At 40.6% G+C, this 97357-nt stretch carries 90 protein-coding genes, 2 pseudogenes and 1 riboswitch; of the genes and pseudogenes, 43 read left to right on the forward strand and 49 right to left on the reverse strand.

All coding sequences use genetic code 11. The features are described from left to right. The first annotated feature begins 34 nt into the window (after positions 1-34). From JZ787_RS15835 to accC, 6 genes are all read left to right on the forward strand, one after another. Positions 35-691 (forward strand): 3-oxoacid CoA-transferase subunit B, encoded by a 657-nt coding sequence (locus tag JZ787_RS15835; protein WP_346312858.1) that lies wholly within the window; start codon positions 35-37, stop codon positions 689-691. Between the two features lie 117 nt (positions 692-808). Beyond that, complete coding sequence (pcaF, locus tag JZ787_RS15840) at positions 809-2014, forward strand: 3-oxoadipyl-CoA thiolase (RefSeq protein WP_346312815.1); 1206 nt, start codon at positions 809-811, stop codon at positions 2012-2014. A gap of 98 nt (positions 2015-2112) precedes the next feature. Further along, entirely contained in the window at positions 2113-2889 is a 777-nt protein-coding gene (pcaD, locus tag JZ787_RS15845) for a 3-oxoadipate enol-lactonase (RefSeq protein ID WP_126036403.1), read from the forward strand. A 1090-nt stretch (positions 2890-3979) separates the two neighbouring features. Further along, a complete protein-coding gene (aroQ, locus tag JZ787_RS15850; protein WP_010326669.1) occupies positions 3980-4435 on the forward strand; it encodes a type II 3-dehydroquinate dehydratase in 456 nt (151 codons plus the stop codon). A 16-nt stretch (positions 4436-4451) separates the two neighbouring features. Then, on the forward strand, positions 4452-4871 hold the full coding sequence (accB, locus tag JZ787_RS15855; RefSeq protein ID WP_010326668.1) for an acetyl-CoA carboxylase biotin carboxyl carrier protein: 420 nt from the start codon (positions 4452-4454) through the stop codon (positions 4869-4871). Positions 4872-4887: 16 nt separating this feature from the next. Continuing rightward, the gene (gene accC / locus JZ787_RS15860; protein WP_234964134.1) at positions 4888-6249 is read left to right on the forward strand and encodes an acetyl-CoA carboxylase biotin carboxylase subunit; all 1362 of its coding nucleotides are present in this window, start codon (positions 4888-4890) and stop codon (positions 6247-6249) included. A 63-nt stretch (positions 6250-6312) separates the two neighbouring features. Here the strand turns inward: accC and JZ787_RS15865 are convergent, their stop codons facing one another. The 6 genes from JZ787_RS15865 to JZ787_RS15890 form a co-directional block, all read right to left on the reverse strand. Continuing rightward, a complete protein-coding gene (locus JZ787_RS15865) occupies positions 6313-6729 on the reverse strand; it encodes a hypothetical protein (protein ID WP_227555158.1) in 417 nt (138 codons plus the stop codon). Positions 6730-6990: 261 nt separating this feature from the next. Further along, positions 6991-10596, reverse strand: coding sequence for an urea carboxylase (gene uca / locus JZ787_RS15870; protein WP_346312816.1), 3606 nt, complete (start codon positions 10594-10596; stop codon positions 6991-6993). Positions 10597-10601: 5 nt separating this feature from the next. Beyond that, positions 10602-11252 (reverse strand): urea amidolyase associated protein UAAP2, encoded by a 651-nt coding sequence (locus JZ787_RS15875; protein WP_218288850.1) that lies wholly within the window; start codon positions 11250-11252, stop codon positions 10602-10604. 17 nt (positions 11253-11269) lie between these two features. After that, positions 11270-12010 carry an urea amidolyase associated protein UAAP1 gene (locus JZ787_RS15880; protein ID WP_346312817.1) on the reverse strand — a complete coding sequence of 247 codons (741 nt, stop codon included), beginning with the start codon at positions 12008-12010 and terminating at the stop codon, positions 11270-11272. Positions 12011-12037: 27 nt separating this feature from the next. Then, a riboswitch (guanidine-I (ykkC/yxkD leader) is annotated at positions 12038-12141 on the reverse strand. 144 nt (positions 12142-12285) lie between these two features. Then, complete coding sequence (locus JZ787_RS15885; protein ID WP_010326663.1) at positions 12286-13179, reverse strand: LysR substrate-binding domain-containing protein; 894 nt, start codon at positions 13177-13179, stop codon at positions 12286-12288. A 319-nt stretch (positions 13180-13498) separates the two neighbouring features. Then, the gene (locus tag JZ787_RS15890) at positions 13499-14671 is read right to left on the reverse strand and encodes a thiolase family protein (protein ID WP_346312818.1); all 1173 of its coding nucleotides are present in this window, start codon (positions 14669-14671) and stop codon (positions 13499-13501) included. A 520-nt stretch (positions 14672-15191) separates the two neighbouring features. Here JZ787_RS15890 and JZ787_RS15895 point away from each other — a divergent pair. Continuing rightward, the gene (locus JZ787_RS15895; protein WP_004693224.1) at positions 15192-15803 is read left to right on the forward strand and encodes a TetR/AcrR family transcriptional regulator; all 612 of its coding nucleotides are present in this window, start codon (positions 15192-15194) and stop codon (positions 15801-15803) included. A 60-nt stretch (positions 15804-15863) separates the two neighbouring features. Here the strand turns inward: JZ787_RS15895 and cysK are convergent, their stop codons facing one another. The 8 genes from cysK to rutD form a co-directional block, all read right to left on the reverse strand. Further along, positions 15864-16862, reverse strand: a complete 999-nt coding sequence (gene cysK, locus JZ787_RS15900; RefSeq protein WP_346312819.1) for a cysteine synthase A — start codon at positions 16860-16862, stop codon at positions 15864-15866. Positions 16863-17023: 161 nt separating this feature from the next. Next, a complete protein-coding gene (locus tag JZ787_RS15905) occupies positions 17024-17896 on the reverse strand; it encodes an NAD(P)-dependent oxidoreductase (protein ID WP_346312820.1) in 873 nt (290 codons plus the stop codon). 9 nt (positions 17897-17905) lie between these two features. Beyond that, positions 17906-19261, reverse strand: coding sequence for a pyrimidine utilization transport protein G (rutG, locus tag JZ787_RS15910; RefSeq protein WP_346312821.1), 1356 nt, complete (start codon positions 19259-19261; stop codon positions 17906-17908). Positions 19262-19297: 36 nt separating this feature from the next. Continuing rightward, the gene (gene rutF, locus JZ787_RS15915) at positions 19298-19834 is read right to left on the reverse strand and encodes an NADH-dependent FMN reductase RutF (RefSeq protein WP_228127605.1); all 537 of its coding nucleotides are present in this window, start codon (positions 19832-19834) and stop codon (positions 19298-19300) included. Positions 19835-19907: 73 nt separating this feature from the next. Next, a complete protein-coding gene (gene rutC / locus JZ787_RS15920) occupies positions 19908-20291 on the reverse strand; it encodes a pyrimidine utilization protein C (RefSeq protein ID WP_346312822.1) in 384 nt (127 codons plus the stop codon). Between the two features lie 30 nt (positions 20292-20321). Continuing rightward, a complete protein-coding gene (gene rutB, locus JZ787_RS15925; protein ID WP_168159602.1) occupies positions 20322-21071 on the reverse strand; it encodes a pyrimidine utilization protein B in 750 nt (249 codons plus the stop codon). Then, the gene (gene rutA / locus JZ787_RS15930; RefSeq protein ID WP_346312823.1) at positions 21068-22180 is read right to left on the reverse strand and encodes a pyrimidine utilization protein A; all 1113 of its coding nucleotides are present in this window, start codon (positions 22178-22180) and stop codon (positions 21068-21070) included. The genes rutB and rutA overlap by 4 nt, the downstream gene beginning before the upstream one ends. Positions 22181-22529: 349 nt before the next feature. After that, on the reverse strand, positions 22530-23333 hold the full coding sequence (rutD, locus tag JZ787_RS15935) for a pyrimidine utilization protein D (protein WP_346312824.1): 804 nt from the start codon (positions 23331-23333) through the stop codon (positions 22530-22532). A gap of 390 nt (positions 23334-23723) precedes the next feature. Between rutD and JZ787_RS15940 the strand changes: the two genes are divergently transcribed. The 11 genes from JZ787_RS15940 to JZ787_RS15990 all read left to right on the forward strand — a co-directional run bounded on the left by JZ787_RS15940 (position 23724) and on the right by JZ787_RS15990 (position 35836). After that, positions 23724-24041: a metalloregulator ArsR/SmtB family transcription factor gene (locus JZ787_RS15940; protein ID WP_004693230.1), complete on the forward strand. Its 318-nt coding sequence runs from the start codon at positions 23724-23726 to the stop codon at positions 24039-24041. A gap of 101 nt (positions 24042-24142) precedes the next feature. Further along, on the forward strand, positions 24143-25876 hold the full coding sequence (sulP, locus tag JZ787_RS15945) for a sulfate permease (RefSeq protein WP_234964028.1): 1734 nt from the start codon (positions 24143-24145) through the stop codon (positions 25874-25876). 233 nt (positions 25877-26109) lie between these two features. Further along, entirely contained in the window at positions 26110-27303 is a 1194-nt protein-coding gene (gene sstT, locus JZ787_RS15950; protein WP_346312825.1) for a serine/threonine transporter SstT, read from the forward strand. Between the two features lie 39 nt (positions 27304-27342). Beyond that, positions 27343-28011 (forward strand): YoaK family protein, encoded by a 669-nt coding sequence (locus JZ787_RS15955; protein WP_004693233.1) that lies wholly within the window; start codon positions 27343-27345, stop codon positions 28009-28011. A gap of 20 nt (positions 28012-28031) precedes the next feature. Further along, positions 28032-28568 carry a DUF2058 domain-containing protein gene (locus tag JZ787_RS15960; protein ID WP_005399509.1) on the forward strand — a complete coding sequence of 179 codons (537 nt, stop codon included), beginning with the start codon at positions 28032-28034 and terminating at the stop codon, positions 28566-28568. Positions 28569-28831: 263 nt separating this feature from the next. Further along, positions 28832-30070, forward strand: a complete 1239-nt coding sequence (locus tag JZ787_RS15965; RefSeq protein WP_205668067.1) for a mechanosensitive ion channel domain-containing protein — start codon at positions 28832-28834, stop codon at positions 30068-30070. Between the two features lie 278 nt (positions 30071-30348). Next, positions 30349-30531 (forward strand): hypothetical protein, encoded by a 183-nt coding sequence (locus JZ787_RS15970; RefSeq protein WP_234964031.1) that lies wholly within the window; start codon positions 30349-30351, stop codon positions 30529-30531. A 238-nt stretch (positions 30532-30769) separates the two neighbouring features. Beyond that, on the forward strand, positions 30770-32620 hold the full coding sequence (locus JZ787_RS15975) for an ABC transporter ATP-binding protein (protein ID WP_346312826.1): 1851 nt from the start codon (positions 30770-30772) through the stop codon (positions 32618-32620). A 302-nt stretch (positions 32621-32922) separates the two neighbouring features. After that, positions 32923-33951 carry an AraC family transcriptional regulator gene (locus JZ787_RS15980; protein WP_087528086.1) on the forward strand — a complete coding sequence of 343 codons (1029 nt, stop codon included), beginning with the start codon at positions 32923-32925 and terminating at the stop codon, positions 33949-33951. Between the two features lie 71 nt (positions 33952-34022). Continuing rightward, entirely contained in the window at positions 34023-34397 is a 375-nt protein-coding gene (gene gcvH, locus JZ787_RS15985; protein WP_168159610.1) for a glycine cleavage system protein GcvH, read from the forward strand. Between the two features lie 260 nt (positions 34398-34657). Continuing rightward, a complete protein-coding gene (locus tag JZ787_RS15990; RefSeq protein WP_346312827.1) occupies positions 34658-35836 on the forward strand; it encodes an MFS transporter in 1179 nt (392 codons plus the stop codon). 46 nt (positions 35837-35882) lie between these two features. Here the strand turns inward: JZ787_RS15990 and JZ787_RS15995 are convergent, their stop codons facing one another. The 6 genes from JZ787_RS15995 to JZ787_RS16020 form a co-directional block, all read right to left on the reverse strand. Continuing rightward, entirely contained in the window at positions 35883-37076 is a 1194-nt protein-coding gene (locus tag JZ787_RS15995) for a PilT/PilU family type 4a pilus ATPase (protein WP_168159611.1), read from the reverse strand. A gap of 239 nt (positions 37077-37315) precedes the next feature. After that, positions 37316-38377, reverse strand: a complete 1062-nt coding sequence (locus JZ787_RS16000; protein ID WP_346312828.1) for a 3-deoxy-7-phosphoheptulonate synthase — start codon at positions 38375-38377, stop codon at positions 37316-37318. A gap of 477 nt (positions 38378-38854) precedes the next feature. Then, entirely contained in the window at positions 38855-40954 is a 2100-nt protein-coding gene (locus tag JZ787_RS16005; RefSeq protein ID WP_168159613.1) for an EAL domain-containing protein, read from the reverse strand. A 474-nt stretch (positions 40955-41428) separates the two neighbouring features. Next, a complete protein-coding gene (locus JZ787_RS16010; protein ID WP_168159614.1) occupies positions 41429-42598 on the reverse strand; it encodes an acyl-CoA desaturase in 1170 nt (389 codons plus the stop codon). A gap of 12 nt (positions 42599-42610) precedes the next feature. Then, positions 42611-43639 carry an iron-sulfur cluster-binding domain-containing protein gene (locus JZ787_RS16015; RefSeq protein WP_346312829.1) on the reverse strand — a complete coding sequence of 343 codons (1029 nt, stop codon included), beginning with the start codon at positions 43637-43639 and terminating at the stop codon, positions 42611-42613. A gap of 222 nt (positions 43640-43861) precedes the next feature. Beyond that, a complete protein-coding gene (locus JZ787_RS16020) occupies positions 43862-44977 on the reverse strand; it encodes an S-(hydroxymethyl)glutathione dehydrogenase/class III alcohol dehydrogenase (RefSeq protein WP_346312830.1) in 1116 nt (371 codons plus the stop codon). A 118-nt stretch (positions 44978-45095) separates the two neighbouring features. Between JZ787_RS16020 and JZ787_RS16025 the strand changes: the two genes are divergently transcribed. Next, the gene (locus JZ787_RS16025; RefSeq protein ID WP_346312831.1) at positions 45096-46649 is read left to right on the forward strand and encodes a phospholipase D family protein; all 1554 of its coding nucleotides are present in this window, start codon (positions 45096-45098) and stop codon (positions 46647-46649) included. Between the two features lie 258 nt (positions 46650-46907). After that, positions 46908-47345: a hypothetical protein gene (locus JZ787_RS16030; protein ID WP_010326636.1), complete on the forward strand. Its 438-nt coding sequence runs from the start codon at positions 46908-46910 to the stop codon at positions 47343-47345. A 61-nt stretch (positions 47346-47406) separates the two neighbouring features. On the opposite strand, the gene JZ787_RS16035 is transcribed toward JZ787_RS16030, so the two are convergent. The 7 genes from JZ787_RS16035 to JZ787_RS16065 all read right to left on the reverse strand — a co-directional run bounded on the left by JZ787_RS16035 (position 47407) and on the right by JZ787_RS16065 (position 53263). Beyond that, positions 47407-48000: a uracil-DNA glycosylase family protein gene (locus JZ787_RS16035; protein WP_010326635.1), complete on the reverse strand. Its 594-nt coding sequence runs from the start codon at positions 47998-48000 to the stop codon at positions 47407-47409. 30 nt (positions 48001-48030) lie between these two features. Beyond that, on the reverse strand, positions 48031-48741 hold the full coding sequence (locus JZ787_RS16040; protein ID WP_346312859.1) for an SGNH/GDSL hydrolase family protein: 711 nt from the start codon (positions 48739-48741) through the stop codon (positions 48031-48033). Positions 48742-48874: 133 nt separating this feature from the next. Next, the gene (locus JZ787_RS16045; RefSeq protein WP_218288872.1) at positions 48875-49198 is read right to left on the reverse strand and encodes a pyrimidine/purine nucleoside phosphorylase; all 324 of its coding nucleotides are present in this window, start codon (positions 49196-49198) and stop codon (positions 48875-48877) included. A gap of 151 nt (positions 49199-49349) precedes the next feature. Further along, positions 49350-50093 carry an SDR family oxidoreductase gene (locus JZ787_RS16050; RefSeq protein WP_279735151.1) on the reverse strand — a complete coding sequence of 248 codons (744 nt, stop codon included), beginning with the start codon at positions 50091-50093 and terminating at the stop codon, positions 49350-49352. A 15-nt stretch (positions 50094-50108) separates the two neighbouring features. Beyond that, on the reverse strand, positions 50109-50807 hold the full coding sequence (locus tag JZ787_RS16055) for a histidine phosphatase family protein (RefSeq protein WP_346312832.1): 699 nt from the start codon (positions 50805-50807) through the stop codon (positions 50109-50111). Further along, positions 50804-51925 carry a phosphotransferase family protein gene (locus JZ787_RS16060; protein ID WP_346312833.1) on the reverse strand — a complete coding sequence of 374 codons (1122 nt, stop codon included), beginning with the start codon at positions 51923-51925 and terminating at the stop codon, positions 50804-50806. Before JZ787_RS16060 ends, JZ787_RS16055 begins: the two co-directional genes overlap by 4 nt. Before the next feature lie 96 nt (positions 51926-52021). Then, the gene (locus JZ787_RS16065) at positions 52022-53263 is read right to left on the reverse strand and encodes an acyl-CoA dehydrogenase family protein (protein WP_346312834.1); all 1242 of its coding nucleotides are present in this window, start codon (positions 53261-53263) and stop codon (positions 52022-52024) included. 94 nt (positions 53264-53357) lie between these two features. On the opposite strand from JZ787_RS16065, the gene JZ787_RS16070 reads away from it, so the two are divergent. Both JZ787_RS16070 and JZ787_RS16075 read left to right on the forward strand, forming a co-directional pair. Beyond that, positions 53358-54275 (forward strand): LysR family transcriptional regulator, encoded by a 918-nt coding sequence (locus JZ787_RS16070; protein WP_234966359.1) that lies wholly within the window; start codon positions 53358-53360, stop codon positions 54273-54275. Positions 54276-54489: 214 nt separating this feature from the next. Next, a complete protein-coding gene (locus JZ787_RS16075; protein ID WP_234966356.1) occupies positions 54490-55044 on the forward strand; it encodes a thermonuclease family protein in 555 nt (184 codons plus the stop codon). Positions 55045-55107: 63 nt separating this feature from the next. Here JZ787_RS16075 and JZ787_RS16080 read toward each other — a convergent pair whose 3' ends face one another. The 4 genes from JZ787_RS16080 to JZ787_RS16095 all read right to left on the reverse strand — a co-directional run bounded on the left by JZ787_RS16080 (position 55108) and on the right by JZ787_RS16095 (position 59010). Further along, the gene (locus JZ787_RS16080; protein ID WP_183175768.1) at positions 55108-55710 is read right to left on the reverse strand and encodes a nitroreductase family protein; all 603 of its coding nucleotides are present in this window, start codon (positions 55708-55710) and stop codon (positions 55108-55110) included. Positions 55711-55897: 187 nt separating this feature from the next. Then, positions 55898-56389, reverse strand: a complete 492-nt coding sequence (locus tag JZ787_RS16085; RefSeq protein WP_004693302.1) for a hypothetical protein — start codon at positions 56387-56389, stop codon at positions 55898-55900. A 107-nt stretch (positions 56390-56496) separates the two neighbouring features. Next, the gene (gene fumC / locus JZ787_RS16090; RefSeq protein WP_234966354.1) at positions 56497-57891 is read right to left on the reverse strand and encodes a class II fumarate hydratase; all 1395 of its coding nucleotides are present in this window, start codon (positions 57889-57891) and stop codon (positions 56497-56499) included. Between the two features lie 111 nt (positions 57892-58002). Beyond that, positions 58003-59010, reverse strand: a complete 1008-nt coding sequence (locus JZ787_RS16095; protein ID WP_184118522.1) for an NAD-dependent epimerase/dehydratase family protein — start codon at positions 59008-59010, stop codon at positions 58003-58005. A gap of 348 nt (positions 59011-59358) precedes the next feature. Here JZ787_RS16095 and JZ787_RS16100 point away from each other — a divergent pair, with 348 nt between their 5' ends. The 4 genes from JZ787_RS16100 (at position 59359) to JZ787_RS16115 (ending at position 61330) form a co-directional block, all read left to right on the forward strand. Next, complete coding sequence (locus JZ787_RS16100; protein ID WP_346312835.1) at positions 59359-59850, forward strand: MarR family transcriptional regulator; 492 nt, start codon at positions 59359-59361, stop codon at positions 59848-59850. A gap of 2 nt (positions 59851-59852) precedes the next feature. After that, on the forward strand, positions 59853-60191 hold the full coding sequence (locus JZ787_RS16105) for a DUF6616 family protein (protein WP_346312836.1): 339 nt from the start codon (positions 59853-59855) through the stop codon (positions 60189-60191). A 244-nt stretch (positions 60192-60435) separates the two neighbouring features. After that, on the forward strand, positions 60436-60654 hold the full coding sequence (locus tag JZ787_RS16110; protein WP_346312837.1) for a hypothetical protein: 219 nt from the start codon (positions 60436-60438) through the stop codon (positions 60652-60654). A gap of 280 nt (positions 60655-60934) precedes the next feature. Next, positions 60935-61330, forward strand: coding sequence for a hypothetical protein (locus tag JZ787_RS16115; protein ID WP_346312838.1), 396 nt, complete (start codon positions 60935-60937; stop codon positions 61328-61330). A 15-nt stretch (positions 61331-61345) separates the two neighbouring features. On the opposite strand, the pseudogene JZ787_RS16120 reads toward JZ787_RS16115, so the two are convergent. The 3 genes and pseudogenes from JZ787_RS16120 to JZ787_RS16130 form a co-directional block, all read right to left on the reverse strand. Further along, positions 61346-61851 (reverse strand): annotated as a pseudogene (locus tag JZ787_RS16120) (hypothetical protein). Next, the gene (locus tag JZ787_RS16125) at positions 61848-62225 is read right to left on the reverse strand and encodes a DUF559 domain-containing protein (RefSeq protein WP_346312860.1); all 378 of its coding nucleotides are present in this window, start codon (positions 62223-62225) and stop codon (positions 61848-61850) included. The pseudogene JZ787_RS16120 and the gene JZ787_RS16125 overlap by 4 nt, the downstream one beginning before the upstream one ends. Before the next feature lie 503 nt (positions 62226-62728). Next, a pseudogene (locus tag JZ787_RS16130) lies at positions 62729-63514 on the reverse strand (tyrosine-type recombinase/integrase); the annotation flags it as partial. 257 nt (positions 63515-63771) lie between these two features. Between JZ787_RS16130 and tusD the strand changes: the two are divergent. Genes tusD through JZ787_RS16150 form a run of 4 tightly spaced genes read left to right on the forward strand, consistent with a single transcriptional unit; the run spans position 63772 to position 65153 of the window. Then, complete coding sequence (gene tusD, locus JZ787_RS16135) at positions 63772-64140, forward strand: sulfurtransferase complex subunit TusD (RefSeq protein ID WP_346312839.1); 369 nt, start codon at positions 63772-63774, stop codon at positions 64138-64140. A gap of 44 nt (positions 64141-64184) precedes the next feature. Then, complete coding sequence (locus JZ787_RS16140; RefSeq protein ID WP_148826149.1) at positions 64185-64535, forward strand: hypothetical protein; 351 nt, start codon at positions 64185-64187, stop codon at positions 64533-64535. A 10-nt stretch (positions 64536-64545) separates the two neighbouring features. Further along, positions 64546-64827 (forward strand): DsrH/TusB family sulfur metabolism protein, encoded by a 282-nt coding sequence (locus tag JZ787_RS16145; RefSeq protein WP_114837033.1) that lies wholly within the window; start codon positions 64546-64548, stop codon positions 64825-64827. A gap of 14 nt (positions 64828-64841) precedes the next feature. Continuing rightward, a complete protein-coding gene (locus JZ787_RS16150) occupies positions 64842-65153 on the forward strand; it encodes a TusE/DsrC/DsvC family sulfur relay protein (protein WP_346312840.1) in 312 nt (103 codons plus the stop codon). A 2-nt stretch (positions 65154-65155) separates the two neighbouring features. On the opposite strand, the gene JZ787_RS16155 is transcribed toward JZ787_RS16150, so the two are convergent. The 3 genes from JZ787_RS16155 to JZ787_RS16165 all read right to left on the reverse strand — a co-directional run bounded on the left by JZ787_RS16155 (position 65156) and on the right by JZ787_RS16165 (position 69025). After that, a complete protein-coding gene (locus JZ787_RS16155; protein ID WP_346312841.1) occupies positions 65156-65644 on the reverse strand; it encodes a helix-turn-helix domain-containing protein in 489 nt (162 codons plus the stop codon). Positions 65645-65778: 134 nt separating this feature from the next. Beyond that, complete coding sequence (locus JZ787_RS16160) at positions 65779-67920, reverse strand: HAD-IA family hydrolase (protein WP_346312842.1); 2142 nt, start codon at positions 67918-67920, stop codon at positions 65779-65781. Between the two features lie 205 nt (positions 67921-68125). Further along, entirely contained in the window at positions 68126-69025 is a 900-nt protein-coding gene (locus JZ787_RS16165) for a LysR substrate-binding domain-containing protein (protein ID WP_148826153.1), read from the reverse strand. A gap of 100 nt (positions 69026-69125) precedes the next feature. On the opposite strand from JZ787_RS16165, the gene JZ787_RS16170 reads away from it, so the two are divergent. Beyond that, positions 69126-69542 carry a CidA/LrgA family protein gene (locus JZ787_RS16170; protein WP_125280176.1) on the forward strand — a complete coding sequence of 139 codons (417 nt, stop codon included), beginning with the start codon at positions 69126-69128 and terminating at the stop codon, positions 69540-69542. Between the two features lie 9 nt (positions 69543-69551). Further along, on the forward strand, positions 69552-70253 hold the full coding sequence (locus JZ787_RS16175; RefSeq protein ID WP_346312843.1) for an LrgB family protein: 702 nt from the start codon (positions 69552-69554) through the stop codon (positions 70251-70253). A 19-nt stretch (positions 70254-70272) separates the two neighbouring features. Here JZ787_RS16175 and JZ787_RS16180 read toward each other — a convergent pair whose 3' ends face one another. The 10 genes from JZ787_RS16180 to JZ787_RS16225 all read right to left on the reverse strand — a co-directional run bounded on the left by JZ787_RS16180 (position 70273) and on the right by JZ787_RS16225 (position 83470). Continuing rightward, positions 70273-71499: an MFS transporter gene (locus JZ787_RS16180; RefSeq protein ID WP_346312844.1), complete on the reverse strand. Its 1227-nt coding sequence runs from the start codon at positions 71497-71499 to the stop codon at positions 70273-70275. A gap of 75 nt (positions 71500-71574) precedes the next feature. Continuing rightward, complete coding sequence (locus JZ787_RS16185) at positions 71575-73848, reverse strand: TonB-dependent receptor (RefSeq protein WP_168159692.1); 2274 nt, start codon at positions 73846-73848, stop codon at positions 71575-71577. Positions 73849-73863: 15 nt separating this feature from the next. Beyond that, positions 73864-75123: an MFS transporter gene (locus JZ787_RS16190; RefSeq protein ID WP_346312845.1), complete on the reverse strand. Its 1260-nt coding sequence runs from the start codon at positions 75121-75123 to the stop codon at positions 73864-73866. Then, positions 75111-75491 (reverse strand): hypothetical protein, encoded by a 381-nt coding sequence (locus JZ787_RS16195; RefSeq protein WP_148826158.1) that lies wholly within the window; start codon positions 75489-75491, stop codon positions 75111-75113. Before JZ787_RS16195 ends, JZ787_RS16190 begins: the two co-directional genes overlap by 13 nt. Continuing rightward, on the reverse strand, positions 75488-76132 hold the full coding sequence (locus tag JZ787_RS16200; RefSeq protein WP_346312846.1) for a GNAT family N-acetyltransferase: 645 nt from the start codon (positions 76130-76132) through the stop codon (positions 75488-75490). Before JZ787_RS16200 ends, JZ787_RS16195 begins: the two co-directional genes overlap by 4 nt. A gap of 26 nt (positions 76133-76158) precedes the next feature. Then, on the reverse strand, positions 76159-77994 hold the full coding sequence (locus tag JZ787_RS16205) for an IucA/IucC family protein (RefSeq protein WP_346312847.1): 1836 nt from the start codon (positions 77992-77994) through the stop codon (positions 76159-76161). Next, positions 77991-79442: a SidA/IucD/PvdA family monooxygenase gene (locus JZ787_RS16210; RefSeq protein ID WP_346312848.1), complete on the reverse strand. Its 1452-nt coding sequence runs from the start codon at positions 79440-79442 to the stop codon at positions 77991-77993. The genes JZ787_RS16205 and JZ787_RS16210 overlap by 4 nt, the downstream gene beginning before the upstream one ends. Continuing rightward, a complete protein-coding gene (locus JZ787_RS16215; RefSeq protein WP_346312849.1) occupies positions 79435-81219 on the reverse strand; it encodes an IucA/IucC family protein in 1785 nt (594 codons plus the stop codon). Before JZ787_RS16215 ends, JZ787_RS16210 begins: the two co-directional genes overlap by 8 nt. A 419-nt stretch (positions 81220-81638) precedes the next feature. Next, the gene (ybaK, locus tag JZ787_RS16220) at positions 81639-82106 is read right to left on the reverse strand and encodes a Cys-tRNA(Pro) deacylase (protein WP_346312850.1); all 468 of its coding nucleotides are present in this window, start codon (positions 82104-82106) and stop codon (positions 81639-81641) included. 167 nt (positions 82107-82273) lie between these two features. Beyond that, positions 82274-83470: an alkane 1-monooxygenase gene (locus JZ787_RS16225; protein ID WP_279691411.1), complete on the reverse strand. Its 1197-nt coding sequence runs from the start codon at positions 83468-83470 to the stop codon at positions 82274-82276. Positions 83471-83639: 169 nt separating this feature from the next. Here JZ787_RS16225 and JZ787_RS16230 point away from each other — a divergent pair, with 169 nt between their 5' ends. Then, positions 83640-84572, forward strand: a complete 933-nt coding sequence (locus JZ787_RS16230; RefSeq protein WP_346312851.1) for an AraC family transcriptional regulator — start codon at positions 83640-83642, stop codon at positions 84570-84572. A 282-nt stretch (positions 84573-84854) separates the two neighbouring features. After that, positions 84855-87059, forward strand: a complete 2205-nt coding sequence (locus tag JZ787_RS16235; protein WP_346312852.1) for an OsmC domain/YcaO domain-containing protein — start codon at positions 84855-84857, stop codon at positions 87057-87059. A gap of 70 nt (positions 87060-87129) precedes the next feature. On the opposite strand, the gene lpxB is transcribed toward JZ787_RS16235, so the two are convergent. Continuing rightward, positions 87130-88302: a lipid-A-disaccharide synthase gene (lpxB, locus tag JZ787_RS16240; RefSeq protein ID WP_078389747.1), complete on the reverse strand. Its 1173-nt coding sequence runs from the start codon at positions 88300-88302 to the stop codon at positions 87130-87132. Positions 88303-88984: 682 nt separating this feature from the next. Between lpxB and JZ787_RS16245 the strand changes: the two genes are divergently transcribed. The 6 genes from JZ787_RS16245 (at position 88985) to JZ787_RS16270 (ending at position 94442) form a co-directional block, all read left to right on the forward strand. Then, complete coding sequence (locus JZ787_RS16245; RefSeq protein WP_346312853.1) at positions 88985-90544, forward strand: PepSY-associated TM helix domain-containing protein; 1560 nt, start codon at positions 88985-88987, stop codon at positions 90542-90544. Beyond that, positions 90541-90837: a hypothetical protein gene (locus JZ787_RS16250; RefSeq protein ID WP_168159704.1), complete on the forward strand. Its 297-nt coding sequence runs from the start codon at positions 90541-90543 to the stop codon at positions 90835-90837. Before JZ787_RS16245 ends, JZ787_RS16250 begins: the two co-directional genes overlap by 4 nt. A 121-nt stretch (positions 90838-90958) precedes the next feature. Next, on the forward strand, positions 90959-91630 hold the full coding sequence (locus JZ787_RS16255; protein WP_346312854.1) for a hypothetical protein: 672 nt from the start codon (positions 90959-90961) through the stop codon (positions 91628-91630). Between the two features lie 103 nt (positions 91631-91733). Continuing rightward, on the forward strand, positions 91734-92630 hold the full coding sequence (locus tag JZ787_RS16260; RefSeq protein WP_346312855.1) for a sulfite exporter TauE/SafE family protein: 897 nt from the start codon (positions 91734-91736) through the stop codon (positions 92628-92630). A gap of 139 nt (positions 92631-92769) precedes the next feature. Beyond that, on the forward strand, positions 92770-93861 hold the full coding sequence (locus tag JZ787_RS16265) for a 3-deoxy-7-phosphoheptulonate synthase (RefSeq protein WP_004693350.1): 1092 nt from the start codon (positions 92770-92772) through the stop codon (positions 93859-93861). 56 nt (positions 93862-93917) lie between these two features. Next, complete coding sequence (locus tag JZ787_RS16270) at positions 93918-94442, forward strand: protein tyrosine phosphatase family protein (RefSeq protein WP_125273626.1); 525 nt, start codon at positions 93918-93920, stop codon at positions 94440-94442. On the opposite strand, the gene ispF is transcribed toward JZ787_RS16270, so the two are convergent. Beyond that, positions 94430-94918: a 2-C-methyl-D-erythritol 2,4-cyclodiphosphate synthase gene (ispF, locus tag JZ787_RS16275; protein WP_004979990.1), complete on the reverse strand. Its 489-nt coding sequence runs from the start codon at positions 94916-94918 to the stop codon at positions 94430-94432. The two genes, JZ787_RS16270 and ispF, sit on opposite strands and share 13 nt — an antisense overlap. Positions 94919-95019: 101 nt before the next feature. Here ispF and JZ787_RS16280 point away from each other — a divergent pair, with 101 nt between their 5' ends. The 3 genes from JZ787_RS16280 to JZ787_RS16290 all read left to right on the forward strand — a co-directional run bounded on the left by JZ787_RS16280 (position 95020) and on the right by JZ787_RS16290 (position 96902). Then, positions 95020-95670, forward strand: a complete 651-nt coding sequence (locus JZ787_RS16280; RefSeq protein WP_346312856.1) for a hypothetical protein — start codon at positions 95020-95022, stop codon at positions 95668-95670. Between the two features lie 44 nt (positions 95671-95714). Continuing rightward, entirely contained in the window at positions 95715-96197 is a 483-nt protein-coding gene (locus JZ787_RS16285; protein WP_279739771.1) for a CinA family protein, read from the forward strand. 81 nt (positions 96198-96278) lie between these two features. Beyond that, on the forward strand, positions 96279-96902 hold the full coding sequence (locus tag JZ787_RS16290) for an aminotransferase (protein ID WP_346312857.1): 624 nt from the start codon (positions 96279-96281) through the stop codon (positions 96900-96902). Positions 96903-97357: the final 455 nt, after the last annotated feature.

The raw sequence follows: 97357 nt of genomic DNA on the forward strand, positions 1-97357 counted from the left end.
CCTGAACCTGTTGCTGTGTAATCGGGAGAACATCATGAGCTATCAAAAACTCAGCCGCAATCAGATTGCAGAACGTGTCGCACAAGATATTCCAGATGGGGCTTATGTCAATCTTGGGATTGGATTACCGACCAAGATTGCCAGCTACCTGCCTTCAGACAAAGATGTGTTCTTACATTCTGAAAATGGGTTATTGGCTTTTGGTCCACCGCCAGCCGCAGGTCAAGAAGACCCTGAGTTGATTAATGCAGGTAAAGAATATGTGACCATGTTGCAAGGTGGCAGCTTTTTCCATCACGGGGATTCTTTTGCCATGATGCGTGGTGGTCACTTAGATATTGCAGTATTAGGTGCCTTTCAAGTGGCAGCCAATGGTGACTTGGCCAACTGGCATACCGGTGCACCCGATGCGATTCCTGCCGTCGGTGGTGCGATGGACTTAGCTGTCGGTGCTAAAAAAGTCTTTATCACCACTGACCATGTGACCAAACAAGGTGAGCCGAAGATTGTGGCTGAACTGAGCTACCCCGCGACAGGTTTGAAGTGTGTTGATCGCATCTACACCGACCTGTGTGTGATTGATGTCACTGCAGAGGGTTTAAAAGTGATTGAAAAAGTCGACGGTCTAAGCTTTGCAGAATTGCAGGCAATGACGGGTGCCCCATTGGTGGATGCGACACAACAGAATTAATGATTTGAATCCCCCTAAATCCCCCTTTGCTAAAGGGGGACTTCTCTAGCATCAAGTGCGGTAGGTCTCCCTCCTTTTTAAAGGAGGGATTAAGGGAGGATTAAGAGAAGAATAGATATGAAAAATGCTTACATTATTGACGCTATTCGCACCCCATTCGGACGTTATGCAGGTGGACTCGCTCCAGTGCGTGCCGATGACTTGGGTGCGGTGCCAATTCAAGCCTTGATGCAACGTAATCCAAGTGTAGATTGGACACAAGTTGATGACGTGATCTACGGCTGTGCCAACCAAGCGGGAGAAGATAACCGTAATGTTGGTCGTATGTCGGCACTCCTTGCAGGTTTACCTGTTGAAGTTCCTGCCACGACTGTGAATCGCTTATGTGGCTCATCACTCGATGCCATTGCCATGGCAGCGCGTACGATTAAAGCAGGTGAAGCAGACTTAATCATTGCAGGTGGCGTGGAAAGTATGTCTCGTGCACCTTTTGTGATGGGTAAATCAGAAACAGCTTATGGCCGTAGCCAGAAGATTGAAGACACCACTATGGGCTGGCGTTTTATCAATCCTAAGCTCAAAGCGATGTATGGTGTAGACACCATGCCGCAAACCGCGGAGAACGTAGCACAACAATTTAATATTGATCGCGCAGATCAAGACCAGTTTGCCTTGGCGAGTCAACAGCGCACCGCAACCGCGCAAGCTCAAGGCTTTTTTACACATGAGATCATCCCTGTGAATATTCCACAGCGTAAGGGTGATCCGATTGTGATCGATACCGATGAACATCCACGTGCATCGACCACCTTGGAAGCTTTGGCAAAACTAAAGCCAGTTGTGACAGCAGAAGGCACCGTCACTGCGGGGAATGCCTCAGGCATCAATGACGGTGCGGCTGCTGTACTGATAGCTTCGGAACAAGCGGTTAAACAGTACCAACTTAAACAGCGTGCCAAAATTATTGCCTCAACAGCAGTGGGTGTAGAACCACGCATTATGGGTTTTGCACCTGCGCCTGCGATCAAGAAATTACTGAAGCAAGCCAATCTGACATTAGAGCAGATGGATGTGATTGAACTGAATGAAGCTTTTGCGGCACAAGCACTGGCAGTCACGCGTGACCTTGGTCTGGCAGATGACACCACACAAGTGAATCCAAATGGTGGTGCAATTGCGATTGGTCATCCACTGGGTGCTTCAGGAGCACGTTTAGTCACCACGGCATTAAATCAATTGGAACAAACGGGTGGCACCTATGCCCTGTGTTCAATGTGTATTGGTGTCGGTCAAGGCATTGCAATGATTATTCAGCGCGTTTAACCCTTCTTATGATCTGACGTGGTGTTTCTGCTCATAACACTTTTGCTGATAACAACAGTGGAAACACTCAAAATTTTTAATGAATTAAGGAAAAGCATATGCCAAGTTTTACTTCAAATAATGCCGAAATTCACTATCAGACCTTTGGTGCCCCCCAAAATCCCGCGATCGTTTTTTCAAACTCGCTAGGCACAAACTTCAACATGTGGAAACCACAAATTACTTTTTTCCAGAAAAACTATTTTGTGATTTGCTATGACACTCGCGGGCATGGTCAGTCTTCTTCGCCTCAAGGGCCTTATGATATTGAACAACTTGGTCTAGACCTGATACATTTATTGGACCATTTAAACATTGAGAAAGCCATTTTTTGTGGCATTTCAATGGGCGGACTTACAGGACAGTGGTTAGTCATTCATAAACCTGAACGTTTTCACCGTGCCATTGTATGTAATACCTCAGCCAAAATTGGCAATGAACAAGCATGGAATGATCGCGCGTCATTAGTACGTACCCAAGGTTTAGAACCCATTGCATCGACGGCTGCGAGCCGTTGGTTTACCGAACCCTTTATCCAAAGCAACGCAGCAACTGTAGCAGCGCTTTCAAACGACTTAGGTGCTGGCAGCCCAGAAGGTTATGCGAGTTGTTGTGAAGCTTTGGCTAAAGCGGATTTACGTGAAAAACTCGAAAGTATTCAAGTGCCTTTACTTGTGATTGCAGGGCGTAAAGACCCCGTAACAACAGTCTCAGATGCACAGTACATGGTGAATCACATCCGAAGTAGTGCCCTATTTGAAATCGATGCCTCTCATATTTCAAATATCGAACAGCCCAAAGCCTTCAATCAGGCCATCTTAGACTTTATTGCTTAATGCGCTAGATCTGAACTCAAAACAGCCCTACATGGGCTGTTTTTTTAGTACCTATCTAAAGAAAGCGATAGGAATGCGTAAAACTCATTATTAAAAATATGCTGGCTTTGGCTCATTCTATTTTTCCTCTTAAAATCATCAAAACTCAAAAATTGTATATAAAACAAACTGAAATTATTATGGTTTCAAAATCATATCTTCAGAATTTCACTTATTGCCAATCCTAAACTCACTAGATCCCATCATGTAAAGCCGAATCTACACAGCTAAAATGAGCAAAATAGCCAATCGTTTTCTTTTATAAATTTTCTTGCACAGTAAAATTCCATACGCAATAGGAGGATATTTTTTCAATACATTCTGCTACTCAGCAATTTTTCTACAGTCTTTTGCTTATTTAACGGCAAAATTTCTCAACCAAGAGGATGCTGAAAAGCACCGTTAGAAACCTGAATTTTCCTCTTACTGTTTCAAGTTTTTCAGTTTTTTTCTAAAAGATCATGGCATCAGCTAGATAGACGTTAACAACAGACAAAAACGTCCATCTACATTTTAACGTAACAAATTGATGTTTTAATTGATAAAAATGATGTTTTTCAAGTTCAATATTGATCTAATAAAGCTTAACAACTGAATTGATCATGGTCGTCCAGCCAGCCAAAAGAGCTAGAATAAATTGATCAGATCATGTACAGATACAAACCATATCAGACTCCAGCTTTATTTTGATATACAGTTTAGTCATATAAGAATTGATCTAGATCTGATGCAGAGTGAGCTACCGACTAAGAAGTCTGAGTTGCCCTCTTTTCAAGACTTGAGTTGCACCTGTGGCACAAAACGAAAACAAATCTGCTGCTTTTGGTCAATTTGGCTTACAATGTAAAAAAGAGTAATAATCCGAAAATTTGTAATCTTTTAACATTGCCAATTCCTTGCAAAATTTACATTATATTGCCGAAGTTTGGCACTAAGCATCTACGTCAATTCAAACAAACTATAAAAAAAATGTAGAACTTTATGCCATAATACGCAAACTTTGCAGCCATCTTGCAAAGATATATTGCAATTTATAAATGGAGCAAGCTAAATGAGTTCGACCATTTTGGTTATTCATGGACCGAATCTAAATTTGCTAGGAAAGCGCGAACCAGAGGTCTATGGTTCTCTAACGCTGAACGACATCAATCAGCAACTCATTGCACAAGCTGAAAATGCTTCAATTTCTCTCGACACTTTCCAAAGTAATTGGGAAGGTGCCATTGTCGACCGTATTCATCAAGCCCAAGCGGATGGTGTCCAATTTATTATTATTAACCCTGCTGCACTCACGCATACCTCTGTTGCTCTACGTGATGCCCTGCTTGGTGTAGCCATCCCATTTATTGAAGTTCATTTATCAAATGTTCATGCGCGCGAAGCGTTTAGACATCATTCATATTTATCAGATAAAGCCGTTGGCGTTATTTGTGGCTTAGGTGCTCAAGGTTATAGCGCTGCGCTCAATTACGCTCTCACTAAAATTCAACCCTCTACGCAATCATAATTAGGAATACTGTCACATGGATATTCGTAAAATCAAGAAACTCATCGACCTGATGATTGAATCTGACTTACAAGCGATTGAAGTTAAAGAAGGCGATCAATCGATTGCACTGACTCGTCGTAGTCCAGTTGTTGCAGCTGGTGCTCCTGTTGCTATGGCAGCTCCTGTTGCTCAAGCTCCAGCGGCTAAAGCACCACGTGGTGCTGTAGAAACTTCTCCAATGGTTGGTGTGTTCTACGCGGCTCCAAGCCCAGGTGAAGCGCCATTTGTTAAAGTCGGTCAAACAATCACTGCTGGTGAAACACTTGGTATTATCGAAGCAATGAAAATCATGAACCCGATTGAAGCAACGCAAAGCGGTGTAGTTGAAGAAATTTTAGTGAAAAACGGCGAAGTGATCCAATTCGGTCAACCATTATTCCGCTACCGCGCGTAATAGACGGGGACTTATAATGTTGCAAAAAGTTTTAATTGCAAACCGTGGTGAAATTGCCCTGCGCATCACCCGCGCCTGCAAAACTTTAGGGATTAAGACTGTAGGGATCTATTCAGATGCCGACAAAGACTTAATGCACCTACGTTTTGTTGACGAAGCAGTATGTATTGGACCAGGTGCGAGCAGCGAAAGCTACTTGAACATTCCTGCCATTATTACAGCAGCTGAAATTTCAGGTGCAGATGCCATTCACCCAGGTTATGGCTTCTTATCAGAAAATGCTGAATTTGCTGAAATTGTAGAAAATTCTGGTTTCATTTTTATTGGACCACGCCCTGAACATATTCGTTTGATGGGTAATAAAGTTTCTGCAATTACAGCAATGCGTAAAGCAGGTGTTCCAACTGTACCGGGTTCTGCAAATGCGGTTACACCGCAAAATGCACTGGCTGAAGCTAAAGAAATTGGTTTTCCATTGATCGTGAAAGCTGCTTCTGGTGGTGGTGGTCGTGGTATGCGTATTGTAGAACGTGTCGACACCCTACTTGAATCTGTTCAAGCCGCACAGCGTGATGCTGAAATGTGGTTTGGCGATGACACAGTGTATATGGAGCGTTTCCTACAAAAACCTCGTCACGTTGAAGTCCAAGTTCTTGCGGACGGTAATGGCCACGCGATTCACCTTTATGACCGTGACTGCTCTTTACAGCGCCGCCATCAGAAAGTGTTAGAAGAAGCGCCAGCGCCAAATTTACCTGAACAAGCACGTGCTGACATTTTAGAAGCTTGCGTAAATGCTTGTAAATTAATGCAGTACCGTGGTGCAGGTACATTCGAGTTCTTGTTTGAAGATGGTGAATTCTTCTTTATTGAGATGAATACACGTGTTCAAGTTGAGCACCCTGTAACTGAAATGGTGACAGGTATCGACATTATTGAACAACAGCTCCGCATTGCTGGTGGCTTAGGTCTTGAAATTGAACAAGATCAAGTTGAAGTCAAAGGTCATGCGATTGAATGCCGTATCAATGCTGAAGACCCAACGACCTTCTTACCTTCACCAGGTAAAATTGAGAATTTTTATGTGCCAGGTGGTGCAGGTATTCGTCTTGATTCACATATCTATCAAGGCTATAGCATTCCGCCATACTATGACTCGATGATTGCAAAGCTGATCGCACACGGTAAGGATCGTAAAACATCACTTGCTCGCATGCGCCAAGCGCTTGATGAAATGATTTTGACTGGTATTAAAACCAATATTCCATTGCATAAAGATTTGATTCTTCAAGATGAAAAATTCTGTGAACAAGCAATGGATATTCACTACCTTGAAAAGCATTTATTAAAGCAAATTGAAGGTCATCAAGATAAATAATTGTCTTGATCCTTAAATAAAAAACCGCGATTTATCGCGGTTTTTTATTTATAAAAGAATTAATTAAGGCAATACGCGACGTAGTGTTGCAAAGCATTGCTGTGCTTTATCATTGGCACAAAAATTAATGGTCGATGGACTTTGCCATTTCACAAAATACTGAGACATTTCACCAGTCTGATCTTCTTGTGACCCAGAACAATCCACTTGGTTATTGTCAAATTTGACCTGTAAAATCAAAGCAGGCAGCTGTACATTTTTATCGGTAGATGGCTGGTAATCATAAATTCCCGTGGACCATTCTTCCCCACTTTTAATCACAACATCACTATTACTTTTAAAATTATAGTATTCAACGCATTTACGATTATTTGGAATTTCCATTCCCCATAAGCCCACAATTTCAGGGCGAGTCGTTACACGAATATTATTTTGATTTGATGCTTGAGTATCCTCAGCCTGACTTGGCGTATTTGCCATAAGCACTGATGAAGTTAACATGAATAACATGCCGAGTAATGTTTTTTTCATACAAGCCATAATGTTTTTAAGCGTCCCACTAAATTAGCATATTTTGATTCAAAACATCATTTTATAACCATTTCATAACAATCTATTTTTTGTTATGGGTTGCAATCTTAATTTAACAAAACGATTTATTGTCAGCACTAGATAAATTCTCCTTTCAGAATCGAAAAAAGACCGCTTAAGCAGTCTTTTTGTATTTCTTGATATTTGAATTTAGGCTACAGGTGCCAGTGTAAACAGCACCTGACCTGTTTTTACCGTTTGCCCTTTTTCAATGGTAATGGCTTCAACTTTCATCCGCTCAGGTGCAATAATAGGAATTTCAATTTTCATGGCTTCAATCACGGCCAAAGTTGCCCCTTCTTCCACAATGTCTCCAGAGGTACATTCGATTTTCCAAATAGAACCCGGCATATGCGACTCGACTACACAACCACCTTCAGGAATTTGAATTTCACTGTCATCTAAAACAGTATCTAGGCTTTCAGAAACATATTCAGCCAAACCAGCCTCATGCCAGCGACGGCGTTCATCCTCAAAGTTCGCTTGCTGTACCGCTTTAAAACTCGAAATGGGTGCCGCATTTTCAATGAGGAAGTCATTGTATTCTTTTAGATTTAAAACCCCATCTTCTACGCGAAGCTTTAAGCGCCCCGCTTTAAAGTCTTCCCGCATTTGCATCAGTTCTGTTTCAGACACTTCGTAAAATTTAATTTGATCAAAGAAGCGCAGTAGCCATGGTTTTCCTTGTTCAAAGTCTGGATTTTTGCGGTAACGACTCCACATTTGTGTTGTACGCCCAACAAACTGATAACCGCCCGGGCCTTCCATGCCATAGACACACATATATGCGCCACCAATGCCGACTGCATTTTCAGGCGTCCATGTACGTGCAGGATTATATTTGGTGGTCACTAAACGATGACGTGGGTCCAGCGGCGTTGCCACAGGTGCACCCAAGTACACATCTCCCAAACCCATCACCAAATATTTGGTGCTGAATACGATATCCTTCACTGCTTGCTTTGAGTCTAGACCATTGATACGACGAATAAACTCAACATTGTCAGGACACCACGGCGCATCTGGACGTACTGTTTGCATATAACGTTCAGTCGCCAACTGAGTTTGTGAGTCCTCCCAAGCCAAAGGCAAATAGACTGTGCGCGACGGGACTTCCATTGCAGTCACATCAGGCAATTCACTTTCTGCTTGCTGTAAAAGGCCCAATAAATGTTTTTGATCTAGCACCAATGAATCAAAATGAATTTGCAGCGAACGAATACCCGGTGTTAAGTCTATAATCCCTTCGATTCTTTGGTCTTTAACCCATTGCATTAAAGCATGAATACGGAAGCGTAAATTAAGGTCTAAAACCAACTCTCCATATTCAACCAACAGATAACTATTACCTGCAGGACGATAGCTTACATCAGGTCTAGCGTTCTCACCTTTTAATGTCGATAAAACGGCATCTGATAAGGTCTCCATTTCAGCATGAAAGCTTGGAGAAAATTCTACGTTTTCAGTCGTATTTGCGGTTAACGCTGCGCTATATTTTTGATTCAATACTTGCGCTTGATCATAAGAAATTGGGATAAATTTAACTTTATCGCCCGCTTTAAGCTGACCAATTTTCCATAGTTCTGAGCTAACCACCACCGCTGGGCAAACGAAACCGCCCAAGCTTGGACCATCGGGTCCTAAAATAATTGGCATATCTCCAGTGAAGTCAATCGCGCCAATGGCATAAGCATTATCATGAATATTCGAAGGATGTAGCCCTGCTTCACCACCATCGGTACGCGCCCATTCAGGTTTTTCACCGACTAAACGAATGCCTGTACGACTTGAGTTAAAGTGAATTTCAAATTCTTGCTCAAAGAAGCGCACAATATCTCGTTTGGTGAAAAAGTCAGGCGCTCCATGTGGTCCATACATCACTGCAATGTTCCAAGTATGGCTAAAGCTTGGCACCTGTGCTGCACTGAGTGCAACAGTTTCTACCGAGCTATAAGCCTTAATAGGCAACATATCTCCAATGAGTAAATTGCGCCCAGCATGACCACCAAACTGACCTAAAGTAAAAGTCGCTTGCGAGCCTAAGTATCTAGGGACATTCAACCCGCCTTTAATGCCAATATAACTACGACAACCTGTGTTGATTTTACCTGTTTTAAGAATTTGCCCTTTTTTAACATTAAGGGTCTGCCACATGGCAACGTCGACACCATCCAATGTCGCAAGTATGTCGCCACCCGTAATCACGATTTGGCTATCACAATGGAATTTTAAAGTTGGGCCTTGCAATGTACATTCTAGGCCTGCGGTATTAAATGGATTCCCCAATAGTTGATTAGCGACATTTAAAGACAAAGGATCAATCGCACCTGATGGTGGCACTCCAACATCCCAGTACCCCAAACGACCATTGACGTCTTGTATTGACGTTTGAATACCAGACTGTAATACCTCAACTTTTTGGGTTTTCCACTCAAAAGTATTTAAGAAACGTGTAGTCTGTGTCCCTGCTTTAAACACTTCACAGTCAATAATATTTTGTAAATACTCAAGATTGGTTTCAATTCCTGCCACTGAGGTTTTTGCCAAAGTATCGCTCATGGCCTGAATTGCACTTTCACGGTTCTCACAGGTCACAATGATTTTGGCAATCATTGGATCATAAAAGGAAGACACGTTTGAACCTGTTTCTACCCATGTTTCATTACGCGCTTGCGGATCAAACTCGACATAGGTCAGTAAGCCAGCACTGGGTTGAAAGTTCTTAATTGGATCTTCGGCATATAAACGGACTTGGATCGAATGGCCTTTAGGTGCAAGTGTATCTGTTGGCGCAGTCCAGTCACCGCTACCTAAAGTGACCATCCATTCCACAAGGTCTACACCAAACACTTGTTCAGTCACGCCATGTTCAACTTGTAGACGTGTATTCACCTCTAAGAAGTAGAATTGTTGGGTGTCAGTATCCATCACAAATTCAACCGTACCTGCCGAACGGTAATTTACTGACTGCATCAGTTGAACCGCAATACCCTGAATATAAGTACGTTGTTCAGCATTTAAATGTGGTGCTGGAGTCTCCTCGATTACTTTCTGGTTACGGCGCTGTACTGAACAGTCCCGCTCTCCCAAAGCCAGAACCAAACCTCGGCCATCACCAAAAATTTGGACTTCAATATGACGCGCATTTTCCACAAACTTTTCTAAATACAAACCTGCGTCTTTAAAGTTAGCTTGTGCCAAATAAGATACTGTTGCATAAGCATCTTTAAGCTCTGCTTCATTCCATACCAAACGCATACCAATACCGCCACCACCTGCGGTACTTTTCAGCATCACGGGATAGCCTATACGATTCGCCTCCACCAGTGCTTCCGCTTCATCTGCTAAAAGCAGGCTACCCGGTAACAATGGCACGTTCGCCTGAATGGCAAGTTCACGTGCAGTATGCTTTAAGCCAAAACTACGCATTTGTGCAGAATTCGGCCCTAAAAACACAATGCCCTGTGACTCGCATAAATCACAAAACTCCGCATTTTCAGATAGGAAACCATAGCCTGGATGAATGGCTTCAGCACCTGCCTCTTTCGCGACCTGTAAAATTTTTTCAATATTTAAATAACTTTGACTGGCTGGGCTATCACCAATAAATACAGCTTCATCAGCCAAAGTTACATGCAAGGAATCACGGTCTGCTTCTGAATACACCGCAACAGACTGAATGCCTAAATTCTTTAATGTACGAATTACTCGGCAGGCAATTGCACCACGGTTGGCAATGAGAACTTTTTTAAACATGCTGCTTACTCCTTGCCTTCACGTACAATCAGTTGAATTTGGGTAGGGTTATAGGCATTACATGGGTTGTTCAGCTGTGGGCAGTTTGAAATCAGCACGATGAGATCCATCTCTGCTTGAATTTCAACATATTTACCCGGCGCCGATATTCCATCGTCAAACTTGAGATGCCCATCACTACTCACGGGTACATTCATAAAGAAGTTAATATTCGGCCCAATATGACGAACATTTAGTCCATACTTTTTTGCGATAGGGTGCAAAGCTAAAGCTGTCATAAAGTTATTACGGCAACTGTGCATCGGAAATGTGTCGTGTGCATAACGTACGGTGTTACTCTCACATGAACAAGCACCGCCTAAGGTGTCATGGCGACCACAGTTATCATCATGGATCGTGGCGATTTTGTTGCCATAGTTGGTATATAGAGCTGTGCCTTTTTCTAGATAAATCTGCTGATTAATGGCTAGAGTATCGGTTGCGCTGTAACGTTCTTCAGGATTGCTCGCAGAAATCAATAAAGTATCGACTGCTTGGTTGCCTTCGAGGTCAATAATACGGAAATATTGCCCTTTCTGGACTTCACACATCCATGCCTCACCCGCTGGACAGACTTCATTTAAAACGGTTTTATCAAATGCTTGTAAACTGGTCATGCGTATTCTCCTCGGGGTTAAGCAGCATCAAATGCGTAATAACGTGCGTTGTTTTGAAAACCGCGTTGGTTTTGTGGGCATGAATCACGACAGACATCGTGTACTGCTAAAGCGGAGGCTTTGAATAAGCGCATTTGAATATCGGCTGGCTGATACTTTGCTGCTTGACTTAAACCATGTGGCGCGGCAGATAGGAACACCAGACAGTCCATCTCAAAACGCAGTTCAATAGTTTGATGGGTATTGTCAGTATCAACATAAGATAAGTTGCCTGCATCATCAGGGCGAACTTTAGAGAATAGGTTAACCGTAGCTGACAGATCGGCTTGACCTAATGAGAACTTGGTCATTTCAAGTAACAGGCTGTCGCGTCCACTCCGATACATCTCATTTCGTGCATCTTGAAAGGTTTGAGTGCCAAATTGTTTTTGAATTTGTTCTGTACGACTTGGACCACACAAGGAATCATTCCAACCATGTTCGTCTTGAATGATTGAAGCCATAACCCGACCTAAGTCTGAATACAATACATGCCCTGTACTTAGAAATGCCGTATGCTGTGCCTTTAGGCTATCTGGCATATTAAAACGTTCGAGCTTGTCTTCGCTGTTGACACAGAAAAGTGAAACGTTGGCTTGTGCTCCCAATGCTTTGAACTGTAACACTGTGCCGCGTTGAATACGCCCAGACCAGTGATGCCCACCCGGTAAAAGTTCAGTCCATAGTGCGTTATCGTCGTGATAAGTTATTGTGCTCATGCGCCTCTGCCTAAATCGTAACTGTTTACCTCCCGGGCTTTTATCCCTCCGTGTAGCTCTTTCGAACCGTGAACTCTCGGTCGCAGACATACATAAAATAGATATGTATCGGAACCCTAGATCACTCTTTCAGATTAGACAATGCAAAGGCTGTGCCAATTTAGTATTACGATTTTTAAACTTCGTAATACTATTTATGAGCAATAAATGGGCACTTTAGGTTTTAAGCACGCAAATTTTCACTGTGCGCACTAAAAAGCATCAAATTTTAAGAATTACTTCATTAAAATTTCATGGAACATGTGACGCAGCCACTGATGACTGGTTTTGTGATGACAAGACATATGCCAATACTGTTTCACCCCATAACTTGGGAAGGCAATTGGCGCATTAAAGATCTTTAAATTGCCACGTGAAAGCAGCACTTCACTCAAATAATACGGCACTGTCGCAATCGCATCGGTTTCTTGTACCACTAAGCCGACGCCTAAATAGCTCGGTAAACGCATTAAAATATCACGTTTTAGTTCTAAATTAAGCAGTTCGTTTTCAATATGGTAATGCCCCATACCCGCATCAATATCGATATGTGACTCAGCCAAGTACTGCGCTGTGCTGATACAGTCACCTGTCAAACGCGGATGATCTTTGGCAGCAATCACCACATAATACTGCTCGAACAGTTGCTGTTGATAAAAGCCATTTTCCAATTGTGGTAAAAAACCCAGCGCCAAATCAATCTCACCATTTGCCATTTGATAACTGGTTTCAGAGGTGATCGGACGGATATTCAGACGAATATGCGGCGCATGTTTCTTTAAGTATTGTGAAATTTTCGGCAATAACACCAAGTGCGAAACATCGGTCATGGCCAAACTAAACTGTTGCTGCGAAGTGGCTTGGTCAAAATCAATCGTAAAGTTATTGATGATTTCAACCTTGTTTAAAGCCTCACTGACCAACGGAAACAGCTGTTTCGACAGCTCAGTTGGCACCATTTCATTGCCAATCCGCAAAAACAGCGGATCATTATAATGTTGGCGAATTTTATTCAGAATGTTACTCACCGTCGGTTGACTCATTTCTAAATGATCAGCCGCCAGTGACACACTTTTAAACTTATAAACGTAAAAAAAGATACTGAGTAATTTACAGTCCAGTTCAAACACGAAAAAAATGTTCCTTATATGCATGTGATGGTAGACGATCCATCATCTACTCATTATAGCGATGATCCAATGCTCAAAACTTACTTTTACAGGCATCTAGGTCTAATATCAGACATTTCAGCAATAAAAGCACATTAATTATACCTTTAGCTGTACTGGACAATCGATGCTTTCCCTGAAAGATTCTGTCGCATAATCTTGATGTATTTTACATAACAAAAAAGGCCCGAATCAATCGAACCTTTGATGAAATCAACCATGCCGAATTATAGCTATTTAAATCATTTTCTTCACAGGCATAGCTAAGAATATTACAGTTTTAGTCCAGCAGCTCGACGGCAATAGCAGTCGCCTCACCACCACCAATACATAAAGCAGCTACACCCTTTTTCCCACCAGTACGTTTCAAAGCATGCAGTAAAGTCACGATAATACGTGAACCAGACGAACCCAATGGATGACCAAGTGCACAAGCGCCACCATTCACATTGACTTTTGCAGGGTCTAAATGAAAACCATCAATTGCAAGCATTGTAACCATCGCAAATGCTTCATTGACTTCCCATAGATCTACATCACCCGCAGACCAGCCTGCTTTGGCTAAAACTTTTTCAATAGCACCTACAGGGGCAATGGTGAACTCAGATGGATGCTGGGAATTACTTGCATAAGCCACAACTTTTGCCAATGGCTTAAGACCACGTGCGTCAGCAACTTCGGATGAAGTTACAACCAATGCAGAAGCACCATCCGAAATAGAACTCGAATTTGCCGCGGTAATCGTGCCGTCTTTTTTAAATGCCGGACGTAAAGTTGGAATTTTATCCACTTTGGCATTGAGCGGCTGTTCATCTTGATCAACCACAACATCGCCTTTACGGCTACTCACCGTCACAGGCACGATTTCATCTTTAAAGAAACCACCTTGAATCGCAGCAACGGCTTTATTTAAAGAACCAATGGCATACTGATCCTGCTGCTCACGGGTATAGCCTTTTTTATCTGCCATTTCTTGAGCAAGTACACCCATCGACAGACCTGTTTCAGCATCTTCTAAACCTTCTTGGAACATGTGATCGGTGGTTTTACCATGTCCCATACGGTAACCCGCGCGTGCTTTTTCAAGTAAGTACGGCGCATTTGACATTGACTCCATACCACCGGCCACCACAATTTCAGCTGAACCTGCTTTAATCGCATCAGCCGCTTGCATGACGGCTTTCATACCTGAGCCACAAATTTTATTGATGGTTGTTGCACCCGTTGAGTCAGGTAGGCCCGCCATACGCATTGCTTGACGTGCAGGGCCTTGTTTTAAACCTGCTGGAAGTACACAACCAAAGATCACTTCATCCACATCGGTCGGCTGTAAGCCAGAACGGTTTAACACTTCTTTAATTGTCACCGCACCAAGTTCAGGTGCGGTACAGCTCGCCAGTGAACCTTGAAAACCACCCATTGCTGTACGTACACCGTCTACAATAACAATCATTTTCTATTTCATCCTTTTTCGCGGTTTACTTACTTTAAGCCCAATTAAAAGGCTTAAAGACATTCCCTATCTATTTTTTCATATTACAAAGGGGTTAATCGTTTCAGATCTTATTTTAATGTTTTTTATAGTGCTACTATCTCAAAGCGAGTCATCTATAAAGACATTAAAACAAACACACGTGAATAAGACATCGATCCATACGACAGATGATCTATTTATCAACCCGCACTGCATTCGAGGCTTGAGCACTAAAGTTCTCGTCTCTAAGAACACAGTGGCTATACTGACAATAGTGTAAAAATCACGAAAAAGGAATGCAATGGCCCAAATTTGATCTCTAGAGATCAAATTTATTGACAACGAAATGCGAGAATGCACCTGTATTTATTTCTATTGTTGAACAAGTGGATATTTTTAAAACGATTGTAGTAATATCCAAGACCTTAGTTGCATTTTCATTTTCAACCAAGTTCAATAGCCTCTCTATAGTTCTCATGGAATACACTGGAATAAGCCAATGACTTCAGTACGCCAACAAAATTTTCTATTACGCAAAGAGAAAATTTTAGCCATGGCTGAGACTTTATTATTAGACAATAATCAAGACATCACCTTAAGCGAATTAGCAACGGAACTCGATATTGCGAAGGGTACAATCTACAAGCATTTCAAAAGTAAAAATCAACTTTATTTAGAGCTGATTATCTTGAATGAAACTCGCCTGCTAGAGATTTCTCAAAAGCATAACAATGATATTAAAACGTATGTTTCCGAATACATGCTTTATAATATGTTGAACTCGAACCGTACGATTTTACTGCACGTTATTGAAGAACGTTTAACCAATAACGAACGTAAACTCAAAGAACTTTTTGAGAAGCTCTATCAAATACGTGAGCAACGTATTATCGAAATTAAAGACATGACTTCTGACTACTTAAAGTCTTTAGACAGCGCAATGTCCATTCGTGATTATTTATCTTATGTATGGACAGTGACATACGGTGCGTCATTGTTACTCAATTCAACGCATTATCAAAAATCAATCGGTTCACGTGAGCGTCTGATTAAACTGTATGTCAACCAAGCCCTTATGACACCTGATAAAATTTCACACGCAGCCCTTTAAGTTTCTAAACTGCATAAAAAAGCTAAACATTTTATGTTTAGCTTTTTTTCATCCAGAAAATTAGTCTGCAGAAATATCTTCAAACAAAACTGAAGATAAATAACGTTCACCACCGTCAGGTAAAATCACTACAATAGTTTTACCTGCATTTTCAGGGCGTGCTGCAAGTTCAGCTGCTGCTGCCATCGCGGCACCACTTGAAATACCCACCAAAATACCCTCTTGGCTTGCTGTTTTACGCGCCCAATCAATTGCTGTTGCAGCATCAATTGGCATCACTTCATCAACCAAGTCGAGGTCTAAGTTTTTAGGAATAAAATTAGCGCCAATGCCCTGAATCTTATGTGGTCCAGGCGTCAAAGTTTCACCACGTTTGGTTTGACCAATAATCGGCGATTCAGCAGGTTCTACCGCAACTGAGTATAGGGCTTGTTTTTTTACTTTTTCAAAATAACTTGAAATCCCTGAGATCGTACCGCCCGTCCCGACACCTGCAACTAAAATATCAACTTTACCACCTGTTGCGTCCCAAATTTCTGGGCCAGTCGTTGCTTCATGAATAGCTGGGTTTGCAGGGTTTTCAAACTGTTGTGGCAAAAAATAAGTTTCTGGATTTTCATCCAACAAACGCTGTGCTTCTTCTACCGCACCACGCATCCCTTTTGCAGGATCAGTAAGAACCAAGTTCGCACCCAAAGCTTTCATCACTTTACGACGTTCGATACTCATACTTGATGGCATAGTTAGAGTTAACGCATAACCTTTTGCAGCAGCAACGAATGCCAAAGCAATGCCTGTATTACCACTGGTTGGTTCGACAATGTGCATTCCCGCTTTCAGCACACCGCGTGCTTCCGCATCCGCAATCAGCGCAGCCCCAATACGACATTTTACTGAAAATGCAGGGTTACGGCTTTCAACTTTGGCTAAAACGGTGGCTGGACTTTGTATAATTCGGTTAATACGAACCAATGGTGTGTTACCAATCGCTTCTGCATTATTACTATAAACTGCTATCCCTAAATTATTAGGCGTTGGAAAAGCTGAGTCAGTACTCATACCAATGTTTCCTATGTTGTTTTTAATGATCCACTCATTATCATACCCTGATTTTTAAATGCAAACTGACATTTGGTCGGGCTTATGTTTTTATTTGATAAATAAATCACTTAAACAGAAAAAGCATGAATTTTCCCATGCTTTTCTCCCGCGCGACCAGCTTAAACGAGCCTTACACTATTCCACTTTTCTAACTGTGTAACGGCCGCGCTAAAATCTACTTGTGCAGCCTGTTCTCGATCTGTTTTTAAGAACAGTTCTTGTGTCACTTGAAAAACAGGTGTTTTCATCTGTCCTTCTTTGACCAGATCCATCGCAATACCAATGTCTTTTTGCAACAGGTTTAAAGCAAAGGTTTTTTGAAAAGTGCGGCTCAAAACTTTTTGCGCCATCACCGTTTCAGACATGGTACTTTTACCACTGGAGTGATTGATACAACTCAACGCTCCAGCCAAGTCAACGCCTCGATGCTTCAAAATCGACAAACCTTCAGATAGTGCCCATAAGTGTGTTGCCATGAGTGTATTGTTCACCGCCTTAACTGCAAAGCCAGCACCACTTTCCCCGACGTATTCAATCAGCCCTGCAAATGCCTGAATAATAGGTTTTGCCCTTTCAAATCCAGCGATATTACCACCCACCATAACCGTCAAAGTACCGCGTTCAGCACCAACGGTTTGACCCGAAACAGGTGCATCTAAGTAAGTTACTCCACGTGCTACCAAATCAGTGGAAATTCGCTGCGCAGACTCAGGCACGCCACTGGTACAATCCACCCATAAACTTCCAGATTTGGGTGGATGTAACGCAATTAACGCTTCAACATCTGCGCTGGTCGGTAAGCATGAAAAAATAATATCGGCTTGCATCGCTTGTTGAAGTTCAACCTGCAAAGTACCAAAAGTTTCAGCATGTGAAGACGCTTTTTCTGCTGTGCGATTCCACACCCAAACAGTATGACCCAATTTTGGCAAATGGGAGGCCATGTGCCAACCCATTGCCCCAAGTCCTATAAATGCAATATTCAGACTCAAAATGTACTCCTAACTATGTGCAATAGTGCTATTGATTTGATCTTCTGATTTTTCTACGACTTGCTCTTTTTCACTGCCTCGGTTCAAGAAAAGATTAAGCAAAATGGCTGCTAGTGTTGCGGTGCCAATACCACCTAGGTCAAAACTCCCTATTTGTAAGCTGTAATTGCCAGTTCCCATAATCAAACACACTGCACCAATCATTAAAGTACTGTTCTTGGTGAAATCAATTTTGTTATCGACCCAAATTTTTGCGCCCGCAACGGTAATCAAACCAAAAACCACAATGGATGCACCACCCAAGAGTGCAACAGGAATTGTGCTAATCACTGCGCCAAACTTAGGTGAAAGCCCCAATAAAATCGCAAATACACCTGCAAAAACAAAGATTGTGGTTGAATAAACTTTAGTGACTGCCATCACCCCAATGTTTTCAGCATAGGTGGTCATCCCTGTGCCCCCAACTGAAGCAGACAGTGTGGTACATACCCCATCTGCAAAGAAACCGCGTCCCATATAAGGAGACAAATTTTTCCCAGTCATCGCCGACACAGCCTTGAAATGTCCTAAGTTTTCCGCCACCAAAATAATCGCAACAGGTGCAATCAACATCATCGCGTTTACATCAAAGGTTGGGCTGTGGAAAGTTGGCAAACCAAACCATGCTGCTTGAGCAACTTTTGCAAAGTCAATTGCAGTGCCAAAACCCATGACATTAGTGAGTAAAAAATAAATAAAATACGATGCAACTAAGCCTAAAAGTAGCAGTAAACGGCGCACCATACCTTTGGTAAATACAGCAATGACACTGATACAAATAATCGTGATTAACGCCATCCAAGAGTCAAACTGATTGGCTGACACACTTTTGATCGCAACAGGTGCAAGGTGTAAGCCAATAATCATCACGATGGCGCCTGTCACAATAGGTGGCATCAACTTTTCAATCCATGCCGTACCAGTTCGTATCACAATTAAGCCAATTAACGCGTACAACACTCCACACGCAATGGTTCCACCCAGTGCTAAAGAAAGATTTGGGTTTGCTCCAACACCTGTATAACCCGTAACTGCAACCACTGCTCCAATGAAGGCAAAGCTGGACCCCAAATAGCTTGGCATACGTCCACCGGTCATGAGGAAGAAGAGTATCGTACCAATGCCTGTAATGAAGATCGTTAGATTCGGATCAAAGCCCATCAGCAATGGGGCAAGTACGGTTGCACCGAACATGGCAAAAGCATGTTGCAACCCCAAAATAATGCTTTTTCCTGCGGGTAAATATTCATCTGTTTGCACAGGCATTGTATCTAAATCGCCTTGATAAGGCTTAAATTTTGGAAACCACGATTCTTTTGTTTGCATGGGTTTCCCCTCCTTGTAAAAGTAGGAATTTTTGAATTAGCACATTGGTAATGGCTCACAGTAACCACGGTTAAAATACATCAGCGCATTTAGTCCATAACTTTGCTTCATGGCTTTGACTTGGCAAAACAGCACATCATGGCTACCTACAGACATAGTCTGTACCACTTCACAATCAAAGCTCACCAAGGCATCCTCCAATACAGGTGCATTGGTCAACAGTGTGGACCATGTGCCTTGAGCAAAACGTTCGGGCATTGGCGTTTTCCCCCCAAACAGATTAGATAAGTGTTGTTGCTGACTCGACAACGTGTTTACACATAACACTTGATTGGTTTTAAAAGTATCAAACACAGATGCTGAGCGGTTTAAACACACTAACAACGTTGGCGGTGTATCGGTCACACTACATACTGCCGATGCCGTAAAGCCTGCCTGACCTGCCCCCCCATCTGTTGTAATCACATTGACCGCAGCCCCCAGATTCGCCATACCTTGACGAAATGTGTGTTGATCCAACATTGCCTCTGGTGCTTTATGATTCAGCATGGTTTCAACTTGATCTTGATTCATCAGTTTTGCATTCATCGTATTCTCCATGCCCTAAAAAATCGTATATCAGGGCATTAAAATTTGATTATTCCACTTAAGCCACATGTGCAACCGAAGCGATTTCAACCAAAGCCTCTGGCTTGACCAGTCCAGTCTGTACGCAATAGCGTGCAGGTTTATCGTTTGGAAAATACTCGGCATATACAGCATTAATCGCGCCATAATCGGCCCAATCTTTCACAAAAATATGATTAAAAGTGACGTCATCCATTGTGCCTCCTGCAGTTGCAAGGACTCGTTTAATGGTTTCTAAAATATGTCGAGTCTGTGCTGCGGCATCACCAACATGAACGACGTTGTTATGTTCATCAAAGGCCAAGGTGCCTGATACATAAACGATATTGTTAGCCTTAGTTGCAGGTACAAATGGTGCAAGTGGTTTCGCTGTGCCTTCAGGCACAATAATTTCTTTAGGCATGAGGTTTCCTCTATCTTTCGTATGTATGACTTATGCTGTTTTTGCCAGTGTTTGACTGCTTGGGGTTTCAAAGGTGTTCACAAAACTTTGTGTATCAGACACCCAACCAAAAAAGGTTTTGATGTTATAGAGACTTGCTTCTTGCGCCTCGATAGGCCCAGCTTGATAGCACGCATCCTTAAGAGCGACCCCAAAATACTCCAAGAAAAAACCATCCCTTAAAGTCGACTCGACACAGACATTGGTCGCAATACCGACAAAAACTAAATTTCGGATTCCTCGCACCCGCAACATACTGTCCAACGCAGTATTAAAGAATCCACTATAGCGAGGCTTTTCTATGACTAAATCTTGTGGTTCAGGCTTGAGTGCATCAATCAACTCAAAATCCCAACCACCTTTTGCCAGTAGTTTTCCCTGCAGCTCTGGATTTTTGCGCATGGTTTTTAAAGCATTCGACTTATGGAAGTTTGGTGAATCACTCCCTCCTGCTTCACGGTACTGGTCATCCCAACCATTTTTAAAGTAAATCACCTGAATGCCAGCTGCATGTGCAGCAGTAATGGTTTTTTGAATGTTTTCAACCACAGGTTTGGTTTTAGATACATCAAACCCAGCCAAGTCCAAATAACCACCTTCTGAGGTATAGGCATTTTGCATATCAATCACAATCAATGCCGTGTGTTCAGGTGCTAAAGCAATATGTTCAGGTTCTGCTTTTAATGTTTTTGCGTGCAGACTTTGTTTTGTAAATTCTGCACAGACTATAGATTCATTCATGCGCTTTTCTCCAAAACAACGCGTGGTGCATCCGCTTCAACCACGATATGTTCACGGCATTTCATCAAAGGTTGTATACGCTGACCAAAGTCTTCGACCCCTTGTACAAAATCATCAAAGGTAAGCAAAATACCTTCAGTCCCCTGAATTTCACCAATTTCATCCAACATGTGAGCAACATGTTCAAACGAACCGACTAACGTTCCCATATTGATATTCACAGGCGAAACCGAGGATGCCATTTGGCGAATATTGGTATCTGTTCCAGATTTGGTATCTTTACCACCTTGGTTCATCAGCCAATTAATCGCCTCCATATCCGCACCAGCATTATATGTTTGCCATTTCGCATGCGCCTCTTCATCAGTTTCTGCAGCAATCACCATAAACAACACATAGGTTTGTACATCACGACCTGTTTTATCGGTTTGCTGTTTTAAACGCTCATTGATTTCTGCATAGGCTGTCGGTGTATTCAGCCCTTTACCGAAAACAAAGTTGTAATCGGCATATTTAGCAGAAAACTCAAGCCCTGTATCAGACTGACCCGCACAAATAATTTTCATGTCTGCTTGCGGACGTGGACTCACACGGCAGTCCTGCATAGTAAAATGCTCACCTTTAAAATCTGAACGACCTGTCGTCCAGAGTTCACGCAAAATTTCTACATATTCAGAAAGATATTCATAGCGCTGTGCAAAATATTCATCTCCTGGCCACATCCCCATTTGCGTATATTCGGGTGCTTGCCAGCCTGTCACGACATTTAAACCAAAACGACCATTTGAAATGGAATCAATGGTTGATGCCATACGTGCCACAATTGCAGGCGGCATCACCAACGTCGCTGCTGTTGCATAGATTTGGATTTTACTTGTCACCGCAGCGAGCCCAGCCATCAAGGTAAATGTTTCTAGGTTATGATCCCAAAACTCTGTTTTCCCGCCAAAGCCACGCAGTTTGATCATCGACAAAGCAAAGTCAAAACCATAATGCTCAGCACGTTGAACAATTTTTTTGTTTAGTTCAAATGAAGGCATGTACTGTGGCGCGGTTTCCGAAAGCAGCCAGCCATTATTTCCAATCGGGCAAAATACACCTATTTTCATCTCGTTCATCCTCTACACTTATTTCATTATTTGCAGAACATCAAAGGCTAAATACAGAAAAACTTTTGACCTTTAGTTTGATAAAAATATATTTGCACAAGCCATGCCAACTATTATTTATTGTTATTTTTCAAAATATTAAATATTTTTACTTAATTTTATTTTTTACCAAAAAGTAAAATTAGTTTTTATTTTATGCACTATCTCTGTGAGGAGTGATCAATGATTGTGCGGTAAATGATCCAAACTAGAATTTTTATATTTTTAGCCCAAATAAAAAAAGTGTATAGATTTTAAAACCTATACACCTTCACTTTATAAAGCCCAATTAAACAATCAATAATCTAAACTAAACTAAACTTTCCTGTACGGTTAAAAAGCCCAACATTTCCTTATTCATCAGTACTGTTTCGGTTACAGTCGCTGCATGAGCGCCCTGCTTTAAAAGAGTCAACTGTGCATGCGGAAACAACTGTTTTAGGTTTTGTGAGCGTTCGTAAGGTACAAGGAAATCATCTTGATTCGCAATCAAATGCATCGGTATATTCTGCAAAGCGGCTCGTATCTCCTCGCTCAGTTCAAAGTCCATTAAAGCACTTAGCCGTCGCAATACATTTTCATGCGGTGGAAAGTTTTGAATTTGAAACTGTTCTTGCTTTTGAATATTTTCTATATTTGCTGAAATCCAAGCTGGCGGATATAAAAACAAGGCCTGTGCTTTGACATAAGCCTCAGTGCCTGCACATGTTAAAAGGTTAATTCGGGTTTCAAAGCATTTATAGGTATGCGCATCTAACGTGTCCCAACCATTTAAAATCGTGATTGATAACATCTGATACTCGATCGATTGGCATAAGGATGCCAACTCCGCACCAATAAAACCACCTAGTGCATGACCGATAAAATGAAAGCGTTGAATATGTTGTTGCTTTAAGATCAGAAAAAGCTGCTGCCCCAAATCGCGTATGCAATAATTTGGTTTTAATAATGTACTGTTTTCATGGCAACCTTCTTGATCGTAAGTTAGGACATGAAATTTGGTTTGTAGGTCTTGAATTTGTGGCTGCCAAAACTGCGCATGTCCACCTAAACCCGACGACAAAACCACATATTCAGCGTCTTCTATATGGGATGGAAAAATTTGTACATTCATCTCAAAGTTTACTTTTTGGTCAAAAATATTATCTAGCAATAATTATGCCTTTTAATAAATGTTTGTATTTTTTAAATTTATAATGATTTTTTAAAAAGCTCTGTAATTATGATTTTAATGCCCTCTATATGATAAAATATTCAAAGCTTATTATAAATAATCATAAAGAATGAGTTTTTGATTTAAAAAATCAACTTAAATTATATAAATATCGAGAACTTAAGCAACATTTTGAATAACTAATTTTGATGTAAACATTCAGTATATATAACTTTAGCTAATATTTTATTTCACTAAAAGCCATGCATATTGGACTTGAAAAGACAGCATTATGAACGGCTTGGTTTTATACTAAGCGCACAGTTGTTTTGTTTTATGAGTAGGTTTTAAATGAACACAGGACTTGAAATAACGTCTATGCGCGACTCTGCTGAAGTTGTTGTGAGTATTTTAAAATCTCTAGCCAATACTGATCGTTTATTAATTTTGTGTCATTTGTCGCAACAAGAACTTAATGTTTCTCAAATTGAAGAAATTACCGACATCAAACAGCCGACTCTTTCTCAACAATTAATGATGTTACGTAAAAGTGATGTGGTAAATACGCGCCGTGATGGTAAGCAAATTTATTACTCCATTAAAGATGAACGCATGATTGAAGTTTTAAATACTTTGTATAGCTTGTACTGCCCAAAACCACGTCTCTAAACCAAATCACTGCTATATTTTCTGTGCTCTGAAAACGAATGCTAAGACTTCTTAGCATTTTTTATGCATAATATATCTAAATTTGTGATTTAGATTTTTTTATGTCTGATTGGAATCGTCGTCTAAGCCATTATCTACCCGCATGGCAATGGCTTAAGTACTATGACACGCCTACGTTTAAGTCAGATTTACTTGCATCTTTTATCGTCATTGCTATGTTGGTTCCTCAAGGCATGGCCTATGCCATGTTGGCAGGCTTACCGCCAATCACTGGGCTATATGCCAGCATTATCCCAATGATTATTTATGCCATCATTGGTGGCAGCCCTACACTTTCCATTGGTCCTGTTGCCATCATTTCGATGATGACCTTTGCGACGTTGAACTCGATGTTTGAAGTTGGTTCACCAGTTTATATACAAGCGGCATGCTTATTAGCCCTAATGGTCGGTATCATTTCCCTACTGTTGGGTTTATTTCGCTTTGGTTTCCTCATCCAACTCATTAGCCACCCCGTCATTCAAAGTTTCATTATTGCGTCTGCTTTGCTGATTGCTTTGGGTCAGTTGAAGTTTATTGTCGATCTGCCTTTAAAAGCCAATAATATCCCCGAGTTTGTGGTAAGTGTTTGGCAATACATCAGTTTAACTCACATAGGTACGCTGCTGTTTGGACTGTGCGCAATTGTATTTTTAATTTATGCACCAAAGCTGCTGAATACTAATGCCTTAAAAGGTTGGTTCGGATCGACCGTATTACTTTCGCGTACCATTCCTTTATTTTTAGTGGTTGCCTCGATTGCCTTGGTCTATTTTTTCCAACTACAAACGCTTGGAATCAAAACGGTCGGAATCATTCCATCTGGTATGCCCCCACTCGATATGCCATATTGGAATTGGACTTTAGTTCTGCAACTTTTGCCAGGCGCAACCATGATCGCGATGATCAGTTTTGTTGAATCACTTTCCATTGCTCAAGCCACTGCTTTACAAAACCGAAGCCAACTCAACAGCAACCAAGAACTTATCGCTTTGGGGTTAGCCAATATCAGTGCAGGTTTCAGTTCGGCCTTTCCTGTAACAGGCAGCCTTTCTCGTACTGTCGTTAATGCAGATGCAGGCGCTCAGACCCCTATGGCGGGTGTGCTCTCTTCGCTGTTGATTATTGTAGTGAGCTTATACTTTACAGGTTTCTTTCAGGACCTTCCTTTAGCCATTTTGGCTGCAACGATTATCGTCTCCATATGGAAACTTGTGGACTTTAAACCCTTCATCGAAGCATGGAAGTATTCTAAAGCAGATGGTATCGCGATGTGGATTACCTTTTTTGGTGTTGTCTGTATCGATATTTCAACTGGCCTGATCATTGGCATGATCTCAACCTTTATTTTGTTGCTTTGGCGGATTAGCCGGCCACATATTGCTGTGATTGGCTTGGTCGAGGGGACGCAACATTTTCGCAATGTTGAACGCCATCAAGTTCAAACAACGGCACAAGTACTGTCAATGCGTATAGATGAAAGCCTAACCTTCTTAAATGCCAACATATTGAAAGGTGAACTGATCAATGCCGTGAGCCAACAACCTGAGTTAGCCCATGTGGTGATTAATTGCTCCAGTGTGAGTAGTATCGACTTGAGTGCTTTAGAAATGCTGGAAGATATTAATCTAGAATTGGCCAAGCAAAACATTCAGCTGCATTTGTCCGAAGTTAAAGGCCCTGTGATGGATCGACTGCAAAGCTCAAAACTATTGAAACATTTGAGTGGGAATGTATTTTTAACTCACTATCAAGCCATTCAGACCCTTTCACCTCAGCTGCTTAAAACTTCATAAGAGACCGAATGTCTGCTTGCACTTTTTCAATATAGTGAGAAATATCAAGCAGACATTTATGATAAAAATCCATTAAATATGTCATTTTTATGAATTAAAATGAATAATAAAAACTGGAATTACAATAACTTAATTTTTATATTTAAATATTTTTCAGTCAGTTAGCAAATTAGGTATAAAATGGCGCACTTAAAATCCGTATTTTGTCCTCGTAATTTCAACAAGGCGCCTCTATGTTTTCTGTTTTAGCGCGAATGAGTCTAGTTACTCGAATTATTATTGCCATTATTTTGGGTATTGGTGTGGCCCTCGTTTTCCCAGGCGTTGCACCTTATTTGAGCCTGCTAGGCGACTTATTTATTAAAGCGTTAAAATCTGTCGCGCCTGTACTTGTATTTGTCTTGGTTCTTGCTTCTATTGCAAATTTTAAAGTAGGTCATAGTGCGAATTTACGTCCTATCATCATCATGTATGCCGTGGGTATGCTACTGGCTGCTTTTTCAGCAGTTGCTGTCAGCATCGCTTTCCCAAGTACTTTGTTCTTAAACTTACCTGCAAATACTGACTTACAACCACCAAGTAGCTTGATTGAAATCTTTAAGAACCTACTGCTGAGCTTTATTGCTAACCCTGTAACTGCCATTAGTGAAGCAAACTTCATTGGTATTTTAGCTTGGGCTGTGGCCTTGGGTGCTGCATTCCGTCATGCCAAAGACTCAACCAAAGACTTACTCAATGATACTGCACACGCAGTAAATAGCGTGATTCGTTTGGTGATTAACTTTGCGCCTATCGGTATTTTCGGTCTAGTGGCGGTAACCTTTGCAGAAACAGGTTTAAGTACCTTAGCAAGCTATGCACACTTATTGGCGGTCTTACTCGGCACAATGGCTTTCGTTGCCTTAATCATCAACCCGCTTATGGTTGCTGTGGTAACACGTAGCAATCCATATCCTTTGGTATTTCAGTGTTTACGTGAAAGTGGTATCACTGCTTTCTTTACGCGTAGTTCTGCTGCGAACATTCCTGTGAACTTAGATCTTGCAAAACGTTTGGGTGTGGCTGAATCTACAGCGAGTGTAGCCATTCCACTCGGTGCGACCATTAACATGGCCGGCGCCTCAGTGACTATTACTGTGCTTACACTGGCAGCAGTCAATACACTAGGTCTTAATGTTGACTTTACCACCATGATGATTTTATCTGTGCTTGCAACAGTTTCAGCTTGTGGTGCTTCTGGTGTTGCAGGTGGTTCTTTGCTGTTGATCCCTGTTGCGTGTGGACTGTTTGGTATTTCATCTGATATTTCAATGCAAGTGGTTGCAATTGGTATGGTGATTAGCGTACTACAAGACTCTACTGAAACCGCATTGAACTCATCAACTGACGTATTATTTACTGCAGCAGTTGACCGCGCTTCAAAATAATATATTGTAGAATCAGTATATTATTTCTTTTTTGAAGTTATGCCATTTCAACACTTACCACTTTGGATTCAACTGGGGGCATTCTTTCTTGCAGTCAATGCAGGAATGATTAATGTCTTAGGACTGGTGACTGTTTTACACCAGTCTGTTTCCCATATGACAGGTAATGTAAGTGTTTTGGCGATGTCGCTTGTACATTGGCAACCCGAAAGCATTTTATATTTGCTATTAGTAACTGTCTGCTATGTCATCGGTTCATTTTATAGCGGTGTAATTCTGGGAAATAGTCACTTTCGATTGGGACGCCGCTATGGCGTACCACTCACGTTAGTGGCTTTTTTTATTTTTCTGTGTTGGTTCTTTCTGCCTTATTTTCCACGTTATGCTTTACTCTGGGCCTGCGTCGCAATGGGTGTGCAAAATGCCATGGTGAGCCATTATAAAGGCACTATCATCCGCACCACACATTTATCGGGTGTTCTTACCGATCTCGGCTTAGCGCTTGGTTATCGTGTGCGCGGACTCGTGGTTGAGCGTCGGCGTGTAGTTTTACATCTTTTGATTTTAAGTGGCTTTTTGATCGGCGGACTCTGTGCAAGTTGGATGTATCCCTATTTAAAACTCAATTCTTTTTTAGTTCCAACAGCATTAAGCTTGATCCTTAGTGTTGTATATTGGATCATTTACTTTCGTTATCGTCGTTTTTAAACGCAGTTGTGGAATTCGCTATGGTAAAAAATGCATTACAGGCTCAGTTACTCAAAGCCGGTTTAGTTGACAACAAAAAGGCCAAAAAACTTTCTAAACAAGCAGTGCATGAGCAAAGAACAGGTCAAAGCAGTGAAGCAGAGATCAAGGCAAAAATTGCACAAGACAAACAGCAGAAACAGGCCAAAGATCAAGCCATTGAACTTGAAAAGAAAGCGATATTGCAAGAAAAAGAGCTCAAAGCGACGATCATTCAAATGATCACGCAGCATAAAATCAGGGATACCGATGGTGACGTGGCCTATCAGTTTATTGACGATGGCAAAATCAAAAAACAATATATCAATCAACAAATTTATAATGCCTTGGTTGCTGGTAGCCTCGTGATTGCACGCGATCATGAAAGTTATGCCTTCTTACCTAAAGCTTTAGCTGATCGTATTAATGCCAAACTTGAAGGCTTTATTATCGTAAATACCTCAGAGAAAAATGAAGCAGTCACCGATGAGGAAGATCCATACGCTGCGTACGTGATCCCTGATGATCTCATGTGGTAATTATTGAGCCATCAGAAGCTTCCATATTGGAAGCTTCTTTTTTCCTAATTCATTATAAAACTAATTTACCATTCTACTAACCTGACATATCCCAACCATCAACAAGCTATATTTCACGACATCCAAATAATGACTGAAAGTCGAATCTAAGAGAGTAAATAAACAAGTCGTTGATAACATGTATAAACTTAGTGACACAATTTGCTTAATTCGTATAGCTGATTACACTATTTGCAGTGTTTTAATCAAAAGAAGATCGCATTTTGGATAATTTTCATTTTATACAGAGTTTAAAAGACTGGTCAGACCAGTATCCTTGGATCGAAATGCTGACAGGATTCTGCATACTCATTCTAGTGGCTATACTGGCGTATATTATTGCCAAGCATGTTGTCGTTCGTGGTATTCGGCATCTCATCACTAAGCTAAAATTTGCCAATCACGACATCATGTCACAGCATAGTGTGATTCGTCGAATTGCGAACATTGTCCCAGCAATCGTCATTATGAATGGTATCGTTACCGTTCCTCACCTATCTGCGAAAATGGTCAGCTTTGTCCAAATGGCGGCACAGGCCTTTATTTTCTTAACCATTGCGCTCGCGATTGGTGAATTACTGAATATATTCAATTTGGTTTATCAACGTAATCCAAAGTCTAGAAATAAGCCTATCAAAGGCTATCTACAGCTGATCAAACTCATTATTTTCATCGTTTGTGGCTTGATGATCTTAGGGACTTTCCTGAAAAAAGATGTCTTCACCTTGCTGGCGGGCTTCGGTGCTATGGCGGCAGTGCTGATGTTGGTCTTCCAAAACACTATTTTGTCTTTGGTGGCTTCTGTTCAGATTTCATCCTACGACATGGTTCGCATTGGAGATTGGATTGAAATGCCATCTCTGAATGCAGACGGTGATGTCATTGATATGTCATTACACACCATCACTGTACAGAACTTTGATAAAACCTTTACCACGATCCCAACCAACAAATTGGTCACAGATACTTTTAAAAACTGGCGGGGTATGTCACAGGCAGGCGTACGTCGTATCAAACGCTCACTTTATATTGACCAAAGTAGCGTTCACTTTATGTCTGAAGCAGAGCAAAGCAAACTTAAAGAGTTTTTATTATTAGACCAATATTTGGATCACAAAAGCACAGAGCTGGTTGAGTTTAATCAAAAACTGAGCAATACATCTCCTTGTAATCAGCGACGTTTAACCAATATCGGGACCTTCCGTGCGTATGTTGAGCTGTACCTTAATCAGCATCCGAACATTTCAAAACATCAATCTTTAATCGTACGTCAGCTACAACCGACTGAAAAAGGCTTGCCACTGGAAATTTATGCATTTAGCAATCAAATTGCATGGAAAGATTATGAAGCAATTCAGTCGGATATTTTCGATCATTTAATTGCCATTCTTCCCGAATTTGGTCTCAAAATTTACCAAGCACCATCGGGATATGACATGCAAATCGCAATGTCAAACACGTAATTTTTTCACTTGGGTATGCTAAAACTGCTCCAGTTTTGGCATACCAAGGTCTTAAAAACGCAGAATAAGCGTTTCAACATATGTTCTGAATCATCAACTCTAGAATAAAGATTCTGGAAATACATAACATTAGTTTTTCAACAACTGTGTTATTTACGTTGTGTATTATGTAAATTAATTATGTGATTATTTACATGAAATATACCGCAATATCACAATATCAACCTTTTCTCTTCATTAAATTAGCCACTCCTTTTCACTTTGTAAGACTTTCTAAAATGAGTACTTTAAATAAATCTTTATGTGCTGCCCTTTTAGCTGTAGCAGCGACATCTTCTTTTGCAGCAGAAACTCAAGTTGTAGAAACCACTCAAGCTGCTGTTGCAACTGAAAATGCAGCACCTGCTTCAGAAGCTGCGGCATCTGATGCGGTTGCGACATCAGAAGCTCAAGCAAACTAATGCTTTAAGCATCTTGGGGGATTCATTCGATTGGATTCCCTTTTATCACTCTTCTCTATATCAGACTTTTATATCTATTCATCTACATTTCTTGCTATCAATACTACTACAGCAACGTTCAGTCTCTCTCAATTTACACAGACCACTGAGGTCTTTTCATGCTAAAATTTTCAAATTCTACTTATTTATAAAACAAGTCATTACCTCATAAATGACTTATTTTTAGAAGGTTTTATTCATGTTCAAATGGTTTGAAAAACGTGTTGATCCCTATCCAGAAGAAGGTTTAAACCAACCTTTACCGACCACGTTCTTTCCGTTTGTATGGCAGGCCGCTAAAGGTGTGCGTGGCTATTTGCTGATCTTGGTTTTATTCACGGCTGGGGCTGCCAGCTTTGAAGCTTTGTTTTATGCCAAAATTGGTGACTTAGTGAACTGGCTCAGTAAAAGCCAGCCAGAAACATTTTTAGCAGAACATGGTTCAAATTTAGTCCTTTTATTCTGTATTTTATTGGCCAATATTTTATTTGCCAGTTTACAGTCGATTATTAAACATCAAGTATTATTTAGTACTTTTCCCATGCGTCTGCGCTGGCGCTTTCATAATTTACTGTTGAAGCAAAGTCTCGACTTTTTTCATAATGATTTTGCAGGAAGACTCTCCGCAAAAGTCATGCAAACTGCACTGGCAATCCGTGAGTTCTGGGTTATTTTGGGTGACATGTTGGCATATGTGCTCATTTATTTTGTCACGGTCAATCTGGTACTTGCCGCTATCTCCCCGCTCCTAATATTACCTTTACTGGTCTGGTTAGCTTTGTTTATCTGTGCAGCGTATTATTTCATTCCACGTTTGAGCAAAGTTTCAAATGAACAGGCTGATGCCAGAGCTGTGATGACTGGCCGTGTTACCGATGCCTATACCAATATTCAAACAGTAAAGCTTTTTGCCCATGCAGGACGAGAAAGCTTATATGCTAAATCCTCGATGCAAGAATTCATGGTCACCGTTTATAAACAAATGCGTTTAGGTGCCAAATATGAAATCAGCATCCTGTTTTTAAATATAGTGCTGTACGCGGGTGTATTGGGCACTGCGGTTTGGTTATGGATGAATGGGCGAGTTGAACTTGGTGTTATTGCTGCTGCAACGGCTATGATTTTAAAACTGAGCAGTATCGCAGAATTTATCATGTGGCAAACCTCAGCACTTTTTGAAAGTGTCGGCACCATTCAAGACGGCATGAAAACCCTCGGTCGTTCGATCACGATTCAAGACAAACCTGATGCCAAAGACCTTAAGGTTAAACAAGGCGTGATTGAATTTAAAGACGTCACTTTCGCGTATAACAGTAAAAATGTCATCGACAATTTAAACCTACGCATCCGAGCTGGTGAAAAAATTGGGATCGTAGGTCGCTCTGGTGCAGGGAAATCAACACTGATTCAATTATTGCTGCATTTTTATCAATTGAAACAGGGTGAAATTTTAATTGATGGACAGAATATCGAAGATGTCACCCAAGACAGCTTACGTCGTAATATTGCCTTAGTGACTCAAGATACCTCCCTGCTACACCGTAGTGTCGCAGAAAATATCAAATATGGCCGTCCCAATGCCAGTGATGAAGAAATGTATGCTGCTGTACGTAAAGCCAAAGCCGAAGAGTTTATTCCTCAGCTGACTGACTTACGTGGTAAATCAGGTTATGAAGCCTATGTTGGTGAGCGTGGAGTGAAACTTTCAGGTGGCCAACGCCAGCGTATCGCCATTGCTCGTGTGTTCTTAAAAGATGCGCCGATTCTAATTTTAGATGAAGCCACCAGTGCCCTAGACTCAGAAGTTGAAGCTGCAATTCAATCTAGCCTTGATGACTTAATGCAAGATAAAACAGTGATTGCGATTGCTCACCGTCTTTCAACCATTGCTCAAATGGATCGTTTGATCGTGCTTGATGAAGGTCGTATTGCAGAACAAGGGACACATGAAGAGCTGATTCAAAAAAATGGTATCTATGCCCACCTTTGGCAGCGTCAAACAGGTGGATTTTTAACGGAACAACATCCGATTAAAAAGAAAGAAGCCTAATTTTACTTTCCATTTTCAGCACGCTTAGATCATTATCATCAATGATTTTAGCATGCTGATTTTAAAAGATTTCACTTAATTTTTAGCGTCATTTGCTGAGCCTTTATTTTTATCGAGAGTCTTATATTTTTGCTCAGAAATTTATGATATTTATAATATCGTTCCACTAAATCAGAAATGAAAAGGATACTGAATTGATATAGGCTCGGAACATATTGTCCAACAATATGCTCCATGAATTTGAAATATTCATGCCAATATAACTTCAGTCAGAAAAGAAAGAAAAATGCAATGGATCGCGCATGAAAACAGTTTCACTTCGCCAAGATCAAGGAATTCCTGGTGTTTATGGCTTATTGTTGTTAGATGTTGTGTCTCGTTGGGGCTATAACGCAGAGACGCTATTTTCCCCTTTTCAACTCACGAGCGAACAACTCGCAGAGCCTGACTTTCGCATACCTGTTCATACTGCCAATGAACTTGTGAAGTTGGCCAGCCGTCTCACTGGTGAGCCCACGCTTGGCTACCATCTAGGCACGCAAATGCGTATTTCAATTCATGGCTTCATTGGCTATGCCATTATGACCACCCATGATATTGGCGAAGCCTTGGTACTTGCTAACCGTTTTATTCAACTGCGCATGCCTTTTTTGCAGCTTTTCTTTTCCACCTTTGGCGAAAAAGCGACTTTACAATTACGCTGTGATGTCGATATAGAGCCGTTGCGTACCGATATTGCGATCAGTATTATTTTTGGCATTGTTTCTATGAGCAAGGCGCTCACTGGCATTGAAAATCTGGCTGGGGAAATTGATTTCGATTTTCCAGAACCTGAAGGTTTTGATCGCTATCGAGCAAAGCTGCCAAACCATAGTGTTCGCTTTGATCAACCACATTTACTTTTGAGTTTCGATAAGCATTATCTAGGTTTTAAAATGGTCAATGCTGATCCACTTGCAAGCCAAATAGCCATTAATCAATGTGAAGCTGAGCTCTCAGCCATGGGCGAACGCCGAAGATTATCGATGCGTGTTCGTGACATTCTAACGCACTCAGAACAACACTATTTAAGCATCGAGCACGTAGCAGACCTCTTACACATGTCTGATCGTACACTGAAACGCCAATTGGCTGCTGAAAGCACGTCCTTTTCAACCATTGTGGATGAAGTGCGTTACCGTCATGCCACGTCACTTTTATCACGTACAGACTATAGCTTAGAGCAAATTGCGGATGAACTCGGATATAGTGATGTGGCAAATTTCAGCCGAGCCTTTAAGCGTTGGAGTGGACGCAGCCCGAGTAATTGGCGTAAAGATCCGTATTTATAGATCTTTTGTTTTGATAGAAAAGCATGTATAAATCATGCGAAAAATGATTTTTGTATTTTAAGGAGTTATTCATGAATCATCCTTCAGAATTGAAGTATGCGAGTACACATGAATGGGTGCGTATTGAAGGTGATCTTGTTGTAACTGGTATTTCAGACCATGCACAGGATGCTTTAGGCGATTTAGTCTATGTTGAAACACCAGAAGTTGGTCAACAAATCACTGCAGGCGAACAAGCGGGTGTAGTTGAATCTGTAAAAACAGCTTCTGATATTCATGCACCAGTTTCTGGCACCGTAGTAGAAATCAATGCCAATCTGGAAGATGATCCTGACTTCGTCAATGATGACCCCTATGGCAAAGGTTGGATTTATAAAATCAAACCAGACAATATCGCAGATGTAGAACAACTCCTTTCAAACACAGCCTATGAAGCGGGTCTATAAGCCTAGTATTCATATTTACGATTCAAAAAATCAGTCTGCGGACTGATTTTTTTGCAACTATCCTCTTATTTTGATAAATTAACTCTATATTTATATATTCAACTCGTTTAAATACCAATATTTATCACTATAATTATACTTTTCACGTGTATTATCTTATAATTTGATTGTTCTAATTTCACAGCCGTGACCTAGCTTCTGCATAAAATAATAACAACAGTTTACGTCCTGTGGCCTCATCTTCGAGCCAAGGGTTCTGCATGTCTGTTCTCAATACATCATCACTATGGAATAAGTCTTTTATTCTGTGCTTAGCGAACAATCTGTTTTTGTTCATCTTTTACTTTGCACAGACCTCAATCCTTCCAATCTATATTTTGAATGATTTGGGTGGTAGCCTTGCACAAGCAGGCTTAGCCATGACTTTGTTCATGGCATCGTCTATCGCAGTTCGCCCTTTTAGCGGACTGATTATTGAAAAATTGGGCAATAAGAAAACGCTTTTTATCGCGGAAGCCCTATTTTGTTTGTTTTCCTTGGCTTATTTGTTTGCTGATAATTTACACCTGTTGTTACTGATTCGTTTTCTACATGGCATTTGGTTCAGCATCGTCACCACAGTTGCCGTACCTATCGTCAATGAGTTTATTCCAGAAAAACGTAAAGGCGAAGGCATGGGCTATTTTGTCATGTCCATTAATCTGGGGATTGTACTTGGGCCATTCCTCGGTTTAACCCTGATCCAGTCCGTATCCTATCCAATGGTCGCAGGAATTTTAGCGTTTAATGTCTGTCTCGGTTTCTTGTTTTGCTTCTTTATCCCAATTCAGCAAACCACTCAAAAATTGAAACCTGCCGTGAAGCGCAAGCTCAGTATCCATGACTTTGTTGAAACCAAAGCCTTGAATATTTCAATTATGGGCATGATCGTTTCTTTTTCCTATGCCAGTATCATGTCCTTCATTTCAACTTATGCAGAGTCTAAACATCTGCTGAACTACGCGAGCTTGTTTTTTATCGTCTTTGCAATTTCTATGATGAGTCTACGCCCAATTACAGGCAAAATTTATGACCGTCGCGGAGCGAGCTATGTGATTTACCCAGCGATTATATTATTTAGCTTGGGGCTTATGATTCTCAGTCAGATTCAATCTTTGACGGGTTTATTGGTTGCTGCTGTATGCGTTGGTATGGGCTTTGGTTCTGCACAGCCTTGTCTACAAACTTTAGCTATTCAAGGTGCTGAAAAGCATCGGATTGGCCATGCGACCTCTACATTCTTTACCATGTATGACTTGGGTATTGCACTTGGTTCTATATTGTTGGGCATACTCATTTCTAAGCAAGGTTATAGCTTTACCTATTTATTCTGTGCACTGACAACCGTTTTAAGTTTATTTTTCTATGCCTTTATTACGAATAGAAAGAAAACCGCTTAAAACATCAGTCCGTATGCCCATAGTAATGAACATACGGACTCAAAAATTAAGCGTCGGCCTTCTCTTCTTCAGCGTCTTTGGCTTTTTCAGCAATCGCTTGATCAAAAGACAAAGCACTATTTGAGCTTAACTGCGGGTTGGCACGACTACTCTTTAACTTAATCTGTAGACGTAATTCATTGACCGAGTCTGCATTTCGTAGCGCTTCTTCGTAAGTAATTGCACCTTGATTGTATAAATCAAACAAAGCCTGATCAAAGGTCTGCATACCGAGCTCTCGTGACTTCGACATCACTTCTTTGAGTTCATGGAAATTCCCTTTAAGTATCAAGTCTGACATCAACGGCGTATTGAGCATGATTTCCACTGCTGCTCGGCGACCACGCCCATCTTCAGTTCGTACCAAGCGCTGTGAAATAATCGCCTTCATATTAGAAGATAAGTCCATCAAAAGTTGATTACGACGTTCGTCTGGGAAAAAGTTAATAATACGATCTAAAGCCTGATTTGCATTATTGGCATGCAGTGTCCCCAGGCATAAGTGGCCTGTTTCCGCAAAAGCTATGGCATGTTCCATCGTCTCCGTATCACGAATCTCACCAATTAAAATGACATCGGGCGCTTGGCGCAGAGTATTTTTCAAAGCATTGTGCCAAGAATGACAGTCCACACCCACTTCCCGATGAGTAATCATCGATTTCTTATGCTTGTGAACATATTCCACTGGGTCTTCAACCGTAATAATGTGCCCTGCCGAGTTCTCATTTCGATGATCAATCATCGCTGCCAAAGACGTAGATTTACCCGACCCTGTACCACCGACAACGAGTACTAAACCACGTTTTTCCATAATTACGTCTTTTAAAGACGTTGGAAGTTGTAACTTAGTGAAGTTAGGAATTTCCGCAGTAATCGTACGAATCACCATACCTACATGCAGTTGCTGCTGAAAAACATTTACACGAAAACGTGAAACATTGGGAACGCTAATTGCAAAATTACACTCCAGCTCAGTTTCGAACTCCAATCGTTGCTTTTCGTTCATTAAACTATAAGCAAAGAGTTTGGTCTGATCAGATGGCAAGTTTTGTTGACCCAGTGGCTTCATGAGGCCCTGATGCTTAATACTTGGCGGAAAGTCTGCAGATATAAATAAGTCTGAACCACCATACTCAACCACTTTGCTGAGCATGTGAAACATCATCCGACGGGCTTCTTCTAAAAGTTCTGCAGAATACATAGTGTTCTCTAAAAATTAGTGCAAATAGCTGACTTTAAAAAGCATTTCTTTTATTCAAAATACAATTTTTTATCGTGTTCTTTCAGGCTTCTGATTTTGCATAAGTTTCTGCTCTAGCTCAACCTAATTTATCGTTTGATAAATAACTTTTAGCTTATTTTTCAATTTATTATCTTCATTTATTGAACTACATCACAAAAAAAAGACCTTTCATTGAAAGGTCTTTTTGGTTGCGTTGATTAAGCACTACGTTGAACAGCGTGGCTGCGTAATGTGTCGGCAACCTCTAAGAGTACTTGCTCAGTTTTTTCCCAGCCTAAACAGCCATCGGTAACAGACTGACCATAGACCATGTCATCTGAAATTTTCTGGTTACCATCAACCAAGTGACTCTCAAGCATGACACCACACACATTGCTTTGCGTGCGTTCCGCAACAATGCTACGTAATACATCAGGTTGATTGAGTGGATTTTTACTACTGTTCCCATGACTACAGTCAATCACCAACGCGGGTAATTCACCTTTGACTTTATCTTGCATATGACGAATATCTGCTAAAGCATAGTTAGGCCCTGAGTTTGCACCACGTAAAATCAAGTGCGGCTTCGGATTTCCTTGGGACTGAAGCATACATGCCATGCCTTGCTGCCCAATTCCCATGAACTGGTGAGAGTTTGATGCAGACTGAATCGCATCCAGAGCAATTTGAATTGAACCATCTGTGCCATTTTTGAAACCAATGCTGAATGGCATATGACTCGAAATTTCACGATGAATCTGCGACTCGCTGGTACGCGCACCAATAGCTCCCCATGCCAACAGATCGTCGAAATAAGCAGTCGCCATCGGGCTTAAAATTTCTGTAGCAATCGGCAAACCCATTTCAATAATCGCTAAATACAATGCTCGAGACTGCTCTAATCCCAACTGCATATTGGAAGATCCATCAAGTAAAGGATCGTATAAAAAACCTTTCCAACCCACTGTTGTCCGTGGTTTTTCAATATAAGCACGCATTACGAAGAAAATCTGATCTGAAACTTTGGTTTGTAATTGTTTTAACTTTTCAGCGTATTCTAAAACCGCAATAGGGTCGTGAATGGAACATGGGCCAGTAATGACCATTAAACGATGGTCTTTGCCTTCTAATATATTTCGAATGGTTTGACGCTGTTCAGCAATTTGTAGTTTTAATGGCGCTGAAAGTGGCAACTGCGCTTTGAGTTGCTGCGGCAAACTTAAAAGTGTTTCTTGAACTGTCGTTTGAGTACTTTGTAGTGCAGTATTTAGAGCATTCATTGGTTTGTATCCTTTGGACTGTGGTCTTCAGTCCGATCTTTTATTTGAGCGTTATGGGTCTAATGGATTGCTGGGCTAAAGTCATAAATTGACTAAAGTAAAACCAATAAAAGTTGCTAAAGTATGAATAGTTAGTTGTTTTCATGAAGTACTCCAAAAATTATTAAAACAGCAGATATAAAAAAACCTGACCAGGGTTGCCGATCAGGTATTAACTAGGTGGGCAACCTTTTGATGCCCGAACGCGTTCAGGCAATTATCTAAATTGCCAAAAGTAATAATTTGCGTTAGAGGTTACAGGTTGCTTTAACATTTTTATATCTTCAAAAATATGTTATCTGAAATTTAAAATACGCTGATTTTTTTGCTTTTACAACACTTTTTTATACAAAAAATTCTGTTCTATTCCGTTTAAGCCTTTGCCTTTAACTTAATGGCCTATCATGTTTGAGTTCATGAGAACAGTCGCTATGAAGCCTAGTGTAGTTTTAGCAACTGCATTTCTGCCTGCTGAGCACAAACAGGTGGACTAAACAGATAACCTTGCCCAATATGACAGCCCATATCTCTTAACAGCTGCAATTGTGTTTCGGTTTCAATGCCTTCGGCAACGATATCCATTGATAAAATCGGGCCGAGTTTGGCTAACCCTTCGACAATGGCATAAATCGATTTATCATCACTTAAGCGTTGTACAAAAGAGCAGTCAACTTTAATAATATCAACAGGATAGTCGCGCAAATGAGTAAGAGAAGAATGCCCCGTACCAAAATCATCCAGCGCTATTCGGACACCATTTGCTTTGAGTTTTTTAAGGGCGCGAACCACATATTCATAGCCGCGTTCAGCCAAATGATATTCAGTAACCTCAATTTCAACAAATTTCGAGGGTATACGGTAGGCTTTGAGACGTTTTAAAAAGATCTCAGCAAAATTATCACGCATAAATTCAACAGGTGCTGCATTTATCGAAATAGGTACAATCTGTAAGCCTTTTGCGCGCCATTCAGTAATCTGCTTGAAAACCTGATGCTGCATAATCTCACCAATACGGCTGGATAACTCATAATCATTAAAAGCTGCTGCAATTCGTGCAGGGCTTTGAATGTTATTTTGATCATCACGCCAGCGTAATAGCGCTTCATAACCAATAATTCGTTCTGAATCTAAACACACTTTCGGTTGGAAGAACGCCTCTATTGCAACATTACGAATAATTTGGTGCGCACAATTCAGTTGTTCTGATTGTTCCCGTACTGCATTAAACATATCCTGATCAAACATGCGCATACCGCCACGGCCTTGTGCTTTAACATCATTAAGTGCTGTGTCGGCACATTTGAGTAACTCACTGAGGTCATTCGCATCATCTGGATATAGACCACATCCAATGCTCATGCCACCATTGATGTAATTACCCGAAAAAGTAATGGGAAACTCAAGTTGTTGCAAAATCTGCTGGGCAATCTGATTGAGTTCGCCTATATCCTGCACATGTGGAATAATCACCCCAAATTCATCCCCACCAAGGCGTGCCAAGAAAGCTCGCCCTTCTAGAATTTGTTTTAAACGTTTCGATAAAATCCTTAACAAGTGATCGCCTGCGGCATAACCCAGTGTGTCATTGATGGTTTTAAAGTGATCTAAGTCCATCAGCATGACGGCTAACTTCTGCTTTTTGTCACGTGCATTGTTATACAGTTTTCTGATTTTTTCTTTAAACGCACGTCGGTTATTTAAACCCGTTAACTCATCACGTTCACTACCTTGTTTTAATTTTTGTTCGGCCAAATATTGCAATGTGATATCACGTGATACACATAAAATGCTCTGGGTCTTTCCATTAATATCAAGTACAGGGGTTAGAACATTATCCCAATAATAAACTTTTCCGTCTGATAAACTCATGCCATTAAAATGAGAAATTTGGCCTTGGCTTGCACTATGCAATGCTTTTTTGGCTTTTTTACGCACCGCAAGAGGCAAAAGTTCGACCCAAGACATACCAAAGTCTTTAACATCCTCACTTCCCAACAACATGACACATGCCGACTTATTCATATGGGTGACCGTACTATCTGGTTCAACTACAATAATGCAGTCTACACTGGCATTTAACATATCCGAATGAGCACGTAATAGCGCTAAAGACTCGATATAAATTTTCATGCCCTGATGAATATCAGTGCAACTCAGTTGAAATCCAGCGGTAGAGCGATCCATTTCACCTTGGACTAAGAACCAATGATACTGGCCCTGATGATTACGAATCCGGCAGGTTTTTTCAAATGTAAGCTCAACAATTATCGGTTGATGCAAAAATTCATCTAATGCTGGCACATCTTCAGGATGAATATATTCAACTAAATTGAAGCTATCTGCGGATAAATCCATCCCCCCCACATACTGGCGTAAGGGTAAATTTAAATATTTGCAGACATCATTATGTATCCAAAAAAGCTGAGGAATAATATCAATCAGATGGTGGTCTTTTTTTAAAGTAGAACGCTTTCCTGCCTGTTGATCATAGGCAATATTTTTAGATTTAATTTTAGGCTGTGAATGGGTTCGAGACATAATAATTATCTGCAACTTAAACTCGCTGGTTTAGTCCATAACCAGACATATTGTTTAAAAAAGAAATCAAGCAAAGTCATGAAAAAACAGTGAAAACAAAAAAATAAATATAAATATAACGACAGTGCGTGATTACCATCACAATATGCATCATATACAACTTATATAAGCGTATACCAATGAAAATTTGCAACTATTACACAATTCAGACAAATAACTGAGCGCGGCTTTCAATAGCACATGAGCATGCATTTAAGCAACATAACTAAGCCAAACAAATTTCAGTGAAAAACTAATAATAACAATACATTATTTTAAGTAAAGACCGATAATTCACATAATGATTAAGTTTATTCTATTTACATAAAGACGTTATTCATAGGAGCTTTACGCCCTACTTTTGTGCAAAAAAATCAGAAGCCTGATTGGTAAATATTATCCAATCAGGCTTCTGATTTAGTAGATAGTTGCAAGCTATGATTTAACGATTTTTTTCTTCAATAAACTCAAATTGTGTTTCAGAAAAGACTGTGTAGGGTCACTTTTTTCATAACATTCATTTGGCAGCGAGTATTTAGCCAACTTCACCCAAACAGATGAAAACTGTTTGATAAAGCTCGCTTCATTGTAATGAATTCCATACCCTGCACACAGTGCTTTAATTTTGGGTGCGACTTGTGCGTAGCGATTGGCTGGCATGTCCGGGAAAAGATGATGTTCGATTTGATGACTCAAGTTCCCGCTTAAGATATGCAAGGCCTGTGTCCCACTAAAATTACTTGAGCCTCGAATTTGGCGCAGATACCACTCGGCCCGTGTTTCATTGTCAATATTGTCCATTTCAAAGTTTTCAGCATCTTCAGTAAAGTGACCATTAAAAATCACCGCGGATGCCCATAAACTACGAATAACATTGGCTACTGCATTTCCTGCAAAAACTGGCAGTGCATTTGGCCCAGCAATCATGGGGAAAAAGACATAGTCCTTAATCACTTGGCGTTTCATTTTCTGCCTAAAATCATATGACTCTACCCAAACTTCACGCCAAGTTTTTGTTTTATAGGCCACCACATCTTCTATATGCAGATTTTGTATACCAACATACCACTCAAAAAACACCATCAACTGTGCAGCTAAAGGCAGATTCAGCAAAAAACGAGGTTCCCAGACCTGTGCATCGCTCACACGGACTAAGCCATAGCCGACATCATGATCCATACCAACAATATTGGTGTAGGTATGGTGGATATAATTATGCGTATGTTTCCAGTCGGGGCCTGTGGCCATAGTATCCCAATCATAATTTGCCCCATTGAGACTCGGATCATTTAACCAGTCAAACTGACCATGCATGACATTATGCCCAAGCTCCATATTTTCTACGATTTTAGATACCCCTAATAAACCTGTGCCCAAAAGCCATACTGGAGGCAGCCATCCTGCAAACATCAGCATTGCACGTGCGCTTATTTCGCTATAACGCACAAAATTTCGGATTTTGTAAATATACTCAGCATCTTTTTCATTGAGATTTTCCATCACTTCACGACGGATCGCTTCAACTTTCGCACCAAACTCTTCGACTTGTGCAGGACTTAAATATTTGGATTTACTGCTTTCACTAAAATAAACGGGAAGATTCATATCTATACCTTCTTAAAGGTTGATTACAACAGGACTAACCGCCTGTGAAATGCATAATTTAATTTGTGTGTTATTGTTTTGATCAAGCTCGCCTGTGAGCAGATTCCGCACCACACCCTTAACTTTAGTACATGAACAAGTATTACAAATGCCCATACGGCAGCCATGCGCGGTACGTAAACCCGCCTGTTCTGCACTGTCTAATAAATTGCTTTGAGCTTGAAACTGTTGCTGCGAACGTTGAAACGTGACCACTTGAGCGCTCTGAGTATGATCGACAACAATTTGAAAGTATTCGGTATGCAGATGGTCAACTAAGTCTAAAGCCTGATAAATTTCTGTCAGGCTTTGCATCATATTGGCAGCACCACAGGCATAGCATTCACGTTGTTCAAAACCTTCCACCTTTTGGCTAAGCAAGTCTAGGCTCAGATGTTGTTTATCCAGCAAGGTATTTACATGATGGTATTTAAACTGCGGATAATGTTCAGTAAGTTGTTGCAGTTCTGTATGAAAGGCATCATCCCGCGTAAAGTAAATGAGATCGAAATTGGAAACTGTTTGTGGGCGTTTCAATGCTGCTTTAATCAATGCATAAATTGCGGTAATACCACTTCCCGAGGCAATCATCAGTGCAGAGTGAGGCTGACTTTTTAAAACAAATTCGCCCTGCGTTTGGGAAATTTCAACTACACTTTTTACAGGCTGTTGAGTGAGTGCATTTGAAACTTTGCCCTGTTGCTTGACAGCAATCACAAGATTGCCATTTTCTATAATCTCGACAATCGAATAGCTGCGCTGCCAACGTACACCAGCAATGAGTACTGTCACTAAGATACTTTGCCCAGCTTGATAGTCGGTTGCTTTAAAATGATGATTTGGCTGTAACTGCATGTACACGAAGTCATCTGATAAGTGATGCTTTGCAACAATCCGCGCTTTGGCTTTTTTCCATGCCCATAGCGGATTTACTTTTTCAGCCAGAAAATCGATGAAATCTTCGCGTACCCATTCAGGACGGTATTCAACATGCTTTCCCATAGTCACCCTCTGCTTTAGTTTATTTTTATACAAGTGTGCATTATTGAGACATCAAGATAAGGTGAGAACCTATTTTCGACTATGTCATAAAAGGACAAAATCTAACGAATTGACATTTTTTATCATTTTTGTCTAACAATATGAACAGTTTTGCCAATTCACTTTTCTTCAAGCAAAAAAAAACCAAGCCGCAGCTTGGTTTTTTAAACATATTACAGCGAATTAGTCTTCAAAATGAATCACTGTACGGATTGATTTTCCATCATGCATTAAGTCAAAGGCTTCATTGATTTTGTCGAGACCCATGGTATGCGTAACAAATGGAGCTAAACGAATGTCGCCAGTCATGGCTTCTTCAACCATACCAGGCAGTTGCGAACGACCTTTTACACCACCAAAAGCTGTCCCTTTCCAGGTACGGCCAGTGACCAGTTGGAATGGACGCGTTGAAATCTCTTGGCCTGCACCCGCCACGCCAATAATCACCGACTGACCCCAACCACGGTGTGCACATTCAAGTGCTGAACGCATAACATTAGTGTTACCAATACATTCAAATGAGTGATCAACCCCCCAACCCGTCATTTCAACAATGACTTCCTGTACAGGGCGCTCATGATCTTTTGGGTTTACAAAATCAGTTGCTCCGAATTCTGCTGCTAATTTATATTTGTCAGGGTTCGTATCAACCGCAATAATACGGCTGGCTTTGGCTTTTTTTGCACCTTGTACAACTGCTAGACCAATACCACCTAAACCAAAGACTGCAACAGTATCACCCTCTTGTACTTTAGCTGTATTTTTGACTGCACCTAAACCAGTGGTCACGCCGCAACCCAATAGACAGACGTGTTCAGGGTTAGCATCTGGATTGATTTTAGCCAAAGACACTTCTGCGACAACGGTATATTCAGAAAATGTTGAACAGCCCATGTAGTGATAAATCGGTTGTCCATTATAGGAAAAACGCGTTGTACCATCGGGCATCAGACCTTTGCCCTGCGTAGCTCGAACTGCAACACATAGATTGGTCTTGCCTGACTGACAGAATAAACACTCGCCACACTCAGCTGTATACAGTGGAATAACATGATCACCCGGCTGAACGCTGGTTACACCTTCACCGACCTGAACTACGATACCCGCACCTTCATGGCCTAAAACTGCTGGAAAAACACCTTCAGGATCATCACCAGATAAAGTAAATGCGTCGGTATGGCATACACCTGTATGAGTAATCTTGACTAAAACTTCACCTTTTTGCGGTGGAGCAACGTCAATTTCTACAATTTCCAGAGGTTGTCCAGGTCCAAAGGCAACAGCTGCACGTGATTTCATTTTCGCTATCCTTAACAGGTCTTTAACAGATGCGCTACAGTAACCGCTTTTTATTCTCTGTTTCAACCTATAACATGTGAAATATATAACGTATAAAAATTAGGTCTTTAAAATAAATATGCCGATACCAACTCATTGTCGACCGCTGATTTTTCTGAGCACCGTTTTAACATTGGCGGGATGTCAACTCGCCCCCAATCAAGCTAAGCCTTCAGACCCTGTAGAGATATATGCACAGCATTGGCTTAATGGTCAAGATGCGTCTGTACAGCAAAAACAGGGACTTACGGCCTATTTAGCTCTAGATGAAGCATTTATGAGCATTGCCTCACGCTTACATTTGATACGAGAGGCGAAGCACAGTCTAGATGTCCAATACTATATTTGGGGAGATGACTTTATAGGCCATATGATGTTGCATGAACTATTAAATGCTGCAGATCGTGGTGTGAAAGTACGCTTATTGATTGATGACCAAAACGGTACTGCACTTGATGAAACTCTCAAAAAGCTGACCGCTCATCCCAACTTTGAAATCAAATTATTTAACCCTTACAAATACCGTCATTTACGTGTGATTGATTATGCTTTTCGCTTCAATCACATTAACCATCGTATGCATAACAAGCTGATCATTGCTGATGGTGCAATTGCGGTAACTGGCGGTCGTAACATCAGCAGTGAATACTTTGATGCCAGTGAAAAATTCCAATTTACCGATTTGGACATTTTGTTTTATGGGCAAGCTGTAGAACATGCCAATAGCGTATTTCTAAGTTTCTGGAATGATGATCTCAGTTATGCTATTCCTCAATTAGTGGGCCGTGGAACAAAAGAAGAACTGGCTCAATTAAAACAGCACTATGAGGCAGATGCCTTAGATAAAAATGTGATTGAACAGAAAATTGATTTGGCTCGTATACAAGTCGATTCAGAGCTAACCAAACATCCTGTTAACTGGGCAAAGGCTCATTTCATTGCCGATTCTCCCAATAAAATTCGTGGTGAAGCAAAGCCTGATGAAATCATTGTCAAACAAATGTTCGATTTGATGGGCAAGCCTGAAAAGCATATGGAGTTGGTCTCCGCATATTTTGTTCCAACTACAGCAGGTGCCGACTATCTCTCCAATTTGGCAAAAAATGGAACTCGAGTTCGGGTCTTAACCAATTCGTTATTGGCTAATGATGTTGCCATTGTGCATGCATTTTATAAAAAATATCGCCGTGGCTTGCTCGAAAATGGTGTCAAACTGTATGAGTTTAAACCTTATATCGAACGAGAGAAATACACATGGTATGAAGTGGTAACTGGCCATGTGATTCCAGCTAAAGGTCGAAGTTCCTCACGGCTCCATGCCAAATTTTTTGATATAGACGGAAAAGTCTTTGTCGGTTCGTTTAACTTTGACCCACGCTCAGCCCATTTAAATACAGAAGTGGGCTTAGTGGTGGAGTCAGATCAATTGCAAAATGCAATCTCACACAAGTTAGATGAATTTCTCCCGCATATTGCATATGAGTTAAAGCTTAATCCTCAAGGCGATATCATTTGGCTTGAACATCAAAAAGATGGAACTGTGATTGAACATCAAAAAGAACCCGAAACTACAAAATTTCAGCGTTTTATGATGAAAGCCGTGTCATACCTACCCATTGAATGGATGATGTAATTACAGGTGAATGACGCTATCCATGTTCTCTAATGTAAGATAGCTTTCTGTTTAGGCTGAGTTGCTTTGTTTTTAGGCTCAGCTTAAAAATGCTTTAGCTATTACTACTCTTAATAAACGCCATTGAATATAAGACTCGAACAGAATAATTGGATTTCATATCTAAATTCATTCAAGGACTTGAAAGGTTTTACTCAGTACACACTTTGATTTAACATGCAGCCCTTCTTTTTTATCTCTCCTTTATAAAGTTTAGTAATGCAATTTTTTGATTTAAGTCGTCAGTTTAATCTCAGCAATATTTTAACCCCATACAAAACACTAGAAGATCTTGCTCGACAAGAATGGTTTCTAAGTAAAGTGCGTGTAGAACATGACTGCTTGGTTGACAATGACATGGTTGAAGGACAAGTCGTTTTAAAATCCAATCAAAATATCCAAATTGAACTGGAGTGGCAAATCCAAGATACAGGCCATGAACTTTTGGTTCAGTTTAAAGGGATCGAAACAGCTGCAAGTGAAGAGACTTTTGTTTTGGTGAAAGGTGCTCAATTGATCGATGAATCGCAACAACCACTTTCGGCAGGTGCACTCAGCCTTTGGATTGATGGAACCTTATTTCCTATGCTGCCGCAACTACGTAAACAGATTAAAGCGCGGCTTAATCTCTGGGACTATGTTGAGTACGAAGACTAAAACAGACCACTATCTACGAATGGTTGGAAGATTCAGTCATGTGGATAATCCCAAAAGTTACCTAAAGTAAGCCTATTTCAGAAAATAAGTTTTGATAAGCCTCAGCTTTTTTCTCTAAAGCCAAAGGATAGGCACGAGAAGAAGATGGCATCCGATAAAGCCTCAGGTCTCGTCCAGCAAAATGTGTCTCGGACTTCATGCCAATTTGTGGTTTTAACGTACCTGTAGGCATAGACAGCATGAGCGTATCAGTAGCTTTATCGCCAGTGGTCATCACACTATGACAATCGGGCATTTGTTCAAGTAAATGTTGTATATTGGTTGGGGTAATAATGTGCAAAAACTTATCTGAAGCATTGCCTTTTTGGCGAATCACTTCATAGGCCGTATCAAAAATCGCAATGCCCCGTTCATTTAAAAATGTACGGATCTGTTGTTCTTTAAATGTCTTCTGCTCGATATTGAGAAAATAATTTTTATCTTGGAAAAAACACAGACCAAATATTTTCCACATATCATTTTGAAAGTTTGGATAGTAAAAGTCCATTTTCCAACGGGCCTTAGGCGGTGGAAAGCTGCCCAGCATCAATAATTTGGCATTAGCTGGGAGGAACGGTTTAAGTGGGTGTTTTTCAATTTCAACTGAATGTGTCATAAGCTATAGAAAATTTGTCTTTATTGAATTTTAAAAAGATTGGCGTATTTTTTTAGCCACTTGTTTACCCCAAAATTGATAAATTTCTTTGCTAGGGTGGAAACCGTCTTCGGCCATAACTAAGTTTAAAGCCAAAAACTTCTTTAGATCGTACTCTACCCACTCCATCTGATTTTGCTGTGCGACAAATTGGCCTAATTCTAAGTTCATCGCTTTGGCATATTGACCGAACAACCATGCAAGTGGGTTTGGAAGTGCAGGAAACTGATCCATCGGTGGTACACCTGATGCAATTGTTAGTTGTGGACTAAACTTATGTTTGAGTATGTCATAAAGCTGCTTCTGTTTTGCGATCCAAGCCTGCGGCGATGTAAATTTTGTAATATCATTTACGCCCACAGAAGTAATGATGACATCAAAATGCTGTGTCTCAAGCGTTTGGATGGACTGAATGACCTGATCTGTGGTGAATCCCGTCGTTGCGTGTAAATAAAATTGAATACTAAACTCAGATGACAGTTCTTTTAAAATTGAACCCAATAACGCATCATCTTGAACATTTACACCAACACCAGCCGCCGCTGAATCCCCCAAAATGAGCAAGGAAAGCGACTTACCCACGCCTTTTTGTCCAATGCGCTCTCCTTCGGGTTCAGCCAATCTTGGTGTATTTTTTTTGACGGCATAGCCCTGAAAAAAAATGACTGGAATCAAAGCCAGCGTATAAATTTTTAATCGTATATTCAATGACTGGGTCTAAGCTAGCTAAGAGATGAAAATAGTATACGTTGAATTGCACCGATACACAGACTTAAATATTCTTCAGAAATCAAGAATTAATGTTGTTGTAGCCATTTTAAGTCTTTGTCTTCGGCTATTTTTCTAAGTGACAAATATAATCTACGACTTCACTTGCCATCATACTAAAGCGACTGTTGGCAGGAACATCAAAACTTTCACCTGCATGATACAGACTCATTTCAGTCTGTAGCCCAATTTTAACTTGGCATTGACCTGAAACAATTTCAATATGCTCCGCGACATGCGTTTCAAAAGTCAGTGGTTGATCTGTAGGCAAAATAACCCCAAGGGTCTTTTGTGAACCATCTTCACATTGAATAACATGACTAATTGAGCGCCCACCAAAATGAACATTGGGCTTTTTTCTAACTGAAACAAAGTCGAATTGTGTGGACATCTTGATCACCTTTTTTCTTCAATGCTACCTCGAGTTTATGACGAACTCATGAATGCACTCAAATGATCATCTGGAAATAGCAACGTGTGTTTAGAAGGCAGTGGCATAGTTAAAAATAAAAAGGCTGAATTCAGCCTTTTTATTTCAATCATTAACCCAGTTTATTGACCAATTTCAGCGGTAAAATTTTCATTGCTAAACCAAGTGGTAACCACGGCCATTTAGGAACATAGGCTTTTACAGGCGCTTTTTCAATTTCTGCGGCCAACAGTCGTGAACCTGTTTTTTCGTCGACTTCAAAAGGTAGCGGTTTGGCACCCTCATTGATTTCTGTACGAATATAGCCAGGAAAAATAGTCGTGACTTTGATTGGGGTATTGAGCAGTTCTGCACGAATGCCTTCAGCCAAATGTGCAACGCCCGCTTTACTTGCACCGTACGCTGTCAAATGTTTTGGCATCCCGCGAACTGCACTCATAGATGAGATAACAACCAAATGTCCTGCATTTTGCTCACGGAAAATTTCGACTGCGGCTTCACACTGCGCTAGAGCCGAAATAAAGTTGGTTTCAACCGTGGCTTTATTAATCGCAAAGCTCCCTTTGCCAATTCGACGCCCATCTCCAATTCCAGCATTTACAATCACACGGTCTAAACGGCCAAATTCTTGTTTAAATGCACGAAAGACTTCAAACACTTGATCGTAATTGGTCACATCTAAAACTTTAGGGATGACTTTTATTCCGTACTTGCTCTCAAGTTCCTGCTTTAAACTTTCAAGGCGATCTAAGCGTCGTGCACAAATCGCCAAGTTATAGCCTTTTTGTGCAAATTCACGTGCCATACCTGCACCAATGCCAGAACTTGCCCCTGTAATTAAAATTGTTTTAGCCATGTCTTAATCCTGTCCTTAGATCCATGTCAGTAAGTTTGAGTTTTCGGCTTTAATAAAATGATGTTCATTTAGACTTAAAAGCTGCGGTTCATTGCCCACCAGTCGTAATGTGGTCATACTGCTGTTGGCAATGGCCCAATTTAGCGCAAAGGTTTTATTTGGACTTAAGTCCAACAGCTTACCTGCAACCACTGAAATTACACCGCCTGAAGTAAACACCACAGCATAGCGCGGTTTGGTTTGAGCCAATTCATCACACAAATCTTGTAAAGCGACTTCAATTCGACTTTTAAATTCAGGCCATGATTCATCGTATTCATGGTGATAGTCGCCCCCTGTCCAGCGTTCAATTGCCCCTTCAAATATCTTGGCCAAATATGCACGTGGGTTCGACTCTTTAGCCACATCGGCTTTTAGTAAATGTGGCTCGTTAAAACGCGGTTCGTAATGGGCAAAGACTTGCTGATGATTGAACTCATTCCATGCAGAATCTGTTAAGACATCTACTTCAGGAAAGCATTCAGCCAAAGAAATACATGCCGTTTGCTGATGTCGCTGCATGGAGCCTGACACCACTACAGGCGCTTCTTTTAAGATCTGATCAAAATATTGACCCAAAATTTTGGCTTGGAGTTCACCATTGGGAGAAAGTTGATCATAACTTTCTGCACCAAAAGATGCTTGCCCGTGGCGAATGAAATAAATAGTGGTCATTTGCCTAATATTTCCTTCATTTTAACAATGTATTTTTGAGCAACTTCATTGGCTTCAATTTTCTGTAAACCAATCAATTTAAGTGCGCGAATATGGAGAGCGTGAATTAAAATCCAAAAATCTTTGAAAGCTGGGTTATTGGTCTGTTTATGGTGATAGCGATAATAAATTTGTTGGGCAATCACGGCTAAACGGAAAATGCCAAAGACTTCATAAAAGGTCCAATTCTCGACGTCTAAACCCGTTTTTTCTAAATAATAATCGACCACTTCTTTACGTGTGAACATGCCTTTAAGATTTGTCGGTTGACGACGTGTCGCTTTAAAAAGTGCACTATCCGACTCTTCAACCCAATATGCCAAGGCCGAACCTAAGTCCATCAGTGGGTCACCGAGCGTTGCCATTTCCCAATCCAAGACACCAATAATTTGTGTCGGATGATTCGGATCTAAAATAATATTATCAAAACGCCAATCGTTATGAATTACACAAGTTTTTGAGTCTTCTGGAATATTATCCTTAAGCCACTTACGTACATATTTAAATGAAGGGACATTAATGGTTTTGGCTTTTTCAAAACGAGCGTCCCAACCTTCCACTTGACGACGGCAGTAACCATCACCTTTGCCAAGGTTCTCAAGCTCTGTGCCTTGGTAAGGGACTTGATGAAGTTCGATCAGTTTATCAATCACATTGATACACAACTCACGAACTTGGGCTTCTTTAAAATCTAGCTCTCTCGGTAAGTTGGCACGTGGAATAATGCCTTCTACACGTTTCATCACGTAGAAGTCACAGCCAAGAACAGATTCGTCCTGACACAATGCAACCATTTCGGGAAGTACAGGATAAAAAGGGGTTAAATTCTTTTGCACATGATATTCACGTGCCATGTCATGTGCAGATTTAGCTTTGGTACCTTTGGGTGGGCGGCGTAGAATTAGATCGACATTGTCGTATTTCAATCTATACGTCCAGTTAGATGCACCGCCTGAGTATTGCGTGACTTCAACCTGCCCTTGTAGATCGACACCTTGTGCTTTGAGCCAGTTTTCTACGGCTACAGCATCCAGTTCTTCACCCGCCCGAACTGTTCCACCTACATCAATCGCTGACATTCTTTTTTCCCAAACTCTCAATCTTTTCTTTATAACTTAGAAGATCATCTATTTTTATTTCAAAACAATGAATTAAAGAGATGATCTTCTCCTCTATTATTTTTTACGACGCGTACTATAGCCACGTTTTGCCAGTTCTAATTTTGCAATCATGCCTTTATGCACTTCATCTGGACCATCGGCCAAACGCAGTGAACGTGCTTGAGCGAAGAAACCTGTCAAAGGCGTATCACGCGACACACCTGCTCCGCCGTGAATTTGAATCGCCATATCGACCACTTTTTCAAGCACACTTGGCGCAACGACTTTAATTGCAGAGATTTCGGTTAACGCTGCCATATTCCCTAAAGTATCCATTTTATACGCAGCATACAAGGTTAATAAACGTGCTTGATCAATTGCAACACGTGCATCAGCCACGCGCTCTAGGTTTCCGCCTAATTTTAAAATCTCTTTGCCAAATGCAGTACGACTCATGCCGCGATCAATCATCAACTCTAAAGATTTTTCCGCAGCACCAATGCAGCGCATACAGTGATGAATACGACCCGGCCCTAAACGACCTTGGGCGATTTCAAAACCTTGACCTGCACCACCAATAAAGTTGGAAACAGGAACACGAACATTACTAAAGCTAATTTCGCCGTGACCATGAGGTGCATCGTAGTCACCAAAGACTGGTAACATTCGTTCTATTGTGACTCCAGCCGTTTCAACAGGCACTAGAACCATCGAGTGTTGATGATGACGATCTTTCGTTTCATCTGGTGTATGCGCCATAAAAATAATAATTTTGGCATTGGGGTCGCCTAAGCCTGAAGACCACCATTTACGGCCATTTAGCACAATTTCGTCACCTTCGATCACGGCTGTTGCTTGCATATTGGTCGCATCAGATGAAGCAACGGCAGGCTCTGTCATGCAGAAAACAGAGCGAATTTTTCCATCCAAAAGCTGCGTAAGCCACTCTTGCTTTTGAGCTTCAGAGCCATAACGCCACAATACCTCCATGTTGCCACTGTCAGGCGCATTACAGTTAAACACGGTCGGCGCAAGAAGACTTCGACCTGTGAGTTCTGCAATATGAGCATACTCTTGAACCGATAGACCTTGACCCAATTCAGGACATGGCAAAAACATATTCCATAAACCCGCAGCTTTTGCTTTGGCTTTGAGCGTTTCAAGTTGTGCAGGCCACTGCCATTTGGTCCAGTCGCCACCTTGGTTCAGTTCATGTACCTCATGCCAAAAGTCAGTTTCGATCGGCTCAATTTCGTTTTGAATAAATTGTTTGGTACGTTCTACATAATCTTGAGCACGTGCTGAAAGTTCAAACATGGCTGCTTCCTTCGATCTATTTTGATATTTTCGCTTTACATCAACATAACCTAAAAACTAATATGAACAAAATGATTTTATTTTATAGATCAGCATGAACAGTATTCATAGTAAGTCACCCATTGATATGGGGCTTTTTCATCGCATCGATATCAATTTATACCCGCTTTTTATTGCAATTTATGAGCAAAAAAGTATTTCTAAAGCAGCTCAAATCTTGTCGATTACGCAGTCTGCTGCCAGTCATGCCTTGCAGCGTCTACGTAGCCATTTAAAGGATGATTTATTTGTGCGCTCAGGCAGCCAAATGCTTCCAACACCTTTTGCAGAACAAAATTACCTGATTATTAAAAATGCTTTAATTGCGATTCAAAGTATTTCCATGCAGCAGCAAAGCTTCGACCCGAATATGGTTCAAAGTCTAAAAATTGCGATTCATGATGAAATCGAACCGATTGTTTTCCCAAAGTTAGTCGCTCACTTTCAGAAACTTGGACTAAGTATTCAGTTTATGAGTAGTAAGCTGGACCGTAAAACAGTAGATGCTGATTTAGTTTCTCAACAAATTGATTTTGTGATTGATTTGGAACAAAACTTTGGCGATAAAATTCAATTTGAGAGCTTGGTCAAAGACCAGTTTGTGGCTTGTACTCAGCTCCAGCAAATCAATGCTGAATTGTATTTGGCTGCACCGCATATTGGTGTATCTTCGCGGCGTACTGGTGTTTTAATTGAAGATGTTCATTTAAATCGTAAGCAACTGTCTAGGCAGGTTTTCTTGCGTTGTCAGCACTATTCCACTGCGCTACAAATTTTAGAGCAATATCCCAATGCAATTTTAACGATTCCTCAAAATATTTTGAGCCATTTACATGTTTCCCCTCTACTCAATATTTTTGATGTTCCTGTGAAACTACCGCAAATGAATATTGGAATTTATTGGCATAAAAATTTAATGGAAAATAAAAGACATCTTTTTTTAAGAAGCGAAATTTATAAAATTTTCGCTTAGGCTATTTTATATCTCATAAAGTTGCTTAGGCTATTTCTAAATAAACTAGCTATTGGCTTTTTTATTTTGTTAAAAGTTTGTTCCAGTTTACTTGTTTAATTAAACATCTATTTTGTTATGAAAAATAAACACTTGAGATCACTTAAAGCATTTTAAATAGTGTATCTACCATACAATGTCTTTTTGATATTTTTATTTTCCATTGCTCTCCTCTATGTTTGATCACCTGTCCAATAGCTGGCTCATCGGTATTGGCTTCGTCCTTTGCCTGATACTGGTATTTATTTTTTATAAAATACAAAATGCTCTCAGCCAATTTCTCCATCCTTTTAAAAAAGGTAAAACCTATTGGTGTCGAATTACGGCTATAAGTGATGGTGATACGCTAATATGTTATCGCTTTAACTTTCGACGCTCTGAAACCAAATTACGCTTTGCCTATATTGATGCGCCTGAGTCGACTCAAAGCTATGGGCCTGAATCTAAACGCTTAATCAAAAAAATGGTTTATCGGAAAGTGGTTCGTGTTCGCATTACAGACATTGATCGTTACGGTCGTTGTGTAGGTGAAATCTATCGTTTTCGAAGAAGTATGAATGAAGAGATGGTCAAACGTGGTGCAGCATGGGTCTATGAGGACTATATAAAGGATAAAAAGCATTTGAAACATATGAATGCTTTACAAAGTCATGCGAAAAAGCATAAGAAAGGTTTATGGCGCGGCACCCGCCCTATTCGCCCGAGTGACTACCGCAAAATGAAGAAGTAGTCGTTCTGTAAAAACTAAGCCTAAAAAAAGCCGCTCCATCGTGTAGAGCGGCTTTTTCATTGATTATTTGAAGACTTTAAAGCGTACAGCATCATCCACAAAGCCTTTTTCTTTAGCTTCGCCCTCAACGGAACCGAAGACCAGTTGTGCACGCAGTTTCCAACTTGCAGGCACATCCCACTCAGCATGGACTTCTTCATCTACAATTGGATTGTAATGCTGTAAAGATGCACCTAAACCTAAGGTATGTAATGCAGTCCAAGTTGCAAACTGTGCAATTGCAGTTGAATGCTCTGCCCATACTGGGAAATTTTCAGCATAAGATGGAAATTGCTCTTGTAGGTTCTGAATTACATCTAAATCTTCAAAAAATAAAACTGTTCCCACACCTGCTGCAAAACTGGCCATTTTTGCCGTTGTTTTAGCCGCACTTTCTTCATCTTTAGCGTAAGACTTCAGTTTTTCAGCCACAAAAGTCCAGAACTTTTCATGTTCCGCATTAAATAAAATTACCGCCCGAGATGACTGTGAATTGAACGATGATGGGCTTTGTTTAATGGCAGTTTGAATCAAATCAGTTAAAAATTCAGGGCTGTGCTCGACCTTTTTACCAATGGCATAAATGGTACGACGCTTTGTGATTAAGTCGATGAACTGATTTGACATATTATAAAATCCTTACGGCTATAGTGTGAATGATGACGCAATGTATCAAGCAATATTAATTCCAACATTTGACCAAATAATAAAATTTAGTGCTTTAGATGCAGTTTAAATACTTTCTTGTGCTCGCAAATACATAGTTTTGCTATCGATATAAAAAATCCTCCATTTGGAGGATTTTTTGAATGACTTAAAATTTGGCTTCTAAGACTTGAGTTGGAATTTTATTTTTCCATAAGTCACGAAGAACGGGTAAATAGAACTTTTCACCCAGTTCAACCAATTCTGCATCGATCAATGCATGAATCTCATGCATAAATAAATAATCAAGTTCAACTGTTTTCAACTGTTGCTGTGCTTTTGCAAAGTCTTTGCGTTTTTGTTGTGCACGTTTCACTAGAGCATCGGCAAAATCTTTATCTTTAAACTGTTTGATCGCGTTTAAGCGTAATTCAATCACGCCCCAACCACTCAACAACAGTTTGAAAAGTTCAAAGTCAGTCGTAGTTGATTCCCATGTCATTTCTTCAAGATTTTCATTTTCAGGTAGAACAGGAAGTAATAACTCCATAACACTTGGAAAAATCTTTTTGAAATTTAAAACAAATTTAACAGGATGTTCACCCGGATAATCGTTAAATTGCACGTTTTTCTGAACATCTGTCAAATAAATATCAAGCATGGTAACTCATCAGCAGTTTATCTTTAGTCGACCATTGTACCGACTTCGCCCAAAGATAAAAACCGCTGATGTTCATTTGCTCTTTAGTTGAGCATCTGGACCAAGGGCTATTTTACATTTGGGGAAATCATTTGCTCTGGACGTACCACTTCATCAAACTGCTCAGCCGTAACTAAGTTCAACTCTACAGCCACCTGTTTTAACGTTTTCCCTTCTTTATAAGCTGTTTTGGCAACTTTCGCTGCATTTTCATAGCCAATCACTGGGTTTAAAGCCGTAACTAACATCAATGAGTCATGTAAGAAGTGGTCAATTTTTTCACGGTTTGGTTCAATACCTACTGCACAGTGATCATTAAAACTATTACATGCGTCACCCAAAAGCTGAATCGACTGCAACAAATTAAACGCAATCACTGGCATGAATACATTCAGTTCAAAGTTACCCGATGCACCCGCAACATTAATCGTGGTGTCATTGCCTAATACTTGCGCCACCACCATGGTCATCGCTTCACTTTGAGTCGGATTCACTTTCCCCGGCATAATACTTGAGCCTGGTTCATTTTCAGGAATACGTAACTCGCCAAAACCACATCGTGGGCCACTTGCCAACCAGCGAATGTCATTGGCAATTTTGTTCAAGCTTACCGCAAGCGTTTTTAATGCACCTGAGGCAAACACTGCTGCATCGCGCCCAGCCAATGCTTCAAATTTATTTGGTGCAGTCACAAAAGGCAGCCCTGTCAACTCTGCCAGTTGCTCCGCTGATTTTTCTGCATAATCAGGATGAGCATTCAACCCTGTACCTACAGCGGTTCCACCTAAAGGTAGTTCATACAAACCTGAAAGTGCTTGTTGTAAACGCTTTAAGCCGTGATCGAGCTGAGAAACATAACCGCTAAATTCTTGACCTAAGGTTAAGGGTGTCGCATCTTGTAAATGAGTTCGGCCAATTTTGACGATGTCAGCAAATGCTTGAGACTTTGCCTCTAAAGTATCTCGAAGCTGTGTCACCGCAGGAATCAGTAATTCATTGATTTGAATGCTTGCTGCAACATGAATCGCCGTTGGAAACGAGTCATTGGTCGACTGAGCACGGTTCACATGATCGTTCGGGTGTACAGGTTTTTGTGCACCTAAGGGATTGCCAAGTTTCTGATTAGCAATATTGGCAATCACTTCATTACAATTCATGTTGCTTTGTGTGCCTGAACCAGTTTGCCATACTACCAATGGAAACTGACTATCCCACTGCCCTGCAATCACTTCATCCGCAGCACCGACGATGTATTGCGCCAATTCTTGTGGAATTTGGTTGAGCTCAGCATTGGTCAATGCTGCTGCTTTTTTCACTAAGCCCATGGCACGAATCATTGGACGTGGTAGACGTTCACTGCCAATTTTAAAGTTTTGCAAACTACGCTGAGTTTGAGCACCCCAAAGTGCTTCACTCGGTACTTCAACTTCGCCCATCGTGTCATGTTCAATACGTGTTTGCATTTTAACCTCTTCCTTTTTAAGTGAATTGCAAAATGATTATTTTGCGCTTGTTTTCCTTATCTTAATGATTAAGCAAAAATATGCAAATGATAATTGTTATCAGTAATTTAATTAACGGCCATCTAGACTTTGTCGGTAGAATCGCCATCCATCTTCAAGGGTTTGTTCTAAACTGCGTTTCGCTTGCCAGTGTAAAACGTTTTTCGCTTTACTACACTCTGCTGCGACCTGATCTAATTCCACGATGTGCGAATCCACCACATCGACTGTAGCAATATCACTTTGCGTCACGCTTTCAACTTTTTCAAGCAACTGCTGTATCGACACACTTTGACCTGCAATATTAAAGGCTTCGCAAGCAAACTGTTGGGTGCTTAACCATTGTAACGAAGCTGCAATCGCATCACAGGCATCGAGGATATGTAAAAAACTACGCTCTACGGTATGATCTGTGGTTTGTGCACTTTTTCTGAGCTCAATGTGATCACGCTGTTTTGCAGCGACTTGCATCAACAGGGGAATAATATTTTTCGGTAAAGGCGGGAACAGTTCTCCGAGCATCGCATTTTCAAATGCACCAGCAACATTGCCCATTCTTAAAATTGCAATTTTCCATTCATTATCCGTTTTTGCTGTATCTCGAATAATTTCTTCAACCATTTGCTGCGATTTGATATACGGGTTTGGATAGCCGTAATTCAGTTCTAAATCTTCTTCTAAATGTAGGCTGGATTCACCATAGACCGCAAGACTTGAAAGATGAACCAAAGTTCTGACACCTGTGCGCTGCATGGCACGCAGTAAACTCATGATACAACTGACATTATCGTTATAGTATTCCAAAGGCTTGAGTACAGATTCTTCAAGCGATTTGAAACTTGCTGCATGCACCACTGCATCGATGGAATACTGCTCAAAAACTTTGTTTAAAGCAGGCGTATTTCGTATATCAATTTTGACAAAAGGCACATACATGCCACTAATAAATTCTAATCGTTCAAGAGTTTGTAAGTTCGCATTGGATAAATTGTCTACAATAATGACCTCTTGCCCATGCGCCATAAAGCTCAAAGCAATATGAGAGCCTATAAAGCCTAAACCACCAGTCACTAAAATCATTGTATACATACTCCTTATAATAATCAGCAAGTTGCGTTTTATTGGTGTATTTATGGTGTTTCAAATGACTTATCCACAGATATTAAACGCAAAAAACCGACTCAAAATTCTCTTGAGTCGGCCAATCTGCAAGAGCACTATACCACCATTTTAAAGGTTCGGAATATCGCATGTGTTACAGTTGTAGCTATGTACTGTATATCGTTTATGAAAAGGAAAATACTTATTGAAGGAATTGTGTAGCTCGAAATCTTGCTACGTGATTTTTTTCAAAGAGTCTGCATTTGAATTGACAATATTTTTCTCTTTTTATATAGTTAGGCAACATACTATATTGCAACTAATTAAATGAATCTTGATCAAAAATACAAAGCTCTTTTGGGTGAAGCACAAAAAAGAAACTTGCCTGATATCGAAGGAATACAACTTTGTTTTATGACTCTTTCACTTGCTTCCAGCATAGATCGTGATTGTGCAAATCAGCTCTCTTTTCATGGTCTATCTGAAGGACGATTCATTCTTCTATTTTTACTTGAAGCAGCTTGTGAAGGAATTGCCCCTAAAACTCTTGCAGAACAAGCTGGAATTACCCGCGCAACAGTAACTGGTTTGCTTGATGGCCTAGAACGTGAAGGATTAATAGAACGACAAGCAGACACAGAGGATCGTCGTGCTTTAAAAATACAACTCACTTCAAAAGGAAAGTTAATAGCTAAAGAAGTTTTTGACCAGCATAGTCGCTGGATCTCAGGCATATTTGGCAATCTTTCTTCTCATGAACGTGAACAATTAACCCAATTATTAGAAAAAGTCTCAAACAACCTCACCAATAAGGAATAATCATGAATCACTATCTTGTCGAGCTTTATACCCCAAATTCTGCTTGGAAAGCCTTATCATTCGATGAGCGCAAAAATTATTTAAATAATGTAGGAGCCGCAATGGCTGGACTGTCTGATGCTGGAGTTAAAGCGCTAACACTCACTCAAATTGACTCTAAAATTGATCAAAGTAGTGACCATCAATTCTTAGCTGTTTGGCACTTTCCAAATCAAGAGGTTTGCAATGCTCTACTCGACGGTATCCAAGCAAGCGGTTGGTATAACTATTTCGATCATGTGAATGCTGCCGGAGAGGAAACTAGCTTTAGTGAACATCTTGAAGCACTCACCTGTATCTGATTTTTAATCAAGCTATCCATCTTGTAGAAACAATTCCAAGTAAGCATTGGTAAGTTTCTTTTAGAAAAATACTCATTTCCTACTTTAAATTATATGAAGCCTCTACTCTACAAAATCGGTAGCTATTCAAAGTTTATTTATCAGTGTCTCAATTAATGCTTATCCGCTATCTGAAAGTGGAAAGGTTTTACCTTATGGTCGTGTAAAAATTAGTCGTGAAGGAGAGCTGTTAAGTCTGGCTAAATTGACAATTGGTGAAGGAATTTGGAATACGGATAAAAAGAAAGCACCACTTGGGAGTTGTAACATCACTTTGCCGGAATCAAATTTACAACTTGTTGAGGTTGAATTAACATTAGGTTACACAGTAAAACCGGCAGATAGTGTGGGATATGTAACCCCTATTCCTCCATATAAAAATTATACTTTTAAACTAAATTCAGCAGCTAAGCGTGTAAACTAATGAAACAGATATTATTCCCGCTTTTACTCTCGATCCTTCCCCTTACGGCTTGTAGCAGTGCAAGTGAAACGGAAATCCACACACAAAGCTCAACAACTGGAGCTGATGCTGAACTCTCTCTGGACAGTCAAAAAATCATAAATGAATATAATCAGATATTAATTCAATCTCAAAACGAGCCAGACCCAAAATTACCAATCAAAAGCTCAAGGAAATTCTTCCTCAGATCTCTCAAATTAATTCAGAGAAAGAACGAAATAATCTTTCACTTAACATCAATATGAGACTTGGTAATTATGCTGAAGCCTATGCTATTACAAATAAAATCTTGGCAAGAAAAGAAACAACTAATATGAAAAATCTTCAATGTTTACTCATTGAAGTTTTAAACAAACCTAAGAAGGATATTGAAGACTGTTATTTATACAACGCCAATTTATATAAAAATAAATTAGATAATATGCCTAAAGATGCCCCTTATTACGATCAAACAGAATGGGCATACTATGCAAGTTTGCTTCATGCAGTTAAAAAAGACTATAAGTTAAAATTAAAACAACTTGTAGACTCAAAAAAATCGCCAGAAGACAAAGAAATTTATGAGATGCTCTATGAGGTAGAAACTACCCCGGATGGTAGGAAATCAATCTTAGGTAATTATAAGCCCCAAATGTAATGCCAAAAAACCAGCCTAGGGCTGGTTTTTGATAGTATCAAAAGAGATAAATCCACAGCACACATGCAATGCCGCCAAGCCACACTTTACATCTATTCTAGCATCTATCTGTGTACGGTCATCTGTAGCCATTTCAGACCAAGAGTTTCCATAAAAATATCGGCAAATGATTGCATCCATCATTCATCTAACACTTCTGAATTACCCTGCATATCTAATATCAAGCGCTGTACTGCCCTAGCTTCATTATCATCAATCTGACAAACTGTCTTTGTAAAGAAAAGATTTGGCTTGGCTTCCGAAAGAAAATGAGCCACAATAATTTCATTCTTTTGTTGCTCGGTCAGCTTCTTATATTTTTGAGCTTTCACAACACTATCTATTGCTACAGCGATTGGATTGATACTTCTTCCACATGTACCAGATACGGTATTCATCCAAGCCCCAAATTGATATAACCACCCCTCTAAATGAAAACGTGTCCAGTCTACTGCTTGCATAATCGTTACTGCTGCCGTCATCCCAAATCCCCTACCATATTCTCTATTTGCTCAATCGCTTTGCCGCTTTTCACTTGCTCGGTGCTAAACCGTATTACCTGATAACCCATCATTGCTGCTGCGTTATATTTATCTAAGTCTCCTAAATACCCCTTACCCCGTGTATGCCTACCATTACTCCAGATCCCGCCTTCAACCTCGACCAAGATCCTTCTCCCCATCAAATGAAAATCAGCCCTCCATTTACGTGTAGGGTGAAACTTAAACTCCTGCTCAAAATCAATGCTTAAAGCTCTCAGAGCGGTGGCCAATAGCACCTCACCCTCACTCTGTACCTTTTCACCTTTAACCTTTGGGCGCTTAGATCCTCTTTTGGGCTTATTCGTACCGATCATCTTTTTGTATTCAGCAATGGAGTAGCTGCTTGTCACCACTTCACCTCAAACAACTGTTTTGCCTTATCCGTTAAAAAGAACCGAGACTCATCTGCAAAACCTGCATCTTTTCGTTTGATATACCCAGCTTGCTCTAAACTCTTCAGGTATCGCTGTGCTGTTCTTAAACTTAGGTTGCTTAATGCCGTTTTGCAGAGTTCAGATACCGTTGCTATTAGATCGTCACCACTAAATCCACATTGAGCAATTGCTTCTAGTAACTCATCCGCTTCATTGCGCTCCTTGGCCTTAGATATGATTCGCTTGTAAACACTGCTATAAACTTTATAAAACGTATCTGTTGAACCTAAATATCCATAAGGCTTTACAACTTCATCAAATGCTTGTTTTGCAAATTTATTGATTTCATGAGATCGATTCTGTTTTTCGTAAGTCAAAGCCTGCAACCAAGCCTCATCATGGCTTTGGTATTCATACTTACCTAGACACCAATCTTTAAATTCGTTTATCGGCACCAGAACATCGCTATCAAAAGGTAATAATAAAAGCAGACGCTTTGCTTCTTTCGATAACGGTACGTTTCGAGACTCGCCATTTTTAGTCATCGGCAGATGTACAAAACCATCTCTCAAGTCTGATCTGCGCATTGCCAGTATTTCACCTTCTCGCATTGCTGTTTCAAGGGCAAATAGAAATGCCCATGCTACATAGTGCTTTGACTTCTCAGGTGTAGATACACCATCCCAATCCAACGCTTTAAGTAATACTTCTTGCTGTTCAGGCATAATCCGCTGATTTCGTGATCTTTCCTTACTTGGCATCGGCACAGTTTGCCAAACATTCGACTCAATTAAAAAAAGCTCTTTCACGGCATAAGTGAAAACAGCCGAATAGATAGCATGCTCATTTCTTAAAGTTGATACTTTGACTTCTTTTTTACGTTTATTTCGCCATTCAACAATGTCGCTGGGTTTAAAATCATAGATAGACTTATCAGCACCATTGGGTGCAATGCGATCAAGGTTTTGAATCTTGAGCATAATTGTTCTAGCAGACCGCATGTGTCTGCCATGCTCTTGATAGTACTTATCGCATAATTGACGAAATGGGTATGTTGGCTTTATTCCTTGTTCTAAATCAGCCTTACCTGTTTTAAGCTCTAGCAGCTTGATTGATGCCTAGTGCTCGCACTCTTTTGCAGTATCTCTGGTCACTGAGTATCGCTGCTTGTCAAAAGTAACAGTGATACGCCAGATTGACCCACGTTGTATTGGTTTCGGAAGCTTCATTTTTCTTGGTGCAGATTGCCTTTTATTCTATCGGGAATGTAATAAAAAGAAAGAAGACACAGGGAATTTCGTGTAGATAAAAAATGATTTTTTGTTCTTTGATATTTAAATCAATTCTATAACATGTTGTTTTTAAAATAATTTTTATATTATGTGCTAAATTCTTTAGATACCACCTAAAATCATTGTATACTACCTTTTTATTATGAAGTCCGAATATACCAAGCAAAGTTTGGACATTCCTCTAGTGAAGTTTGATGAGTACTTTATTACTAATTACCTCCGCACCGAGTTCAATTCATGCATGGCATGCTTTAGGTTTAGCACAAGCATTGCAAGCGAAAAATGAACCCTTTCGAGTGTTTTTCTACCAAGATGCTGTTCAAGTTGCCAATGCCCTGCAATGGGTACCTGACGACCAACGGAATCTATGTTCTGAGTGGCAAAAACTCTCCATTCGCCTACCCGTTTGTGTAAGTGCAGCTTTGGCCCGAGGAATTACCGATGCCGAAAATGCACAGCGTCATCAGTTAGCACAGCATAATCTTGCTACAGGTTTTGACTTGGTAGGCCTAGGGGAACTGGCCGATGCCGTTCAGTCTGCAGAGCGCTTAATTAAATTCTAAGTGCGAAGTTTTCAAGAATTTGTTGCTTTTAAAAGGTATATTGTGTGAAATCTGTACTGGTTATTTTAACCCAAGCCAATTTGAACTCTTTGCAGGTGCATGAAAGCCTCTCTGCAACCATGGTTCTTGCAACTTTTGGCTGTGAAGTCAAAGTCTTATTACAAGATGCTGCACTCAGCTTATTAAACAATGCTCAATCATTTGAACCCTTAAAACATGCGTTTAAACTGGCTTCAAACATGGTGGATAGCTTTGAGTTTTATGACTTAAGCCCGATTTGGATTGAAACTAAGAATCAAGCTTCTGCTTTTGTTCAACAAACCGAGCAAGAACTTGAGTGTGTTGAACTCAATGCCAATTTAATACAGCAGTTTGACCATGTATTGTATTGGTAAGGAAACAATTATGAGCAAAACACTTTATCTCGTACAGTCTCCATTTTCCGCGACGGAACAAGCGCTGAGTAAATTACAAAACCTCTATCAATCAGGGGATGATGTGGTTTTAATGGGTGATGCAGCCCTGTATATACAGCATACTTGTATTCAGCAGCTAGCTTGTGTATTTGTGCTTGAACAGGATGCTGAAAATATTGCTGCTATCCATTCGAGTAACCTAGAAACCATCAGCTATGCTAGGTTTGCTGAGCTATGCTTAAACCATAGTCGTTGTATCAGTTTGAAATAGTTTTGAGTGTTTAGATGAATTTAGAATTAGACCAAGATGGTCATTTAGTCGATTACACCATTTGGAATCAAGAGGTTGCAAAAGATTTAGCAAAATCTTTAGAGCTTAAATTGACCGATTGGCACTTTGAAATCCTCATGGCAGTGCGTCAATTTTACCAACAGTTTGGACACTCACCTGCAACACGTCCGCTAATTAAGTTTTTAATGAAAACAGTCAGTGCAGACATCAATAATGCCATACTGCAAGAAAAGTTTAATACTGGGCTTGTAGCGCGCCATCTGAGTCGTTTGGCAGGCGTGCCAAAACCTGCAAATTGTTTATAAACTTAAGCATGTTTAACGTCTGATTGAACAGCTAAAGCATCAACATAAACCTGTGTCGGTATCGCTTTGATGTCTTTGGCATGTATGGCATCACCACATTCGTTACAAACCAAATGTGGCTGAATGCTATGCCCACAGGTTTTATGAATAAATTGCACGGGACGACCGAAGCCTTCGTCCATCCATTGATCGGCCCATGTTGCCATGGACATCAGCACTGGGTATAAAGCCAAACCTTTTTCAGTCAGACAATATTCAAAGCGCTCTTGGCGATCTGTATAGGGTCTTTTCTCCAAAATATCATGTTCAACCAAACGCTTTAAACGCTCAGAAAGCACATGACGAGTGACACCTAAGTTTTGTTGAAAACTTTCAAAACGGCGTGCACCCAAGAATGCATTTCGTAAAATCAACATCGTCCACCGATCGCCAATCACCGACAGCGTTCGTGCAATTGAGCACGGTTGTTCCCCGATCTCATCCCATTTCATTGTAAAAAAACCAAGTCTATCTTAGGTCTAACGTTAAAAGATTTAAGACCATAAGAAAAGCTCTTTTTACCAAGCTTTTCTTATGCTTTTTTAACATTTAAGACGGCTCAAAGACATCTGAATGTCATGAAGACTTAAGCACAGCTCATTTCAGCCTTTTGAGGTTGGTCAGGGATCATAAAGTCTTCCATTCCCAGCTCACCTTTTTGATATTCATTGAGACGTTTTTGAATGACATAATACAGCGCCTTTTTGTGTGCTTTTGACAGGTTCATCTGTTGAAATTGCTGCTTCAAATGCCCTAACAACACATCTATGGGCTGTTCCTCTTCTTCCATCAAATACAAATAGCCAAAGATCGCACCACTTAATAGCGCTTCAAAAGAAAACCCATGTGAGACATTGTACGCGACCGATGAAAATACACGTTCAAATGCGCTCAGCTTACGCAATGGATCACGCCCAACCCGACTACATGGATCTTTATAGGCATACTGGCAAGACTGATCAAAACTTCGTGCTAAGCGCGTTAAATCATTTTTGCGTTTTGGCAGGTAATGCGTCAGACCCTGCGTCACTTCTGCAAGCAGTTTTTCAACATAATACTGCACTCGCGAATCGCCCATCGCTACGCCAATGGTTTGATGCCCGAGTAGGCTAGCATACCACGCAGTCATGGCATGTACGCCATTCCATAAACGGTTTTTAATAAGCTGAATATCTGAAATTTGATCTACCAAGATCATTTGACGCATTTTACTGAGTAAGGGACTTTTGTTTTCCACGTAAATCGGCATATCCATTTCAGCATTGAAAAGGATTAAATCCATATGCTGTAAAATATGACTCGGTTGGAAATTTTGCCTTAAATCTTCTACATATTCACTGGCACGGCGCTCTTGTTCTGCACTGAGCTTACTAACATCTTCAACTTCAATTTGATTACTCTCGTCATCAAGTTGATATTGCTTAAAAATATTGTATTTAATGCACAGTTGACGATATAGATTTTTATCGCTCAGCTTAGACACCATACGGTTGACTACCGTATCGCAGAAATAGTGCTGCTCTAAAATAAAATCAGCAACAGCATGGTCTGTTAACTCCACCAATGCTTTACGTACCTGCTCTAGAACCAACTGCTTGGCACCAATTTTATTTAAGATAATTAACAGCGTCAGTGGAGTTTGAACTTGCTCATCTTGTGCCAGATAGCGCGCATAAAGGCCCTGTGCAATGGTCGCTGCTTCACTGGCTAAAGCATTTTCAGCTAAACAAATCGCAATTAAACTCGACTCGACGTACATGGCATGCATCTGCTGTAAGTCTTCAGCATCAATAATATGCATATTTTCAATACGCTCATCATAAGACACTTGCCCATAGCGAATACAATACGCCCCAAAAGCGTTTACAGCTGAACGGTATAAACTGTTGCGTGTAGACGCATAGATTTTTTTAGGACGCGTATAGCCATCCCAATGCGACAAGATTTGTGCAATATAGCCTCCGCCAATGGCGCCAAATCCATGAATCCCCACAGTTAGTTGATTTAAAGTTTGAGGAAAGCTTTCTTGTAAGTTGGGCATTTCCAGATGTGAGCTGTAGATATCTAATTCCGTTAGATAGTCATACATATTTTCAAAATAATAATTGGCATGTGCCAACATGCTTGCATTGGGTTCCTTAATATCTTTGAACAGTACACAAATCCCCCCAGCATCATGTGCCGAACGGATACCATTTTCAGAGTCTTCAAACATAAAACACTGCGCAGGTTCAAGGTTTAGTTTTTGTGCCGCACTTAAGAAAATTTCAGGATGTGGTTTCCCTTTTTCAACCTCATCACCACAGACCAAAACATCAAAAAACTTATAAACATTGGCATTGATTAAATACTCTTCAGCAATCGCTCTTCGACTAGAGGTCGCCACAGCCATACGTAATCCTGCTTTACGTAAGCGTTCTAGAACTTGTACCAAACCTTTTTTAATCGGCACACCATATTGGCGCACTGTTTCTAATTCTAATTCATCTGCCCGTTTACGAATCTCTGCATAGGGAACTTCCTGTCCATATTGCTTTTGCGCCAAGGCTTCCGCACTTCGGGCGCTTAAGCCTAAACATGCCATAAGGTAGGCATCTGAAAACTCGACCCCAATTAGCTCTTTGGATGCCTGTTTCAAGGTTTGAAACCGTAAACGCTCGGTATCAAACATTGTTCCATCCATGTCAAAAAGCGCACCGTGCACAATATCATTCTTAAATTTAAACATTTAGCCTCCGTTTTTATGTTTGCACTTAGACTATACAAAAATCGGGCACAGAGACTTTGATCTGATTTTATGAAACATTTTTGTTTAATTATTAATCAATAAATTAGCATTTAGGCGTTTTTTTGTAACCATTAGGTAATATTAAGTAATCAAAGCGTAACCATGGAGCTCATTTTTTAATAAAGCGTGTCTGAAGATGAAACTTCTAAAAATGAATTTGATCTTTATATTCATCAATGATCGATAACCATGCACGAGTTGCAGGATTCATCACTACGGTGGAATTCCATGCCATATTTAAGTTCCAACGCAAGCTGGGTTGTTCCACTAGACTGACGCTGAATTTTGCGCGATCTAACTGTTCACAATAAATTTGCGGCAATAAAGCAATACCGACACCTGACTCGACCATTTTGGCAATAAAGTCCCACTGACTACTTTTGCATAACACTTTGGGTTCAAAACCAGCCACCATCGCCGCATCTAGAATCACATGATTTAAAGTAAAGGTGTCCGCATATAGTAGAAAGGATTCTTCTTGAAGTTCAGCAAACTGCACCACATCGCGCTTTCTCCACTGTGAATCGTAGTTGGAAAGCAAACACAACGGTGAATCGATAATTTGAATGCCTTGAATGCTGGGTTTTAACTCGCCCAATAAAATCCCAACGTCAATTTTTTTGGCCAAAATGGCTTCTTCAATGCCTGTTGCACCGACTTCTAAAAAGTTCAATTCAATGTTGGGATACAATTTGTGAAATTTAACGATTAAGGAACTCAGCAGTACTGAACCTAAAGGTGGTAAACCCAATCTCAGCACACCTTGTTTCAGCCCACGAATTTGATCTGCTGCTTCAAAGATCTGTTGCTCCTGCTGCAAAATCTGCACGGCATGTAGATAAACTTGTTCTCCCATATAGGTCAGTTTGACTTCTCGCTTGCGCCCTGCTTCACCTTTATGAAATAGAGGCAGTCCTATCTCGTCTTCTAATTGTTTTAAAGATTTACTAATAGTGGGTTGAGTCACCGATAGTTCCTCCGCAGCAAGACTAAAACTGTGACTTTTCACCAGCTGCACAAATATTTTTAGCGCTTTAAAATCCAAAATTATTCCAATTAAGCATAATTATTATTTTATTATTCATAATTACACGATCAGGTCAAACTTAAAATAGCACCAACAACTTATACCCTGTGGTCTTCCAATGCGTTCGTTCAAATTGCCTTATCGTTCTACTCTTCAAGTAGCTTTGCTGATTGGGATTTGGTATCTCGGAACGCTGATACAAGTCGCCCTGTCTTTACCGATATCAGGTGGGGTCGTGGGTCTAACGCTTTTACTTATTTCTCTGTTAGCGGGTGTATTTAAGCTAGACTGGATTAAGTCAGGTTCGGATCTACTTTTAGCTGAACTGTTGTTGTTTTTTATTCCTTGTATTATTGGGTTAATTAAATATAAACATCTTTTTCTTACCCAAGGTTGGCAACTGGTTTTATCTATTGTCCTTGGAACCATTTGCGTGATGACCTGCACTGCCTACTGTGTTTTCTTGGGCTTTAAGCTTGAAGCCAAGTTTCAAAAAAAGCCCAAGCAGTCACATCAGTTGAAAAGTCACATTTAAGGTACGATCATGCATATTCATTTCGTTGCCTTGATCTGTTTTATCGGAACGGTACTGGCCTATCTTTGGGGTAAAAAGTTTTATCAGAAACACCCGTATGTATTGCTCTCACCAGCGGTTTTTATTCCCTGTCTGATTATTTTATGTCTGGTGTTTTTCAACATTCAGTATGACAACTATATGTATTACAGCAAATGGTTAGTCTGGATGTTAGGTCCTGCAACGGTCGCATTTGCCATCCCGATCTATGAATATCGCAAAGTCATTCAACAGCATGCTTTTTCGATTGCTTTGGGCATTATCATGGGTATGTTGGTTGGCGTAGTCAGCTCTTTTTACTTGGCACGTTTATTCCATTTCGATGCTGCAACCAGTTATAGTTTGATGAGCCGCTCTATCTCTACCCCTTTTGCCATGGAAGTCACACAAGCCGTCGGAGGCTCAGTCGAGCTGGTGATTTTATTTACTGTGATTACGGGGATCGTTGGTGGACTCTTGGCTAACAGCGTATTACTTGTTCTAAAACTGGATTCTAAATTTGCTCAAGGTGCGTCCTTGGGTAGTGCCGCACATGGTTTTGGTACCAGTACTGCGTTCAGACGTCATAAAGAAGAAGGTGTCGCGGCCTGTCTCAGTATGGTTTTGGCAGGTATCTTTATGGTTCTTTTTGGCCCAAGTTTAATTCACGCTGTTGTTTATCTTCTTAGTTAATCCTCTTCGATCAAGGATCTCATGCCACACTACTGAGATCCTTGTTGGCTTGTATATGTTTAAAGCTAAAGTACATCATCAGCCCCGTCATCAACGCCAATAAAAAATAATAGGGTAAATGTTGATTCCATTGATATAAGCCTGTACTTAGTAAAGGTGCAAAAACGAAACTCAGTGCTTGCGTAGCTGTGCATAAACTGGCAATTTTAGTTTGTAGCGTGGCTGGTGCGGTTTGGGCTGCCCCCGTGGTAAAAGCTGGAATTAAACAGGCCACGGCGATACCATAAAAAATATAAGCTGCTTGGAAAGTCCAAATCTGACTGGCACTCAGTGAAAGTAATAAACCTAAAACCATCGTCACAAGACCGATCCAAAGTAATTGTTTAATTGACCATTTAAACCATTTTGAAATCGCCAGTTGCATCAAAACCAGTGCTATCCCCACAATCAATGAACACTGAGAAAAATACATTGCACTTTGGTAGGTATCAAAATGGAATCGATCTTGGATATAAAAACCCGCAGTTAAATTCAGGGTAACAATAGCGACATATAAGCTAAAGCCCAGCAATAACCAAATCCCTAACTTTGACCATTGCAGCTTTTCTGTAGACACGTCTTGTAATTTAGCCGTGGTTTCGTCCCGTTCTTGTGTCTGTGATGCTTGCTTCCCTTGAAAGCCCAGTACAATCCAAGCCGCCATACCTGTTAAAATAGCCACTGCACCCCACAACGGTGTCAACATGCTCCATGTCAGCAATAATGTCGTCGCTAAAGGACCTATCACCACGCCTAAACTGTTCAGCGCGCCAAACTTCGCCATATTCTGGCTACGTTCCTGTTCACTGTGAAAAGCCGTCATGACATAACTCTGCAGCGCAATTTGTGGCATCGCCATAAAAAAGCCAGTACTGGCACGGGTCAATATCAATAAACTAAACAAAGCAGCAAATGAAATGGCATAACTCAGCCCATAACTGAGTACCGCCGCAAATAAGCCCCAAGTGATCGCCATACCGATAAAACCGATACTTAACAATTGATAAATGCTGAATTTTTGAGTTTGTTTAGAAATATAAATAGCTGAAATGGCCATCACCAAAGCACCAGCCGAAACCAACGCTCCACCTTGCAGTTCCGTCAGCCCCAGTTGCCGAATAAACGGTGCCAGTAAAGGTAAAATCATCGAAAAACAAGCGCCATTGGCAAGGCTGCCTGCAATAAAGATTTTGTTATTGCTATTCATTTTATTATTTAAACCATTTCTTAAGGCGAGATTACAAAGCAAAGAGGTAGCTGAACGCTACCTCTGGTTGTGCAATTAGTATTTTAATGTGTAGCTCAAACCATAGGTTCGACCTTGAGCTGGTAAGCTTGAAATAGCACCATAAACTGACTCCACCGCTTGACTATAGACTGATTTGTAGTCCGTATTCCAAACGTTATATACACCAAATCCGACCGTACCTGGACCTGCTTTGGCATTGGCTATGACGTCCATTGTTGCGAAACCTTTGATTTCAGCAGGAACCGTTGAACCGTACTTTACAGCATCTTTTTTGGCTTTATCAGTACCACCAATAGCAAGAGCTTGAACGCGCAGGCTCATGTCATTGTTAAACTGCCACTCAGAAAATGCCGTGCCTTTCAGTGGTGCAACACGGATTGCATCTAGCTCTTGCCACTTTCCTGCGGTATTTTTAAACTGTCCGCGGGTGTAAGCCATAGTTCCACCCACTGTCCAATTTGGCTGCAGTCGATATGACAGATTTCCTTCAACACCATAAACGCGCTCATCGGTATCTAGTACTTCAATCGTGTAGTTGGGACGGCCAAACTTTAAACTTTTATCTGAGTCATTATAGAAAGTGGTGACACTTGCATTTAAACCGTTTTCAGCTTGTACACGCCATCCCAGCTCATAATTATTGACTTTAATTGGATCAATAGTTTGACTATTCACAGTAAAACTTGCGGGTACATCACGAAGCATACGTTGAATGTCTGGTAGACTTGAGCCCTGAGAAAAGTTTGCGAAAACTTGTTGAGCATCCGTCAAATGATATACAGCACCAAGATTAAATAATGTTGCATCATGTTTGATCGTACCACCATTTAAAGCAACTGGTGTATATGTTGGAATAGCATCTGCAACCATCGCTTCACTGTAAGGAATCGAGTCCTGAACTTCACTATCAATACGCTCATGACGAATGCCAGCTTGTAGATTTAAGTGATCCGTAACATCGAATTGTGTTTGTAAGAAAAGACCAAATTTCGACGTATCAACATCTGGACCAAAGGCATATTCATTTTGTGGATCGAGTGTCAAACCATTACTCGCCATAAAGGTTCCAAGATTATATTGTTGTGCAGTCTGAGAACCTTGCTCAAAATCATAATCCATACCATAAGTTAGGTTCAGACTACGGCTACCCAGATCAAAGGCTTTTTGTAAAGCAAGTCGAGCGCCCCATACATCAATATCAGTTTCAGATTGCGTTACGATATATGTACCACCACTTGGAATTGCAGAATGTGCTAAATAATTTGCACTTGGATAAAAACGCCCTGTTTCTGAACGATAATAAGCTTCCGCATTTAATATCTGCCCTAACACATCTTGATGCTCATATTGCAGATTAAAGTTCGAACGTTTGGTTCTTGGCTGAGTATCGAGATCTAAACCTTTTACAGCATTTAAAGTCGGCTCCGCACCAAACAGGACGGCTAAGCCTGTACCATAATCAGGACCATACTCACTATCTTGCTCATCATTATAATATTGCGCACCAAAGCTTAGCTTTTGATTGTCAGTAAATTGCCAACTTAGACGACCATTCACATCGACAGTTTCTGTATCTTGACGATCCGTCTGGGCAACCTCAGGTCCAATACGATCACCGTGACTATCTTGAAATTCGCCACGTTTGTTATAACTCGCACCCAAATAACCACTTACATTACCTTGATTAAAGGCAACCGATTGGAATGCTTCATATGCCATAGCATCGCTACGGATATTATCACCCGACGTCACACCGAGTTTAGATTCAAAGCTCAGTGCATCATCACTACCTTTTTTGGTAATGATATTGATAATACCGCCTGTCGCACCTGCACCATAGATACTACTGGCACCTGATACCACTTCGATACGTTCAATCGAATTTGGGCTGATGCTATTCAACTGACGTGAGCTATCACGAGAACCTGTCTGAGGTACACCGTCAATCATGTATTGCACTGCACGACCACGCATGGTCATCCCATAGTTACTGGTTGTACCTGAACTTGGTGTCAATGAAGGAATTAAAAAGCCAATAATGTCAGCAGTTGAACGACCTGCATTGGCCTGTTTTTCAATTTCAGCTTGATCAATGCTATAAACGGTGCCCGCAATGTCTGCAATACTCTTTGCAGAGCGGGTTGCTGTCACCACAATCGGTGCGAGTTGTGTGGTTTCTTTTTGTTGGGCTTCAACACTGCTCGTCTGACTTGCTGAATTTGTTACAACGTTATCTTGAGCATATAACTGTGTACATACAGCCAGTGTTAAACAAGTCAACTGCATAGGTAACATAAAACGGTTCATTTCTTTTTCCTTTTATTAAATTTCTTGATTCAACAGTTTTTGTTGAGTTTTTTGATGACGTGTAATGATATATTGGCTCAGTAGTACACTGACTACAGACGCAACCGCCAACACCACATAAAAATTGCCATAGCCAAGTGCTTTGGCTAAAAAACCCGATGCGGCTCCCCCGATGAAATAAACCAACAGTTCAAAGCACACCAAGATGGTGAAATCAGTGCCTGCCTGTTCTTTGGAACTGCTTTGCATGAAATAGGCATATAACGAAGTCATCGCGACATAACGAATCGCAAGCATAACAATGACAAATCCCCCCAAGAGCAGATGCCACTGGTTTAACCAACCCAAAATAATGGCTGCGCCAATCACCCCATACAATGCTGTTCGGCACCACCCTACCCAAATGAGCAACTGTGTAGCCTGAATTTTTTTCAATAAAAATGCAGCACTCACAGCAGCCAACAAACCAACACCTGCTCCTATCACAGACATCAGCACCCCAATTTGGGCAAGCGTCCATTTCTGGTCAATCAGCATTGGATTGAGCATCGCCATTGCTGGTGCTTCTACCACGCGATAACACAGGATCAGTGCCAAGGCAGATAAAATTTCAGGGCGTTTAAAAGCACGGACTAAGCTTGGAGCTTGTTTGGCAATATTTGTCTGTTCGTTTGCATTTTCTTGAATATAAAAAACAGCAAACATCGTTAAAGCGGTCATGAGCGCTAAACATACCAATGCGCTTTCCCAGCCATAGTACTGGTATAGCCACAGTGTAGCTGCGCCCCCCAACATACTCCCCAAAGCGACCCCTATACTCTGAGCCATACTGCCTAGGCGATACTCAGACGCTGAAAAGGTTTCTACGGTATAACCATCTATGGCAATGTCTTGGGTCGCCGCAAAGCTTGAAATCCACAAGCCAATCACAACAAACACCACCAGTCCGTAAGAGAACTGGGTAAAGGCCAAGGCCAATACTCCAAGTACCAGTGCTACTTGTGTAAAGAGCAGCCATGTTTTTCGTTTACCTAAATTTTTGATATAGAGTCGGTCAATGAGTGGTGCCCATAAAAACTTAAACGCCCATGGAATATAAAGCAGCGACAGCATTCCAATCCAACGTAAGTCTACCCCCTGATGTCGCAAAATAGCGGGCAATGCCACATTGTAAAAATACAAAGGCAAGGCATGTGCCAGATATAAAACAATGACAACGGCTAAGCTCAAAGCTGAGATTTGGCGTGTTGCTCTTTGTGTATTTAGGTTTTGCATATCCACCTCTGCACTGCCCATTGCAGTGCATCAGAATGATCAAGTGTGACGTAGTAAGGCACCCGCCATGCAGCATGCAGTGAAGGTGTATTCAGTCGTTGTTGATCGGTTGGGTCTTGTGCAATTCGAACCAAACCCAAGCAGTATTGAAAAAAAAGTTGTTTGTATTTTTTGTACCAAACCGCTTGCAGTTGACGGTATTCCTCAGGAAATTCCGTACCGACATCGGTTTGCATGACCAAAACAAAGTGCTGTTTCTTTAAGAAAAAACGTTCGACTTGGCTAAGCCATTGTTCAAATTCGGCGACAGTGACATGCGCCGAAAAGCGCATGTCCATGATTTGTATATGTTCTGAGCTATAGCTCATGTAAGTTCCTCAGTCCTATTGAGTGGGTTATGGTTTTGCATAAATGCATTTGAATCAGCTAAATACCCTCCAAATTTTTCATAGAATTTTTGTTTAAAGCAGTAATACAACATGGCCGTTTTTTCAGGCATCGGGATCAAGCGCTGCGCCTCATAGCACATTTCTTCGACCACTGCGGCATAGGGTTTAACCGTATGGTCAGGCTCCCCGACAATTTTGTCGGAAGGTGCATTTTCAAAAATATAGAAACCTAATAGCCGCATTACTGGACGCAAGTAGCCTTTACCAAAAGCCGACTTTTCACCAAACAGTAAGTGCCACCCAAGGTCTAAATCATCACCATCGTAATAACGTCCTAGACGGTCACGCTTACCTTCATAGATTTCGGTATAACCCACATCCTGTCCATCCACCCCAACGATCAACAAACGGTGATGGTCATCGGCCAGCATTTTTTCAAAATACACCGCGAGATCAATTTCAGACTTATTCAGCTGCCACTGTGGAATAACATGAGGCTCATGCATCCATTTATGTAGCAGTGCTAAGTCCTGCGGATACTGTACTTGGCGCAAGTAAAATTGCGTCTCATTCTCATAGTATTCGTAAAAATCGGGAAGTTGCTGTGAAAGTGTGTTCATGTGGAAGCCTGCTATTTTTGAGTGTTTTATGATGCGATACGCTTTGTCGTTGTCTCGTCAGTTGACTTAGATACCTGCTCTGACCAGCGTTTTAAGGTTTCAGGACTGACAGGATTGGCAATTGGATCTAAAAATACCGGGACAGGACGTTCTGCTTCATCGTTATAACTTGTGGTAAATAGACGCACTCGGTTTAAACAAATTTTTTCAAATTCGGCTCTAAACACGGCAAATTTTTCAATACGTTCTGCCAACTCTGGATGCGCCTGATGGAAAACATCAATGACCGATGAAATGGTCTGCCAAAATTCAACTTCGCTATGCTCAGGGTAGTCTTGTAGAAATACATTACAGATATAGCGGTAATGCACCATAAACAGTCCAGTGAAAATAAAATGGCTGAGTTCATGCGCAGGATGACGCAGTAAAATTTGCCCTTCGATAGGTAAACTGGCCAATTCTGGAAAGTCTTCATCAACCAAATTGACATCATCAATAAAGTCTTTCAGCACCATTTTCTGCGGTACGCCATTGGCATGAATGAGCATGGTGTTTTCCCCATGTGGAGAAAAAGCCAAGCCATATTTGTATAAGCAGATTAAGAGTGGAGTGACCGATACCTCGGCAAAGCGTTTTAACCAATGTAATGGACTCAAACCCGACGCCTGAATCAACACGGCTAATATCGACTGTCCGTTGATGTCTCGATGTAATAAAGCCGCTTGAGAAAGTGCCTGTTCACCTGTTCCAATCACTGGGTCTACACTTTCACGCCACAAACATCCAAACAGTTCTTTAAACTGATACGGCGCGCCTTCAATCTGATCAAAACAAGGCTGATGAATGGTCAAAGTTGCCACTTCACCTAAGAATGCAACGCCTGACTGTTTCAAGTCTGAATCTTGAGATTGAATCTGCTTTAACCAAGCTGTGACGGCCGGAGCTGCTAAGTTTCGTTTAGACGGCAACCCACGATACACCGCAGTATTGAAGATACTGACAGGTAATTTGACATAATGACGCTCAGGCTGACTGATATTGCAAAGCGTTCGAATCGACTGCATAGGTACATAGTCATCTTGCCCAACGCCTAATTCAATAATGCGCTGATCCACGATTTCATTGGCATAGGTTGGCACTAACCATTGATGCCACTGCCATGCATGTACTGGAATAAGGAAATAATCACGACAAGAGCAGCCTCTCTCATGTAACTGTTGTTCAAAGCTCTCTAACTCTTCTGCATCCAACTCATATTGATAAAGTCTCCCTGCTTGCCACTCCTCAGTAGAACGGAACTCTGCCAAATCACGATGCACTGCGAGCCACAGCACTTTGACCGTTGGCGAAAGTTCTGGAGCGGCACTTAAGTAGTCGTCATAACCAAAACCCATACGACCTTTGCTCATAATCAACCACGGATGACCGCGGAGCATACCTTCAATTTCATGATGCGATGCAGTTAATGCTGCTTCACTGCTTAAACGACGTTCATCAAATAAGTGCGCCTCGGCTAACCATGTATTGTTCATTTCTTTGATGAGATATGCCTTAGTAAAAGGCTTAACTTCGGTTTGATTTGAAAACGCGCGAATAAAAGTATGTAAGTTCCATGCAGGCAGGTCTTCAGCCACACTCAACTCACGTACTGAACCCTCCTCAATCTGCCAATGTCCCAATAAATAGTTTTGTGCTTTAAAAGTATAGGTTTGATCATCCAACGTCAGCTGGTAACGATTGTCCTTTAAATGGGCCACTTGAATAATTTCTTCATATAAAAATTCAGCAATCGCCATTTCAATTAAACGCTGTCCTGCCAAGCGCCACTGTTTCTGATTCACTTGAAGTTGTGCAAAGCTCATATGATTTTCTCGAATGTATAAGGCTGCATAGAGGGATGTGACCCTGTTTGTATTTTGCGCTGCTCAATATTTTTTGATTTAGGAATCGATGGTACTAAAGCCACTGCCCGTGTAATGGATGTATCATGTTGCACATACATTTCAGGGTTCTGCTCAGCGCTGAAATGCTGAAACGTCTGTTCATTACTGTCCAGCTCATACAGCTGATAACCTAGTAGTTGATTGGCAATGGTCGCAGCACGAAAAGCGCCTAAACCTAAATCAGGTGTACCTACGCCATGACTGTGCATTTCTTGGTTTTGCACATAAATTTCACCCATTGCTGTATGCTGCAAGCGATAGTCTTGGCTCACTTTCCAACGCCCCGCTTGATCTGTTGTAATCAAGGGCTTTAAGTATTTTAAAAATGAAAACTCAGGGCTGTAATAACCTGTAGATGCCACTACAAAATCAACATCCATATAAAAACGTTGCTCGGTTACGGTATGTTCAAGGCTCAAGCGAATCTGCTGACTTTCCACTAACTCAGCATTAAGCAACTGAATTTGTGCATGCAAATGTGTTGCTTGTGTAGCAGAGGCAATACTACGGTGGTAAAGTTTTTGGTAAATCTCACGTATGGTTTTGGCACTAATACCTTTGTACAGCAAGCTTTGATCTTTCAACTGCGCTGCTTTTTGTGTTTCTGAAAGTCTATAAAAATGTTGGGTATAGTTCGGACTAAAATGTTCCAAGCCCAATGGTGCATATTCCATCGGGAAAAAGCCATTGGAACGCGTCAGCCAATGCAGCTTAAAGTTAGCCGTTGGTACACAGTCATGTTGATACTGCTGATCGAACAAATCTAAAAAGACTTCAGCAGAAGACTGACCTGAACCTAAAACTACGACATTGCCTTTGAGCTTGTCTTTTTTATGGGTTAAGTACTCTGCCGAATGAATGCACTTTTCAGGGACTTGTTGTTGTAACTTACGCAGACATTCAGGCAAATAAGGCTGGTTGCCCGAACCAATCACCAAGTTTCGACACAAGTAACGAATAAAACGGCCACCTTGCTCAACCACCACCTCAAAACCTTCGCTTTTGGCATAAATGGCCTTCACCGTCGATTGGTACTGTATATGACCCAGTTGATCTGCCACCCACTGGCAATAATGGTTATATTCACGGCGCGGAATATGAGGCTGCTCAAGGAAGTAGAACTTATATAAGCGCTGCTGTGATTTTAGGTAATTCAAAAAACTCAACGGACTGGTCGGATCGACCATCGACACCAAATCCGCCATGAATGGAACTTGCAAGACCGTATTGGGAAGTTGCATACCTGCATGCCAGTCGAACTGCGCTTTTTTTTCAAAAAATAGATAGTGCAATTCTGTCTTTTCATGCAATAAACTGGCAAGGCTTAAGTTAAATGGCCCAAGGCCAATCGCAATAAAATCAAGCATAGAGAGCATCCTCTTGTTTGATATACAGCGGATTGGCTAACTGAATATAGACAGACTGATTTTCAACGGGTGCAATCAATTCATCCAGTTCATATAAACGGGTCAGTAAGTTACCCTTATAAGGCAGCGTCGGTTGATACAACAGACTTTGAATCAAACTACTGTCTGGGTATTGTTTCAACAGGTCAAAGAGGTGTTGCTGTAAAACAGACAGTAAATCTTGCTCACTGACAAAACCTGTTGCACCGATGGCATTGATGATGCCAAACAAGGTATTGCCAAAGAAATAATAACTAAAGCGCTCATCGACAAAAGTCTTTGAACCTACCGCATGGGCTTTATCATACAGTTCTGGAAATTGTTGTAAAATTTCACCAGCAAGTTCTTCAATATAGTAAAAACCTTGATTATCCCTTAGCCAAAGCAGCTGTGGCCAACCATCTTTTAACTCGACCAAGACATTTTGCTGATGCGACTCAAAGGCCATACCATAACGATGGTAGACGTACATGAGTGGACTCAGACTGATGTTTAAAAAGGTCTTAAACCAATCTTGAGCGATTTGTGCTTTATCATTTAACTTTTGTTGAGAAGCAATTTGATCAAATAATGCATTAAAACGATTACGTTCTTCTACGGGATGATCCTGACACAATGAAGCAATACACGTGACTTGCTGTTCGGGGGTAAACGGCTGATCACGCACAATACAAATCGTTTCATCGATGATTTCACCATCCAACTGAAGAGCAATCCATGCGGGATCATTCACTGCTTTTAGAGTTGGACATTGTTTTAAAATATCTCGACCCAATTCACTGTGCCAAAGCCGATGGGTCATTTCACCGCGGTGACATTCTTTTGCTAAATTGACGCGAATAGAGTTGGTAATCATCACTGAAAGCGAAGGTTTCAGCATCCACGGCGCATTAAAACTCGCCAAAGTACGTACAGAAGTGGTTGGTGAAAATATCCATGCTTTTTCGCCCAAATCGATGATTTTCAGTTTAGCCTTTAAACTTTTAAACCATGCTTTACTTTGTAAATAGCGGGCTTGCCATGGATGCAGTGGTAGCAGTTTGTAATGTGCATATGCAGCTAAGGTTTCAAGTTCCGATTCAGACAAATGCCATTTGATTTCTTGTTTAAGTTGTATTGAAAAAGCCTGCTCAAGCGCTGTTCCTTCTGCAATATATTCAGGTGCCACCAGCCAATAATGCAGCTGGGTCTGACCACAAGCTTCAGGTGAATATTTTTGCCAGTCCTCATGGACAAAACCTGTTCGGCTTTTCGGTGCAGGATGCATGCTATGACCTAAAATCAAAGCCTGTTCAGACTCTATAAAACTTTGCTTAGCCTGTACGAGCGCATCAAATCCCACTGCCCGAATATTTAAAAACTGTTGTAATGCATCACGACTTTGAATCCAACGCTCAACCAAGGATGCTGCATCAACATGGCCTTCGGATTGTTGCACTAACTCTTCGAGTAGCAAACTGACCATTGCTGCAGCGCTAAAGTTAAGCTTTTGGCCTTTTTGAAAAATTTGCGGTAAAGCCGCAATACGATGTCGCCCAACACGACTGACATAACTTAACGGAACAAAAAGCTGTGCTTGGATTAAACTAAGCGGCAAAGATAACAGCGTCAAACCTTGGCTAAACGCGAGTTGAGTTGAATTTTGTTGATACTTCTCAAACAGGCTTGCCTTGCCTGTTTCTTGTGAGTATGCATTGACAAGATGCTGCATCGCCAAGCGATTGGCTAGCTCTTTCATCTGACCATTTCCTCTTTTTAAAGCTTATTCCAAGCTCATTTCATGTAATTATGTTTCTTAAAGGTGTTCACGTTGGCCAACGCTGCAAAAGCATGTTAATGGTAATTATTATCATTTGTCTTTGCAATTTTGTTTAATTTTGAAAATATACGCACGACACCAACATATATTATTGTTTTTTAATACTTTTAAAAATTTAATCAGTTTTTCTAATAAAGCCTATATAAAATTACACCATAGCTTTAAATGATAGTTTATGAATTTATAATTGATTCGAACTATAAAATTTCCCTATATTTCATAAGGAAAAGCCCATTCAGTCACCTGAATGGGCTTTCATTTGTGCTCAAATTAATACTAAAAAGAACTTAAGACTAAATTAATATAGATAAATAAAGCAGCGAAGACGTCACTGCTCTTTATTGATCCAGTACATCTGCAAAAGTGGCTGAAAGCACTTTTGCTAAATCCTGCGGTTTTAAACCGATATCTAAGCCGCGCTTCCCCCCACTGACATAGAGTTTTTCCAACTGTACTGCGCTTTGGTCAATCACGGTTTTTAACCTTTTTTTCTGTCCAACAGGACTAATCCCACCGACCAAATAACCTGTCAGTCGTTCTGCATCTTTAGGGTCGGACATTTTTAGTTTTTTTGCCCCCACTGCCTGTGCAATTTTTTTTAAATTTAACTGATGATGTACAGGAAGAATCGCAACAAAATAGTTTTTTTCGTCGGTCACCAACAGTGTTTTAAACACCTCTTCGACACGTAGATTTAATTTTTCCGCGGCTTCAAGCCCAAAACTTTTTGCATTGGCATCATGTTCATATTCATGAATAGAAAAATCGATTTTATTGGCTTTTAAAAGTTTGGTTGCAGGTGTCATTTCTGTTCAATATTTTCACAACATACTCGGCATTATATGCCTATTCAAAAAGAAAGTTTAGCAGTACGACTATCATGATCATCGAACTTACAGGCACTCAACGAATCAATAGCTGTAAGTTCGATGTCAACTATGTATGCAGCTTGTTATCGCTGAAATATCACAGTTTAGTCAGCACTTAATCCAAATTTCTTAAAGATTTGAGCACGGCGCTTTGGCAAAATATTGGCTTTGGTCAAATCACCTTCGTAGTGATCAAACACTCGTTGATCCATCATTTTAAACCACAGCTTTGGAATTAACGCTGGAATTAACATGGTGGCATAACCACTCGGTAGCTCAGGGGCTTCATCAAAATGTCTTAAGGCCTGAAATGGGCGGGTTGGATAGGCATGATGATCTGAATGGCGTTGTAACTGGTATAAAAATAAATTGGTCACAATGTTGTTATTATTCCAGCTGTGTTCAGGCATGGTTCGCGCATAACTTCCATCTTCTTTTTGGCTACGCTTTAAACCATAGTGTTCAATATAATTAATAATTTCAAACAGACTCACGCCATAAAATGCTTGTGTCACCAGATATGGCGTCACTTTTTTACCAAACAATTTCAACATGGCTGCATGAAAACCAGCACTCATCGCCCATCCATGAAACAGTTCATTTTCTTTGGAGAAGAAAGACAGCCCTTTTCGTTTTAGGCGTTTATGTTCAATTTCAACAGCCGACTTCAACCCACCGAAAACGGTACGCGGCCAAAACTCATAAAAAGTCTCGCCCATTTTCGATGAAGCAGGATCTTCTGGCGTCGCAGCACGTTTATGATGCCCATAAGGGTGCTCAATGCGGAAATGATTGTAGACCAACGGCGCTAAAGTCATGTGTGACCAATAATGATCTGATTTTTTAGGACGGTGACACAGCTCATGTGCTGTATTCACTGCTACTCCATTAATTGCCCCCATGGAGACACCCAATAATATTTGGTCAAGCATCGATACATTTTGGCGGGTCACTACATAACCTGCAAACAGGTTGGCTGCCATTTGTAGCGGAATGAACAATTTCACAATACGGTCATAGTACGGGTCATTTACCAAGACCTTAATTTCATCATCCGAAGGATTATTTTCATCTGCACCGACCAGACCATCTACCGCAGGAATAATGACATGCAGTAACAGCGGCCCACCCAAAGCGAAGATTTTCTTGGTGGGTTTCGGGCCAAAATGATAGCCCGCTAAAATGCCCATGCCAATCACAGGAAGCCCAGGACTCAATAACCAGCCAAAACGCTTTTTATCGATCCCTGCTGCATTTTTGACGACCACGCTAGCATTCGTCATTTTCACTGATGCATTCATTACCATTCTTCCAATTTTCTTGTTATGCCTTTATATTTCTAGAAATGGGACATAAAGAACAGTTGCTAACGTCCAAGAAAACAGCGTAATCGTCCTTGGCCTGAAATGACTTAAATTGACCCTAAATCAAATATTAAGCCTAAGATATAAAGACTAGAAATCGTAAAGTATGGATGCTTTAAGTAAAATTTTTGAAGATATACACCTCAACCAATCTGAGTACCTCTACCTTAAACCTCATGGTGAGTGGGCTTTTCGCTATACCGAACAATCAACCATGATGGCCTATGCGGTACTTCAAGGACAACTCACTATTTGTTTAGATGCTAAACAAATTATTGTTGCTGAAGTGGGCGACTTGATCTTACTGCCTTCAGGGCCAAGTCATGAGTGTCGCTCATCAACCACCGACCAACTGTTAGAAGTATTCGATATTTCTGACTTATTTGCCCAAAACCAACATAAAGAAGTCACTTTTGGGAGTAATGCGACACAACAAAAAACCGTGATCTTGGCCTTACATGCACATATGGACCCCATTATGGCACGTCCGTTGGTACAGGCCTTACCCGCGTTTATTCACCTTCAACACAAAGATCTCAGCACGGTTCCTGAATGGTTGCAAATTGGGCTGCAGTTTCTCGCTCTAGAAGTCCAACGTATACGCCCAGGCCGTGACAAAATTTTGGATCATTTGGTGAGTATTTTATTAATTGAATGTGTGCGTGATTATATTGATGCGCTGCAAGACTCGAACAATTGGCTGAGTGCTTTATCTCATCCTGAACTCTCCAATGCCCTTGCTAAAATTCATGCGGAACCTGCACAGCCTTGGACTGTTGAGTCCCTTGCAGAACAGTGTTGTATGTCACGGTCTAAATTCGCCACATTGTTTAGCCAAATTTTAGGCACAAGCCCTTTGGCTTATTTGCAACAACACCGTCTGCGTTTAGCCGCCCAATACCTGCGTAATGGACAAGGAACCATTCAGCAAATAGCACATAGGGTAGGTTATAACTCAGAAACGGCTTTTAGCCAAAGCTTTAAACGACAGTACCAAATGAGCCCAAGTCAATATAGAAATAATCCAAACCCAACTTAAAGTGCCCGTCCTTAATGGTTTAATAGTAATCTTCTCTCAGCTTATGTTTTTGTACGTCGAGATAAATACCTTGAACTTGCAGACAAAGATTAGCATCTTGTGAAAATCACACTATAATATCCCGCATCCTTGCTAGAGATGGCTTCAAACCACTGCTTGTTTGTTCTTTTTCGCTCTAGCCACACTTTTTTAAGTCCAGTTTTCATCCGTGATTCGGCTTATTTTTCAATATTTTATCTCTTATATGTCCATGCTGACATATAAGAAAATTTAGGTGCCAGCATGGAAATCAAGGTTAATTATCTCGATAATCTTCGCCAAGAAGCGAAGTTCGATGATTTTACAGTCATTGCCGATCAACCGATTCGCTACAAAGGTGATGGCTCTGCACCCGGTCCATTTGACTATTTTTTAGCATCTTCTGCGCTTTGCGCGGCTTACTTTGTCAAAGTGTATTGTTTGGCACGTGACATTCCAACTGACAACATTCGTTTGTCACAAAACAACATTGTTGATCCTGAAAACCGCTATAAACAAATCTTCAAAATTCAAGTTGAGCTCCCAGCGGACATTTCAGAAAAAGATCGCCAAGGCATTTTACGCTCTATCGACCGTTGTACGGTTAAGAAAGTAATCCAAACAGGCCCTGAGTTTATTATTGAAGAAGTAGAAAGCATTGATGCCGATGCACAAGCCCTGCTTATTCCAAGCCTTGCTTCTGAAAGCAGCACCATCATTGCAGGTAAAGACCTGCCTTTAGAAGAAACCATTGCCAATATGTCAGGTATTTTGGCTGGTCTGGGCATGAAAATTGAAATCGCTTCTTGGCGTAATATTGTGCCAAATGTGTGGTCTTTACATATTCGTGATGCTCAGTCGCCAATGTGTTTTACCAACGGTAAAGGCTCAAGCAAAGAAAGTGCATTAGCTTCTGCGCTGGGTGAGTTCATTGAACGTCTGAACTGTAACTTCTTCTATAACGACCAGTTCTGGGGTGAAGACATTGCCAATGCCGAATTTGTGCATTATCCAGATGAAAAATGGTTCATGCCAGGTCCAAATGGTGAAATGCCTGAAGGTGTACTGGATGAGTACACCCTTGAAATTTATGACCCTGAAGAAGAACTGTTAGGTACGCATTTATACGACACAAACTCAGGGAAAGCTGAGCGTGGTATTTGCTCTTTACCTTTTGTTCGCCAGTCTGATGCGGAAGTGGTTTACTTCCCATCAAACTTGATTGAAAACTTATACCTTAGTAACGGCATGAGTGCAGGAAACACCTTAGCTGAAGCACAAGTACAGTGTTTATCTGAAATTTTTGAGCGTGCCGTAAAACGTGAAATTTTGGAAGGTGAACTGACCCTGCCAGATGTACCACAAGAGGTTTTAGCGAAATATCCTAGCATTTTAGCGGGCATCCAAGGTTTAGAAGAGCAAGGTTTCCCTGTATTGGTGAAAGATGCCTCTCTAGGTGGTCAATACCCTGTAATGTGTGTGACGTTAATGAACCCGCGTACAGGTGGTGTATTCGCCTCTTTCGGCGCACACCCAAGCTTTGAAGTTGCGCTTGAGCGCAGCTTAACTGAGCTACTTCAAGGCCGTAGCTTTGAAGGTCTGAACGACTTACCTCGCCCAACATTTAGCTCAAATGCGGTCACTGAACCCAATAACTTTGTTGAGCACTTCATTGACTCAAGTGGTGTGGTTTCATGGCGCTTCTTTAGTGCCAAATCAGACTATGACTTTGTCGAGTGGGACTTTACCAATCAAGGCCAAAACTCAAATGCTGATGAAGCTGATGAACTGTTCGGTATTTTGGAAAATATGGGCAAAGAAGTCTATATGGCCATTTACCAACATTTAGGTGCAACGGCGTGCCGTATCTTGGTGCCAGGTTACTCAGAAATTTACTTGGTTGAAGACTTGGTTTGGGACAACACCAACAAAGCACTGCTTTACCGTGAAGACATCCTCAACTTACACCGTTTAGACAAGGAACAACTCGAAGCGCTGGTTGAACGTTTAGAAGAATGTGAGCTAGACGACTATACTGAAATCAAGACTTTGATCGGGATTGAGTTTGATGACAATACCGAATGGGGTCAATTGACTTTGCTTGAACTCAAACTACTCATCTATCTTGCATTAGAGCAGTTTGAAGAAGCGAAAGATTTGGTTGAAGCATTCTTACAATACAACACCAATACCGTTGAACGTGGTCTGTTCTACCAATGCATGAATGTCGTACTCGAAGTAATGTTAGATGACGACATGGAACTGGAAGAGTATGAAGCAAACTTCCGCCGTATGTTCGGTGATGAACGTATGGATGCGGTAATAGGCACAGTTGAAGGTCGTATTCGTTTCTATGGTTTAACCGAAACCAGTATGAAACTTGAAGGTTTGGACCGTCACTTACGTTTAATCGACAGTTATAAAAAGTTACACGCTGCTCGTGCTAAAGCCGTTGGATTAAAACCTTAAAATAAAAAGAAACAACCCAAATACGTTTGGGTTGTTTCTCACTGCACCTATCACGATGTCTTAAAGAGAATTAATCTAAAATATTTAAAATCGCCTCAACAGGATTTTCACTATTACCTGCAAGTAATTGTTTATGCATGGTAATGTGCTGCATAGCCTGAATCTGTGCTGTTTCTATATTCATTAATTTTTCAATTTCAGCCGCCAATTTCTCAGGTGTTGCATCTTTTTGAATTAATTCTTGTATCACTTTTTTGCCCGCAATAATATTCGGCAATGAATAATATTGAATCTTGATCAAGAATTTCACCACATGATAGGTGAGCCAATTCAACTTATAGAAGGTCACCATTGGTCGGTGTAACAGCATAGCTTCTAAAGTTGCTGTACCTGAAGCCAAAGCTACAATATTAGCGGCGTTCATAACTTGACGCCCAATCTTCGACTCGGTGCCTGAGTTTTCAAGCAAGTCTATTTGATCGACCAATGCTTTTGGATATTGAGTAAGCAAAGCTTCGATTTGTTGCTTACGTGCATCATTGATTGCTGGTATCACAAAGCGATAGTTTGGATATTTGGCGTAGAGCAATTTTGCAGCATCTAAAACCAGTGGACCGAGCTTTTCAATTTCACCACGTCGACTTCCCGGCAATAACGCAATATGCTTTTGGGTCAGATCTAAACCCAGTTCTTCTTTGGCTTGTAAAATTGGGTTTTCCAAAGGCAATTGGCTCGCCAAGGGGTGTCCTACAAACGCAGCAGGAACATCCCATTTTTTATAAAATGCTTTTTCAAACGGAAATAAACACAGTACCAAATCAATAGAAGCTTTGATGCCATGAACCCGTCCCTGACGCCATGCCCAGACGGAAGGACTAACATACTGCACGGTTTTTATGGGCAGTTGTTTTTGCTTTAAACTTTTTGAAAGGCGCAGATTAAAGTCTGGCGCATCAATCCCAATAAACACATCGACAGGATGGGCTGTCCACTTCTCTACCAGTCCATCACGTACAGCAAAAAGCTTTTTAATGTCTTTAAGAACCTCAACCAGCCCCATGACTGACAAAATATCCATCGGATAAAAGCTCTTGAAACCTTCTGCAATCATTTGCGGGCCTCCAATGCCCTCAAATTCTGCATCAATTCCTTGCTCACGAAAACTGCGAATAAGTTTAGCACCTAAAGTATCACCTGATACTTCACCCACTACGATTCCAATTTTAAGTTTCCGATTTTGCAAAGCATTATTCCTTATTTTTCAACCCATGCATCATAACATAGCGTCTTTTGGGATGGGTATTGGTCGAGTCTTTCTATTTATGCTGCAGATATAAGATGAATGACCTATTTAACACATCTAAAGAACACGAAAAAAAGTTGGGTTAATTTAAATTTTCGATCATTTAATTATTGCATTAGAGACCTATTAGAACATAGAATTACTGAGAATCATTATCGTTAATTTCATCTGTGCTTGGTTGCTCTATTTACGCCGCTCAATCCTAGTATTTTGGCTACGTAGATTGCTTATACGCATAATAGAGAGCATTTTGTTTTGCTTAATTAAATTTAGGTTCGATGCTTAATGAGTACAACGTTAAGCCCCCCTTTATGACTTCATTCATGTGATTTTTATGTCCCTAAGTCAGCTTAAATACCCTATAACCGTTATGTTCCGGTTTTTGATCGCATTTGGCTTAGGCTATTTATGTACATTCATGTTATCAGAACTGCTTACCCTTAGTTTTTACCCTCACTTAGCTAAAGCAGAATCCATTTATTTGGCAGCTTTTCTATCTCTTATTTTCTTTACCATTTTTGTCATTGTAAGCTTTTGTGTTCAATCCCTGAAAAAGTTAAGCACTTCAACCATTTCGCTTTCCCTTTGCTTTTTTCTATTGCTGAAGTTCGTAGGTTAAACCATGCAAAAATCTGTTCGCCAATCAATGGCATGGCTACACTCTTGGCTTGGACTAACACTGGGGTGGCTATTATTTGCCATATTTTTAACAGGTGCTGCGACCTATTATCGTCATGAAATAAATTTGTGGATGCAACCTCAATTTGCCACCATGCAGGTCAAACAAGACACAGCGATGGAGTCGGCATATCAATACTTACAAAAAAATGCCGCAGATGCGCAAAGTTGGTATATTGGCGTGGCTAATCCGAGTTCACCTGTCAATAAAATTTACTGGCAAAAGGCCGATGGTGGCTACGAAAATAAGACTTTGGATGCGAACACAGGTAAAGAAGTCACCTTGTCTGCAACCCAAGGCGGTGAGTTTTTCTATGGCTTTCACTATCAGCTGTATGGTGTACCCTATTTTATCGGTAGGCTTTTAGTCACGATTGCTGCCTTCTTAATGTTGATCATCCTCATTTCAGGCATCGTCACACACAAAAAGATATTCACCGAATTCTTTACCCTAAGAGCTTTCAAAGGGCAACGCTCGTATCTAGACTTTCACAATGTCACCTCTGTCATTGCTTTGCCCTTTTTCCTGACCATTACATTCACTGGTTTAGCCATTTTCTTTTATCTCATTCTCCCCAATGGCATGAAGAAACTTTATCCAGAGCAACCGTTCCAATATTTTGATGAAATTAGAAATATTAGTATCAGCTCTGAGGCTAAACCGACACCTGCTACGATGCGACCAATTGAATACTTCATACAACAATCTGAGCAGCGTTGGGGTAAAACAGAAATTGACAATATTACGGTCAAACACCCCAATACCGATATCGCTCAGGTGAACTTGGTTGAGTCAACTGACCGAAGCATCACGCGAAACCAAGCCCAACTCAGCTTTAACGGTGTATCTGGTGCCCTGCTCGGTGACACTCGAAATAATAGTGCAATTGCCACGCTCAATAATGGAGTCTATGGTTTACATATGGCACACTTTGCGCAGCCCTTATTACGCTTTGCGTTATTCTTCTCAGGGCTTTTAGGCTGTGCCATGATTGCATCTGGGCTTTTACTCTGGAGCTTAAAACGTCAGCTACAAAATAAAAAACAAAGTTTCCACTTTGGACATTATGTGGTTAACCGCCTAAATACGGCTGCCATCATTGGCTTGCCGATTGCCATGCTCAGCTATCTTTGCACAAACCGTTTACTTCAGTTAGAAGCTGGTCAACCCAACTACGAAATTTACGCATTTTTCGGCACTTGGTTACTCAGTTTAGCCATTGCATTGCTCACGCCGCAGCAACACCTTTGGAAAACTCAACTGAAGGTCTTCATTTTACTGGCTGTATCTTTGCCTATTTTCAATCTTTACTATTTAATCAGCCACCAATATGTGCATGACTTGAATGAATATTGGTTATTTTTGCGAGTTGATCTTATGATCTTCATCCTTGCAATATTGGCTATTTTCTTACATCAAAAAATCCAGCCCATCCAACAAAAAGCTGTACAAAAAATTCAGAAAAAATATGCCAACACTGCCGTTCAGGAGTCCAATTCATGATCTACCTGATTTCAGGACTTCTCATCACTTTCGCATGCTATGTGTTATTTCTGGTGAGCGATAAGCAACGTCCAAAAACTCAAAAGTCACGTTGGGCTAAGTGTGCAGAACATTATCAAATCTGCCGATATCTGGCTTTTGGTGTACTGGCCGCGACATTAATTTTATTGATTCAATTCACGGGTCGCGGTGTGGGGAGTGTCAGTTTATTTGTATTTGCAACCCCGATACTTTTTATACTGATTTTAAGCATCAATGACTTAAAACCCAAAAAAACAGCTCAATCTAAGTAAGTATTTACTCTACAACTCACACACTTTTTTATTTCGATCATGAGCCAAATAAAAAGGTGTGTAAATATATGAGCCAGAACCATCTCAACAGAATTTTATAGACTAATCAAAATCATTTAAGTTGAAGCACCGTGATTTTTTAGTTATAACACGCTCAATAATAAGCACTTTTATAGATATTTTCACAGGGAAAACATTGCGCTCAGCTTTAGATTGGTTACAACAAGAAATCATCACCCCCTTTCAACAGCTCTGCAGTTGGTCGAAGCATCATTTTGGCTGGACACTTTTTATTTCCCTCATTTTCAATTTGCTTGTATTTATTTGTTTCCCAAGCAGCTGGATCCCCACTCAGATTCAGAGTAAAACCTTTGATGAAATCACCGTTGAAGTTGGTAAAGGACGAATCAGCACGTTGAAATCTAAACAACAGCATCATTTATGGATCGCAAACTGCGCATTGATGGGAGAACCTGTTCAAACATTATGTGACCAATCATCACATCGTCACCAATTTACGGCAAAGCAGGTCGAAATTTACTATTTGGAGCGTATTTTTTGGAATCTAAAAAATGCAAAAAAGGAGGTGTTTATTCATCAGATCACATTAGCTAATCCACGTCAGCAGCACTTAGATATGACCTATAGATCGACCGCAGCGAATTTTGAGCAATGGAAAAAGCATCAGCTAGCCCCTCTTTATGTTCTACGAACACTCATAGGTTTCAATCTGTGGTGGTTACTGATAATTGTAGGTGTAAAAATAAAAGCGCGACTACAGCTCAAACAATAACTTCTATATCTCTTTTTAGAATAAGTAAATCAACAATCAAGACAACGACTTATATAAAAACATCATAAGATATGCACGTTTTTTGATATTTTGGCATATAACAATGTTTGGTCCACTCGAATTTATTCTCGCAGGTGTTTTAGTCGGTTTTTGTGTGGGAATTACTGGCGTGGGTGGTGGTTCATTAATGACGCCGATCCTCATTAGCCTTTTCAGAATTGAACCTCACATTGCCATTGGTACAGACTTGCTCTATGCCGCAATTTCAAAATTCTGTGGTTCATTTGTACATGCAAAAAAACTAAATATTGTGTGGCCGATTGTGCTTTGGCTTGCAATTGGCAGTATTCCTGCTTCCTTTGCAACGCACTGGGTACTCGACAACTATTTGAGCCAGTCTACCCACTACAAAGCCGTGCTCACCATGGTTTTAGGCTTCATGTTGACCATTACAGGTTTATCAATTGTCTTCCGTAATCAAATTGAAAATTTTTTCAACAAATTACGTAAAGATGAACTCCCAGACATGACCGAAGACTTAGAAAAAGTTCAGCTTCAAACCAGTAGTAAACGTAAGTACATTGTAATGATGGGTGTGATTCTTGGGGTCTTCGTGACACTGTCATCAGTTGGTGCAGGTGCTTTCGGAATCATGGCTTTGGTCATTATGTTCCCAAATCTACCAATGATTCGTATTATTGGTTCTGACGTTGTGCATGCGGTGTTACTTACGTTCGTTGCAGGTATGGGTCACATGACTTCAGGCAACGTGGACTTCCATCTCCTTATGTGGTTATTGGTCGGTTCAATTCCAGCAATTATTATTGGAACACTGATTAGTTCACGCCTTCCTGAAAAAATCATCCGTAAAGTGTTGGGTATTACCCTGTTCGCGCTGGGTGTGAACTTCATGTTGAATCCGATCAAAGCCAAACCAGTGAAGCCAGCCGAAACTGCTCAAGTCATTCAAATTTCAACAGTTAAGAATGCCTCAGTGTAGGCATTCTGATTTAAAATAAACCTAAGATTCATCACTTTTTTTTCAAAGATTCATTCGACTTTTTTATAACCTTTTATCAGCTAAACCGTGTTATATTCAGCTTATAAAGCAACTTAATACGATCGAACCAGTGACGGCAATGAATACTCTACAGTCAAACTCTATTACCCAAAACGACATCGATGACGTGAATTTACAAAGCATTCATCCGCTAGTTACCCCAGCGGAATTAAAAACTGAATTGCCTCTCACTGAGTCTGCATATCAAACTGTACTTCACGGTCGTGAAACGATTCGCAATATTTTAGATGGTAAAGACAAACGCATTTTTGTGGTGATTGGCCCATGTTCAATTCATGACCCTGTTGCTGCTCACGAATACGCAGACCGTTTAAAAGTTTTAAGCGATAAAATTAAAGACTCAATCTATGTCGTAATGCGCGTTTATTTTGAAAAACCACGTACCACAGTGGGTTGGAAAGGTCTGATCAATGACCCTGACATGAATGACTCATTCAACATTGAAAAAGGTTTACGCATTGGCCGTAAGCTTTTGGTTGAGTTAAATGAGAAAGGCTTGCCATGTGCGACTGAAGCACTCGATCCAAACTCACCACAGTACTACCAAGACTTAATCTCTTGGTCAGCGATTGGTGCACGTACCACTGAAAGCCAAACGCACCGTGAAATGTCTTCAGGTCTTTCTTCACCTGTAGGTTTCAAAAATGGCACAGACGGTGGTTTAACTGTTGCAACCAATGCCATGCAGTCGGTGAAACATGGTCACCACTTCTTGGGTCTAAACAACCAAGGCCAAGTCTCTGTGATTCGTACTTCAGGTAACCCGTATGCACACGTGGTACTTCGTGGTGGTAACGGTAAGCCAAACTACGATGCTGGTTCTGTAGCAGAAGCAGAAGCAGCATTGGCTAAAGCGAAAGTCAGCACCAAAATCATGATTGACACCAGTCATGCAAACTCGAACAAAGACCCGTTCCTTCAACCACTTGTTCTGAAAAATATTACCGAACAAATTATTGATGGAAATAAATCTATTATCGGCATTATGGTTGAAAGTCACCTTAAAGGTGGTCGTCAGGAAATTCCTGAAAACCTATGCGATCTTGAATACGGCAAGTCAGTAACCGATGGTTGTATTGACTGGGATACCACAGAAAAGGTATTACTAGAGATGCACGAAGCACTCAAAGACGTTTTACCGAACCGTTAAGTTTTTAAAACGCCATCTTCGGATGGCGTTTTTCATTCTAAGATTAAGAAATAATTATGAACGCTATTGAAACACACTTAAGCCAAACACTTAACTTTCAATTTATCCACGAGCATTTGTTTACTTCTGGACAACCGACTGCTGAGCAATTACAGCAAATTAAAGAGTATGGCGTAAACACGGTCATCAATCTTGCACTCAGTAATAGCAATAACCATTTAGTCAATGAAGATCACATCTGTTTAGAACTCGGTTTGAACTATATACAAGTGCCTATTTCATGGGATACACCATCTGATGATCAATGCTTATTGGTCTTAGATATGATTGATCATTTGGTGCAAGAACAAACCATTTGGGTCCATTGTTCAGAAAATTATCGCGTCAGTAGTTTGATGTATTTATATCGTCAATATTATATGAATATCGATATGCCAACCGCACATGAAGCCATGCATCAAATTTGGGAACCAAATGACACATGGACAGGTTTGGCGCATGCTGTTGCCTTACAACTTCAAGGTCGTAAAGCAACACAAGAATTAAAGCTGGCTATGATCAATCCTGATCATTTTGCGTGAGAAATCAGCACTGTAGCTGTAGATAAAATACCTTCCTGACGACCCGTAAAGCCTAGTTTTTCCGTGGTCGTTGCTTTGATGCTAATCTGCGTGATTTCAACATCAAGAACGTCTGCAATGCTTTGGCGCATCGCTAAATTATGCGGTGCCAACTTCGGTCGTTCGCATGCCACAGTAATGTCTGCATTATTTAACTGATAACCACGATCTAGAATGAGCTGATAGACATGTTTGAGTAATACTCGACTGTCTGCTCCTTTAAAGCGAGGATCGGTATCAGGAAAATGCTGACCAATATCACCTAAAGCCAACGCACCCAATAATGCATCTGTTAAAGCATGCAAAACCACATCACCATCTGAATGTGCTTTTAAGCCGTGTGTATGTGGAATTTGAATACCTGCCAGTGTGACAAATTCACCCTCTTCAAAAGCATGTACATCAAGTCCCTGTCCAATTCGAATATGTGCAACCATGCTCAGTTTCCTTTAAGAAATAAATGATTGAAATCTTGTATTCACGCTTTCTCTTTCGCTATAGTTACAAGCAGCGCAACATAGTGAAAGTATAAGCGATCATGCTGTTGAAAACCGACATAAAACTTATGAAAAAATTTAGTATTTTAGTGTGTCTAAGTTGTCTTTGTACCAGCTTTAGTTATGCTCAAGTCATTGACTGTGATGATCCTACTTCATCTAGCCTTAAAAAGATCTGTAGCGATCAATTTAAAGACATTCGACAAAAATTAGACACGCAATCAATGACTGCTTTTTTAATCAGTGACGCCCCTCAGCGTTTATTGGTCGATACCCATCAGCTATGGTTAAACCGCCTACAGCAGTGTAAATCCTTAGCATGCTATCAACAGCAGATCGATTTTAGAATTGATGATCTCAACTTCTATACATCGTTAAATCAAAGTTTGACACAACACTATTTAAAGTTTGAACATGGGGCCATTGCCAAGCAACCTGTGCACCTACAAGTGCATCAGCTATCCAAAGATAAAATTAAGATTGAAGGTATTGCATATCGTAGTCCCAATAACCGCATAGAAACCCAAACCATTTCATTTTTGGCCTACACTACACCCGATCAAAAGCAAAACATTACCGATAATGAAAACAACTGTCACTACCAGTTCAACTTTCAAAAAGCCATTCTTTCTGTAAAAAGTGAAAGTAAAGCATGTAATCGTTTTGTTGGTGTGTACCGTGTTTATGACTAAGCTATCAAACAGATCAAAATAATGGACATCGGGAGGCTAAAGTCGTGCAAGTACTCAAGCAATGCTGCAACCTCCTAGAACAGAAAAAATTGACCATTGCTTTTATCGAAAGTGCCAGTTCAGGTTATCTCTCCAGTCAGTTTTCGATTTATAAACATAGCGGCGCAGACATTTTACTCGGTGGACTGGTCAGTTATGACCCCAGCATCAAATGTGAAATTTTAAAGATAGATCCTGCACTTATTCAGCAATATACAGCGGAGTCAATTGAAGTCACTGAAGCTATGGCGCTTCATGGGCATCGACTATTTCGTCATGCCGATATTATTGTCTCCTGTACAGGGTTGCTCAAACCTGGTGGAAGTGCGACGCCTGAAAAACCAGAAGGCACCTTTTATATTGCCATTCATTATCAAAACACTTTAAGTACTTACCATTATTTACTGCTAGGCAGTGCACTCGAGCGACTTGATCAACTTACGAAAAATGTCGCTCAAATGGTCATTGAACGTGTTCAAAATGCTTAAATCTTTACACTAAATTTGATTTTTCTACATTTAGAACCCTTAAACTGAACCATAATCAATAAAAATGTGAAGCGCCTCGTGATGATGAAAATAATCCATCCGCTAGTTTTCAGCACCTTATTTTTTTCAAGCCACAGTTTTGCAACTGTAGGTGGACCACAAAATATTGAAGTTTTAGGACTCGACCAATCTGATCAAAAAATTTATGTGATGCGACATTATTTAGATGGTCGTGGTCGTTTGCCACAATTGTATTATTATCAACTCAACAGCAAAACACCGTCCAAACTGATTGAAGTAAAGTCTTTATATATCAATCCAAAAACTCAAAAAATTGACTATGATCAAGACAGTCAAAAGTTTGACCGTGACATTTCAAAAATAAAAAAACGACTCAAAGCTTTAACACCGATTCCACCTAAGCAGGTTAAAATTCAAGTCATTAGTAAAAAGACTTCAAAAGAACCCTCTTGGTATGACCCTAAAGTCTCCATCCCGAAGTTTAGCTATCAATATCAAGTGAAATATAGCAATTTGAAAAGTCCCGTACACAAGGCGGTGGACTATAAAAATGGGCTGCGCATTTCACAAAGTTATAAAGTTCCTAATCAACAAAAAGCGTTAGTGACTGCTCAATATCTCGGGATTCCTTTTGAAACAGGTTATAACATTGAAGATCCTGTTTTATTGATGCCTAAAAAATAAAGCCTCAGAAGAGGTAATGACAGTCAGTGAAGAAACTGACTGGGATTTTATTTTTAAATTCATAATGTTATTCGATACACGGAAACGTCATCCGCAACTGTTCGAGGCAAAACTATTTTAAAAAAGTAAGTTTTCTGCGATTAATTAATCAATAAAATGGATTTGGCGAGTTTTGCGGATGACAAATGCTTTTGATTACTTTGGGCTTATCCAAAGTAATAGATGAGCTCCAAGTATATGATTTAAAAATATAAGACTCCGTCGTGCATAACTAAAAAGCTAAGGGCTTTACTTCTAAAACCCTTTACTGACTGGCATTACTCCGAAGAGGCTTTTTTATAATGTATCAGAGCTTCATATTAAGCCGCTGAACGCTCCTCAATCGGCACCACTTTACGTAGCTCAGGCCCAGTATAGTCCGCACTTGGGCGAATAATACGGTTGTCTGCACGTTG

It is taken from the genome of Acinetobacter sp. BWR-L5, assembly GCF_039655985.1.
Classification (GTDB): domain Bacteria; phylum Pseudomonadota; class Gammaproteobacteria; order Pseudomonadales; family Moraxellaceae; genus Acinetobacter; species Acinetobacter johnsonii.

Coding starts and splice junctions, on each gene's coding strand:
- JZ787_RS15835 (WP_346312858.1), top strand. CDS start 35: ATGAGCTATCAAAAACTCAGCCGCAATCAGATTGCAGAACGTGTCGCA.
- pcaF (WP_346312815.1), top strand. CDS start 809: ATGAAAAATGCTTACATTATTGACGCTATTCGCACCCCATTCGGACGT.
- pcaD (WP_126036403.1), top strand. CDS start 2,113: ATGCCAAGTTTTACTTCAAATAATGCCGAAATTCACTATCAGACCTTT.
- aroQ (WP_010326669.1), top strand. CDS start 3,980: ATGAGTTCGACCATTTTGGTTATTCATGGACCGAATCTAAATTTGCTA.
- accB (WP_010326668.1), top strand. CDS start 4,452: ATGGATATTCGTAAAATCAAGAAACTCATCGACCTGATGATTGAATCT.
- accC (WP_234964134.1), top strand. CDS start 4,888: ATGTTGCAAAAAGTTTTAATTGCAAACCGTGGTGAAATTGCCCTGCGC.
- JZ787_RS15865 (WP_227555158.1), bottom strand. CDS start 6,729: ATGGCAAATACGCCAAGTCAGGCTGAGGATACTCAAGCATCAAATCAA.
- uca (WP_346312816.1), bottom strand. CDS start 10,596: ATGTTTAAAAAAGTTCTCATTGCCAACCGTGGTGCAATTGCCTGCCGA.
- JZ787_RS15875 (WP_218288850.1), bottom strand. CDS start 11,252: ATGACCAGTTTACAAGCATTTGATAAAACCGTTTTAAATGAAGTCTGT.
- JZ787_RS15880 (WP_346312817.1), bottom strand. CDS start 12,010: ATGAGCACAATAACTTATCACGACGATAACGCACTATGGACTGAACTT.
- JZ787_RS15890 (WP_346312818.1), bottom strand. CDS start 14,671: ATGATTGTTATTGTAGACGGTGTACGTACAGCAATGGGTGGTTTTCAA.
- JZ787_RS15895 (WP_004693224.1), top strand. CDS start 15,192: ATGACTTCAGTACGCCAACAAAATTTTCTATTACGCAAAGAGAAAATT.
- cysK (WP_346312819.1), bottom strand. CDS start 16,862: ATGAGTACTGACTCAGCTTTTCCAACGCCTAATAATTTAGGGATAGCA.
- rutG (WP_346312821.1), bottom strand. CDS start 19,261: ATGCAAACAAAAGAATCGTGGTTTCCAAAATTTAAGCCTTATCAAGGC.
- rutF (WP_228127605.1), bottom strand. CDS start 19,834: ATGAATCAAGATCAAGTTGAAACCATGCTGAATCATAAAGCACCAGAG.
- rutC (WP_346312822.1), bottom strand. CDS start 20,291: ATGCCTAAAGAAATTATTGTGCCTGAAGGCACAGCGAAACCACTTGCA.
- rutB (WP_168159602.1), bottom strand. CDS start 21,071: ATGAATGAATCTATAGTCTGTGCAGAATTTACAAAACAAAGTCTGCAC.
- rutA (WP_346312823.1), bottom strand. CDS start 22,180: ATGAAAATAGGTGTATTTTGCCCGATTGGAAATAATGGCTGGCTGCTT.
- rutD (WP_346312824.1), bottom strand. CDS start 23,333: ATGAATGTACAAATTTTTCCATCCCATATAGAAGACGCTGAATATGTG.
- JZ787_RS15940 (WP_004693230.1), top strand. CDS start 23,724: ATGAACACAGGACTTGAAATAACGTCTATGCGCGACTCTGCTGAAGTT.
- sulP (WP_234964028.1), top strand. CDS start 24,143: ATGTCTGATTGGAATCGTCGTCTAAGCCATTATCTACCCGCATGGCAA.
- sstT (WP_346312825.1), top strand. CDS start 26,110: ATGTTTTCTGTTTTAGCGCGAATGAGTCTAGTTACTCGAATTATTATT.
- JZ787_RS15955 (WP_004693233.1), top strand. CDS start 27,343: ATGCCATTTCAACACTTACCACTTTGGATTCAACTGGGGGCATTCTTT.
- JZ787_RS15960 (WP_005399509.1), top strand. CDS start 28,032: ATGGTAAAAAATGCATTACAGGCTCAGTTACTCAAAGCCGGTTTAGTT.
- JZ787_RS15970 (WP_234964031.1), top strand. CDS start 30,349: ATGAGTACTTTAAATAAATCTTTATGTGCTGCCCTTTTAGCTGTAGCA.
- JZ787_RS15975 (WP_346312826.1), top strand. CDS start 30,770: ATGTTCAAATGGTTTGAAAAACGTGTTGATCCCTATCCAGAAGAAGGT.
- JZ787_RS15980 (WP_087528086.1), top strand. CDS start 32,923: ATGAAAACAGTTTCACTTCGCCAAGATCAAGGAATTCCTGGTGTTTAT.
- gcvH (WP_168159610.1), top strand. CDS start 34,023: ATGAATCATCCTTCAGAATTGAAGTATGCGAGTACACATGAATGGGTG.
- JZ787_RS15990 (WP_346312827.1), top strand. CDS start 34,658: ATGTCTGTTCTCAATACATCATCACTATGGAATAAGTCTTTTATTCTG.
- JZ787_RS15995 (WP_168159611.1), bottom strand. CDS start 37,076: ATGTATTCTGCAGAACTTTTAGAAGAAGCCCGTCGGATGATGTTTCAC.
- JZ787_RS16000 (WP_346312828.1), bottom strand. CDS start 38,377: ATGAATGCTCTAAATACTGCACTACAAAGTACTCAAACGACAGTTCAA.
- JZ787_RS16005 (WP_168159613.1), bottom strand. CDS start 40,954: ATGTCTCGAACCCATTCACAGCCTAAAATTAAATCTAAAAATATTGCC.
- JZ787_RS16010 (WP_168159614.1), bottom strand. CDS start 42,598: ATGAATCTTCCCGTTTATTTTAGTGAAAGCAGTAAATCCAAATATTTA.
- JZ787_RS16015 (WP_346312829.1), bottom strand. CDS start 43,639: ATGGGAAAGCATGTTGAATACCGTCCTGAATGGGTACGCGAAGATTTC.
- JZ787_RS16020 (WP_346312830.1), bottom strand. CDS start 44,977: ATGAAATCACGTGCAGCTGTTGCCTTTGGACCTGGACAACCTCTGGAA.
- JZ787_RS16025 (WP_346312831.1), top strand. CDS start 45,096: ATGCCGATACCAACTCATTGTCGACCGCTGATTTTTCTGAGCACCGTT.
- JZ787_RS16030 (WP_010326636.1), top strand. CDS start 46,908: ATGCAATTTTTTGATTTAAGTCGTCAGTTTAATCTCAGCAATATTTTA.
- JZ787_RS16035 (WP_010326635.1), bottom strand. CDS start 48,000: ATGACACATTCAGTTGAAATTGAAAAACACCCACTTAAACCGTTCCTC.
- JZ787_RS16045 (WP_218288872.1), bottom strand. CDS start 49,198: ATGTCCACACAATTCGACTTTGTTTCAGTTAGAAAAAAGCCCAATGTT.
- JZ787_RS16050 (WP_279735151.1), bottom strand. CDS start 50,093: ATGGCTAAAACAATTTTAATTACAGGGGCAAGTTCTGGCATTGGTGCA.
- JZ787_RS16055 (WP_346312832.1), bottom strand. CDS start 50,807: ATGACCACTATTTATTTCATTCGCCACGGGCAAGCATCTTTTGGTGCA.
- JZ787_RS16060 (WP_346312833.1), bottom strand. CDS start 51,925: ATGTCAGCGATTGATGTAGGTGGAACAGTTCGGGCGGGTGAAGAACTG.
- JZ787_RS16065 (WP_346312834.1), bottom strand. CDS start 53,263: ATGTTTGAACTTTCAGCACGTGCTCAAGATTATGTAGAACGTACCAAA.
- JZ787_RS16070 (WP_234966359.1), top strand. CDS start 53,358: ATGAACAGTATTCATAGTAAGTCACCCATTGATATGGGGCTTTTTCAT.
- JZ787_RS16075 (WP_234966356.1), top strand. CDS start 54,490: ATGTTTGATCACCTGTCCAATAGCTGGCTCATCGGTATTGGCTTCGTC.
- JZ787_RS16080 (WP_183175768.1), bottom strand. CDS start 55,710: ATGTCAAATCAGTTCATCGACTTAATCACAAAGCGTCGTACCATTTAT.
- JZ787_RS16085 (WP_004693302.1), bottom strand. CDS start 56,389: ATGCTTGATATTTATTTGACAGATGTTCAGAAAAACGTGCAATTTAAC.
- fumC (WP_234966354.1), bottom strand. CDS start 57,891: ATGCAAACACGTATTGAACATGACACGATGGGCGAAGTTGAAGTACCG.
- JZ787_RS16095 (WP_184118522.1), bottom strand. CDS start 59,010: ATGATTTTAGTGACTGGTGGTTTAGGCTTTATAGGCTCTCATATTGCT.
- JZ787_RS16100 (WP_346312835.1), top strand. CDS start 59,359: ATGAATCTTGATCAAAAATACAAAGCTCTTTTGGGTGAAGCACAAAAA.
- JZ787_RS16105 (WP_346312836.1), top strand. CDS start 59,853: ATGAATCACTATCTTGTCGAGCTTTATACCCCAAATTCTGCTTGGAAA.
- JZ787_RS16115 (WP_346312838.1), top strand. CDS start 60,935: ATGAGACTTGGTAATTATGCTGAAGCCTATGCTATTACAAATAAAATC.
- JZ787_RS16125 (WP_346312860.1), bottom strand. CDS start 62,225: ATGATCGGTACGAATAAGCCCAAAAGAGGATCTAAGCGCCCAAAGGTT.
- tusD (WP_346312839.1), top strand. CDS start 63,772: ATGAGTACTTTATTACTAATTACCTCCGCACCGAGTTCAATTCATGCA.
- JZ787_RS16145 (WP_114837033.1), top strand. CDS start 64,546: ATGAGCAAAACACTTTATCTCGTACAGTCTCCATTTTCCGCGACGGAA.
- JZ787_RS16150 (WP_346312840.1), top strand. CDS start 64,842: ATGAATTTAGAATTAGACCAAGATGGTCATTTAGTCGATTACACCATT.
- JZ787_RS16155 (WP_346312841.1), bottom strand. CDS start 65,644: ATGAAATGGGATGAGATCGGGGAACAACCGTGCTCAATTGCACGAACG.
- JZ787_RS16160 (WP_346312842.1), bottom strand. CDS start 67,920: ATGTTTAAATTTAAGAATGATATTGTGCACGGTGCGCTTTTTGACATG.
- JZ787_RS16170 (WP_125280176.1), top strand. CDS start 69,126: ATGCGTTCGTTCAAATTGCCTTATCGTTCTACTCTTCAAGTAGCTTTG.
- JZ787_RS16175 (WP_346312843.1), top strand. CDS start 69,552: ATGCATATTCATTTCGTTGCCTTGATCTGTTTTATCGGAACGGTACTG.
- JZ787_RS16180 (WP_346312844.1), bottom strand. CDS start 71,499: ATGAATAGCAATAACAAAATCTTTATTGCAGGCAGCCTTGCCAATGGC.
- JZ787_RS16185 (WP_168159692.1), bottom strand. CDS start 73,848: ATGAACCGTTTTATGTTACCTATGCAGTTGACTTGTTTAACACTGGCT.
- JZ787_RS16190 (WP_346312845.1), bottom strand. CDS start 75,123: ATGCAAAACCTAAATACACAAAGAGCAACACGCCAAATCTCAGCTTTG.
- JZ787_RS16195 (WP_148826158.1), bottom strand. CDS start 75,491: ATGAGCTATAGCTCAGAACATATACAAATCATGGACATGCGCTTTTCG.
- JZ787_RS16200 (WP_346312846.1), bottom strand. CDS start 76,132: ATGAACACACTTTCACAGCAACTTCCCGATTTTTACGAATACTATGAG.
- JZ787_RS16205 (WP_346312847.1), bottom strand. CDS start 77,994: ATGAGCTTTGCACAACTTCAAGTGAATCAGAAACAGTGGCGCTTGGCA.
- JZ787_RS16210 (WP_346312848.1), bottom strand. CDS start 79,442: ATGCTTGATTTTATTGCGATTGGCCTTGGGCCATTTAACTTAAGCCTT.
- JZ787_RS16215 (WP_346312849.1), bottom strand. CDS start 81,219: ATGAAAGAGCTAGCCAATCGCTTGGCGATGCAGCATCTTGTCAATGCA.
- ybaK (WP_346312850.1), bottom strand. CDS start 82,106: ATGACACCTGCAACCAAACTTTTAAAAGCCAATAAAATCGATTTTTCT.
- JZ787_RS16225 (WP_279691411.1), bottom strand. CDS start 83,470: ATGAATGCATCAGTGAAAATGACGAATGCTAGCGTGGTCGTCAAAAAT.
- JZ787_RS16230 (WP_346312851.1), top strand. CDS start 83,640: ATGGATGCTTTAAGTAAAATTTTTGAAGATATACACCTCAACCAATCT.
- JZ787_RS16235 (WP_346312852.1), top strand. CDS start 84,855: ATGGAAATCAAGGTTAATTATCTCGATAATCTTCGCCAAGAAGCGAAG.
- JZ787_RS16245 (WP_346312853.1), top strand. CDS start 88,985: ATGCAAAAATCTGTTCGCCAATCAATGGCATGGCTACACTCTTGGCTT.
- JZ787_RS16250 (WP_168159704.1), top strand. CDS start 90,541: ATGATCTACCTGATTTCAGGACTTCTCATCACTTTCGCATGCTATGTG.
- JZ787_RS16260 (WP_346312855.1), top strand. CDS start 91,734: ATGTTTGGTCCACTCGAATTTATTCTCGCAGGTGTTTTAGTCGGTTTT.
- JZ787_RS16265 (WP_004693350.1), top strand. CDS start 92,770: ATGAATACTCTACAGTCAAACTCTATTACCCAAAACGACATCGATGAC.
- JZ787_RS16270 (WP_125273626.1), top strand. CDS start 93,918: ATGAACGCTATTGAAACACACTTAAGCCAAACACTTAACTTTCAATTT.
- ispF (WP_004979990.1), bottom strand. CDS start 94,918: ATGGTTGCACATATTCGAATTGGACAGGGACTTGATGTACATGCTTTT.
- JZ787_RS16280 (WP_346312856.1), top strand. CDS start 95,020: ATGCTGTTGAAAACCGACATAAAACTTATGAAAAAATTTAGTATTTTA.
- JZ787_RS16290 (WP_346312857.1), top strand. CDS start 96,279: ATGATGAAAATAATCCATCCGCTAGTTTTCAGCACCTTATTTTTTTCA.